The following is a 115,343-nucleotide window of genomic DNA, read 5'->3' as shown; positions in this document are numbered from 1 at the left end:
ACCGGAAGACGGTGTCGTACTCGTCTCCGGCCCCAAGCGCTATATCGAACAGATCAAGCAATTCAGCAGCCAACGCCGGTCACCGGATGAAAAACAGAGCGTACTGAGTTACCCGTTGAAGTTCGCCAATGCGGCGGACCGCCAAGTGGATTACCGCGGCGAAAAGCTCGTCGTTCCCGGCGTCGCCAACATCTTGCGAGGCCTTTTGGAACCGCGTTCCCCGTCTGCGCTCACAGGCTTGACCCAACGTCCGGCCTCCCAGCCAGCGCCGCTTACGCCCAATGTGCCGCGGCTGGGCAATCCGTTGCTGAGCCAAATGCTCGACGCCAATGGCACCACAGGTCAAATGGCTCCCATGCCTGCATTGACCTCACGGGCCCCGGTATCCACGAGCCGAATCCGAGTCGAAGCCGACGTACGCAATAACGCCGTGCTGATCTATGATCTGCCGGAACGCCAAACCATGTACCGCGAATTGATCACCCAGCTCGACGTCGCGCGCAAGTTGATCGAAATCGATGCGATCATTCTCGATATCGAACGTACGCAATTGCGTGAATTCGGGGTGAACTGGGGTTTCCAGAACAGCCGCTTCCGCGGTGGCGTCAACATGGCGCCCGGCACCTCCTCACAGTTGTCGATTGATAACCGCGACCGTTTCTACGCCGATATCCGCGCGCTGGAAGCCAAAGGGCTGGCTACCATGGTTTCGAACCCCTCGGTGCTCACCCTGGAAAACCAACCAGCGGTGATCGACTTCAACCGTACCCAATACATCACCCCCGGCAGAGATTACGCAACCATTCTGCCCGTCACCGTAGGCACCAGCCTTCAGGTGGTTCCTCGGGTAACGACCGGACGTGGTGTTCACCAGATCCATTTGGCGGTCGATATAGAAGACGGTAATTTCGACGAGACCAATCCCGACCGAGACCCCAATCACCCTGATGTGCGCCGGGGCAAGGTCAGCACGCAGGCCGTGATGCAGGAAAAGCGCTCGCTGGTGGTCGGCGGCTTTCATGTCACTGACAGTTCCGACCAGCAAAAGAAAATCCCGCTGCTGGGGGATATTCCGTTACTGGGCAAGGCGCTGTTCTCTTCGACAGAACGCCACAACAATCGCCGTGAGCGTTTGTTTATCCTGACACCCCGCGTCATCGGGGACCAGGACGACCCATCGCGCTACTTGCCACAAGACGACCAGGCCGAGTTGCAAGCCGCCCTCGCACCACTGGCCAGGCGCTACTCACCGCATCAGCCGGTGATCAAACGCAGTGACATCATCACCACGCTGGCGCGCTTGGTCAGTGGAGAAGTCCCCAAGGCTTTCAGCGCGGCACCGATGCCTCTGGCGCTGAACACCTTGTGCAGCACCCGTGATTTGCTGGCGCTGAACACCGACCGCAGTCAGTGGTACGCCGGCCCGGAATACAACGTGGCGGTGGTGGTGTTGCGCAACCAGTTCAAACGCAATGTGCGTATCGATGAAAAGGAATGCAGCAACTCGCAGACCCTGGCAGTCACCGTGTGGCCACGTGCCTGGCTCAAGCCGGGTGAAGAAGCCGAAGTATTCATCGCCATGCGCCCGGTAGTGAGAGATGAACACCTCAGCGTGCCCCGCCCCTCCATGATCACTCCAGCTCAGAAGGCCACGCCATGAAAAACCGACTGTTGTGCGTCATCCTGATTGGCGCAGCGATACTCTTCACCGGCTGTACGCCCACGTGCAAAGGTGATTCGTGCTCACGCCCGCAATCGAGCAAGGACAAGATGGTGATCTGGTGGCCGCCGCAGATGCGCGTCGAGCCCGCCCCCTCCGGTGAGCGGGCGGACTACCAGACGGTGTCATTGGAACGATGAGTTCCCCGAATATGCCCGGCACCCCACGGCAGGTATTTTTCGACAACCTGGTGAGTGGCGCTGCTGCTCACCTGCCCCTGGCGCCCGGTATCAAGGTCTGCGCACAGCACGCTGGCCAGCGCCCTGGGGTGGCCTTGTGCATTGCGCGCGAGGCCCTGCAGGCTGGGCAATTGCAACAAGTGCTAGAGCGACGCTTTGAACAAGCGGTGGTGTTCGAGGGCTGCTTTATCTACCTCGATCCCCAGCACGCCCTGGTGATATGGCACGCGCTGCCGGCAACCGCCAACGCTCTCGACAGAATCCTCAGCCGGATGCTGTCGCTGGCCACTCTGCAAGCCTTGGACAGGTGATCAGCGCCGCTCAAGCTCGGGAAGCTCCAGGGTTTCGCGCTTGGCCTCATCATCGAGCTCGCGCAAGGTTCGGTAAATCAGCGCCACGGCCTGCAAGGTTTCCCGAGGGATGCTCGCGCCCAATTTTTTCGTGTAAAGCGTGCGAGCCAACCATACACATTGGATTACCGGCACGTCGGCCGCCTTGGCACGGCGGATCAATTTGCGGGCTTCATCGTCCGTGCCTTTGCTCACCAACATCGGCAGCGGTGTCTTACCCGGCCGGTAATACAAGGCGACAGCAAAGTGCGTCGGGTTGACCACCAGCATGTCGGACTCCTCCAGCTTGGGCAGCTTGACCTTCGGTTCTTCCTGGGCCAACTGGTACGCCAACGAACGGCGCTGCCCCTTCACATGAGGGTCACCCTCCATGTCCTTGTACTCTTTGACGACCTCCACTTGAGTCATGCGCATGCGCTTGGCAAAAAAGTGCTTGGACAGGATCAGGTCGACCAGCGCCAGCACCAGCAGCATGCCAAAGCACACATGCAGCAGATGACGGAACAGCGCGATCAACGCCACGATGTAGCTCTGCAGGTCACTGGTGGCCAGGTTGATCAACGTGCCCACCGAGGGCCGGATTACCACATACAGAATCAAACCGATAAGGAAGGCTTTCGTCACGCTCATCAACAGGTTCATCAACTGTTGGGCTGAGAACATTTGCTTGACCTGGCTGACGGGATTGAGGCGATTGAAATCCATCTTCAGGGCCTCCGGCGCAAACAGCAGCCCGAACTGCATCCAACTGCTGATCAGCTTGGTGGTAATCGCGACCCCGACCATCAACAGAGCAAAGGAGAAGAACACTCCCAGCCCGTCGAACAGCACCTCTTCCAGTGCACGCGTGAAGGGCTGATTCAAACGTGATATCGGCAACAACATCAATTGCTGGAAGCGTTGCAGGCTGGTTTCAGCGGTGAATAAGGCGATTTCACTGATGGCTGTCAATGCCAGCAGCTTTGCAACATCCTGGCTTTGGGCGACCTGGCCTTTCTTGCGTTGGTCACGCAGTTTCTTGGCTGACGCCGGATGCTTTTTTTCGCCGGAATCACTCATGGGACCGCGACCTTGATCAACTGTCCCAGCACGTGTTTGAGGTCACCCAGCGAACCCATGCGTCCGACGATCAAGTCCTGCAGCAACGCAAAGTAGAGCAGCAGAATACCGATACCCGCGAGGCTTTTGACCGGTGGCGCCAGCGTACTGACCTGCAATTGCTGACTGTAGACCCCCAGCAACGCGATGCCGAACTCCAACAACAGCAACACCGCGATAAAAGGAGCGGCATAGAGCAGCATGTGCGTGAAGGTATCGCCCAGCAAGTCGATAAACAGGCTCATCCCATTCTCTGCCGGCAGCGGGAACCAGACGGTGGGAGGCCAGATCAGGTAACTGTCCCAGATCACCTGGGTCAACGCGCCCAACCCCAAGGTAGTCATCAGCAGGAAAATCGCCAATTGCTTGAACAGATGCCCCATCGGCGTGGCATCCGGCCCCAGTGAAGGATTGAGCTGACCGCCGGCCAATGCGCCGCGTTGGTTATCCAGCAACGCCCCCACTCCCTCGAACATCCAGAACGGCATCGACAGCAGTACCCCCAGCAATAATCCCAGGGCCACTTCCTTGAGCACCAGCGCAGCCAATATCAGCGCCGAGTAGTCATGTCCCTCCAACGCTGCATGAATACCCGGTGCGGGCAGCAGTGCCATGACCATCACGATGGTGACCCGCAACCTGCCACGTATATGTTGAAAACAGAACGCCGCGACTAAGATGCCACAGGGATAAATACGCGCCATGCCGATGAGTAGGCTGGGCAAGAACTCGAGATACAGCAGCACGGGCGATACCTCAATTCAGGGCCGAGCGGCCGATCATTTCGAAGGTCAGGTTGATCAGCTGGATCAACTCAACGCCGATCCAGCGCCCGGTCATGATCAGCGTGACACCCACCGCCACCAACTTGATACCAAAGGGCAGAGTCTGGTCCTGTATCTGCATCAGCGCCTGCACCAACGACGTCAGCACCCCCACCACCACCGCCACCATCAGCGGCGGCGCCGTCAGCACCACCACCAGCAACATGCCCTGTTTGAACAGCACGATCGGTTCCATAGGCCACTCAGAGATAGGAGAGGAACAAGCTGTCGAGCAGGCGCGACCAACCGGACACCATCACGAACAACAGCAGTTTGAGCGGCAGGGAAATGGTCATTGGCGAGACCATTTGCATGCCCAGTGCCAGCAGCAGGTTGGAGACAATCAGGTCAATGACAATGAAGGGGATGTAGATCAGAAAGCCGATCTCGAACCCCGCCTGCAGTTGCGACAGAACAAAGGCCGGGACCAGCAGGATCAAGTCTTCGCGCTGGACCTCCTGTGCCATTTTCGCCGGCCACAGGCGCGCGGTATTTTCCAGCAGATGGGTCAGTACATCCGGGTCCACGTTGCGCAGCATGAATGCACGCAACGGTTGGATAGCCTCACGTCCCGTCTGCAAAAAATTGATCACGCTGCTTGTGTCCACGGGCGAGGCCTTGATGCCCTCGGCGATCTCGTAACCGACCGGTGCCATGATAAACAGCGTGGCGGCCAACGCGATGCCATTGACGGCCATGCTCGGCGGCACCTGCTGCACACCGATAGCGTTGCGGGTGATCATCAGCACGATGACAATCTTCAAGAACGATGTGCAAATGATCAGCAGCATTGGCATCAACGCCAACGCTCCCACAAACAGCGCCAGGATGAGGGGATCGATCCCCTGGAATGTCATCGACCGAACATCACGCGGGACAACTGCAACCCCAGGCGCCCGTCTATTTCGACCAATTGACCCTGGCCAATCGGCCGGTCGCCGTAATACAAGCCAGCCATGCCCGGCGCATAACCGCCGATGCCGAGCACCGCGCCAGGCGCAAGGTTACGCAATTCGCCCAGGGTAAGGTTCAACGTGCCACAACGTACGTTCAGCGCCATGCTCAGCTCATCGAACGGTTCGTGGCCGAATACGTCCATCACGGGTTCATCCTCTTCATGCCCGGCGTAATGGGGGGCGATGAAATCTTCGTCCATAGACGTGTCCTCGATTGAAGTAAGGGTCAGGCACAACGGCCCGCTGTCATCGTCAATGCGCCCATGCAATCGCCGTGTACCCGCCTGCACGTAGCCGCTGCCCTGGACTAGAAAACAGGCCTGTTCAAAGACCAGCACATCGCCTACACGCAGGTTGCGTGCTTGCGCGATCGGTAACTGCAGACGCCCAAGGACCACCGCAATCGCCAACCGAAACGACGCTGGCATCGGCCTGGCGATGGCGCGCCAAGGTCCGGCATCGCATAGCGCTAGAAAGCTCTCCGGGGCCAGCCACAAATACCCCTCGACCCGGGTTGTCCCCAGGATCACGCTGATTCGACAGCCGAACGCCTTGGGTCGAGCACTCTCCAGCAATCGCACATAGCCCAGCAGGGCCTTCACCTGCGGACTCAAGTGGAGCTGGAACAGCGGCCAGAACCAGGACTCCGGGTCGTTGCCGGACGGCGCCAAGACCACCGGACATTCCCCCAGCAGGCTGAGCAACGGCCCGGCTTCGGCGAGCGCCAGCACGCCGCACACCGTTTCGAAGCAAAGAGCTTCGCCACCCGCGGGCGCGCGGCCAGGTTCGAGCAGCAACTGACCGTTGCGCCCTGCCACTTGGAACGGCAGGCACAAGCCACGCCCCAGTCGACGCCGAGCGGCGACCGAGTCGCCCTTGATCAACGGCAATGCGAGCAGTGGCACGATCATGCGCAACTGACATTGGGCAGAAACAGGCTGACCGGCTGTCCCAGCGTCGCCGCGAACCGGTCCTCACACTGTTGCCGCACACCGCTGAGCCAGCGCACCGTCGCCTTCTCTTCCGCATCCAGCTCGACATTCCAGGCGCCCTGTTCTCGGCGCACACTGGCGTTGATCCGCCCCAGGCGGGGCAAGTACAGGACTGCCTGAAGCGGCCACTGCGAGGCAGCCTGCATGCGCGGCGCCAGTTGCTCGGCCAGCGCCTCGATCATCGCCGGGCCACCCGACGTCCGGGTTCGTGCTAGCGGGGTACCCGCCCCAGAGCCCTCACCGTCATCAGCCCACAATTGGGAAAACAATCGCGTTAGCTCCGCAGGAACGACACCCGCCATTCCCGGCTCTCGCTCTTCTCGCGCGTCACGCGGACGGGGCCGCTCGGCGGGCTTATCTGAAACCTGGGTCATGTCGGCTCCTGCGCCAGTAAAAGAGATAACTCCTGAAGTTTTTCCACCTGCCGCAGGCAGGCGGTGACCTGCTTCTGGGCTCGGCCGACGCAGGTCTGCTTTTCTTCCTGCTGGCCCTGCAAGGCTTCCAACTGCCCCATGCCTCGCCGCGTAACGGCAGACAAGGAACGCTCCTGCGCCCCCCAGGACTTCAGCGCCTGCAGGTTCAATACCTGGCCCTGGTGCTGGCTGAGCAGTTGGGCACTGCGCTCGGCTTCATCGCGCCGAGTCTGTTCAAGTGCCTCCTCAGCCTGCCGGATAGTGGCGAGCAGGGCCTGCTGGGCGCGCTTCGCCTCGCGCAAGGCTCGCTCGGCCCGATCTGCCCGGTGCCGACGCAGGCGCCGCAGCGTCTCGACTTCGCCAAGCAGACCATCAGAATGGGACATAGGCGGTCAGCTCCTTGAGTTGCTCCAGCGTCGCCGTCATCGGCGCAGGCTCACGCAAGTCCTGGCGCAAGAAATTATCCACAGCCTGGCGACTGTCCACCGCCAGGTCGGTCAAGGCATCGCTGCCGGGCTGGTATTCCCCCAGCTTGAGCATCAGTTCGATCTGTTGATAGGCCGACAACAAGCGTCGCAACGCCGTACCCGCCTGAATATCCGCAGGCTCGGCCACGTTGCTCAGGATCCGCGACAGACTCGCCAGCACATCCACTGCGGGATAGTGCCCACGCTCGGCCAACTTGCGAGACAGCACGATATGACCGTCGAGCAGCGAGCGGACTTCATCGGCCACCGGATCGTTCATGGAGTCCTGCTCGATCAGCACCGTATAGATCGCCGTGATTACCCCCGCACGGGTCAACCCGGCGCGCTCCACAAGACGCGGCAGCAGGCTGTATACCGATGGCGGCAGACCGCCGCGACCGAGAGGTTCGCCGGCGGCCAGACCGATTTCGCGCTGGGCCCTGGCAAACCGGGTCAGGGAGTCGATCAGCAACAACACACGCAGCCCCTTGCGCCGATAACCTTCAGCCAGTGCCGTCGCGGTGAAGGCCGCGCGGGCTCGCTCCATACTGGATCGGTCGGACGTAGCGCACACCAATACGGCTTTGGAGCGCAGCTGTTCATCGAGTTCATGATCGAGAAACTCACGCAGCTCGCGGCCCCGTTCGCCGATCAGGCCGAACACGATGACATCGCAGTCCACGTTACGGGCGATCTCCGCCAGCAGGGTGGTCTTGCCGCACCCGGCACCTGCGAACAGGCCCACGCGCTGGCCTTCGCCCAACGTCAGCAGGCCATCGATCGACCGCACGCCGGTGGCCAGCGCGCGGTTGATGCGCGGGCGCTCAGTGGGCAGCGGTGCCTCACACAACACCGCACTGGTGTCCGGCAAATCGGCCTCGACAAACGCACCGGGGCCTTCTCCCGTGATCGGCCGCCCGAAACCATCCAGCACTTGCCCCAGCAATGCCTCGCTGACCTGAACCCGATGCGCGACGCCAAGACGCTCCACGCCAGCGCCCACCTGCACCCCCTCCAGATTGCCGAGGGCGCTGAGTACCGCATCCTGCTGATCAAAACCGATGATCTCGGCCAGCATGTAGTCGCCCGGCTTTTTCTCGACCCTGCACAAGTCACCGATACGCGCCTGGGGCAGCCGACACTGGAGCAACATGCCATTGACGCGCTGGATGCGCCCTCGCATCGTCACCGGCGCGAAGGTGGCCAGCGACTGGACTTGACGCTGTTGCCAGGCCTCCAGGCGTGCTTGCATTTCCGCACTCACCAGCGCACCTCATAGCGCTGTTCGCCATCGAACACCACCTTGCTGTTGTCGATCAGCACCAGGCGCAGGCCGTCGACTTCATCCCCGACAAACAGTCGGCTGCCCTCCTCCAGGACCACGTGTCCATTCGGCCCGCCCACGATCTGCACAATCTTGAACGGCAACGTCCCATCGCGTACGCGCACACGGCTGATCACCGGGACCGCGCTGTCGAACTGCTCGCCAAAACGGCTGAGCATGCGCGCGACCAGTTCCACATCATCCTGTGAGACATCCCCATTGAGCGCGACCTGGCCATTGACCACTTGCAAGCTGACACGCTGGCTCAATTCACGTTCGCCGAGCATCTTCAACAGCTGCTGGCGGACCTCAAACGGCGAGGCCAATTCGTGCTTCTGCACCACAGGCGGCATCAGGGATGCCTGAGCCTCAGGCTTCCCGGTGGACGCCATGCCCACCACGATGAAGATCACCGTCACCACCAGCACCAGCGTGATCAGGCGCTTCTGCTGCGCCTGGGAGATGGCCGACAACTTAAGCACCGGCACCGTTTCACTGACCCGTGGCGACACAGCCGGTGCGGGGGCTGGTGCCTGGGGCCAGGGCTCATCGGCCAAGGTGACGCACAACCGCACGTTCCCCACCGAAAACGTTACGTTCAGCCCCAGGTGCGCAATTTGCGCCAGCACCTGACCATCGGCATCCTGCAACAACCCGGCCTCAGCCTGCACCGACCAGTTCGAGTCGACAAGCCGCAACCGGGCATGCTGCTCGGCGATGCCAGGGTCATTCAGCACCAGGTCAGCATCGGCGTGGGCACCGATGCTCCACTGCTCCCCGAACAAGGGCAGCGCCGCTCCCTGATGCCGCCCATCAAGCACGCGCAACTCGAACATCATCGAGCCCTCCGTGCTGAACAAAACCGAACCGTCATGCCACCGCACCGCGCATCAATTCGTCCTGGCCCAAGTCAAAGCGCCCCAGCACCTTGACCTTGGAGGCGCTGCCCAACTCGGCGAAAGACAGCACCGGCACGTGGTTGAACTCCTCCAGCAGCAGCGTGCGCAGCGGGCTGCGCAAATCCTGTGCGACCAGCATCACGCTCTTGAGTTTTGGCCGTACGGGAAAAGCTTGATTGAGCAGGCTGACCAACACCGCACTGTGTTCGTCATCAAGGGCGAAGAACACCCCCGTCTGAGTCTGGCGCAGCGCCTCACGCAGGATGTTTTCAGTCTGCGGCGACAACAGCCAGGCATGCAGGCCGTCGGCTTCGCTGTACTGGTGGTAGATCTGTGCCTTGAGCGCGATGCGCGCGTAGTCGGCCAGCGCGTCCGGCTCACGTTCATGCTGGCCGTACTCGATCAGCGACTCGACGATCAGCCGAACGGCGCGCAACGGCACACCCTCGCTGGCCAGGCGTTGCAGGACCGCCGAAAACCGCGACAGCGGCATAATCCGCTGCAGCTCCTGGACCAGTTCCGGTTGGTTGTGTTCCAGCCAACTGAGGATCGACTTGCTTTCCTGGATCCCCAGGAACTGCGGCCCGCTGAGCATCATCGCCTGCTTCATGCGCTCGACGATGAGGCTCGCCGCGGTGAAGCGCTCCAACTGCGGATCATCCAGCAGCGGATCATCCGGTGCCAACCAGAGCCAATCCTGTTCATCACGCTCTACCAACCCCGCAATGGCGTGCGCCGGCTCAACCGACAACGCCTTACGCTCAACCGCCACATGGCTGACAACCGATGCCTTGACCATCGGTACTTCGTGGACACAGAAACGCATTTCATCGTCGGCCAGTGAGTCGTCGAGTTCCACCTCAAACGGTGGCAGCGTCAGGCCGATATTGGCGACCAGTGCATTTCGGGCCTGGCGAATCGAGTGAACAAGATCAGCCACCTCAGGCGTCCCTCGTATCACCGGGGAGAATTGCAACAGATAGGGTCTCGACGGATCAAACCCACGCAAATCCTCACTGCCGTTCTCTTCGGGACGCACCGCTTCGGCGGTTTCAGCAGCGGGCTGTTCCTGCCGTTGACGCTGGCGCATCAGGTAGTACCCCAGGCTGCCGGTAACCAGCGCAATCAGAATGAACACGCCCGTCGGCATGCCGGGTACCACGGCAAAGGCGAGCATGCCCACCGAGGCGATCATCCAGCTCTTGGGTTCGCTGGTCATTTGCCGGGCAATTTCGGCGCCCATGTTGCTGGCGCCCCTGCGTCCGTCCGGTGCCACACGGGTGATGATCATGCCGGCGGTGAGGGAGATCAGCAGCGCCGGGATCTGTGCGATCAGGCCGTCGCCGATGGTCAATACCGAGTACAGCGATATTGACTCGGAAGCGCTCAGGCCATGCTGGAACATGCCCGTGGAGAAGCCGCCCAACAGGTTGACCACAACGATGATCAACCCCGCGATGGCATCCCCTTTGACGAACTTCATCGCGCCGTCCATGGCCCCAAACAGTTGGCTCTCACGGGACAATTGTTCCCGTTTGTCCCGCGCTTGCATGCCGTCAATCAAGCCGGCACGCAAGTCGCTGTCGATGGACATCTGCTTGCCGGGCATCGCGTCCAGGCTGAAACGCGCGGCCACTTCGGCCACCCGCTCCGAGCCTTTGGTGATCACCAGGAAGTTGACCAGGGTCAGGATCAGGAAGATCACCATCCCCACGGCGAGGTTGCCGCCAACCACGAAATTACCAAAGGCCTCGACGATATGACCGGCGTCCTGCTCCAGCAGGATCAGGCGCGTCGTGGCAATCGACAGCGCCAGGCGAAACATGGTGGTCAGCAGCAGTATTGACGGAAACGATGAGAACGCCAGGGGGCCTGGCAGGTACAACGCCAACACGATCAACAGGCATGAGATGCAGATATTGAGCGCGATCAGGATGTCCACCAGCCAGGTGGGCAGCGGCACGATAAAGATGAAGACGATGGCCATCACCACCACGGCGCCCAGCACTTCTGCGCGTTGCGCGACCTTGAGCAGAAAGCTGTTGATGGCCGAAAGCGCAGTCACGCCATGCCCCCCAGCTCAGCAGGAAGACGCGCAGGGCCACGTGTCACCCGATCCAGTTCGCCGATCACGGCCAGGAAACCACGCAGGGTTTCTTCGCGTACTCGACTGTCGAGCCATATCGCCAATGGCAGTTGCTGGACCAGCGGATACAGTGCATTGAGGGCCAACAATTGCTGGGGGCTCGAACTGCCCAACAGGTCGCTCCCGAGTCGCAGTATTTCAGCAGCAGCGATACCTGCACCGGCGTAACCCAGCAGGCGTTGCAGCAGGGCCACGGCATCATGATCGATACCCAGGCGTTGGAGCAGGGCGTTGCAACCGGTCAACACGCCGCTCAACTGTCCACAGCTTTGCAGCCCCAGTAACAGGGTACGCAGCATCGGCGTAGGCAGTGATGACACCTTGGCCGCGATGTCGTCCGCCAAAGCCTTGCGCATCATCTTGAGCCCTTCGGCAAGCCGTTCACCGCCATACACCCCCAGCAGCGCCTGCATCATCGTCGACAACGATTGGCGTGTGACCACACTGGCGTAGTAGAGCGCACGCAGCGCCTGGCGCTCCTGTGGATCGGCACTGCCCGCCTGCAGCGCCAAAGCAATGTTCAGGCCTGCCTGGATCTGCCCTTTGAAGCGGACCTCCAGCTTGGCGATGGCATCACGGGCCAACGCCGCTTCCGATGGGCGCACTTCAGCGTCTGCCTGGGTTGCCACATATTTGAGTACCACGAATGCACGCGCGGGGTCCCCGCCAGCCAGCGACAGCAATTTGTCGACACTGGGATGCTGCAGCAATTGCCAGCGGATGCGGCGCGAAAGGCTCGCAAGGGTCGCCTGGGCAGGGTGCCCCAACTGATCATAAATTTGCGCAAGCTGTTCGGCCGGAGGCACGCGCACGCTCATCTTCCGCTGACTCAAGGGCTGGCTGTTGTTTTGCACTTCCAGGCTGAACAGGTGAGCGAGCTCATCCAAGCCCGGAACTGGCACCGGCGTGGAGGTCTGGCTGACAGCAGGTTGATCCAACTGCTGGACGGCTGGCACATCCGGGGAAGATTCGACTTTCATGGACAGACCTGAACAGGAAGAGTGTTTCCCTGTGTGGCAAGGCCAGCTCAAACGGTTCCATCAAGTCGAATGCCACGAAAAATTTGAAAAGACTTGCACAGACCTCCGTGGCATCTATGCAAGGTCCTGCGCAAAATCACTCCACTACAAAATATTTATTCATAAAAATCAGTCAGTTATATAAAAAACAGTCTTGGCATAGCCAGTGCTAAAGGGGTTCCCGTCGACACCTTTTCGACTGCGTCTACACCAAGGAAACAATCATGAATATCCCTATTGAAGCTTTAGCGCACCTCGTTGGCAGCTCGCCTCAATTCATGCTTCACCTGACAGACGAACAGCAAAAAAAACTTCGGCGCTTCATTCACAAGCGCGTACTCAACCCGGAAGATGCAGATGATCTTCTGCAATTGACGTACCTGGAAGCCTGGCGCAACCGAGAGCGTTTCAGCGGCAATGCGACGCTCAGCACGTGGATGTGTGGTATCGCGCAAAACCTTATCCGTAACCACTTCAGGCGCATGTACGCCAAGCCCGTGCATTGCGAGTTTGACGAGTCGCTCTGGCATGGTCAGGAGGACAATCGCAACCTGGATTGGGAATTTGAGGTCAACCGTCGCCTGGAAAAAACCCTGAGCGCTATCGACCATCTGCCGGTGGAAATGCGCAAGACCCTGTACGCCTCACTGGAAACCGACGGCAGCTATCAGGACACAGCCGACGCGTTGGACATTCCTATCGGCACCGTGCGTTCACGCCTGTCACGGGCCCGCGAACAGCTCAAACGCGCCACGCACAACCCGAAACACCCGTAGCGTCATTGCACGCGTTGAGCGGCAGGGATATCTGCTCAACGCGATCGGGTTTCGCGGGTACTCGGCAGGGCGAAGAGTGATCCACTCGTCGCCAGATTCGCTGATTTCGCTTAAACAGTTGAAAGCGTAGATAAAAATTCAAAATAAATGCTTGACGCATTGCCGTTCTACGCGAATAATGCGCGCCACTTGGCTACATAGCTCAGTTGGTTAGAGCATAGCATTCATAATGCTGGGGTCCGGGGTTCAAGTCCCTGTGTAGCCACCAAGTACCGATCCATAGACGTCTACAGCAGTCTATGAATCACCTCAAGAAGCCCGCCTCGTGCGGGCTTTCTTGTTTCTGGCGTTTCACAAGGCAACAGCCTGACAGCGCCATGTCCTGAACGTCCCTCCCCTGCGCGACACGCTCATCGGCCCGGAAATGCTCACCACAGGGCGACAGTTGGGTTAACCACGAGCACTGAAACTCCATTTCTGTATCCGTTCTGTGTGATTTCCGGTATCGACATCAGATAACGACTACATCCGAAGACATTCGCTTCCAAGCATGATCCCCATGGCTGAATACAGCCACATTGCCCTGAACTGCCCTCAAGCGGAGGCTGCTTGGATATGAAACAAGGATGTCTTGTGACAAACAATTCAGAGGTGAATGTCGCACCGCCAACACCGCTGATCATTCCCGACATACAACTGCCATTCTCCAACCCGACACCGCGCTCTGATCACGATGTGTTGAGGGAGCGTGTGCTCGCCTGGGCGCAAAGATACGGCCTGATCGGTCGCCGAGGGGCACACCGGCTAAGTACCACTGCGCTGCTCGACCTGGGGATGGCGCTGTGCGGGCAGGCGCCCACGCAGCAAGCCGAAACCCTGGTGTGCTGGTATCTGTGGGCACTCATACTCGATGACCGAATCGATGATGGGCCCTGGGCAGAAAATGGCGTACTGGAGCGTTTCGTCACAGCGGTGCAGGCAATAACCGAGAACGACGGTGCCGATCCGCTGGATGAAATCGGCCGATTTGATGACCCCATGCTCGGTGTCCTGATTGATGATCTGTGGCCACGGACACGGAACTGGGGTAACGAGCGTTGGCGGCATAGACTTGTACAGAATTTGCTCAGACACCTGCGTGCGCAGGCGACACTGGTAAACATGCGCGAAACAGGAGCGGCACTCACACTGTCCGAATATCTGCCGTTGCGACGGGACTCGTTCGGTGCACTGTTCTTCTTTGATCTCATCGATGCGGCCGAAACGCTCGACCCCTACCAACACTCAGCCGATATCGAATGGTGGAGCAGGCTGCGGGAGCACGCTGCCGATATCATCACCTGGACAAACGATATCCACTCGATTGCCAAAGATGTGGTGTGTGGCGAGCGCTTCAACCTGGTGTCGATTCTCGCGGACAGCGCCGGCACCGACTGGCCTGCATCGATCGAAGCGGCCCATCAGATGGTGAACGCGGCTGTCTCGGCATTCACCGAGCTCGCCGCCAAGCACACCCGCCAACGACCATCCGCCGCCACCGACCCGGACCGACTGCGTCAGGTTGCCCGTGCGGCGGGCGACTGGCACAGGAGCGTGTCCCGGTATCACCTGCAGGCCAACGACCCGACGGGTCGGATCAACCAGCAGGTGGACCTGAACCTCACCCCGCCTACCCTGAAATCCCGGCAATTCGAAATCGACCCCTACCCCCTTTATGAGCGTTTGCGTACCACGCTGCCGATCGTCTACGACGAGCCCACGGATGTGTGGCTGGTCAGCCGGTATGCGGATGTCAAAGCAGCGCTGACCCATCCCGGAGCTAGCAGCAACAACTACAGCTGGCAGATCGGACCGTTGCTGGGGCACACCCTTGTCGCCATGGACGGCTGTGAGCATGCCCAGCATCGAGCGTTATTGAGCCCGTCGTTCCGCAGCAAGGCCCTCGAAGTACTCGAAGCATCGATCACTTCGGCGAGCATGGACCTGCTGGCGCAGATGCAGGGCCGTCACCAGGTGGACCTCATTGCCGACTTCACCTGCGCGTTGCCCGTGCGGGTGATGGCCCGTGCACTGGGTCTCCCGGCGCAGACCACTGAAGAGGTAGAGCAGCTGAAAAAGTGGTGTGCCATTGGCTTCACCTACATGGGCAACTATCGACAGGATCCGACCCTGTTGACCGGTGGATTGTCCAACCGCGACCGTTTCTACGATTTCATCCAGCCACATATCGACGCCCGACGCACGGTACCCACCGACGATTTGATCTCTCATCTTCTGGCGGCACGGGTTGACGGTCAGCCATTGTCCGAGGCGTTCGTCAGAGCCTACTGCGCGATCCTGATGACGGCCGGCAGCGAGACCAGCCACGGTGCCTTGGCAAATCTCATTGTGAACCTGCTGGACGAGCCCGGCGTCAAGGAGGCGGTGATGGCCAATCCAGACTTGATGGACAATGCGCTCGCAGAAACCTTGCGACGCAATCCTCCCTTGCAGCTCGTTCTCAGGGAGGCCCGTGAATCGTTGGAGCTGCCGTCTGGAACCATTCCTTGCGGCGCGACCTTCGCCTGCCTGATCGGCTCGGCCAACCGTGATCCAGACCACTTCACCGATCCGGACACCTTCAATATGTCGCGCCCTCACCAGGAGACAAATCATTTTGCCTTCGGAGCGGGTCGGCATTTCTGCCTGGGATCGATACTGGCACGGATGGAGATCACGATCGGCGCCCGCCTGCTGCTACAGACCTTTCCAGGCGTGCGCTGGGCTCCAGGGTTCCAGCCCGCCGAACACGGCTTCCTCAACCGCTGCCCCGACCGGCTGGAGGTCGCACTGTGAACACCACTGGCCCAGCCGAGGAACCCGGCTACACCAACAGCTATCTCGGTGATCAGCAGGCCGGCCAACTAATGCGGCTGCGCACCCTGGAGCGTGCCTTTGACCCGTTGAGTCGAACAGTCTTTGGCCTGCTGCCTCTCCCGGAAAGGCCGACCATTCTTGACCTCGGCGCAGGCGCTGGATCATTCGCAAGCTGGCTGAGCACGCGATACTCCGACGCGACTGTCATCGCCACCGACATTGACCCCCGATTTCTCACCGACATACCCGGCATTCGGGTGATCACTCACAATGCCGCGACCGATGATTTTCCTGCGGCGTCTTTGGACGTGGTGCACGTTCGGGCCTTGTTGTGCCACCTTCCCGAACGCGAAGACATTCTGACCCGATTGGCCACCTGGGTCCGTCCAGGCGGCTGGCTGGTAATCGAAGATGTGAGTCTGCAACCCAGCCTTGGAACAGCCAACCCGTTGTTCCGCAAAGTCGCCCAGGCCGGCGTCACGCTCCTGGAGCAGTCCATTGAATCAGACATGCTCTGGGCCGATACCCTTCCAGACCGGCTACGTGAACGGGGGCTTTCCAACATCGGCTATCGCACCCTGGAAGGCCGAATCGGCGACGACAGCCCGGCTGATGCCTTCTGGGCGACAACTACAGCACACGCCGGGCCGGCACTGCTCAAGTGCGGCCTACTTTCTCAGAACGACCTTGATGCCATGATCAGACTGCGCGCCTCCCCGACGTTCACCGAGGCCGCTTTGACGTTTATCAGCGCCTGGGGACAAGTGCCCGAACGTGGGTAAGCGACCGCATCTGCACGAAAGAGGACACCCGATGAACGACAAAGTGATTTTAGTCGATGCACACGATATTCAGATCGGTGTGTGTGACAAACGCGACGCACACCTGGGAACGGGACGGCTGCATCGCGCCTTTTCGGTACACCTGATCGACAGCGCCGGGCGCCATCTGATTCAACGTCGCGCAGCAGGTAAAATGCTGTGGCCCGGTTTCTGGTCGAATGCTTGCTGCAGCCATCCGGCACCCGGCGAGACTGTTCCGGATGCGGCGTCACGCCGTCTGCGCGAAGAACTGGGGATCTCTGCCTCCTGCCGCTCGCTGTACAGTTTTGAATACCATGCGCACTTTGGTTCGATCGGGGCAGAACACGAACTTTGTCATGTATTGATTGCTCAATCTGACGCGGTGGTCTCCCCGACCACGGAGGAAGTCAGTGAGGTCGCGTGGCTGACCCGCGCGCAAGTATCAGCCCAACTTTCAGATCCGGCAGTCCCCTTCACACCCTGGTTTCGAATGCAGTGGTGCCGCCTGCTAGCGCAGCACCCCACATTCGATACCCCCGCATGTCAGGAATAAGTTCAGCGCCTTGCCAGGCTTGGTGTCCTCACACGCAGGTCTCCCAGGTCAATCGTCAGATCATTGCCCGGCCGGCTGCCCAGCGTGTCGTTCAGGTTCATCCGCAAGGGCTTATCGGCGTCCAGACCATATTCAAGGTCTGCATTGACGCGCTTCTGGGTATGACTCAGGCCCGCACTGCTGGAAAAACTGAGATTCGTCATCGCGGGTATCGACATGCCATGGGACTGGGTGGCGGTATAGCTCAGACTCATGTGTTTGACCCGCAGATTGGTGCGATCGCTCAGTGCGCGCCTGATCAGCGGCTCAGAACTTTCACCGGCAAGGTGACTGCGCTCTATCGCTCGCAGGATCTCTGGTTTGAGCTCCATGCCAAGCGTCACCGAAATGCCCTCGCCATGCTGCAACTGATCGAGCACCTGGGCAAATTGTGGGTCATCCCTCAACCACTGCTCGATCGCCGCTTTGTTGGCCGGCGCCACATCATCCAGCCAGGTATGACGGCCATCGTCCCTTAACCCCACGCGGGTGACAGAAGACTCCACTGACGCCAGTTGGCGAAGACCCTGTTTCACCAGGTCCTGCTGGACCATCAACCCATTCAATGACTGGCTGATGGCATGGTAAGCATCCGGCTTCGTCGCTATCGGCGGGTGCGTCGCGAGAAACCGTTGCACCGAGGCTAGCTGCTGATCCACCGTATTCCCCGACAGCTCGATCGCAGCCAGATCCTGCCTGAACGTCGGTGAGTAAAGCGACACACTGCGCTTCAGGTCATCAACCTGAGACTGAGTCACCGGTTGCGGATGCTTGAAAGAAAAACTGAAGGCCTGCGATTCGCCGCGATCAAACTTGACCATGACCGACAGTTCCGGCAATGCAAACACCGCCGCGCTGGGCCCACCGCTTTCGGCGCTGACCAACGCTAACGCATTGAGGGGCGCGATATTGGCCCCCACGCCTCCTTGCCGGAGGAACTGTGCGCTGGTTGCCGCATTGTGACGGGTGCCGGTTGCAGTGCGTGTGGCGGACTGACTCTTATCGGTATGGAAAAGATTGAGGTTTGCCACCCCGCCAACGCCAGCACGTATAACCGAGTCCAGCTCTGCGATGTCTTCCTGCGGGCTGTACATCAAGCGCAATTGCGCAAGTGCGTCCACATTGACGTCACCACTGACCTTCGAACTCTTACCTGCCGCATGCTCCTCCCCCAAAGCCAGCAGATCATAGACGCTACCTGTCTCACCGGTAAGGATCGACATCATCTTGCCAAAGTCCGCCTCTTTGACGTCGAAGGCGATGCTTGCCCCCTGGTTTTTTGCAACTGCGGCCGTCAGTTCCGCTGCAACCCTCAAGCCCGGCCCTACTGCGCCCGATCCTTTGCCTAAGGTCACGCCCGAGCCCACCGAACCCGCCAGTCGCCGCATGTCGTCCGAACTGATTTCAACCCGAGCGCCTTTGTCGGTACGGCTGATACTTACCCCATGGGTATGAGACTTGGAGACGCCCAGGAAAAACTCTACGGGGGCAATTGGCTTTATCCCCGTCACCATCAACCCCAGGCTTTTGCCTTGGGTTCGGCTCGGGGAAAGGGTCTGGCCACTGCTCAGTTGCTGTACTTGCTGCGTCATCGCGTCTTTGATGGAGGCATCCTTGGGCAACCCCAGGAGCCCCGAAAGATGCCAGTGAAGCGCAGAGCCGGGTGTGCCAAGGTCCTTGGCCAACAGCTTGAAGTTGCCATACAAGGATTCGGCCTGCGCATAACTGGCGATACCTTGGCTGGCCAATGTGTGCACGGGGCTGTCCTGGAACGCTTGCATGACATCCGCAAGAGACTTTTCCAAGCGTGCCAAGGCGCTCGGGCTATGGCCTGACGTAGCGTCGAGCGCCTGTACCAGGTCCGCCAATTGCTTGAGCGTGCTCGCATGATGGATCAGGTCGCCTTCGATCAATGCCGAGGGGTGATCGAGGTCCCGCTTGCCCCCGGGCTTGGCCGTGGGAAGCGTCACGCCCTGACCCTCAAAGTTGGCCAACAACGCGGCGGTCGTTTTTTCCGACGAGGGAGAGACTCTCTTGAACGCTTCATAGAGCTGATGCAGCGTCGAGCCAGGGTTGATTTCCGCCCTGTTTAATGTGGGCTTGGGGTCGAACGTTACACCGTGAGCGTCGCCCAAGCGGCGTGCGCTTGACTGGCTACTCTCCTCCACCTGCGTCAGCGCCTGGCGGATCTGCCCGGCCAGGGCCTGTCGCGGTCCTGGTTCGCTCAACGCGGTGAGCCGCAGATCCAAGTCAGCCGAAACCGGCCTGCTCTGCGCGAGAGGAGTGAGTTGCTGGTGCAGTCGCCGATCGTCAGCGTAGATGCCCTCCAACCCCTTGCGGCCATTGAAGTGCTGCTGAACACCTTTGGCTTTTTGGCTGAGAGCCTCCAGGGGATGAAAGTGTGCGCTGATCCCTTGAGAATATTGACGCTTGAGCGGCACCCCCTCACGGGTTTGCCCCATGACATTGCTGCCGACTGACAATGCCCCGCCGGGAAACTGCGCGCGCAGTTGCGTACTGGCCAACGTGTCGGCTAACGATGGCGCCGGGGTCGTCGATTGCATCGGGCCCCACTCCAGTGCTGAGGCGCTGGCATTATCCAGTCGGTAGAGCTGCTTGTTCCACCCCCCAATCAAGTGCTTATCAGCGTCCATCCGCAAGGACTCCAACGGTTGGCGACCCGGAAGTTCAACGCTGCTCCAGTGCTGCACGCCCGCGGTAGTACCCTGCCAGGCTTCGCGATTCAACCTGAACAGTTCTCCGCCCTGGGTATGTGCATAAAGATTGCCCACGTGATCCAGGGCCAGTGTTTTGATGTCAATCGCGGGTGACGCGTGTAACGGCTGGGCGTCCCCATCGTGATGGACCTGAAGCTGGTTGGTCTGGTCGACGGTGACAAAATTGCGGCCGTCAGCGACAGCGAATCCGGTAATGCGCCGCTGACTATCCCCTGCGAGCACTTCGTCAAGGGACACTTGCGGGCGCGGCGCAGGAAGAGCGGCCAAGTCATGGCTGGCACCCTCCATCAGCGGATCGCGCACTTGGCTGATGGCCACGGCCTTCAGTTGCCCTTCTTGCAGCACATAGGCACGACCATCCAACCCACGCTCCAGATGCTCGACACCGGGCTGAACGGTGTCTTGCCAACGTTGCGCCGCCGCGTCCCAGGTCAACAGGTTGCCCGCATCCAAGGCAACCTTGCCCCGCTGTCCCAGATCGACCGCCGCCGCCAGTGCGTGTTGGCTGGGCAGCGGCAGGCCTTTCTCGATGCCCTTGACCAGCACGTCGCTAAGGTTCCATTGCGGACGTAGGGTATTCGCGTCCCCCAGGGGCACGCTGTGCAATTGCTGACGTGCGTCGCGAACCTGAGCATTGAGTTGCCCCGCATCATCATGAAAGAAGCCTTCGACACTGACGGCTCCCTTCAACGCCCGCTCCAGCGATTCAAGCGGTTGACGGACCATCGGCAACTGTTGATCTCGCGCTATGCGCAGGTCTGCTTGGACCAATTCTCCGTCCGTGGTCGCGCCATACAGCGCGTTTCCCGACAACCCGATACGGGCGAGCTGCACGGGCGCTCCCAGCTCATCCACCGGCTGCACGGCCTGCACATTCCCGCCCTGGACATGCACCAAAGAAGCCTCCCGGGCCTGGTTCAGCTGCACCGTAGTGCGGCCATGCGCACTGCTGTCGGCAACGCCCTTGGGGGTCTTTAGCAACTGCCCCTCGTTCGTCAGGCCAATACGGCTGAATGCACGAGCGTCTGCGTCATGCATCCACGGCAGTGTGAGGGATTCAAAGCGAAACAGTCGATCGCCGTCCAGGCGAAACTGCTGGCCATCCAACGTCGTTTGAACCGCGCTGACGCTGCCCAGATGCGCGCGCCCCGGACTCTCGACAACGTCGCCGGTTGCATCCGGAAGGCTGCTTTTGAACACCGCCGCGACCGCCGGTGTGGAATGGATGTGAAACACATGCTGGCGCTCGTCCTTCATCCGCAACGTATGCGTACCTGCTGTCGAAGGGCCATCAGCCACATAGTGTTTATTGGGCTGGTTGAGGTGGTGGGCGATATCACGGCCAGTCAGTGTCGTATCAGCCTGTACCTTGCCATCGTTGAGGGAAACATCGAACTGCATTGAGGTCGGGTGCAAGGGTTGATAGTGCAGCAACACTGGCGGAGACAGTTCCTGGCCCGGCCTCTTCAAGCGTTCCACCAGATCATTCTGTAACTTGAAAAGAGCTTTCAATTCCGTGCGCATGGCAATACTCCCAAACAAAATTCATCACAGCTGTCTAGTGGGCATCCGCCCTGTTTGGTTCCACCACGGGCCTTTCCACAACGGCGACTGCATGCGCACGAAAAAACCACTCAACTGTATTTTGACGCTCGCTTGACCCACTGTTAGTGTCCGGCTCCATCCCTACACGGAGTGCTTTCGATGAAACTGGATATCTTTCAAGTCGACGCTTTCAGTCAATCGGTCTTTGGCGGCAACCCGGCTGCGGTGTGCCCGCTGACCGAGTGGCTCAGCGATGAGCAACTGCAAAACATCGCAGCGGAAAACAACCTCTCCGAAACCGCCTATTTCGTACCCCGTGGCGAGTTCTACGAGTTGCGCTGGTTTACCCCGGAGGTCGAAGTGGACCTGTGCGGCCACGCCACACTTGCGGCGGCCTGGGTGTTGATTCACCTGCTGGGGGATGCGCCTGAAGTGTTGCGCTTTGCGACACGCAGTGGCGAACTGCGGGTCACGCGTAACGGTGACGAGTTGGCAATGGACTTCCCGGCCAAGCAACCCCAGCCTTGTGAGCCACCCGATGGAATGTTGAGCGCGCTGGGCATTGAACAGGCCGAAGTGTTCAGCACCGATGACTACATCGTGTTGCTGGAAGACGAAGCGCAAGTCGCCGCACTGAAACCGGATTTTGCCCACCTCAAGGGTTTGCCGAAACGCGGGATTGCAGTGACCGCCAAAAGCGCACGGTTCGATTTTATCTCCCGCTGGTTCGGGCCCAACGTGGGCGTGAATGAAGACCCGGTCACCGGTTCGGCCCATACGTCACTGGCGCCGTTCTGGGCCGAACGCTTGGGCAAGTCGAGCATGACAGCGGAGCAAGGCGGAACGCGCCGCGGCCAGCTGCGCTGCGAACTCAAGGGTGACCGCGTGATCATTTCCGGCCATGCCGTGCTCTACCTGCAAGGCACGATTTACCTGTAAAAAGCAGTGCCCCAAGGACAACAGATCATTCTCAAAATGAACGGAGTTCAGCGCGTGTTTTCGATTTCCCGCCGTCAACTGTCGGTGATTGCCGCAGCCCTCGCCCTGGCTGCATGCAACACCTCTGTCAACGAACCGCCACCGGCACCGGAGCTGGGTTCAGGCTATCGCACCGACCTCACCACCCAACAGGCCAAGCGTCATATGGCAGCGGCCGCCAACCCGCTGGCGGCCGAGGCCGGGCGCGAAATGCTGCGCAAGGGCGGTTCGGCGATCGATGCGGCGATTGCGATGCAGGCGGTGTTGACCCTGGTGGAGCCGCAGTCTTCCGGCATCGGCGGTGGCGCGTTCATCATGCTCTGGGACGGGAAAAAGGTGCACGCCTATGACGGCCGCGAAACCGCTCCGGCCGGGGCGACGCAGCAGTTGTTCCTGAGGGCTGACGGCAAGCCGATGGTATTTCCGGAAGCGCAGATCGGCGGACGCTCGGTCGGCACCCCTGGGGTATTGCGTGCGCTCGAAATGGCGCACAAGACGACCGGTCACCTGCAATGGGCCGAGCTGTTCGAGCCGGCGATCCGGTTGGCGGAACAGGGTTTTGCCATTTCTCCACGCCTGCACAGCCTGATCGCGGCCGACCGCTATATCGCGCAATCGCCGGACATGGCGGCGTACTTCCTGAACGCCGATGGCACACCCAAAGCCACCGGTACCCTGTTGAAAAACCCGGCGCTGGCCGATGTGTTCAAACGCATCGCCAAGGAAGGGCCGGATGCGCTGTACCAAGGGCCGATTGCCGATGAGATCGCACGCAAGGTGCAGGGCCATCGCAACGCCGGCAGCCTGTCCCAGGCGGACCTCAAGGGCTATACCGCCAAGGAACGCACGCCGCTGTGCACCGATTACAAACAATGGAAAGTCTGCGGCATGCCGCCGCCATCCTCGGGCGGCGTCGCCATCGCACAAATCCTCGGCACCTTGCAGGCGCTGGAAGCCCGCGATCCTGCCCTGGCCATCGCAGCGATGCAACCGCTGAAAAGCCCGTCGCCCGCTGGCCTCGAGCCAACCCCCGAAGCCGTGCACCTGTTGGCCGAAGCCGGACGCCTGGCCTTTGCCGATCGTGGCCTCTACGTCGCCGACGCGGACTTCGTCCCGGTGCCGGTGGCGGGCCTTGTCGCGCCGGATTACCTGGCAAAACGTGCCGCCCTGATCGGCGCGCGCAGCATGGGCATCGCCAAGCCGGGCGTGCCGGCGGGCATCCAGGTGGCCTACGCACCGGATCGATCGCCGCTGCGCATTTCCACATCGCAAGTGGTGGCGGTGGATGACCTCGGCGGCGCCGTGTCGATGACCACCACGGTGGAAGCGGCGTTTGGCGCCCATGTCATGGTCCAGGGCTTCCTGCTCAACAACCAGATGACCGACTTTTCGTTTATCCCCGAGGAAAACGGCCAGCCCGTGGCCAACCGCGTCGAGCCGGGTAAACGCCCGCGTTCGGCCATGGCGCCGACCCTGGTGTTCGACCGCAAGAGCGGCGAGTTACTGGCCACGGTCGGCTCCCCCGGTGGCTCACAAATCATCGAGTACGTGAGCAAGTCCCTGGTGGCGATGCTCGACTGGAAACTCGATCCGCAAGCCGCCATCAGCTTGCCCAACTTCGGCAGCCGCAATGGCGCGACCGAACTGGAAAGCGGCCTGTTCAGCCCCGCGCTGAAACAGGCCCTCAAGGACAAAGGCCATGCGCTGAGCGAGATCGATATGACCAGCGGCATCCAGGCCATCGTCCTCACCCGGGATGCCCAGGGCAAGGTGTCGCTGAGCGGCGGCGCCGACCCTCGGCGTGAAGGCGAAGCGGTCGGCGACTGATTAATCATTCAACGGAGAAACGCCCGTGCAGCAAGCAGATAACCTCGGCGCCATTCCCGGCATCGACCACGGTTTTTGTTCGATCGATGATCCGCTGCGCCCGGAAGCGGTGTTCATCTGCAAGCAAATGCACAGCGCCTCAGTGATTGAATGGCAAGCCGGCGCAGTGCCCAATACGGTGGAGGCAGATGGGGTATATACCGGCGAGCCCCACCCCATCGCGGTGATCACGGCCGATTGCCTGCCCATTCTCATCGCCGCCACAAACGGCGAGAAGGTAGCGGCCGTCCATGGCGGGTGGAAAGGCTTGCAAGGCGGGATTGTAGCTAACGCCGTGCAGCGTTTTGCTGATGAAGGCATTGCCGTCGACCAGTTGCGGGTGGCGATCGGACCGTCGATCAAGCCATGCTGCTATGAGGTGAGCGAGGGGTTTATCACACAGTTCCAGGCGGATCAGGGGCACTTGTGGTTGAACGGGCGAGCGCCGTGGAGCGCCGCGCAGCCCGCGCCGTTGCTGCCACCTGAAATCGCACCACCCCACGCCAGGCATGCGGGCAGTGCGTGGTTTGATTTGAGTGGCTATGGGGTGATGTTGCTGCAAGCAGCCGGCATCCGGCGGGAGCAGATCGAGGTGAGTAAGGTGTGCACTTACTGCACCTCTCCCACCTTTGCCAGCTATCGCCGAAGGACGCATAACCCGGAGGAACAGAAGACGTTGATCTATTCGTGGATTGCTCGTCTCACCGACTGATCTTCAACCCCTTACGCCCCGCATGCCGCTCCAATGCCAGCTCGATCAACCGGCTCACCAGCTCGCTGTAGCTCATGCCCGCCGCCTGCCACAACTTGGGGTACATGCTGATGCGGGTGAAGCCGGGCAGTGAGTTGATTTCGTTGATCAGCACTTCACCGTCGTCGGTGAGGAACACGTCGACCCGTGCCAGACCGGAACAGCCCAGCACCTCGAACGCCTCGATGGCCAACCCGCGAATGCGCTCGCTGGCTTCCTGGCTGATATCGGCCGGCACCACCACCTGGGCAGCCTGGTCGTCAATGTACTTGCTGTCGTAGGAATAGAAACCGCTGCTCACCACGATCTCCCCACAACCACTGGCGATGGGGTTTTCATTGCCGAGCACGGCGCATTCGATTTCACGGCCTTTTACGGCGGATTCAACCAACACCTTTTCATCAAAACCCAGGGCCAGTTCGACGGCCGCGTGGTACTCGGCTTCATCGCCGACTTTACTCACGCCTACCGAGGAACCCTGGTTCGCGGGTTTGACGAACATCGGCAGGCCGAGCTTGTTCACCGCAGCCTCAAACGACGTACGTGCCGCGTTGCTACGGGTCAGGGTGATGAACGGGGTGACCGCAATGCCAGCATCGCGCAGCAAGCGCTTGCTGATGTCCTTGTCCATGCACACGGCCGAGCCGAGCACGTCGGAGCCGACGAAAGGCAAGTCCGCCATGCGCAACAGGCCTTGCAGGCTACCGTCTTCGCCGAGGGTGCCGTGGACAATGGGGAAGATCACATCCACATGCTCCAGCAGGCCCGTGCCCGAAGTTTCCACCAGTTGCTGGTTGGCCTTGCCGGGCACGACCGCCAGCTCGCGGTTGGACTGGTTGAGGGCGATCAGGGCCGGGTTTTCCTGGTTGAGCAGGAAATTCGATGTGTCGTTGAGGTGCCAGTGGCCGGCCTTGTCGATGCCGATCAGCACCGGCTCGAAACGGGAACGATCCAGCGCATCAACAATGTTGCGCGCCGACTGCAACGAGACTTCATGCTCGGCCGACCGGCCACCAAAAATAATACCTACCCGCACCTTGCTCATGAACCGGCCTCACTGTTGAAAGTAAGGCTTCTTACCACGTGTGGTCAGCGATTCGCTACCAGATGTGCACCGAACAACAGGTAGCAGCCCCCGGCAAAGCGGTCGAGCCATTTGCGTGAACGGCTGTAAAGGTCGGCCATGCGCTGACTGGAAAACACCAGGGCCACACACGAATACCAGCTGAACGACAAGGTGGCCATGGTGATTACCGCCAGGGTCAGCAGCATCGGCGAGGGAGACGGCGGCATGGTGGACGCGAAGATGGTGGCCACAAACAGCGCCGCCTTGGGGTTGGACAAGTTGCCCAGCAGGCCCAGTCGCCATGCGGAAAACAACGAGCGCCGTGCCTCAGCCGACAGCATGCCCTGGCCCATGGCCGGTGCCGAGCGCTTGAACAGCTTCAACCCGAGGTAGATCAAGTAGCAGCCACCCATGATCTTGAACGCCAGGTACAGCATCGGCGCAGCGGTAAACAAGGACTTGATCCCCAGGCCTCCGGCCAGTCCCCACAGGATGGTACCCGTCGCCACGCCGGCCGATGCCACCACGCCATGGCGGCGCGAACAACTGGCGGCCAATTGCGCCGTGTTGAAAAAGTTGGGGCCGGGCGTCACCACTGCCACCGTCCACAGCAGGGCCAGCGAAACCAGGGGCGCCAGGTAGGCGGGGTTGGAAAAATCCATGAGAGGCCGCTCCATCAGTGCAAGGCACGAACAGCAATCATAGGCCTCGCCCACACCCTGCACAATCGTACAAGACCTCGGCAGACAATCCGAGCCAGACTGGGTTAACGTACTTCCCTCTCTTTTTTGTGACACGCCACCATGGGCAAACCCACCGCCATCCTCGACTGGCTGCACCGCGCCCCACATGCCAGCGGCCTGGACCGTATCGAGGCCTATTTTGCCGGCTTCGCCTTCGACCCGCATCGCCATGACACCTATGCCATTGGGCGGACGCTGATGGGTGTGCAGAGTTTTCACTACCGCGGCGACATGGTCCACAGCCTGCCCGGCACCACCATGGTCCTGCACCCCGATGAGACCCACGACGGTCATGCGGGCAGCGACGAAGGGTTCAAGTACCGGATGATTTATGTCGAGCCGTCGCTGATCCAGCAGATTCTCGGCGGCAAGCCGTTGCCGTTCATCCCTAACGGTTTATCCACGGATCCGAGGCTGTTCCGCGCCAGCGAAGTGCTGCTGCAGAACCTCGAAAACCCCATCGACCCGTTGCAGGAACAGGACGCCCTGTTCGACCTGGCCCACGCGCTCAGCAACGTGTCGGGCGCCATCATCAGCCGCAAGACCTTCGACTATGTGGCCGCCGAGCGCGCGCGGGAATTTATCCACAGCGCCCTGGGCCGCAGCATCACCCTGGATGAAATGGCCAACCATGCCGGCCGCGACCGCTGGGCTTTGTCGCGGGATTTTCGCTTGCTGTTCGGCACCAGCCCCTACCGCTACCTGACCATGCGTCGGTTGGATCTGGTGCGCAGCCTGCTGGCCCAGGGCCAATCGTTGGTGGACGCGGCGATGACCGCCGGCTTTACCGACCAGAGCCACATGACCCGGCAGTTTCGCAGCACCTACGGCATGCCACCATCGCGCTGGGTAAAAATGTCAGACCGTTTCCAGGACAGGTGACCCGGCCGGGCGCTTGAGGCGCAGCGCCAACACCGCGCCTGCCAGAGCGAGAGTGCGAGGAAACAGTACTGGACGCCGAAGCGGTTCATGCGCTCACCCTCCGTCGCCGGGCGCAGTCGGACGATCTCGCTGGTCTATCCGCCGTCCCGGCAGTACTCACCGAAGTGGTGAGTTTCACGCCTGCGGCGTCAAGCTCGAAGCCTGGAGTTGACCTCCGATGGTCAAGAAATGCCCGCCTGCCACATGGTGCAACGTGCGCAGTTCATCATGCCCTTCGAAGTGCCACCGGCCGTCGCTGAATACGCGGTCGTCGGCATAGGCCGCGACGACTTCACCCAGGAAAAGATCGTAAGTCTGCTGGTTGTGAGGCTCGGGCAGCAGGCGGCATTCCAACCACGCCACGCAACCTTCCAGCAGCGGTGCTTCGGTGTGTTCTCCCTTGAACGTTTGCAAGCCGTAAGCGGCAAACTTGTCAGTCTCGGAGCCGGTGGTGTTGCCGACCGTCTGCACAAGATCCGCCTGGGCCGCGCAAGGCACCTGGAGCACAAAGGTGCCGGCGCCTTCCAGCAATTGACGTGTCCAAGTGGCCTTGTCCAGCACCACGGCGACTTTAGGCGGTTCGAAATCCAGCGGCATGGCCCAAGCAGCCGCCATGATATTGCGCTGGCCGTTGTGCGCGGCGCTCACCAGCACGGTCGGGCCATGGTTGAGCAAACGGTAGGCTTTGGACAGCGGAACGGGGCGACGGTGGGTAGGGCTCATGGACGGTCGACTCTTTTATGCCAGAAAGCGCCTACGATACCCGAAGCCCCGGGCTCAACTCGACAGTTGGTTGGCGAACTGCCCGACCGCACTGACCACCTTTTGCGCGCCGTCCTGGATCTCCACGATCACCGTGCCCGCTTCGGCCGCCAGAGCCAGGCCTTGCTCGGCTTGCAGGCGTCCGTCGGTCATCAGGCTGACCGCATCGCGGGCCATGTCCTGGTTCTGACGGACCACGCCCACAATCTCCTCGGTCGCCTTGCTGGTACGCGAGGCCAGTTGCCGCACCTCATCGGCGACCACCGCAAAACCACGCCCCTGCTCGCCTGCACGCGCCGCTTCGATCGCGGCGTTGAGCGCCAGCAGGTTGGTCTGCTCGGCAATGCCGCTGATGGTATTGACGATGGTGCCGATCACCTGGGACTGGGCGTTCAGCGCTTCAATGCCTTCGCCAGCCTGTTGCATGTGCTTGGCCAGGTCGCGCATCACATCCACTGCCTGAGTCACGACGGTCGTACCGCGTTGGGCGCTGTTATCGGTTTGCAACGAAGTGCTGTAAGCCATGTTTGCCGCCTCGGCAACCGCCTGTTCCTGGTTGACCTGATCGGTGATCACCGTGGCGAACTTGACCACTTTGTACAGCCGGTCGGTGGCATCCATCACCGGGTTGTAGGTGGCTTCCAGCCAGACCACACGGCCATGGCTGTCCACGCGTTTGAAGCGCGCCGCGACGAACTCACCGGCGTTCAGACGTTTCCAGAAGTCCTGGTACTCGGTGCTGTTGTATTCCTCCGGCTCGCAGAACATGCGGTGATGTTTGCCCTGGATTTGCGCCAGGCTGTAGCCCATGCCACTGAGGAAGCGATCGTTCGCCGTCAGCACGTGGCCACCAAGGTCGAACTCGATCACCGCGGTGGAACGCACCAACGCGGTGATCAGGTTTTCATGCTCACGGGAAGCCTCGATGGTGCGAGTGAGGTCGCTGGAATAAATCGAGAAATGCTTGATGCGCCCATCGGAACTGCGCACTGGCTGCACAATCGAGCGCAGCCACACTTCCTGGCCATTGCCGCGCACCAAGCGCACGGTGCCGGCGAAATGTTCGCCGCGCACCAGTGCGTTCTTGAAGCGCAGCTGGAACTCGTCTTTGCGCACGTGGGCCGGCACCAAGTCTTCGATCGGACGCCCAAGCAGTTGGCCACTCTGGTAGACCAGTTCCTGCAGGAAGTTGGCATTGGCCCACTCCACCCGGCCTTCGGCGTCCAGCGTCAGGCACAGCATTTCACTTTCCAGGCTCTCCTTGACCTGATTCAAGCTGGACAACTCTTCGCGAAGAGCCGCCAGCTCCTGCTTCAAACGGGTGTTGAACATGGGGCACCGATGATCTAATGGGGGAGATGGATCTGACCTGCATCGGCGCTCCCGGTGTTTTCTGAAGAGGGCTTTAGCCCCATTCCCGAGTATATTTTTAGCTCCATCAGCTGCCATTGTTTCGGCACACGCCCATCACTTGATACTCAAGGGTATTGAGCTTGCCGCTGGAGTCTTCGTAGGTCATGCGCGACGGCACCGTGTTGCACGAGCGGATCGGTGCCGTGACGTTGACCACCTCGGCAATGTCCAGCTTCATGCCATAGCGATAGGCCTGGACTTCGGGTGCCGGCTTGCCCTTTTTGGCGGCGTAGTCGGCCATGGCCTTTTCATTACGCTCCATCATCAGCGCGAACGTACGATCGCCCCCGCCTTCAGCCAAGGCACCAAAAGACAAGACTGCCGTTAACACACCCAGGCCGATTGAATAAACGTTCATGCTTAGTTCCTCGATTGAAAGTTCAGTGTCGAGACTAACCAACTGACCCTGACGCAATCTTCACCAGAACATTACTTATTTGTTAGATAACGGTGAGTTTCCATAATTGTAATGTTCACGCCACGTCTTCGTTATCCAGGGTTTGCAACTATCAGCCCGGGCCAGATCAATAAGAACGCCCACTCCCATAAGAAGCTGAACACTGCCAGTCACCAGGAGCGAACCATGCGTATCCGTCACTACAGCCTTCACCTCTCACTGTGCGCCGCCTTGCCCTTCACGGCTGTGGCCGCGCAAGACCCACCCGAGGGGTTTATCGAAGGCAGCACCGTTAACGTGCTGGCACGTAATTTTTACTTCAATCGCGATGATCGCAAGGGCCAGTCCAGCCCCACCGGCAACGGCTATTCAGAAGCCTGGGCGCAGGGATTGATTGGACGATTCGAATCCGGCTTTACCCAAGGCACCGTGGGGTTCGGCCTGGACGCATTTGCCATGGTCGGCGTGAAACTCGACTCGGGCACCGGTCGCAGCGGTGGCAAAGGTTCGTTCGGCGTGTTGCCGGTGGACAGCAGCAACCACCCGGAAGACAACTACAGCAAAGTCGGGGGTGCCGCGAAATTGCGTGTGCTGGACACCGTGATCAAAGCCGGCGATGTATTCCCGCTGACCCCGGTCGTGGCCTACGGCGATTCGCGCGTCTTGCCCGAAAGCTTTCGTGGCGTCACCGCGCAAAACACCAGCCTGGAAGGCCTGAGCTTGCAGGGCGGACGCTTGACCGGCATGAGCCAGCCTGCGCAAAGCGGCATGGACAAGGGGTTTGCCACCTTCTACGCAGGCCCGGTCGACTCGCCCTGGATCGGCTATTTCGGCGGTGACTACACCGTCAACAAAAACCTTAGCTTCAGCCTCTACAGCAGTCGCTTGAAAGACGCCTGGGACCAGTACTATTTCGGCAGCGCCGCCCGTTATCCACTCAATGACGAGGTCTCGCTGTTCGGCGACTTCAGCTACTACAAGGCGGTGGACGAAGGTAAGAAGCGGCTGGGGGCATTCGACAACAACATCTGGAGCGCCAGGCTCGGCGTGAAAGTCGGCGCCCACAGTCTGGCTGTCTCGCACCAGCGCAACAACGGCGATGACGACTTCGATTACCTGCGCCAGTCGGACTCGATCTTCCTCAACAACTCGATCCAGTACAGCGACTTCAACTCGCCCAAGGAGCGCTCATGGATGGTGCGCTACGACCTCGACATGCAGGCCTTCGGCATTCCCGGCCTGTCATTCATGACCCGCTACGGCAGAGGCTCCGGCGCTGACTACAGCAACGCCAACGCGGTGTACATGCGCCGTGATGGGGCCGGCAATCCGCTTACCGATCAGCGCCGCTGGGAACGGGATATCGAAGCCCGCTATGTGGTGCAGGCGGGCCGTTTGAAAGATTTGTCGTTGCGACTGCGCCAGGCGACGGTGCGCTCAAGTGCATTTGAGTCGGACTTGGAAGAAGTTCGGGTGATTGTCGAATATCCAATTGCGGTGCTGTGAGGCAGGCCAATTACATTCACTTTCTAATGCGCTACATCTGTTCACAAGTTGAAATCTGACAGAACTGTAATATCGGCCTCACCTTCTCGTTAAGTTGCACTTTTTACACTGCACATCGAACACACCTCATCTCTGCGGCTTTTGTGTAGCTCCTTTGGAACAGAGATGAACTTTTACGCCCCGGTTGGGGCGTTTTTTTTGAGTGCAGACTTGAGTGACGAATCGTCGCACTTGCCTGAGGCGGCTTGACCCTAAAGCTACTTCACGGTTCAGAATTTTCCTACGCTCAATTCAGCCTCGCTATGGGGCCATGCCCCTGTCGTTTTCTTTGAAGGTAATTCCCCATGCGTATCCTTGTGGTTGAGGACGAACAGAAAACCGCCGACTACCTGCAGCAAGGCCTGACCGAAAGCGGTTATGTCGTCGATTGCGCCGCCAGCGGCATTGATGGCCTGCACCTTGCCAGGCAACACAGCTACGAATTGGTGATCCTGGATGTCAACTTGCCCAACACCGACGGCTGGGAAGTGCTGGAGCAACTGCGCCGCGACGGTAACCAGCGCGTGATGATGCTCACCGCGCGTGGGCGGCTGGCCGACAAGATCAAGGGCCTGGACATGGGCGCCGATGATTATCTGGTCAAGCCCTTCGAGTTCCCCGAGCTGCTGGCCCGTGTGCGCACGTTGTTGCGACGCAGCGAGCACATCCCGCTGCCGGATGTGCTGCGCGTCTCGGACCTGGAACTGGACCCACGCCGGCATCGCGCCTATCGCGGCAACCGTCGGATCGACCTGACGACCAAAGAATTTGCCTTGTTGCACGTGCTGATGCGCCAGGCCGGCGAGGTGATGACCCGCACGCAGATCATCTCGCTGGTGTGGGACATGAACTTCGACTGCGACACCAATGTGGTGGAAGTCTCCATCAGCCGCCTGCGCGCCAAGGTCGATGATCAGAGTGAGGTGAAGCTGATCCACACGATTCGCGGCGTGGGTTACGTGCTGGAGGCGCGCCCATGAAGACCAGTAGCCTGTCGATGCGCCTGGGGCTGACGGTCAGCCTGATGGGCGCCGGGTTGGTTGTGCTGCTGGCGAGCCTGGCGTACCTGGCCCTGACCCACGAACTGGACAAGCTGGCACGCAAGGGCCTGGAAAACAAAATGGAGCAACTGGCCCATACCCTCGGCCAGGGCCTCGATGAACACCGCATCACTAACCGCCCGCACTCACTGCTGGACCTGGTGATGGGCCACGACAATATCTACCTGACCATCATCGGCGCACGCTCCGATGCGCCGGTACTGCTGAGCGTCGGCGCCAAGCCCCAGCAACCGCTGTTGCTCGACGTGCCCACCGGTAAAAACCTGGCTTATTTGAACTGGGTCGACGGCCAGGGCAATCGTATCCTCAGTGCGACGCGCCTGATGCCGTTGCAAGGCGGCGAGTACGTACGCGTGCTGCTATCCCTGGACCGCTCTGATGATGAAGCGTTGCTCAGTGCCTACCTGCGTTCCACGGTGATCGCCCTGCCGATGCTGCTGATCCTGATCGGCATGGGCGCCTGGTGGCTGGTGCAACGCGGGCTTGCACCGCTGCAGCAGTTCAGCCGCGTGGCGGCCAAAGTCAGCACCCAGGACTTGACCCACCGGCTGTCCCTGGACAACCTGCCCAAAGAGCTGGGCGAACTGGCCCAGGGCATCAACTTCATGCTGCACCGCCTGGACGCCGGGGTGCAGCAACTGACGCAGTTCTCCGACGACCTGGCCCATGAACTGCGCGCTCCCTTGACCAACCTGATGGGCAAGGCCCAGGTGACTTTATCCCGCGAGCGGCCCTCAGACGAATACAAGGCCAGCCTGGAGTCCTGCACCGAGGAAATGGAACGCCTGTCGCGCATGGTGTCCGACATGCTGTTCCTGGCCCAGGTCAGCCACCCGGCGGCGCGGGCCGGGTTTGCACCGGTGTCGCTGGAGCAGGAAGCGCAGCGGGTGATGGAGTTGTTCGCCCTCAGCGCCGAGGACAAAAACGTCAGCCTGACCCTGCGCGGCGACGCCTGGGTAACGGGAGATCGCCTGATGATTCAGCGCGCCATTTCCAATCTGCTGTCCAACGCCATTCGCCACACCCCTCGCGACGCCAGCGTCTTGCTGCTGGTGGAAAGCTATGAGCAGAGCGTGTCGCTGTCGGTGGGCAACCCGGGGCGCGGCATCGAAGCCCATCACCTGCCGCATCTGTTCGAGCGTTTCTACCGCGCCGACAACAGCCGCGCCCGTGCTGAAGGCGGCACCGGCCTTGGGCTGGCGATTGTGCAGTCGATCATGCACCTGCATCAGGGGCACGCCGACGTCAGCAGCCAGCCGGGCCGTTTCACGCGGTTCAGCCTGGTGTTTCCTCGTCCTTGCGATGCGCCCACTGATACAGCGCCGGCAGCACCAGCAAGGTTAGCAACGTAGAAGAAATAATCCCGCCGATCACCACCGTCGCCAACGGCCGCTGCACTTCGGCGCCGGTGCCGGTGGCCAGCGCCATGGGGATAAACCCGAGGGAAGCCACCAATGCCGTCATCAACACCGGGCGCAACCGGGTCAACGCGCCTTCGTTGATCGCCATCGACAATGAGCGCCCTTCCTCGCGCAGGTTACGGATGAACGCAATCATCACCAGGCCGTTCAACACCGCCACGCCGGACAAGGCAATAAAGCCCACTCCTGCCGAAATCGACAGCGGAATATCCCGCAGCCACAGCGCCATGATCCCACCGGTCAAGGCGAACGGAATCCCGGTGAATACCAGCAGGCCGTCCTTGAGGTTGTTGAACATCATGAACAGCAAACCAAACACCAGCAGCAACGCCACCGGCACCACGATGCGCAACCGCTCGGATGCTTCCTTCAACTGTTCGAATTGGCCGCCCCAGGTGGTCCAGTAGCCCGCCGGCACCTTGACCTGAGCGAGAATCGCCGCCTCAGCCTCTTCCACGAACGAGCCGATATCGCGTCCGCGCACGTTGGCACTGACGATCACCAAACGCTTGCCGTTCTCACGACTGATCTGGTTCGGGCCAAGCACCAGGTCCAGGCTCGCTACCTGGGACAACGCAATGAAACCCAACTGTCCAGACGCATTACCCGGTACCGGAATCAACAACCGCGACAACCCGTCGATATCGGTGCGCAGCGCGTCAGACAAGCGCACGACCATGTCGAAACGCCGGTCACCTTCGTAGAGCGTGCCCGCCTGGCGCCCCCCGACAGCGACGGCAAGGGTGTCCTGCACATCGCCCACATTCAGGCCAAAACGCGCGGCTTTGTCGCGGTCGATATTGATGGTCAGCACCGGCAGGCCGGAGGTCTGTTCAACTTTGACTTCCGAGGCGCCACCGAGCTTTTGCAGGGTCTCGGCAATTTCCCCGGCGGTCTTGTTCAGCACGTCCATGTCATCGCCAAACACCTTCACCGCCACATCGCTGCGCACACCGGAGATCAACTCGTTGAAACGCAGCTGGATCGGCTGCGATAACTCGTACGCGCTGCCCGGCACAATCGCACTGGCGCGCTGGATGTCGGCGATCAGGGTTTCGCGGGACTTTCGCGGGTCCGGCCATTGGTCCTTGGGCTTGAGCATCACGTAGCTGTCGGAAATGTTCGGTGGCATCGGGTCGGAGGCAATTTCCGCAGTTCCGGTGCGCGCAAATACCCGCTCGATTTCCGGCACCTGGGCCATCAAGGTTTTTTCCAGCTGCTGTTGCATCTGCACCGATTGCGTCAGGCTGGTGCCGGGCACGCGCAAGGCCTGCTGGGCGAAATCGCCTTCGCTGAGGCTGGGGATAAATTCGCTGCCCATGCGGCTGGCAACAACGCCCGAGGCGACGATGGTCAACACGGCCAAGCCGAACACCCACGGACGACGCGCCATCACCCAGTCCAGCACCGGTGCATAGACCCGACGCGCGCTGCGCATGACAAGGTTTTCTTCTTCCTTGACCTTGCCGGTGACGAACAGCGCAATCGCCGCCGGCACGAAGGTCACCGATAGAATCATCGCGCCCAACAGGGCAATCACCACGGTAAACGCCATAGGGTGGAACATCTTCCCGGCCACCCCGGTGAGGGCGAAGATCGGCAGGTACACCACCATGATGATCAGTTGCCCGAAGATCAGCGCCCGTCGTGCTTCCTTGGCGGCGGCAAACACTTCGTGCAGGCGCTCGCTGCGAGTCAGCAGTCGGCCATGGCGGTGCTGTGCGTGGGCCAGCCGGCGGATGGCGTTCTCGACAATCACCACCGCGCCGTCGACGATGATGCCGAAATCCAGCGCGCCAAGGCTCATCAAATTGGCGCTGACTTTGTTGGTAAACATGCCGGTAAAGGTGAACAGCATCGCGAGGGGAATCACCATCGCGGTGATCAGCGCGGCGCGGATATTGCCCAAAAACAGGAACAACACTGCCACCACTAAAAGAGCGCCTTCGAAGAGGTTTTTCTTCACGGTGCTAATGGCTTTTTCGACCAGGTTGGTGCGGTCGTAGACGGTGACGGCGACCACCCCCTCGGGCAGCGAACGGTTGATCGCTTCAAGCTTTTTCGCCACGGCCTGGGACACACTGCGGCTGTTTTCGCCGATCAACATGAACACGGTGCCCAGCACCACTTCGCGGCCATTTTCCGTGGCGGCACCGGTACGCAGCTCACGGCCGATCTCGACCTGGGCAACATTGCGCACGCGAATCGGCGTGCCATCCGAACTGGTAATGACGATATTGGCGATGTCCTCGATAGACGCCAATTGCCCCGGCGCGCGGATCAGCAGTTGCTCGCCGCTACGCTCGATGTACCCGGCGCCGACGTTGGCGTTGTTGCGCTCCAGCGCGGTGACCAGGTCATTCAAGGTCAGGTTGTAGGCGGCCAGACGCTTGGGGTCGGGCGCAATCTGGTACTCCTTGGCGAAGCCGCCAATGGTGTTGATCTCGGCCACGCCCGGCACGTTGCGCAGTTGCGGCTTGATGATCCAGTCCTGGATGACGCGCAGGTCAGTCGGCGTGTAAGGCGTGCCGTCGTCCTTGCGCGCGCCCTCCTTGGCCTCAACGGTCCATAGGAAAATTTCCCCAAGCCCGGTGGAAATTGGCCCCATCGCCGTTTCGATCCCCAAGGGCAATTGCTCACGAGCGACTTGCAAGCGCTCATTGACCAACTGGCGAGCGAAGAACAGGTCGGTGCCGTCCTTGAAGATCACCGTGACCTGGGACAACCCGGAACGTGACAGCGAACGGGTCTGCTGCAAACCCGGCAAACCGGCCATGGCGGTTTCGATGGGAAAGGTGATGCGCTGTTCGGTTTCCAGCGGCGAAAACCCGGCCGCCGCCGAGTTGATCTGCACCTGCACGTTGGTGATGTCGGGCACGGCGTCGATGGGCAATTTCTGATAGCTGGCGATGCCGACACCGGCCATCAACAGCACCGCCAGCAGCACGATGATGCGCTGCTCGATGGCAAATTGGATAAGGCGCTCAAACATGGGGAATCACTCGCGGGATCAATGGGCGTGTTCGGCCGAGCCTTTGCCCAGTTCGGACTTGAGGATGAAGCTGCCGACAGTAGCCACCTGTGCCCCGGCCTCAAGGCCCTGGCGCACTTCAACGTAGCCGTTTTCACTCGTCCCCAGTTCCAGGTGGCGGGTGATGAAACCCTCGGGCGTGCGTACGAAGACCGAGGGCTTTTCCTCGACGGTCTGGATTGCGGTTTGTGGGACGGTGACCTTGGCCTCGTAAGAATCTGTGACGAGTTGCACGTTGACGAACAAGCCCGGGCGCCACGCATCGTCAGGGTTGGCGACACTGACGCGCACGGTGGCAGTGCGGGTTTGTTCACCGAGCAGGTTGCCGACAAACGCCACAGTGCCCTGCACTTCGGTGCCCATTTCGGTAGAGCTGACGTTGACCGGTTTGCCGACCCGGACCTTGTTCAAGTCCTTGGGAAATACACCGAACGTGACCCACACGTGGGACAGGTCCGAGAGGGTGAAGGCGTTACTGGTTTCACCCACGACTTCGCCAACGCCCAGGTGTTTTTCCACGACCACGCCAGCAAAGGGCGCGCGCAGTTCGTAACGATTGCCGCCAACCAGCCCCGCACTGCCACTGAGCGCGGTCATCTTCTGGCGGGCATTGTTCAGGGCGATTTCGGCTTCTTGCAGTGTCTGGCGCGCCAACAGGTAATCCTGCTCGGCGGAGATTTTGTCTTGCCACAATTGGCGTTCGCGCTGGAAGGTGGTGCGTGCCAGTTCGACGCGTCGTTCGCTGGCCGCCAACTCGCTGCGCTGGTCGGACACCTGCTGGCTGGCGATCACCGCCAGCAACTCACCCTTCTTCACCGACTGACCGAGGTTGACCTTCACCGACTCCACCACGCCCGCCGCACGCGGGACGATGTGAGAGGTACGGTCTTCATCCAGGCGCACTTCCCCCGGTAACGTCAGCAGCGTGCCGATTGAACGCGGTTCAGCCATCGCCAGTTGAATGCCGGCCGCCTGGATCTGCTGTTCGGTGAGTTCGAGTGCGCCCTCTTCTTCGTCGGCCCTGGTGAGGCCGGACAGCATCAGGCCCAGGGCGACGGCGAGTGCGACGCCGTGTCGGTTGTTCATAGTGGACTCCAAAGAGAATCAAAAACGGGCGAGATCGCCGTAAATCCGCTCGATACGCACCCAGGCGTCGGTGGCCTGGGCGGTGGCAGTGAGGTATTGGGTGCGCGCCGCGATCAGGGTGCGCTGGGCGTCCAGCACGTCGAGGAAGCTGAATTTGCCCATTTCGAAACCACGGGTGGCGCTGTCCACCGCGCTTTGAGCGGCGGGCAGGATCTGCTGATTGAATACGCGCACCTCGGTATTCGCGGACTGCCACAGGTCGACGGCCTGGCGGGTTTCGGTACGCAGGCGCAGTTCGGTGGCGTTGCGCAGGTCGCGAGCCTGGTCGGCGCGACGCGTCGCGGCGAGTACATTGCCCTGGTTGCGGTTGAACAACGGGATCGGCATCGACACACCGACCAGGCTCACCCGTTCACGCACGCTGGCATCGTATTGGCTGCCGATGGACACATCGAGGTCGGGAATACGCTGGGCTTTTTCCAAGCCGATGCTGGCTTCGTATTGCAGGATGCTCAGTTCGGCCAGGCGCAACTCGGCGGTTTGCTCAAGGCGTGCCAGCAACTGGGTGGCTGACGGCACGGCCAGTGTGGAAGGGTTTCGTGTGGCGACGGCCTGGAAGTTCGGCGCCGCGCTGCCAGTGCTGGCGGCCAGGCGACGATAGGCATCGGTGAGGCCCATCTGCGCGCGGTCACGTTCCAGGCGAATCTCCGACAACTGCACTTGGGCCCGCGTGGCCTCCACCGGCGAGGCTTTGCCTGCTGTCACCCGACCGTTGGCGACAACCAGCCCGCGTTCGGCCACCGTCATGGAACGCTGCGCCAGGTCGAGGCGCTCCTGTGCGCGCAGCGCACCATAGTAGTTGTCGATGACTTCGGCGCGCAGGCTGTTGCGCCGCTGCTCCAACGTCAATGCGGCGGCGTCCTGCACACGGGACGCGACGTCGATACGCGCCCCCCGTTTGCCGCCCAGTTCCAGGGCCTGGCTGATCTTGATGCTGGTGGTGCGGGAGTCGCGGCGGGTGTCTTCCACATCCCAGGAAGCCACCGGGTTGGGGATCAAACCGGCCTGCTGACGCCCGCCCTGGGCGATGTCGATTTCCCATTGCGCGGCCGCCAAATCGGGGTTGTTGGCGAAAGCGGTTTGCAGGGCTGAATCGAGGGTCAGGGTTTGTGCCTGGGCGGCGCTGGCAACCACCCACAACACACCCGCTCCGAGAAGTTTTTTAACGGAAATTGCCATAACAAGAGTTCCACGCCCATGAAGTACAAGCGGGGGCAATGTAGCCGTCGCGACTTATCAAGGCGGTGGAGCAAAGATTACAAATCCGACAGCAATGGCTCTGCGGCGGGCATCACCGCCTCTTACCGCTGATCGCACCAAAACGGCACATAAGCACTTGGCCAACGTCGTATCAGGTATGCTTTTCGAGCAGGAAACAAAAAGAAACAATTTTCCCGACCTGTTCGATGAGGAGCCCTGTTTTGGAGTTATCGACTGCCGTGTGGATGGTTCACGACACCCGCCTTATGTTCTGTGTACTGCTGGCCATCGCCAGCATCATCGTGCTGATCAGTGCGACCAAATTGCCGCCGTTCCTGTCGATCCTGATCGGTACTTTTATCGCCGGGGTCGGCGCCGGGCTGCCGCCCGAAGAAGTGGCCAAGGCGTTCAGCAAAGGCGCCGGGGCGATCCTCGGTGAAGCCGGGATCATCATCGCCCTGGGCTCGATGCTCGGCGCACTGATGGCGGAGTCGGGTGCTGCCGACCGTATCGCCACCACCTTGCTCGGGTTGGGCAAGGGCAAGGCATTGCCCTGGGTGATGGCGCTGGTGGCCATGGTGATCGGCCTCCCGCTGTTCTTCGAAGTGGGCTTGGTGATGATGGTGCCGATCATCTTGGTGATGGCTAAACGCTCGAACCAGCCGCTGCTGAAAATCGCGATCCCGGCGCTGGCGGGCATGACCACCCTGCATGCCCTGATGCCACCGCATCCGGGGCCGCTGATCGCAGTGAGCGCGTTGCATGCCGACCTGGGGTTGACCATGTTGCTGGGCTTCTGCCTGGCAGTGCCGGCGGTGATCCTGGCTGGCCCGATCTATGGCAACTGGCTGTCCAAACGTCTCCACGTAGACGAGCCGGCCGACATCGGCGCGCTGTTCAGCGCACCACCCAAGGCACCGCGCCAGCCAAGCTTTACCGTGTCATTGCTGATCATTCTGCTGCCGGTGATCCTGATGCTGGGCAGCACCTTGGCCAAAGTCGCGCTGCCGGCTGAAAGCGCCATCGGCCTGACCCTGAAATTCCTCGGCGAACCGCTGATCGCCCTCGGCCTGGCCGTGATCGCCGCCGTGATCTGCCTGGGCTGGGCTGCCGGCATGCCACGCGCGGAAGTCGGCAACACACTGCGCAAGGCCCTCGCGCCCATCGCCGTATTGCTGCTGACCATCGGCGCTGGCGGCGGTCTCAAGCAAACGCTGCTGGATGCCGGCGTGAGCCAGACCATCAGCAAGGTCGCCGAAGGCGCGCACATGCCTTACCTGCTGCTGGCCTGGTTGATCGCCGTGGCGTTGCGCCAGGCAACCGGCTCGGCCACCGTCGCGACCACGACCACCGCAGGCATCCTCGCGCCGATGATGGCCGGGCTCGCAGCGACCCAGAGTTCGTTGGTCGCGCTGGCGATTGGCGCCGGCTCAGTGTTCTTTTGCCACGTCAACGACGCCGGGTTCTGGATGGTGCGTGAGTACTTTGGCCTGCAGTTGAAGCAGACGATCTGGGTGTGGTCGGTGTTGCAGACTATTGTGTCCGTGGTGGGCCTGGTCGGTACGCTGCTGCTCTGGCACTTCCTGACCTGAGCCTTAGGCAGCCAGGGTGTGGCGCTTACCGAACAGCGCCACACTTACCACGCCCACCGCCCCCATCACCACGCAGTACCCCACGCAAATCCACGGGCTGGTCGGCATCAGCGCAATCAGCAACAACGGCGTGGTACTCGCCCACAGCGCGTAGGCAATGTTGTAGGTAAAGGAAATTCCCGACACCCGCACCTGCGCTGGAAACAGGCCGACCATCACCGATGGCACCGCGCCTACTACTCCGCAACTCAAGCCCGCTACGGCGTACGCCGCACCCAGCCAGATACCGCCGCTGATCAGGCTGGCGTACAGCACCGCAATACCCACTGGCAGCAACAGGCTGTAGACGAGCACCGCGCGCCAGGCGCCGATGCGGTCGACCAGCAAGCCGGCCAGCACACAGCCGATATTCAGGAACACGATACCCAGGGCGCTCAAGGCGAATGTGTGGCTGGGGCTCATGCCGAACGTTTTCTGCATCATGGTCGGGGTGATGACCACCAGCACCACAACGGCAGAGGTGAGCACGCAGGTGAGGATCATCGCCGGTAGCAACACGGCGCGATGGTCACGCAGCACGGTGCGCAGAGGGAGTTCGGCGGCGGCCTGGCGGCGGGCCTGCATTTCGAGGAACACGGGGGTTTCGCTGAGCCAGCGACGCAGCCACACGCCGATCACACCGAACACGCCGCCGAGCAGGAAGGGAAAGCGCCAGGCGTAGTCAAGGATTTCGACTGGGGTGAAGACTTGCGCCAGCAGGGTCGCCGTCAGTGCGCCGAGCAGGTAACCGAAGGTCAGGCCGGCTTGCAGAAAACCCAATGCGTAACCGCGATGGTGGGTCGGCGCGTGTTCGGCGACGAAGGTCCAGGCACTGGGCACTTCACCGCCCACCGCGGCGCCTTGCAGCACGCGCAACGCCAGCAGGATCAGCGGTGCGAAATAACCGATTTGCGCGTAGGTCGGCATGATCCCGATCAGCAGGCACGGCAGCGCCATCATCAGGATGCTCAGGCTGAACACGCGCTTGCGCCCAAGATGATCGGCAAAGTGCGCCATCAGGATGCCGCCCAGCGGGCGCGCCAAGTAACCGGTGACGAAAATGCCGAAACTTTGCAGCAGGCGCAGCCACTCAGGCATTTCCGGCGGAAAGAACAGCTGGCTCAAGGTCAACGCGAAAAAAACGAAGATGATGAAGTCGTAGATTTCCAGGGCACCGCCCAGGGCGGCCAGGCCCAGGGTTTTGTAGTCGGAGCGGGAAAAACGCTGCGCCTGTGCAGGAAAGGTGGCAGTCATGTGAAGACTCGGCAGACAAACAAAATGGCGTGCAGGTTATGAGCTGAACCCAGTGATGGCAATCGCGACAGATATATTTGTTTTCCTCATGGATCGATGAAGATAACTGCATTCCCATATCAATGGCCGTAGCGGAACATGCCGGGAAATAGCCTTCACCCTAATAACTATAAGAGGAAAGACTCGTGGCCGACGCTATCGAAGAAAGCCGCTATGCCCGATTTGCCCTGCGCTGCTCCAACTTCGCCGAACGCTGGTTTCCAGACTCCTGGGTGTTTGCGGCACTCGCCGTGATCATCGTCGCCGTGGCGACACTGGGCATGGGCGCCGCGCCGACCGAAGCCGCCAAAGCGTTCGGCGACGGGTTCTGGAGCCTGATTCCATTCACCATGCAGATGGCCTTTGTGGTGATCGGCGGTTATGTGGTCGCGAGTTCTCCGCCAGCGGTGAAGCTGATCGACCGTCTGGCGCGTATCCCCAAGAACGGTCGCTCGGCCGTGGCCTGGGTAGCGTTGATCTCGATGGTCGCCTCCTTGCTGAACTGGGGCCTGTCCCTGGTATTCGGTGGTTTGCTGGTGCGGGCGCTGGCACGTCGTACGGATTTGCGCATGGATTACCGCGCAGCCGGTGCAGCCGCTTACCTGGGGCTTGGTGCCGTATGGGCGCTGGGGCTGTCATCGTCCGCCGCGCAGTTGCAGGCCAACCCGGCCAGCCTGCCGCCGTCGATCCTGTCGATCACCGGCGTGATCCCGTTCAACGACACCATTTTCCTATGGCAATCCGGCGTGCTGTTGCTGGCATTGATCGTGGTCTCGCTGATCATTGCCTACGCCACCGCCCCCGGCCCGAACAGCGCACGTGATGCCAAAGCCTGCGGCGTCGACCCGGCGTTCAACATGCCCAAGCTGCAGGCGCCGACCCGCCCCGGCGAATGGCTGGAACACAGCCCGTTGCTGACCGTCCTGCTGGCATTGCTGGCGGCCGGTTGGTTGTTCCATGAGTTTTCAACCAAGCCGGCGATCAGCGCGATCTCGGGGCTGAACACCTACAACTTCCTGTTCATCATGGTTGGCGCCCTGCTGCACTGGCGCCCGCGCAGCTTCCTCGATGCAGTGGCCCGTGCGGTGCCCACCACCACCGGCGTGCTGATCCAGTTCCCACTGTACGGTTCGATTGCCGCGCTGATGACCGTGGTCAAGGGCGGTGACGGCCAGACCCTGGCGCACCATATCTCGCTGTTCTTCACCTCCATCGCCTCCCACGACACCTATGCATTGTTGATGGGCGTGTACTCGGCGGTGCTCGGCTTCTTTATCCCGTCGGGCGGCGGCAAGTGGATCATCGAAGCGCCTTACGTGATGCAAGTGGCCAATGACCTGCAGTATCACCTGGGCTGGGCGGTGCAGATTTACAACGCGGCCGAGGCGCTGCCGAACCTGATCAACCCGTTCTACATGCTGCCGTTGCTGGGCGTATTGGGGTTGAAGGCGCGGGATTTGATTGGCTTCTCGTTTGTGCAGTTGCTGGTGCACACGCCGTTGGTGCTGTTCCTGCTGTGGGCGCTGGGGACGACACTCAAGTACCTGCCGCCCGTGATGCCGTAAACGCTTCTGTCACATCTCCTGCCTAAGCTTCACCCCAGGCCCGGCACGCTTCCGTCACCTTGATCGGCACGCCACCGATCAAGGTGCACAGGATTGCAGTGCAGCGCGGCCACGCTACAAAACCCATGAGTCACCCTCAGAACTTTTATGCCCTAAGGCCTCGCCTTATAGACTGAACCGTTCAAGTTTTGCCATATTTGCCGCCTCTTCACCGAAACATCCAGCAACAAATAAACTAAAAACAGCCGCGAGAAGCCTCGGATGACCAACGAAACAGAAGACCAGAATTCCGTAAAAAAGCCCTCCGACACCCTCCCCGACTCCAGCCGTCGACGCTTTTTAGGCGGCGTTGCCGTGCTTGGCGCCGGGGCGACCCTGAGCGCCTGCGGCAGCCCGGCAGATCAGCCAGGCCCAGTCACCCAACGTGATCTGACGCCTGCCGAACTGGACAAGGCCCTGCACGACAACGTGAAGAATGTGGTGGTGATCTACGGCGAGAACCGCAGTTTCAACAACCTGTTTGCCGATTTCCCTGGTGTGGAAAGCCCGCTGTCCGCACTCAAACCCGCCGACTACCAGCAACGCGACCGCGACGGCAGCCTGCTGGACACGCTGCCGCAAGTCTGGGGCGGCGTGACTCAGCTTGGGCCACAGACGATTGACGGGGTGGTTTACCCCAGCGCCACCCAATATCAGGAGCACTTGCCCAACGCACCTTACGCACTGAAAGGTCCGAACGGCGAAGACCTGCCATTGAGCCTGGTCACTCGCGACCTGTGGCACGTGTTTTACCAGAACCAGATGCAGATCAATGGTGGCAAGAACGACAGTTTTGTCGCCTGGGCCGACTCGGGTGCGCTGACGTTTGGTCACTACCCGCAAACGCGCTACTCATTGCGCTTGTGGGACGTCGCCAAAGAGTTCGTGCTTTGCGACAACTTCTTTCAAGGTGCCTTTGGCGGCTCGTACCTCAACCACCAGTACTTGATCAGCGCTCAGGTGCCGTTTTACCCGGACGCCGCCAATTCCGTGGCCAAATCCCAGATCGCCACGCTGCAGGGCGACGACCCGACCGGCACGCGCCTCAAGCCGCTGGACCAATCCCCGGCCAGCGCCATGACCGGCCCCCCGCAATTCGGCCCCAGCGCACTGACGCCGGACGGCTATGCGGTCAACACCATGGCACCTCCCTACTGGCCGACCTGGATCCGCGATCCCGAGCGCCCGGACTACGCCAAGCCCGATCTGCCCAGCGTGCTGGTGCCGCAGTCCCACGAACACATTGGCGATAAGCTGTCGAAGAAGAACGTCGATTGGGCCTGGTACGGCGGTGCCTGGCAGGCCACGATCGACGAGCACAAGGATTCGCTGGCCATTCCAAAGATCCCGAGCTTTCAGTACCACCACCAGCCGTTCAATTACTTCAAGCAGCAAGGCCCGGAAAACCGCGTTGAGCGCAACAAACGCCTGCGCGATGGCGGCCTGGGCGATGAGCCGAGCACCAACCGCTTCATGGCGGATGCCCTGGCCGGAACACTGCCGGCGGTGACGTTCTACAAACCCCAGGGCAACCTCAACATGCACGCCGGTTATGCCGACGTGGCTTCGGGCGATCGCCATATCACCCGCGCCCTGAAAATGCTGCAGGAAAGCCCGCAGTGGAAAAACATGGTGGTGATTATCACGGTGGATGAAAACGGCGGCTGGTGGGACCACGTCGCACCGCCAAAAGGCGACCGTTGGGGCCCTGGCACACGGATTCCCGCGATTGTGGTCTCGCCATTCGCGCGCAAGGGCACGGTGGACCATACGGTTTACGACACGGCGTCGATCCTGCGGTTGATCACCCGGGTGTTCCAATTGGAGAAACTGGACGGCCTCAAGCTGCGCGACGACGCGATGACCGCCCGTGGCCAGAAGCCCATGGGTGATTTGAGCAACGCCTTGCAGTTCAACCTGTAGGTTTTCTTATCCAATAGCGACATGCACGGTGATTTAGCACGCGATTTCCCTGGTCAACCGCTACTGTGTGCACGTGGGCTTTCACCCCGCGCAGACGGGCTTTCGCTGACAAGGAATCGAGTATGTTCAAACCGAACAGGTTGTCATTCACCCTGGCCGCACTGCTGTCCAGTGCGGCCGTACAGGCCGACATCGAGGTGCAACTGGGCAGCACGCAACGTGTGACCCAGTTGTTCGCGTTCCCCAATAACTGCAACGTGATCTGCTTCCGGCCGTGGACGCTCGAGCAGACTGCCGAGCATTATTTGAACCAGAGCCTGCAGCGTGACGGTTACAACCGCGCCAAGGTCAGCGTCAAAACCCGTGACGGGCAGGTGTCGGCGACGTTCACCGGCGTGCCGGACGGCTACGGCCAGCCCTTGACCACGCTACTCAACACCGCTGACCTGGCCTACCAAGGCGCGAGCAAGCTCAACAGCGACGGCAAATGGGCCTATAACTGGTACCTGTTCCTGCCGCTGGGCATGGCCCTGGAGAACCGCAAAAGCATCGAGTTGCTGCACTTCCCGCCGGATTACTCGCTGACCCAGGCCCAGGACTACCTGGAATCGGCCACCACCGACCGTTGGGCCACCCTGCTCACGGAGAACGGTATCCCGGCTACTGAAACACCGGCTTACCAGACCATCATTGATATCGCGCCCATCGCCGCGCCGTCCAACGCGGGCAAGGACCTGGAAACCGTCTACGGCTACTTCACTGAATACCAGACGCGCATGGTCCAGGAACTGAGCCTGCCGGCCAAAGGAGCGTTGCCGATGGTGGCGTTCGGTGCACCGGTGCGCAGCTGGATCAAGCAACAATACGGGCAGACCGTGGCGGTGCTGGGCCTGGCGCAGATCAGCCCGGTCGCCGGCAAGACCGTCCCGGTGCTGGGCGCCAACCACCCGAGTTACATTTGGTATGCCGCGAGCCCCGACACTTACGACGGCAACGAGCAGAAAGCCGACGAGGCCGGGTTGAAGGTGATGGGCCAGGATCTGAGCGCCGCCTGCTGGCAAGCCGGGATGGGGCAGAAACCGGCGAGCGATCCGAATGTGTTGCTCAAGGCGTGCATGAACACCTGGCAGGTCACACGCAAGGAGCAAACCTGCGAGTTGTTCTATACCTCGGTGCGCAACCTGTCCACGGAGGAGGCCAACGCCAAATGCGCCACGCCGGCCATCAAGACCCAGTTGAAACAACTGAAGAACGCGGCCCCCGCACCGGCCATTGCGGCGCCGGCGCTGTAGTTCGCACAAAAAAGCCGATTTGACTGTCAACATTGACAGTAGCAATCGGCTACCTGTTCAGCGAGTCTTGAGCCGCGTCCAACAGCTGCAAGACTGGTAGTCAGCCCCACCCTCTGGTCGATGCAGCCTAAGCCAGGAGAGTTATGAAGACTCAAGCCATGGATAAGGCTAGAACCGCGGTAAGTGACTGCCTTTACCCTTTCAAATCAGAGCTGACAAAAGGACAAGGCTACCCGTCGAGCGCGCAATTCGAGGTCATACAGGCCCCCGGCGGCAGGGTTGCCGGGGTCAAGGCTCTCGCGGCCTTTGACGGCCGTGTATGCATCGCCAGGATCTCCGGCTACGTCTTGAGCGAGCGACGCCTGCACGCCTTGCAGCTGTCGCCGCGCATCCACCTCTACGACTGTTGGTTCAGTGGGCTGCTGTCGCATTCGTGCAAACCGAACGTGTTTCTCGACGTGCACTACCTGGAGGTCTGGGCCCTGCATGAAATCCCTGCCGGCGCCCTGCTGACCATGGATTACGCGGTGACCGAAGACGCGCTGTTCCGACAGTTCGCCTGCCAGTGTGGCGAACTCAACTGCCGGGGCTGGATTACCGGCCGTGACGAGCCGCTGAACGCCGAGGGGCAGGCGTTCATAGCCCGGTGGCGCGAGCGCAAACGCTCTTAGGCTTCACCCAACGGACGCAGGCGATACTGCGGCGGCAGCTGCTCGAAACCACTGATGGTGGTGTTCAAGCTCTTCCAGCGGCCATCCTTGATGCCGTAGATGCAGCCATGGATCGACAGGCTCTGCCCACGGTGCCAGGCGTTTTGCACAATGCTGGTATGGCCAACGTTGGCCACTTGCTGGATCACATTCAGCTCGCACAGGCGGTCGACGCGCTCTTCTTCGGTCGGCAGCTGGGCCAGCAGGTCACGGTTTTCGTAATAAAGATCACGAATGGTGCGCAGCCAGCCGTCGATCAAGCCGAACTGCCGGTCCTGCATCGAAGCACGCACGCCGCCACAGCCATAGTGGCCGGTGACGAGAATGTGTTTGACCTTGAGCACGTCCACCGCGTACTGGATCACCGACAGGCAATTGAGGTCGGTGTGCAGCACCACGTTGGCCACGTTGCGGTGCACGAACAGATCACCCGGCAGCATGCCGACGATTTCGTTGGCCGGGACGCGGGCGTCGGAACAGCCGATCCACAGGTATTCCGGGGTTTGTTGGCGGGCGAGCTTGGCGAAGAATTCGGGATCTTCCTGTTTGATCGCGTCCGCCCAGCGTTCGTTGTTATCAAGCAGGTCTTGTAGTTCGTTCATCAGGGAAAGCCTCAGGAATGATGCGCAGTTTTGTGACTGACAACCCTTCGTCCAGGTCACGCCGCACGCAAATTAGCTTGAATCTTTGGGACGCGCAGCCTGTCCACACACTATAAGCCCCACAGTATGAGGATTGGCCATGACTGAATCACGACGTCCCTACGGCGCTACGCAGCCTGAACCCATTGACGACAACGAAGACCGGATGGGCTCGATGCGCGAGCTGGATTTTGACGAGGAAGCGCCTACGGCAGAGATTGGCGATGAGATTCCACCTCGCGAGCGCGAGCATCTGATGCCCGAAGAGCGGGTGCGTGAGGCCGGGATGACGGGCGCTTCGACGGCGGATCATGAGTCTACGGATGATGACATGAGCCCGGAAACGCTGATCCATGAAGACGGTGCGCGGGATGCCCAGGAAGCCGGTGAAGGCGAGCAGGCGGATTGGGACTTGAGTATCGTCGATGAAGATGAAATTGGCGGCGGGAATGGGTTGGATGAGGCAGAGCTGGCCGACCTTGATCCGATTGACGGCAACCGCTGAAAAAACGCGGTTCAACAGGTGAGAGCGAGCTTGCTCACGAATGCGGAGTGCCAGTCGACCGATATCTTGACTGACACACTGCTTTCGCGAGCAAGCCCGCTCCCACATTTGGATTTGTGGTTAATCCACCAACGTGCAGGCCATGACGACCGCGTCTTCGCGGCCCCCGATGGCAGGGTAGTAATCTCGACGCCGACCAATTTCATTGAAGCCATAGCGCTCATACAGGCGGAACGCGCCAGTATTGCTGTCACGCACCTCCAGGAAGCACTCACGTGCACTGGCGGCGTAGGCACGGGACATCAAGTGTTCCAACAGCGCCAGGCCAAGGCCGCGGCCCTGATTCTCCGGCTTTACGGTGATGTTCAACAGGTGCGCTTCGTCGAGGATGATCTGCACCACGCCATGCCCCACCTGCTGCTCCCCTTCGAACATCAGCCAGATCTGGTACTTGCCCAGCCCATCGAGAAAAATGCCACGGGTCCAGGGATGGCTGAACGCCGCGTATTCGATTTTCAGCACGGCGTCGAGGTCAGCCTCGGTCATCGGGCGGAAGGATAAAGCCTCACTCATCGGTTGTTTTCCAGCGCGCCATCAGCCGGCGCATGGCTTGCCAGACATCAGCCTTACGCTGTGGCTCTTCCATTAATAATTCCAGGCCCGGCAGGGCCCATACCGAACCCAGGCCTTCGACCTGCAGTTCGAGATACCAGGCTTCGGCATTGGCTTCGCCGGCAAAGCGCACGGCGGGCAGGCCGATCAGCCACAGGCACACACAGGGTTCGTCCTCCAGGCGTGCCGACACAAAACCTTGCACAAAATCCCGAGCGGCTTCCGGGCCCTGGTCCATGTTGCCGCGGACCAGAAGCGGCCAGCGCACCGGGTCGCCGACGATCTGCGGGCTGTCGGGCAGGCCGGCGGCGCGCAGCATGTCCTTGAGCAGCATGTAGGCAGGGTCGCGGGTCTGGAAACGTTCGCCGGTGGGCAATTCCACCAGCAGCAGACAGCGTCCGGCACGCAGCAATTGCAGGGCAAAACGCGGTGGCGGCACCACCGGGGCCTTGACCACCGGCGGCGCCTCTTCCACCACCTTGGCGGCCTTGGTCACCGGCGACGGACGCGGCACTTCGACCTTCGCCCGTTCGACGACCGGGCGCGTCTCAGGCGCAGGCTTGACCACCGCCACCGGCGCGGCCGCCTCCTCGCCCGACGACTCGAACGCCTCAAAGGGCTCAAGCGCCTGCAACAGCTCCGGCCGCGACGGCGCGGCAAACGGCAGTTCGGTGCGGGGCAGCCAGTTGACCACCTGCATGGCGGTCAAGTAAGCGCGACGTCGGGACTCGATAAGCACAGCTCGGCCACTTGTGGATAACTAAAGAGCGGGGATTCTACCGCTGTTCGGCAACAATCGCCCACTGCGCACTGACCGGCTGTGGATAAATCCCGCGCCCGATGCAGTACAATCGCGACTTTTAATCGCCAACCAGCCGGCCATTCCCATGATCGAACCCAAGCGCGTCCTGCGCGCCCTCGCCGAACACTGGGCCTTACTTGAGCCACTGTGCGAACACTTCGACCAAGGCACCCTGAGCCTGGGTGAACTGCGCGCACAATTGGCCGCCCAACAACTGGACAGCACGCCCCAGGACATCACCAGCCTGCTGGACGTGTGGATTCGCCTGGATATCCTGGTGCCTGTCGCCAAGAGCCCGAACCGTTTCGAGCTCAACGCACAGATCCACGACTTCCTCGCCTATCTTCGCAAGGAGCACCGGCTTGGCCTGTGCCTGGAAATCGAAGCCTACCTGCGCCACCTTGAGCGCCTGGCGGGTTATATCCAGGACGCCTTCGACATCCGTGATGGCCACGACCTGGCCCGCCAACTGCGCCTGCTCGACATGCGCGTGCGGGACGTGCTGAAAAAACTCGCCAACGACGAACAGGCCCTCGCTGCCGTGGCCGACCGCGCCAAGACCAGCGACCGGCAGATCCCGTTGCGCCAGCGTTACGCGGAGGTGTTGGCCACCTGGGACGAGTACGTCGAACCGATGATCCAATTGGTGAACGCCGACGGCGCGTTCGAGCAAGGCGTGCGCAAGGTGGAGAATGTGCTGCTGCGCATGCTCACCGAGCAACAGCGCCTCGGCCACCTGGTGGATGACGACATGCTGCTGCGCACTCACGCGCGCATCCTCGAAATGCAGACCAGCGCCCAGCTGACCTTGCGTCACGCCCGCGAGCTGTTGCTGCCACTGCGTGAAGAAGCCCGCCGACACAATGCCGTGACCCGTGGCGCGGCGCTGGCGCTGTCGGCGATTCGCCGCAAAGGCCTGGACGCGGTGCCGCAAGCGGCGATGCCGATGTTCACCCGGCCGCAAAGCACGTTTCTCGGCAGTGCCAGCCAGGTCGAAGCCTATGTGTACGCCCTGGCGAATTTCGAGCCGAAACCGGCGCGTTTCCCCAAGGCGCACAAGTCCCACAAGGGCGACGCCCAGCGCGCACCGCGCACGGTCAAGGAGATGCTCGAGCGCTGCGAAGACGCACTGCCGATGCCGGATCTGATGACCTGGCTGCTGGAACAGGAACCGGACGGCGCCACCGACGAATTGCTGTACTGGTTCTCGCGCCTGTCCCGCGAAAAACGCTTCAAGCGCGAGCGCCTGGAACGCCGCGATTACCACACACACGAGCACCAGGTCAGCCTGCGCTCATTCGCCCTGCTCCCGGCTGGATCCGACGTCGCCGAGCACTCTGCGAGTACACCTCATGCATCTTGATCTATCCGAACTGTCCCAGCTGGCGCCGATCTTTCGCGAGCTGTTCAAGGGTTACCACGTCAGCCGCCGCGACCCGGAGCTGTACGCGCAACTGTCGAACTTCCAAGACCAGTACCGCACGCTGTTCAAGGCTTTGGGCTTTGAGCTGGTCTGCGATACCCGCGGCTTCTACTACTTCGTGCCGGACACCGCCGTGGCCGCCGCGCAGGTTAACAAGACCGCCCAGCGCCTGGCGTTGTTCACCTTCATCATCGTCGAGCACCTGGCCGATCAGGGCCGTGACCCGATTGCCGTGCTGGATGGTGGCAGCCTGGGCCGTGATGAACTGCCGTCGCTGCTGGAGAAGTACCGCGACCTGTTTATCCAGGCCGAAGTGCAGACCCAGGAAGAGCTCGAAGAGAAAATCATGCGCCGCATGACTCAACTCGGGTTCGCCAGCGAAGACAACGGCATCTATCGCTTCCTGCCGCCAATGCACCGTTTCCTCGATGTGTGCCTGTCGGTGCAGCAGGACCGCGATCTTGCGGCCAGCATCCATAGCGTGTTGCCGCTGCCGGCACCGGTGATCATCGACGAAGACAGCGATGAGAAATTGCTGAAAACCGATGACCCGCTGGACTTGAGTGACTTTGCGGACGAAAGCGAAGAAGACGCCCTGGCCCGCGCCATTGCCGAAGAACAGGAGACCGACGCATGAGTAAGGAACGCTACGGCATCCGCCGCTTCGCCCTATTGAACACCGCCGGTTACAGCCTGGGCCTGTTCCCACTGGAAGAACCGCTGTCGGTGTATGGCGCGAACAACCTGGGTAAATCCGCGTCGATCAACGCCTTGCAGTTCCCGATCCTGGCGCGCATGTCGGACATGAGTTTCGGCAAGTACACCCTGGAGCAATCGCGGCGTTTCTATTTCGCCACCGATACCAGCTACATCCTGGTGGAGGTCTCTCTACCCCACGGCCCGCACGTGATCGGCGTGGTCGGTCGCGGCCCGGGCGGTGGTTTCGGTCACCAGTTCTTCGCCTATGCCGGCAAGCTGGACTTGGCCCACTACCAGAAGAACGACACCTGCCTGCGCCAGAAGGAGCTGTTCACCAACCTTGAGCGCGAGGGTTTGAAAGCCTACGAACTCAAGCCCGATGAGCTACGTCGTTTGCTGGTGGGCGGCCATACGTCGATCCCGCTGGACTTGACCCTGATTCCGCTGCGCTCCACCAGCGAACAAAGCCTGAAGACCTTCCGCGCGCTGTTTATCAACCTGCTGCACATGCGGGAAATCACCGCGGCCAAGCTCAAGCAGCTGTTCCTCGATGCGTTTGAACACAGCCTGCGTTCCGGCAGCGTGGATTACATCGCTGCGTGCGAAGAAGCCTTCCGCGATGTAAGGCGCATGGAGCAGGACTACAACTCCTTGGTCGCCGCCGGTCCATTGGTCGAAGCGCTTTCCAACGGCGTGAAACAACGCGACATCCTGCGCGGCAAATTGCATCGCCTGTCACCCTTGCTGGATTCGTTGCTGGGCACCTGGTCGGACTACGCCAGTGCGCGCAAGGAAGAACTGACCATCCAGGCCGAGCATTACCGTAACGAGCAGGACGCGCTGCAGAATGACCAGCGCGGCGGCACCCAGGAATTGATGCGCCTGGAGCGTGAGATCAGCGGGATCCAGCGTTGGCTGGGTGAGCTGTCGGTGCTCAAACATCGCTTTGCGCTGGTGGATGACGTGAAGGTGCTAGAGCAACAGCTGCTGGCAGCCAAGGATGCTCACGATGAGCTGGCGGGCGCATTGGCGCAGTCGCGGCAGTTCAGCGCCGAGGATCTGGACGAGCGTCTGCGCGACCTGGAAAAGCGCCTGAAGTCGGTCAAACAGCAGCTCGACCATGCGGACAACAACAGCTACGCCAAGCTGCGGGAAGAATTCTCACAGCAGGATGTCGAGCGTCTGATGCGTCTGTTCAACAGTTCGTTGTTCAGCCTGCCGTTGGGCGAGCATGGCATCACGCTGGACGAGGATGGCCAGTGGGTCAAATCCCTGGAGCAGATCCTCGATGGCTTCAAAGGCGAACGCTTTGAAGTACCGGGGCTGTCCATCGACATCTCCCACATCGAACCGCCGGCGTTGCAGGCGCTTGCGGATCGCGCGGCATTGCGCGACCAGAAAGAGCGCCTGGAAAAAGAACTCAAGCAACTGAAAACCCAGCAGGCCGTCGCGTCTGACCGCGCTGCGAGCAAGACTCAGACCGAAGCGCTGTACCAACAGGTGCTGGATGCACAAAAGGCGCTGGAAGACTTCCGCCGTGCACAAACCCTGAGCGCGGAGGAAGGCGAGAAGCTGGAAAACCTGGCGCAGATGGAAGCAGCGCAGGATGAGCTGAAACGCTCCAGTGATGCCTTCACTGAACGCGTCCAGCAGCTGTCGGCCAAGCTGCAACTGGTGGGCCGTCAGATCGGCGATATGGAAGCCAAGCAACGCACGCTGGATGACGCATTGCGCCGTCGTCAACTGCTGCCGGCGGACTTGCCGTTCGGTACGCCGTTCATGGACCCGGTCGACGATTCCATGGACAACCTGCTGCCCCTGCTCAATGACTATCAGGACAGCTGGCAAGGTCTGCTGCGCGCCGATGGGCAGATCGAAGCACTGTATGCCCAGGTACGTCTCAAGGGCGTGGCCAAGTTCGACAGCGAGGACGATGTCGAGCGTCGCCTGCAGTTGCTGATCAACGCCTATGCACATCGTACCGATGAAGCCCTGACGTTGGGCAAGGCGCGCCGTGCGGCGGTCACCGACATTGCGCGGACCCTGCGCAATATTCGCAGCGACTACGACAGCCTTGAGCACCAATTGGCGCTGTTCAACCGTGAGATCAACAAACGCCAGGTCTCCAACCTGCAAAGCTTCCGCATCGTGCTCGCGCCGAACAAGGAAGCCCTAAAGCATATCGACCAGATCATCCACAGTGCCGGCCAGTATGAAGAAGGCGAGACACTGTCGGTGTTCGACCTGAGCCAGAGCGCCGAACAAGACAACAAGAACGAAGAAGCCAAGGAATACCTGGCTCGCCTGGTGGCGGCCAACCATAACCAGTTGGGCCTCAAGGACTTGTTCGAGCTGGCGTTCGAAATCACCAAGGTGCATGGCCAGCCAGTGATTCACACCGACATCGATGGCGCGGCGTCCAACGGCACCACCATGACCATCAAGGCGCTGACCAACATGTATCTGTTGCTGCACTTGATGGACCGCGACCAGGCTGGGCGCGTGCGCTTGCCGTACTACCTTGACGAGGCGGCGGACATCGACGAGAAGAACCAGGCGGCGTTGCTGGAAACCAGCTTGCAGCTGGGCTTCGTGCCGATTCTGGCCAGCGTGAAGCCACAAGTATCCGCCCAGGTGGCGATCGACCTGGAAGGCGGCAGTGGGCCGAACGGGATCTATATCGACGAGGCGGACTGGAAGTACATCCGTCGCCACGATGTGGTGAAGGCGACGATGAATGTGCAGGCGGATGAGCCGGAGTTGGATGAAGTCTGATTTGTTTCGCTGAAATGCAAAAGGCCGCGATCTTCGGGATCGCGGCCTTTTTTGTCGGCGTTTATTTGCCGAGTGGGATTTTAGGCGCCCAGGTCAGCCATTCATCTTCGAACTTGTCGAACAGCGCAAAGGTTTGCTGTGGGCGCGCGGGGTTGCCCATGCGCTCACCGTCTGGTGTGGCGAAGGCGATACCGCCGGCGACCAGGGTTTCCAGGGACTCGGTGCGTACCGTCGCGCCTTTGAACAGCCCAAAGTCGAGACCAAAGCCACTGGTGTTCCAGAAGCGGCTGCCGCTGCGCACCAGGGGAGCGTACTTGGGCTCGATCAGGATGTGGATCAGTACGCGGTCAGCGGTCTGGCCCAATTCGTAGCCGGTCACTTTGCCCACGGTGACTTCACGGTAAGTGACCGGTACGCCTTCCTTCAGTGAACCGCGGCGTGCGGCGCTGAGGGTGAGGCTCAAGCCAGCTTCCTGGTGCACGGCTTCTGGGGGTTGATCCAGCGCGACGAAACTCTTTTGTGGGCCGGCATTTTTCGCCGCTGGCAGCACTTCAATGTATTGCCCGGTGACCAGGGTTTCCAGATTAGAGGTTTTCATCAGTCCCAGCTCAGGCTTGACCACCCAGAACTGACTGCCGGCGCGGGCAATGCGGTCTGCCACTTGGGTGATACGGGCGCTGAGCAGCACCGATTGCATGTCGGCACTCAGGTCGACACTCTCAATCTTACCGACGTCCAAACCTTTGAAACGTACGGGCGTGCCAGGACGCATGCCATCGGCGCGGTCGACCTTGATGGTCACCAAGGTGCCGTGTTGGTTGGCGGCTTCGCGGTCGGCAAACAAGCGGAAACGCGGGATGCGCTTTTTCAGAGGCACGTTCGGCTCCGGGGTTTCGAAGGCGATGCCGCCGGCCATCAGGCTGGCCAGGGATTCACTCTTGACCTGGATGCCGCCTGTGAGGCCACCGGTCAGGGTGACGCCGCTGGCATTCCAGAAACGCGTCGAGCCGTTGACCAGGTTTTCGTATTCCTTCTCGATATGGACGCCGATCACCAATTGCTTGTTCTTGCGCGAGAACTGGTAGCTCTGCACCGAGCCGACCTTGACCTGCTTGTAGAGGATCGGACTGCCGACATCCAGGGAGCCGAGGTTGTCGGTGAACAACACCATGTGCAGGCCTGGTGAGCGCAGGTCCAACGGTGGAGCCTTGGCGCGGGCAACGAATTCGCGCTGTGGGGCGGTGCCTTTGTCACCAGGGCGGATGGCGATGTAATTGCCTTTGACCAAGGCTTCAAGCCCGGTGATGCCGGCCAGGGAAATCGAAGGTTTGACCACCCAGAACTGGGTGTCTTGCACCAGGTAATCCTCGGCCAGTGGGTCGAGGGTCAGTTCTGCGTTGGCGCTGGACAGGTCCGGGTCGACCTTCAGGGTTTTCAGGCTACCGACCTGGATGCCTTTGTACATCACTGGCGTACGGCCAGCTTGCAGACCTTCGAAGTCGGTGAGCTTGACCTTGACCCGGATGCCGGCTGCGGCCGCGTCAAAATCCTCGTACAAACGGAAGGGTAGGCTCGGATCGGTGGGCGGGCTGTCCTTGCGATTTTCCGGCGTGGCGAAGGCGATGCCGCCGGCGACGATGCTGGAAAGGGATTCGCTGCGGACTTTTACACCGGAGAGATTGGCGTCGATGCTGATGCCGCTGGCGTTCCAGAACCGTGTGTGTTTACGCACAAGACTGGCGTAGGTTGGCTCGATGTAGACCTTGATCTCGACCGTGCTCTGGTCTTCGGAGAGCAAGTAGCTTTTGACCTGACCGACCTGGATCTGTTTGTAGAACACCGGACTGCCACGGTTGAGCGAACCAAGGCGGTCGGCCTTGACGGTCAAGTGCAGGCCCGGTTTCGCGTCGGACAACGGCGGCTCTTCGGAGAGCGCCTTGAATTTGCGCGTGGGTTCACCGTCGCCTGGGCTGGCGGCGATGTAGTTGCCTGATACCAGGGTTTCCAGGCCGGTGATACCGGCGAGGCTAACGCTCGGTTTGACCAGCCAGAAGCGCGTATTGGTTTTGAGGTATTGGTCGACGTCCTTGTTCATCTCGATGGTGGCGATCACCCCGCGATTGTTACCCTCGTCGTCCAAGGCCAGAGCCTTGACCTTGCCCACCGGCATACCTTTGTAGACCACTTCGGTCTTGTTGACCTGGATGCCTTCGCCGCTTTCAAAGCGCACCTGGATATCGATGCCTTGTTGGGAATAGGCACGCCACCCCAGCCAGCCACCGATGATCAGGGCAATCAGGGGCAGCACCCAAATAGCCGACCAGTTGGAAGCTGGGCGGGTTTTAGCTTTAGGCAAATCACTCATGGTCGTCGTCCGACTCCGTGTTATCCCAAATCAGTCGGGGATCGAAAGTTACTGCGGCAAGCATCGTCAAGATCACCACACTGGCGAACGCTGCCGCGCCGAGATTAGCCTCGACGCTGGCAAGTCGCCCAAAGTTTACAACCGCCACCAGGATGGCGATCACGAAGATATCCAGCATGGACCAGCGGCCAATGAATTCGATAAAACGGTACATCACAATGCGTTGTTGCGCGGACAGCGGTTGGTGACGCTGCACCGAGAACAGTAGCAGACCTATGCCGACCAGCTTAAATGTCGGCACCAGGATACTGGCGATAAACACCACGGCGGCGATAGGGAACATGCCGTGCTGAACGAGTTGGATCACACCGGCCATGATGGTACTGGGATCCCCCTGCCCCAAGGAATTGATCGTCATGATAGGGAGCAGGTTGGCGGGGATATACAAAATTGCCGCAGTGATCAGCAACGCCCAGGTGCGAGTGAGGCTATTGGGGCGCCGGGCATGGATCAACGCACCGCAGCGCGTGCAGAGCTGCTCGTCGCTATCGGGGTCTTGCTTGTTCAACTCATGGCATTCGGTACAAATCAGAATGCCTGCATCAATCGCCCGCATGATCATCCTCTCCTGACAACGCTTGCCAGATCTGGTGGGGCGACATCACCACCTCAAGCAGCACCTGAACCATTAATAAGCTGACAAAACAGACAAGACCCAGGCCCACCGTGATGGCGGCCATGTCGGCGAGTTTAACGATCGCCACCAGTACGCCCATCAGATAGACCTCCAACATCCCCCAGTCTTTCATGTGATGGTAGATGCGGTACAACAGCAGTCCATAACTGCGGCCGATGTTCCAGCGAATGCTGAGCAACACTGCCAACTGGCAAAGCAGCTTGAGCAATGGGATACCCATGCTGCATAGGAATACCACGGCGGCAACGCCTTGCATGCCGGTATCGAACAAGCCAACGACGCCGCTCCATACCGTGTCTTCAGAGGACTGCCCAAGTAGATTGAGCTGCATGATCGGCAGAAAGTTCGCGGGGATGTACAACAGCAACGCCGCCAGCACCAAGGCGAGGCTTCGCTCAACGACGTTGTGGCGGTGAGCGTATAGCTCGTAACCGCAACGCGGGCATTGGGCTTTTTCGCCAAGGGCGAGCACTGGTTTGCGCATCAGCAAGTCGCACTCATGGCATGCCACCAGGTCGTCCAGCGGTAAATCCGACACCTCAAGGGCATCAACCGGATCGGGCATAAGTAGGGCTCGGACTCTAAAAAAAGGTTAGGTGCCTATTCTAGTGGTCTGGTTCAGAAATAACTGTGCAAATTTGTCGGGGGATTCGAGGCGCTAATGTTTTCGACCGCCCAAAACAAAACCCCTGTCTGCGTTAGCAAACAGGGGTTCTGGAATTTAATCTTGACGATGACCTACTCTCACATGGGGAAACCCCACACTACCATCGGCGATGCATCGTTTCACTGCTGAGTTCGGGATGGGATCAGGTGGTTCCAATGCTCTATGGTCGTCAAGAAATTCGGGTACTGAGTCGTGACCTGATGGCCTCGCTTCAGCAAATTGGGTATGTGACAGATCGGTGTTTTGTGAGATATCGAACTTTCGGTTCGTATCATCTTCACACACCGCAATCTGATGCTCGTTAGAGTAGTCAAATTGCTTGGGTGTTATATGGTCAAGCCTCACGGGCAATTAGTATTGGTTAGCTCAACGCCTCACAGCGCTTACACACCCAACCTATCAACGTCGTAGTCTTCGACGGCCCTTCAGGGAACTCAAGGTTCCAGTGAGATCTCATCTTGAGGCTAGTTTCCCGCTTAGATGCTTTCAGCGGTTATCTATTCCGAACATAGCTACCCGGCAATGCCACTGGCGTGACAACCGGAACACCAGAGGTTCGTCCACTCCGGTCCTCTCGTACTAGGAGCAGCCCCTCTCAAATCTCAAACGTCCACGGCAGATAGGGACCGAACTGTCTCACGACGTTCTAAACCCAGCTCGCGTACCACTTTAAATGGCGAACAGCCATACCCTTGGGACCGGCTTCAGCCCCAGGATGTGATGAGCCGACATCGAGGTGCCAAACACCGCCGTCGATATGAACTCTTGGGCGGTATCAGCCTGTTATCCCCGGAGTACCTTTTATCCGTTGAGCGATGGCCCTTCCATACAGAACCACCGGATCACTAAGACCTACTTTCGTACCTGCTCGACGTGTCTGTCTCGCAGTCAAGCGCGCTTTTGCCTTTATACTCTACGACCGATTTCCGACCGGTCTGAGCGCACCTTCGTACTCCTCCGTTACTCTTTAGGAGGAGACCGCCCCAGTCAAACTACCCACCATACACTGTCCTCGATCCGGATAACGGACCTGAGTTAGAACCTCAAAGTTGCCAGGGTGGTATTTCAAGGATGGCTCCACGCGAACTGGCGTCCACGCTTCAAAGCCTCCCACCTATCCTACACAAGCAAATTCAAAGTCCAGTGCAAAGCTATAGTAAAGGTTCACGGGGTCTTTCCGTCTAGCCGCGGATACACTGCATCTTCACAGCGATTTCAATTTCACTGAGTCTCGGGTGGAGACAGCGCCGCCATCGTTACGCCATTCGTGCAGGTCGGAACTTACCCGACAAGGAATTTCGCTACCTTAGGACCGTTATAGTTACGGCCGCCGTTTACCGGGGCTTCGATCAAGAGCTTCGCGTTAGCTAACCCCATCAATTAACCTTCCGGCACCGGGCAGGCGTCACACCCTATACGTCCACTTTCGTGTTTGCAGAGTGCTGTGTTTTTAATAAACAGTCGCAGCGGCCTGGTATCTTCGACCGGCATGAGCTTACGGAGCAAGTCCTTCACCCTCACCGGCGCACCTTCTCCCGAAGTTACGGTGCCATTTTGCCTAGTTCCTTCACCCGAGTTCTCTCAAGCGCCTTGGTATTCTCTACCCAACCACCTGTGTCGGTTTGGGGTACGGTTCCTGGTTACCTGAAGCTTAGAAGCTTTTCTTGGAAGCATGGCATCAACCACTTCGCTAACTAAAAGTTAGCTCGTCATCAGCTCTCGGCCTTAAGATCCCGGATTTACCTAAGATCTCAGCCTACCACCTTAAACTTGGACAACCAACGCCAAGCTGGCCTAGCCTTCTCCGTCCCTCCATCGCAATAACCAGAAGTACAGGAATATTAACCTGTTTTCCATCGACTACGCTTTTCAGCCTCGCCTTAGGGACCGACTAACCCTGCGTCGATTAACGTTGCGCAGGAAACCTTGGTCTTTCGGCGTGGGTGTTTTTCACACCCATTGTCGTTACTCATGTCAGCATTCGCACTTCTGATACCTCCAGCAAGCTTCTCAACTCACCTTCACAGGCTTACAGAACGCTCCTCTACCGCATCACTTACGTGATACCCGTAGCTTCGGTGTATGGTTTGAGCCCCGTTACATCTTCCGCGCAGGCCGACTCGACTAGTGAGCTATTACGCTTTCTTTAAAGGGTGGCTGCTTCTAAGCCAACCTCCTAGCTGTCTAAGCCTTCCCACATCGTTTCCCACTTAACCATAACTTTGGGACCTTAGCTGACGGTCTGGGTTGTTTCCCTTTTCACGACGGACGTTAGCACCCGCCGTGTGTCTCCCATGCTCGGCACTTGTAGGTATTCGGAGTTTGCATCGGTTTGGTAAGTCGGGATGACCCCCTAGCCGAAACAGTGCTCTACCCCCTACAGTGATACATGAGGCGCTACCTAAATAGCTTTCGAGGAGAACCAGCTATCTCCGAGCTTGATTAGCCTTTCACTCCGATCCACAGGTCATCCGCTAACTTTTCAACGGTAGTCGGTTCGGTCCTCCAGTTAGTGTTACCCAACCTTCAACCTGCCCATGGATAGATCGCCCGGTTTCGGGTCTATTCCCAGCGACTAGACGCCCTATTAAGACTCGCTTTCGCTACGCCTCCCCTATTCGGTTAAGCTCGCCACTGAAAATAAGTCGCTGACCCATTATACAAAAGGTACGCAGTCACCTAACAAAGTAGGCTCCCACTGCTTGTACGCATACGGTTTCAGGATCTATTTCACTCCCCTCTCCGGGGTTCTTTTCGCCTTTCCCTCACGGTACTAGTTCACTATCGGTCAGTCAGTAGTATTTAGCCTTGGAGGATGGTCCCCCCATATTCAGACAAAGTTTCTCGTGCTCCGTCCTACTCGATTTCATGACTAAGAGATTTTCGCGTACAGGGCTATCACCCACTATGGCCGCACTTTCCAGAGCGTTCCGCTAATCTCAAAGCCACTTAAGGGCTAGTCCCCGTTCGCTCGCCACTACTAAGGGAATCTCGGTTGATTTCTTTTCCTCAGGGTACTTAGATGTTTCAGTTCCCCTGGTTCGCCTCTTGCACCTATGTATTCAGTACAAGATAACCATCTTATGATGGCTGGGTTCCCCCATTCAGACATCTCCGGATCAAAGTCTGTTTGCCGACTCCCCGAAGCTTTTCGCAGGCTACCACGTCTTTCATCGCCTCTGACTGCCAAGGCATCCACCGTATGCGCTTCTTCACTTGACCATATAACCCCAAGCAATCTGGTTATACTGTGAAGACAACATTCGCCGAAAATTCGAATTTCTCAACTAAGAGAACTCACAAATTTTACCTTAGCCTGATCCGTTACCAGTGAAAGTAACGTTCAGTCTATCTTTCTATCACATACCCAAATTTTTAAAGAACGATCTAATCAAAGACTAGAAATCAATATTCACACTGGAATATTCATTTCTAAACTCTAACAGCAGAAGCAGTTATATGGTGGAGCCAAACGGGATCGAACCGTTGACCTCCTGCGTGCAAGGCAGGCGCTCTCCCAGCTGAGCTATGGCCCCATAACAAAATTGGTGGGTCTGGGCAGATTCGAACTGCCGACCTCACCCTTATCAGGGGTGCGCTCTAACCAACTGAGCTACAGACCCAATTTCGAGCGCAACTGATTAGCTATGAGCTATCAGCTTGGAGCTTAAAGCTGCTTCTATCGTCTTCTTCAATGAATCAAGCAATTCGTGTGGGAACTTATGGAGCAGCTGATGTCGTCGATTAAGGAGGTGATCCAGCCGCAGGTTCCCCTACGGCTACCTTGTTACGACTTCACCCCAGTCATGAATCACACCGTGGTAACCGTCCTCCCGAAGGTTAGACTAGCTACTTCTGGTGCAACCCACTCCCATGGTGTGACGGGCGGTGTGTACAAGGCCCGGGAACGTATTCACCGCGACATTCTGATTCGCGATTACTAGCGATTCCGACTTCACGCAGTCGAGTTGCAGACTGCGATCCGGACTACGATCGGTTTTATGGGATTAGCTCCACCTCGCGGCTTGGCAACCCTCTGTACCGACCATTGTAGCACGTGTGTAGCCCAGGCCGTAAGGGCCATGATGACTTGACGTCATCCCCACCTTCCTCCGGTTTGTCACCGGCAGTCTCCTTAGAGTGCCCACCATTACGTGCTGGTAACTAAGGACAAGGGTTGCGCTCGTTACGGGACTTAACCCAACATCTCACGACACGAGCTGACGACAGCCATGCAGCACCTGTCTCAATGTTCCCGAAGGCACCAATCCATCTCTGGAAAGTTCATTGGATGTCAAGGCCTGGTAAGGTTCTTCGCGTTGCTTCGAATTAAACCACATGCTCCACCGCTTGTGCGGGCCCCCGTCAATTCATTTGAGTTTTAACCTTGCGGCCGTACTCCCCAGGCGGTCAACTTAATGCGTTAGCTGCGCCACTAAAAGCTCAAGGCTTCCAACGGCTAGTTGACATCGTTTACGGCGTGGACTACCAGGGTATCTAATCCTGTTTGCTCCCCACGCTTTCGCACCTCAGTGTCAGTATTAGTCCAGGTGGTCGCCTTCGCCACTGGTGTTCCTTCCTATATCTACGCATTTCACCGCTACACAGGAAATTCCACCACCCTCTACCATACTCTAGTCAGTCAGTTTTGAATGCAGTTCCCAGGTTGAGCCCGGGGATTTCACATCCAACTTAACAAACCACCTACGCGCGCTTTACGCCCAGTAATTCCGATTAACGCTTGCACCCTCTGTATTACCGCGGCTGCTGGCACAGAGTTAGCCGGTGCTTATTCTGTCGGTAACGTCAAAACAATCACGTATTAGGTAACTGCCCTTCCTCCCAACTTAAAGTGCTTTACAATCCGAAGACCTTCTTCACACACGCGGCATGGCTGGATCAGGCTTTCGCCCATTGTCCAATATTCCCCACTGCTGCCTCCCGTAGGAGTCTGGACCGTGTCTCAGTTCCAGTGTGACTGATCATCCTCTCAGACCAGTTACGGATCGTCGCCTTGGTGAGCCATTACCTCACCAACTAGCTAATCCGACCTAGGCTCATCTGATAGCGCAAGGCCCGAAGGTCCCCTGCTTTCTCCCGTAGGACGTATGCGGTATTAGCGTTCGTTTCCGAACGTTATCCCCCACTACCAGGCAGATTCCTAGGCATTACTCACCCGTCCGCCGCTCTCAAGAGAAGCAAGCTTCTCTCTACCGCTCGACTTGCATGTGTTAGGCCTGCCGCCAGCGTTCAATCTGAGCCATGATCAAACTCTTCAGTTCAAACATCTTTGGGTTTTTAAGAAACCCTAAACTTGGCTCAGCAATCGTTGGTTACATCTTTGATTTCTCGCGGAGTAACTTGTGATGCTGATAATCTTGTTGACTATCAGTCTGACTCCACAAGCACCCACACGAATTGCTTGATTCAGTTGTTAAAGAGCGGTTGGTTAAGATCTTTCGTCTCAACCGAGGCGCGCATTCTACAGCAGCCTCATTTGCTGTCAAGTGATTATTTTCAGAAGTTTTCGAAGAATTCTTCAACAACTTCAACCACTTGCGCCTTCGATCTCTCGTTAGCGGGAGGCGAATTCTACAGCGTTACACGCTGCTGTCAACACCTCTTTTTCAACTCCCTTTTGGCTTCGATGAACTGAAGCAACCTGCTGCCGAAACCTACATAACTCATTGTTTACCAAGGAGTTTTCCGTTTCGACTGCGCCGGAAGTGGGGCGAATTATAGACGTCTGGAATCTGCCGTCAACACCTTTTTCATATTTCTGTCATATCGGTCAAAAAACCCCAAAAAAGCGAAAGCCGGCCCGAGGGGCCGGCTTTCTACTTGCATTACGACAAGCTAGGGAAAGCAAACTGCGACGCTTCATGACTGGCACGTTGCGGCCAACGCTGGGTGATTGCTTTGCGACGGGTATAGAAACGCACCCCATCCGGCCCATAGGCATGCAGGTCGCCAAACAACGAACGCTTCCAGCCACCAAAGCTGTGATACGCCACCGGCACCGGCAGTGGAACGTTCACGCCCACCATGCCCACTTCAATCTCGTCACAGAACAAACGTGCGGCCTCACCATCGCGAGTAAAGATGCAGGTGCCATTGCCATATTCGTGATCGTTGATCAGTTGCATTGCCGCTTCCAGGCTATTCACCCGAACCACGCACAGCACCGGGCCAAAGATCTCTTCCTTGTAGATGCGCATCTCAGGCGTCACACGGTCAAACAGGCTGCCGCCGAGGAAGAAACCCTCCTCATGTCCGGCAACACTCAAGCCACGACCATCAACCACCAACTCAGCACCCGCCGCCACACCGTCCTCTATATAGCCACTGACTTTGTCACGTGCTTGCCCCGTCACCAGCGGCCCCATATCCAGGCCGCAGGACGTGCCCGCGCCGATCTTCAGCGCCTTGACCTGCGGCACCAGCTTGGCAATCAACGCATCCGCCACCTGCTCGCCCACGCACACGGCCACCGAGATCGCCATGCAGCGCTCACCGCAAGAACCGTATGCCGCCCCCATCAAGGCACTGACGGCGTTATCCAAGTCCGCATCCGGCATCAGCACCGCATGGTTCTTCGCACCACCCAGCGCCTGGACGCGTTTGCCGCGCTTGGTCGCTTCGGAATAGATGTACTCGGCAATCGGCGTCGAACCCACGAAACTCAACGCTTTCACTTCCGGTGCTTCAATCAGCGCATCCACAGCGCCCTTGTCGCCATGCACCACGCTCAATACGCCTTTAGGCAGACCGGCTTCCTGCAGCAGTTGTGCGATCAACAACGTCGAACTCGGATCACGTTCCGATGGTTTCAGAATGAAACAGTTGCCGCACACGATCGCCAACGGATACATCCACAGCGGCACCATCGCAGGGAAGTTGAACGGCGTAATACCAGCAACTACACCCAGTGGTTGGAAATCCGACCACGCATCGATGTTCGGTCCTACGTTACGGCTGTACTCGCCCTTCAGAATCTCCGGCGCCGAGCACGCGTACTCGACGTTTTCAATGCCGCGCTTCAATTCGCCGGCGGCATCTTCCAAGGTCTTGCCATGCTCTTCGCTGATCAATTGCGAGATACGTGCTTCGTTCTGCTCCAGCAATTGCTTGAAACGAAACATCACCTGGGCACGCTTGGCCGCAGGGGTGTTGCGCCAGGCAGGGAACGCCGCCTTGGCCGAGTCAATTGCCTGCTGGATGGTTTCACGGCTGGCCAACGGCACCTGGTGGATCACTTGGCCGGTGGACGGGTTGTACACGTCGGCACTGCGACCGCTGTCGTTGACCAACTCACCGTTGATCAAATGCTGGATAAGGCTCATGCAGGGCTCCTGAAAAATTGTTCTATATAGAAGGAGAAATCAGTCGATCTTGTTCAGCACTTCGCCGACCGCATCGAACAGGCGATCCAGGTCCTGCGGCTTGCTGTTGAAGGTTGGGCCGAACTGCAGGGTGTCGCCACCAAAACGCACGTAGAACCCGGCTTTCCACAAGGCCATGCCGGCCTCGAATGGACGCACGATCGCATCGCCGTCACGCGGAGCAATCTGGATCGCGCCGGCCAGGCCGTAGTTGCGGATATCGATGACGTTTTTGCTGCCCTTCAGGCCGTGCAGCGCATTTTCAAAGTGCGGTGCGACTTCGGCTACGCTCTGCACCAGGTTTTCCTTCTGCAGCAGGTCCAATGCCGCCAGCCCGGCCGCGCAAGCGACCGGATGCGCCGAGTAGGTGTAGCCGTGGGGGAATTCCACCGCGTACTCAGGCGTCGGCTGGTTCATGAACGTCTGATAGATCTCGCTGCTGGCAATCACCGCGCCCATCGGGATCGCGCCGTTGGTGACTTGCTTGGCGATGCACATCAGGTCCGGGGTCACGCCGAAACTGTCGGCACCGAACATCGAGCCAGTACGACCGAAACCGGTGATCACTTCGTCGAACACCAACAGGATGTTGTGCTGATCGCAGATCTCACGCAGACGCTTGAGGTAACCCTGTGGAGGCACCAACACGCCGGCCGAACCGGCCATCGGCTCAACAAACACGGCGGCGATGTTCGACGCGTCATGCAGCTCGATCAACTTGAGCAGTTCATCGGCCAGCGCAATACCGCCCTGCTCCGGCATGCCACGGGAGAATGCATTGCTCGCCAACAAGGTATGCGGCAGATGGTCAACATCCATCATCGCCTGACCAAACATCTTACGGTTGCCGTTGACGCCGCCCAGGCTGGTACCGGCGATGTTCACTCCGTGATAACCCCGGGCACGGCCAATCATCTTGGTCTTGGTGGCCTGACCTTTTAGACGCCAGTAAGCACGCACCATCTTCACCGCCGTATCGGCGCACTCGGAGCCGGAGTCAGTGAAGAACACATGGTTCAGATTGCCAGGGGTCAGGTCGGTGATCTTTTCCGCCAATTGGAAGGACAATGGATGACCGTATTGAAAGCCCGGCGAGTAGTCCAGCGTGCCCAATTGTTTGGCCACCGCTTCCTGGATTTCCTTGCGGGTATGCCCGGCGCCGCAGGTCCACAGGCCCGACAACGAGTCGTACACTTTGCGACCCTTGTCATCAGTCAACCAGCTACCTTCGGCCGCCACGATCAGGCGCGGGTCACGCTGGAAGTTACGGTTGGCGGTGTACGGCATCCAGTGCGCGTCCAGCTTCAATTGGCTGGCCAGGGACGAAGGGGCGTTTTCGGGCATGTTCATCAGCAAAACCTCGCAAGGCAAAAGGCAGCGTCGGGATTGAAAAGCGTTCTTGCAGCTAAGTTGCCACGGGGATAAAGTCGGTGAAATCCAACTTTTCTAACCTTCAGTCAGGCCGTTACTAAACTATGAGCATCCGTCGACCCGATCCGCTGGCCCAAGTCAGCGACTTCGATATTCGCCTGCTGCGCATCTTTCGCAGTGTGGTGGAGTGCGGAGGCTTCTCGGCGGCGGAGACTGTGCTCGGCATCGGGCGCTCGGCCATCAGCCAGCAGATGAGCGATCTGGAACAACGCCTGGGATTACGCCTGTGTCAGCGCGGGCGCGCCGGATTCTCCCTGACCGAAGAAGGCCGCGAGGTCTATCAGTCGGCGCTGCAACTATTGAGTGCCCTGGAAAGCTTTCGCACCGAGGTCAACGGCCTGCACCAGCATTTGCGCGGCGAGTTGATCATCGGCCTCACCGACAACCTCGTCACCCTGCCCCACATGCGCATCACCCACGCACTTGCACAGCTGAAGGAGCGCGGCCCGGATGTGCAGATCCAAATTCGCATGATCGCCCCCAACGAAGTCGAACAAGGCGTACTCGATGGACGCCTACATGTGGGGGTCGTGCCCCAGGCCAGCGCCCTATCGGGGTTGGAATACCAGCCGCTGTACAGCGAACGCTCATTGCTCTACTGCGCCGTTGGCCACCCGCTGTTCTATGCCGACAATAAACAGCTGGACGATGCCCGCGTTGATGCCCAGGACGCCATCGCCCCGACCTTCCGCCTGCCTGCCGAGATCCAGGCCCACTACCAGGCGCTCAACTGCACCGCCAGCGCTTCCGACCGTGAAGGCATGGCGTTCCTGATTCTCACCGGCCGCTACATCGGCTACCTGCCCGACCACTACGCCAGCCTGTGGGTGCAACAAGGCCGCCTGCGAGCGCTGAAACCCGCTACACGTTTTTACGATTTAAGCCTCGCATCGGTCACGCGCAAGGGACGCCGCCCTCATTTGGTGCTGGAAAGCTTTCTGGAAAGTCTCGCGGCTACCCGCTAACTCGGCTCCAAGCCAAAAAGCTGAGCAGTTGGACAGTTTTTTGCAGAAGCACAAGGACCTTGAACCGTCCGACGCGAGTTTGCCCACCATGCCACCAGAATCCACCAGCCCCAGCGACCTGATCTACGGCCTCAACGATCGCCCGAAACCCGCCCCTGCCTTTCTCGCCGCACTGCAACATGTACTCGCCGCATTTGTCGGCATCATCACCCCGCCGCTGATCATCGGGTCCACCCTGGGCCTGGCCGATCATTTGCCCTATCTGGTCAGCATGGCGTTGATGGTTTCCGGTGTAGGCACCTTCATCCAGGCGCGTAGGCCATTTGGCATCGGTGCCGGGATGATCTGTTTGCAAGGCACCAGCTTTGCGTTTCTCGGCGCGGTACTGTCGGCGGGATTCCTGGTGAAGCAACGCGGTGGCAGTCCGGAAGACATCATGGCGATGATCTTCGGCGTGTGTTTTTTCGGCGCCGTGGTGCAGATCGTGCTGAGCCGCTTTATCGGACAGCTGCGCCGAGTCATCACGCCTTTGGTTACCGGGATTGTCATCACCCTGATCGGCATCAGTTTGATCAAGGTGGGTATCACTGACCTCGGCGGCGGTTTCAACGCCCCCGACTTCGGCGCCCCCACCAATCTGGCGTTGGGCCTGTTCGTCGTACTGACGATCATTCTGCTCAACCGCTGCAACACACCTTGGGTACGCCTCTCGGCAATCATCATCGGCTTGGCCCTCGGCAGTCTTGCAGCCTGGTTCAGCGGCAAGCTCGTGCCTCAAGCCCTCCCCGACCTGCCCCTGATCAGCCTGCCGGTCCCATTCCGCTTCGGTTTCAACTTCGACTGGAGCGCTTTCCTGCCGATTGCGCTGATTTATCTGATCAGTAGCATCGAAACCGTCGGCGATCTCACCGCCAACTGCATGATCGCCCGCCAGCCCATCAGCGGCCCCTCTTATATAAGCCGGCTTAAAAGTGGCGTTCTCGGCGATGGCGTGAGCTGCATGATCGCCGCCACCTTCAGCGCCTTCCCCAATACCACCTTCGCCCAGAACAACGGCGTGATCCAACTGACCGGTGTAGCCAGCCGTTACGTCGGCTTATATATCGGCGCGCTGTTGTTTTGCCTCGGCTTGTTTCCAATGATTGGCGCGGTGCTGCAGCAAATCCCCAAACCGGTATTGGGCGGCGCCACCCTGGTGATGTTCGGCAGCGTGGCCGCCGCCGGCGTGCGCATCCTCGCCCAGGCGCCCCTGGACCGGCGCAGCATGCTGATCATCGCCACCTCGTTCGGCGTTGGCCTGGGTATCGCCGCCCAACCGAACCTGCTGCACCTTATGCCGACGCTGGTACAGAATCTGTTCGACTCCGCCATCACCAGCGGCGGGCTGACCGCCATTGTGTTGTGCCTGTTATTGCCCGAAGCCGGAACAACCGAGACCGCCGCAAACCACACACCGGAAAGCGACACACTGGAACCGCTTTGACGGTTTTATTGCATCAGGACTTGTCTGAGGCTTGAGGGTGGGTTATCTGTGCATACGTCGTCTCTATCGATCAGCACGGAAACCTCCATGAGCCTCGAAGTTCCTGCCCACAGCAATCACGCCGGTAAGCCCGCCAGCCGCATTCGGCAAAAAAACGAACAAGCGATACTCCAGGCTGCTGAAGATGAGTTCGCGCGCCATGGCTACAAAGGCACCAGCATGAACACCATTGCTGCCAGCGCCGGGCTGCCCAAGGCTAACCTGCATTACTACTTCACCAACAAGCTGGGCCTGTATATTGCGGTGCTCAGTAACATCCTCGAACTGTGGGACAGCACCTTCAACACCCTGACCGCCGAGGATGACCCTGCCGTAGCCCTCACCCGCTACATCCGCACCAAGATGGAGTTCTCGCGGCGCCAACCCCAGGCCTCGCGGATTTTCGCGATGGAGATCATCAGCGGTGGCGAATGCCTTACCGAGTATTTCAGCCAGGATTACCGTGCCTGGTTCAGTGGCCGTGCGGCGGTGTTCCAGGCCTGGATCGACGCAGGCAAGATGGACCCGATCGACCCGGTGCACCTGATCTTCCTGCTGTGGGGCAGCACCCAGCACTACGCCGATTTCGCCACCCAGATCTGCCGCGTCACCGGTCGCACCAAGCTGACCAAGCAGGATATGGAAGACGCCGGCACTAACCTGATTCACATCATTCTCAAGGGGTGCGGCATCAAGCCGGCCCCGTAGACGAAGCGACTTATGCCTTTCACGCTCACCGGCCTTTGCGAGTTTCGCGAAGAAATACGCAAAAGCCGCTTTATTACCCTCGCGGCTCCCATCACCAGCCCGCAGGACGCACAGGCGTTTTTCGAGCAGCACAGCGACTTGAATGCCACACACAACTGCTGGGCCTGGAAGCTCGCCGACCAATATCGCAGCCATGACGACGGCGAACCCGGCGGCACCGCTGGCCGGCCAATACTGGCAGCCATCGAGGCACAGGGCTTTGATCAGGTCGCGGTGCTGGTGATTCGCTGGTACGGCGGCATCCAGTTGGGCACCGGCGGTCTGGCCCGAGCCTACGGCGGTGGCGCCAATAAATGCCTGCAGACGGCCGAACGCATCGAACTGATAAGCCGCGTGCCTTTGAGTTGCGCTTGCGGTTTCGCCGAGCTGAACCTGGTGAAGCTGCGCGTTGCTGACCTCGGAGGACTGGTGGTTGAAGAAACCTTCACCGCCAACGGCGTCGAGTTGCAGCTCGCCTTGGGCGAAGCACATATTGACACTCTGCAGATTCAACTCGCCGACCTCAGCCGTGGGCGTATCCTGCTACAACGCTGAACACCCTGAACCGCGACTCTTAAAGGAAGCTTTTCATGTCTACGCCAAAAACCGCATTGATCATCGGCGCCTCCCGTGGGCTGGGCCTTGGCCTGGTCAAGCAACTGCTCCAGCAAGGCTGGGACGTGACCGCCACCGTGCGTGATCCAAGCAAGGCCGACGCCCTGAAAGCCGTGGGCCCGGTACAGATCGAGAAGCTCGACATGGACGATCAACAAGCCGTGATCGCCCTGAGCCAACGCCTGAAAGGACGCACCTTCGACCTGCTGTTCGTCAACGCCGGCGTCAAGGGCCCCGCCAATCAGGAGCCGGGCCACGCCACGTTGGCAGAAGTCGGCCAACTGTTCTTCACCAACGCCGTAGCACCGATCAACCTGGCCCAGCGCTTTGTCGGGCAAATCCGCAAGGACACGGGCGTGCTGGCCTTCATGAGTTCGGTACTGGGCAGTGTGACCATCCCCGACGGCTCTGACCTCGCCTTGTACAAAGCCAGCAAAGCGGCACTCAATTCCATGACCAACAGCTTCATCACCCAACTGGGCGATCACACGTTGACCGTGCTCTCATTGCACCCGGGCTGGGTGAAGACCGACATGGGCGGCGAAAACGCGCACATCGACGTCGACACCAGCGTACGCGGCCTGGTGGAACAGGTGAACGCCTACACTGGCAAAGGCGGCCATCACTTCATCGATTACAAAGGCGACACCATCGCCTGGTAAATGCCCGTACGCTGTAGGAGCGGTCTTGCCCGCGATGGTCTCAAGGGCATCGCGCTCCTACAGATAGACCCGAACATGGACTACAAGTAAACTTTGCACCTCGCCCTCACCGGCGACCCTGGATCAGCAGACAGGGCAACACTGAGCTGGCAAACCTGAACCCATCATTCAGAGGAGCCGGCCAATGCCTGCGACCCGTATCTGGTTAAAAAACCCCCTCGCGATTTTCACTGCCAACGGCCTCGACGCCCGTGGCGGCCTGGTGCTGCAAGACGGTGTGATCACCGAACTGCTGGCCCAAGGCCAAGAGCCCGCACAGCCCTGCGCCCAAGTGTTCGATGCGCGTGAGCATGTGGTCCTGCCGGGGCTGATCAACACCCACCACCACTTCTATCAAACCCTGACTCGCGCTTGGGCGCCGGTGGTCAATCAGCCATTGTTTCCCTGGTTGAAAACCTTGTACCCGGTTTGGGCGCGGCTCACCCCGGAAAAACTCGGTCTCGCCAGCAAAGTTGCGTTGGCCGAATTGCTGCTCTCGGGCTGCACCACGGCAGCAGACCACCACTACCTGTTCCCCGACGGCCTGGAAAATGCCATCGACGTACAGGTAGAAAGCGTGCGCGAGCTGGGCATGCGCGCCATGCTCACCCGCGGATCCATGAGTTTGGGTGAAGCCGACGGTGGCCTGCCACCGCAACAAACCGTGCAGCAAGGCCAAGTCATCCTTGAAGACAGCCAGCGGCTGATCCACGAATACCATGAGCGTGGTGACGGCGCGCAGATCCAGATCGCCCTGGCACCCTGCTCACCTTTTTCCGTCACCCCGGAAATCATGGCAGCCAGCGCCGAGCTGGCCAACCGCCTGGATGTGCGCCTGCACACCCACCTGGCGGAAACCCTCGACGAAGAAGACTTCTGCCTGCAGCGCTTCGGCCTGCGCACCGTGGACTACCTCGACAGTGTCGGCTGGCTCGGCCCGCGCACCTGGCTGGCCCATGGCATTCACTTCAACCCGGATGAAATCGAGCGCCTGGGCGCCGCCGGCACCGGTATCTGCCATTGCCCAAGCTCGAACATGCGTCTGGCGTCCGGCATCTGCCCTACGCTGGATCTGCTCGCTGCGGGCGCGCCTATCGGCTTGGGCGTGGACGGTTCAGCCTCCAACGATGCGTCGAACATGATCCTTGAAGCCCGCCAGGCCTTGTACATCCAGCGCCTGCGCTACGGCGCGGAAAAGATTACCCCGGAAGGCGTATTGGGCTGGGCAACCAAAGGGTCGGCGCAGTTGTTGGGCCGTACGGATATCGGTGAATTGGCCGTCGGAAAACAGGCCGATCTGGCGCTGTTCAAGCTCGATGAGCTGCGCTTCTCCGGCAGCCACGATCCGATCTCGGCGCTGCTGTTGTGCGGCGCCGACCGTGCGGACCGGGTGATGATTGCAGGCAAATGGCGCGTCATCGACGGTCAGGTCGAAGGATTGGACCTGCAAGGCTTGATCGCCGATCACACCCAGGCCGCGCGCCAGTTGATCGCCGGCTGATTACAACCCCAGCAGCGACAACATGATAAAGGTCGCAAACAGCACAAAATGGGTCATCCCTTCGATGGCGTTGGTTTCGCCATCGTTGAGGTTGATCGCACTGACAATCAACGTGATAAGCACCATCACGGTCTGTACCGGGGTCATTGCCATCTGGAACGGCTGACCGGTGTAGAGCGCCATCGCCTCCATCACCGGCACCGTCAGGATCACCGTCGACAGCGAAGCACCCAACGCAATATTCACCACCGACTGCATGCGATTAGCCAACGCGGCACGTAACGCCGTCAGGATCTCCGGCGCCGCTGAAATCGCCGCGACCACAATCGCCGTAATCACCGGCGGCGCCCCCGTGCCTTCCAACCCCAGATCCAGCGTCTTGGACATCACCTCGGCCAGTGCGCCGATCACAATCACCCCAAACACCAGAGTGCCAATGGAAAACGCCAGGTTGACCGGCGGCGCCTGCTCTTCTTCCGGCAGTTTCTTGCGGCGTTTTTCCGGGTAGCTGTAGCTGAAGAAATAACTGTGCGGCCCCACCTGCATCCGCAGAAACAGGGTGTACAACACCACCATCGCGCCAATGGTGAAGGCCGAGTAAATTTTCCAGTCGGCCTCGGGGATGAATTCCGGAACGACCATCGACACGCCCATGGCGGTAAGGATCATCACACTGTAGGTGCGTGCCGAATCATCGTTGTAGGACTGCTCGCCATGTTTGATGCCCCCCATCAACGCGGCCAGGCCGAGGATGCCGTTGATATCGAGCATGACCGCCGAATAAATGGTGTCACGCACCAGGGTGGGCGACGGCTCGTTACTCATCATGATCGCCAGGATCACCACTTCCACCAGGACGGCGGCGAGGGTGAGGATCATGGTGCCGTAGGGGTCACCAACTTTTTCCGCCAGTTGCTCGGCATGGTGGGCCACGCGCATCGACGCCACCACGATAAAGCCGATCAACACCACGCCGGCCAGCAACGCCGTGATTTGCCCGCTGTGAAGCATCCAGTGCTCCAACGGGTAGGCGGCGATGGCAGCAATCAGCGCCAGCAGCATAAATTTTTCTTGCTTGAGGGATGTGAGCATTCCGGGCCTTTTAGTGCGGCAAATCAGTCATTGATGGGGTACAGACTGCGTCACGCCGCTAACGTTTCGTTACACCTTAGTTCAAGTGGCCCTTGCGCGAATGCAACGAAAACGATCCTGCTGGTCAGGTTTTGCCGATTATTTCGGCCATGGGCTGTAGAATGCCGCCATTGCACCTGATGAGATTTTAGAAAATGTACGATTGGCTCAACGCCCTGCCCAAGGCTGAACTGCACCTGCACCTGGAAGGCTCGCTGGAGCCTGAGCTGTTGTTCGCCCTGGCCGAGCGCAACAAGATTGCGCTGCCGTGGAACGACGTCGAAACCCTGCGCAAGGCGTACGCCTTCAATAACCTGCAAGAGTTTCTCGACCTGTATTACAAGGGCGCCGATGTGCTGCGCACCTCCCAGGACTTCTACGACCTGACCTGGGCCTACCTGCTGCGCTGCAAAGAGCAGAACGTGATCCACACCGAACCCTTCTTCGATCCACAGACCCACACCGACCGTGGCATTCCGTTCGAAGTGGTGCTCAACGGCATCGCCGCTGCGCTGAAAGATGGCGAGCAGCAACTGGGTATCACCAGCGGCTTGATCCTCAGCTTCCTGCGCCACCTCAGCGAAGCCGAAGCGGAAAAAACCCTGGACCAGGCCTTGCCGTTCCGTGACGCGTTCGTGGCCGTGGGCCTGGACAGCTCGGAAATGGGTCACCCGCCGAGCAAGTTCCAGCGCGTGTTCGATCGTGCTCGCCACCAAGGCTTCCTCACCGTGGCCCACGCCGGCGAAGAAGGCCCGCCCGAGTACATCTGGGAGGCCATCGACCTGCTGAAAATCCAGCGTATCGACCATGGCGTTCGCGCCATCGAAGACGAACGCCTGATGCAGCGCATCATCGACGAGCAGATCCCGCTGACCGTGTGCCCGCTGTCCAACACCAAGCTGTGCGTGTTCGATGACATGGCCCAGCACAACATCCTCGACATGCTCGAGCGTGGCGTGAAGGTCACGGTGAACTCCGATGACCCGGCGTACTTCGGCGGTTATGTGACCGAGAACTTCCATGCGCTGCACACCGCGTTGGGCATGACCCAGGACCAGGCCAAACGCCTGGCGCAGAACAGCTTGGATGCGCGGCTTGTAAAGCCCTAACTGAGTCAATAACGATTGGCGATGTCACGCAGACATGGCCAATCGGGTGATTTCCCTGTGTCCTACGGCGTTGACCCGTAAAGCCTGGGACTCATTGATCACACTGATCCAGTTCGACTGCAGAAACAGTTGCAACAACCCCCCGCCCAACGCGCCGCCCAGATGAGGTTGGTGCTGGCTCCAGTCAAAACAATTACACACCAGCGGCGACGCCAGGGCCTGGGTAAAAATCCCCAGGTTTGCCAGGCGCTGCGCGCCCTTGACCGTGACATCGGCACGCTGCTCATGACGTTCTATCCAACCCTCTTCCAGCAGATGCTGATACAACTGCGCGCCCAATTCGCCGCCGAGGTGGCCATGGCACAACCGCGCATGGCGTAACAACGCCGGAGCAACCAGCGCTGGCGGTAGTGCCTCCGGCGCTCTGCGTGCGGCGCACGCCACGGTGGTCCTGGCCAAGGCATCAATAGCGGCGCTGACATCAGGCGCCGCAACACGGAACAAACGCTTGCCACGCCTGGCTTCCACTCGCAACACACCACTTGCCGTCAGTCGCGCCAGATGCGCGTTGGCGGATGTCGGTGACAACCCGGCAAGCGTCGCCAACTCGACGGGTGATTTGGCCGAGCCATCCATCAAGGCCCACAACATGGCGGTACGTTTGGGTTCGGCGAGCAAGCTGGCGATCTGACTGATGCAAAGTGCAGCTTCCATCTTTTCACTCCCTGTCGATTTATTTTTCTGCTGAAGTAGGCCCCAAAGTATAGGGGCGCAAACCGCCGGTTCCACGGCGTCTGACAGCGTAGAGAGGGACAAGATCTGAGTGAAATTTCCTGCTTTGATGGAGTCCGTTACGTTGTGCTGGATCGCTCTGGCAATTGGGCGGTCAATGTCGCACAGCGGGACACGAGCATTTCCCGCAACAAGTTAACGGGTTTGCTCAATTGCGCCCGATGGGCACACAGCAGATTGAGCGGCGTGCGCTCGCCACGCAGCTCCGGCAGGATAAGGCGCAAGCGCCCGGCCAACACGTCGGTACTCACATCCAGCCACGACTTGTAGGCAATGCCGACACCCGCCACCGCCCAGCGGCGGACCACATCGGCATCGTCACTGAACCGGTCGCCGGTAACCGTCAGGCTGACTTCACGCTTGCCGTCGTGAAAGGTCCAGTGATCGTGGACCCGGCTGCCGAGCATATACAGCAGGCAATTGTGCTGGGCCAGTTGTCCCAGATGCCGGGGCTCACCATAACGTGCGAGATAGCCGGGAGAGGCACACAACACACGCACATTGTCCGGGGCGACGGGCAGCGCGATAAGGCTGGAGTCTTCAGGTTCACCATAGCGCAGGGCGATATCCACCGGCTGACGGAACAGATCGGCAATCCGATCGCCCAACAATAGCCGTACCGTGAGTTGCGGGTAGTCACGCTGGAATTCATCCAGCCAGGGCAACAGCTGATTGCGTCCGAAATCCGACGGGGCCGACAATTGCAGCACACCACTGACATGGTCCTGCCCGCTGGCCAATAAGCGTCGCCCTTCATCCAGCGAGCTCAAGGCAGCACGGGCATATTCCAGGAAGCCTTCACCTTCGGCGGTCAGGCGCAGGCTGCGAGTGGAGCGTGCCAGCAAACGCGTATTCAGTTGCTGTTCGATACGCTTGAGCGCCGCACTCGCCACCGCTGGCGACAGGTCCATCACCCGTGCCGCAGCCGACAGGCTACCCAGGTCTGCCGCACGTACAAACAACTGCAAATCATCAAAACGCAGCATGCATTACTGTCCATTATCAAAATTTTGTTGAAACAGACTGCTGTTTTAGCCGCTTTTATCTGCGCGGGAAATAGCCAATCATCTACGCATCCCGTTCATCACGTGTCTGGAGTTGAATATGCCCACTGCCTTTAACGTCATCGCCACGCTGATCGCCAAACCCGGCCAACAGGCCACCCTGGAAACCTTGCTGCGCGGCCTGTTGGAACCCACTCGCCTGGAAGCCGGTTGCGAGCAGTACGACCTGCACCAGGATCTGCAACACCCCGAAACGTTCTACATGCTCGAGCGCTGGAGCGACGACGCGGCGTTGGCCGACCACGACCAGAGCGCGCATATCCAGAGCTTTCGCGCCAAAGCCGCTGATGTGATCGAACACTTCGAACTCAAGCGCCTGAAATTTCTCGCCTGATCATCACCATTTTTCTGTAGGCGCGAGCTTGCTCGCGAAAATCGTCAACGAAAACGCAGCGTGTCTGGTTTAACGCGGCGCCCTTGAGTGTTTCGCGAGCAAGCTCGCGCCTACAGTCGGTTAACCTTGTTTTCTGGAGACATCATGAAAGCCATTGCCTACTACGCCTCACTGCCGATCAACGATCCAAATGCCCTGCAAGACATCGAACTGCCAGCGCCTGTCGCCGGCCCGCGTGACCTGTTGGTGGAAGTCAAAGCCATCTCGGTCAACCCGGTGGACACCAAGGTTCGCCAGAACGTCGCCCCGGAAAAGGGTGCGGCCAAGGTACTGGGTTGGGACGTGGCCGGTGTGGTCAAGGCCGTCGGCAGCGACGTGACGCTGTTCAAGGCGGGTGACAACGTGTTTTACGCCGGTTCCCTGGTGCGTCCGGGCGGCAACAGCGAACTGCATACCGTGGATGAGCGCATCGTCGGGCATATGCCGAAAAGCCTGGGTTTTGCCGAAGCTGCCGCGTTGCCGCTGACCGCCATCACCGCCTGGGAATTGCTGTTCGAACGCCTGCAAGTGCAGGAAGGTCAACAGGACAACGGCCAGAGCCTGTTGATCGTCGGTGCCGCCGGTGGCGTGGGGTCGATCCTGACTCAACTGGCCAGCCAACTCACCGGGTTGAAAGTGATCGGCACCGCTTCGCGTCCGGAAACACAAGAGTGGACCAAGGCCCTCGGCGCCGACCTGGTGATCGACCACAGCCAACCGCTGAGCGATGCGCTGAAAGCCGCCGGCCATCCGCAGGTGACCCACGTCGCCAGCTTGACCCAGACAGATCATCACCTGGACCAGTTGGTCGAAGCCCTGCAGCCCCAGGGCAAGCTGGCGCTGATTGACGATCCCAAGACGCTGGACGTCAGCAAGCTCAAGCGCAAGAGCCTGTCGCTGCATTGGGAATTCATGTACACGCGCTCGATGTTCGAGACCCCGGACATGATCGAACAGCACAACCTGCTCAACCGAGTGGCCGAACTGATCGACGCCGGCACCCTGAAAACCACGGTGGGTGAGCACTTCGGTGTGATCAATGCCGCAAACCTGCGGCGTGCCCATGCGCTGCTGGAAAGCGGCAAGGCCAAGGGCAAGATCGTGCTGGAAGGCTTCTGAACAACTAGCTGTCAGGGTCGTCCATTATTCATGTGAGTAATGGACGACACCGCTAGTCAGAGAGTTGACCTTTGTCATATTTGTGAGCGTATTCGGGTTTATATTGGCCGCCTTTGCCACGATTCTTTTACGTGAGGAAGTCAGCAATGAAAATCCTGATAAAAGCGTTAGCAAAATCCGCAGGCAATAAATGGCAGGTCCGTCTCGACCAAGACGCTTTCACCTTCCGCACCGAGGCCGAAGCCCGTGCCTTTGCCGACACCCTGCAAGCCCGTATCCAGGCGCCCCACCGTTTTCCGAACAGTCAGCAACGCTCCGCCGCTGGCTGACCCGCTGTTCAGACCTGAGCCTGCAACGCCCGTTTACGTTGCAGGCGCTGGGTTGACATCGCAATCGTCACCGCCAACACACCGCACAAGCTGATGACCATCGCCATCGGCATCGCCGTGCCGTCGTGCAAAACCCCAACCAACGACGCCGCCCCCGCCGCGACGCCAAACTGAATGCAACCGAGCAACGCCGAGGCGCTACCGGCCCGTGCGCCCTGCCCACTCATGGCACAGGCCGAGGTATTCGGCAAAATGCAGCCCAGGCTGGCAATGCAGATAAACAGCGGTACCAGCAATGGCCACAGCGCATCGGTGCGCAACGATGCAATACCGAGCAAGCTCAACGCCGCCAACAGGTAGACCCACACACTGCGCGACAACAGGAACGCCGGGCCGCGTTTGGACAGCAACCGCGCGTTGACCTGCGCCACCAGGATAAAGCCTGCGGCATTGGAACCGAACAGCCAGCCGTAATGCTCAGCCGGCACGCCGTAGAGCTGGATGAAGACGAAAGGTGAACCGGCGATGTAGGCAAACATCCCGGCAATCGAGATACCGCCGGTGAGGGCATAGCCCAGGTAGACCCGGTCCGACAACAACGCCGCATAGCGACGCAGCGACCCGGACAACGGCTGACGCGGCTGATGGGCCGGAAAGGTTTCCGGCAGCCCGACCGCCACGGCGATGGCCGCCATCACGCTGAAGATCGACAGCGCCAGGAAAATCGACTGCCAGCCCCACAGCCCAACCATCAGCCCGCCGGCCAGCGGTGCGAGGATCGGCGCCAGGCCGGTGACCAGCATCAACTGGGAAAACACTTTGGCCGAGCCAACCGCATCGCATTTGTCACTGACCACCGCGCGGGAAATCACCATACCGGCGCAGCCACCGAGGGCCTGCACAAAACGCGCGCCGATCAGCCATTCCAGCGACGGCGCAAAGGCGCAGGCAAAGGACGCAAGGGTAAACAGGGTGACACCACTGAGCAGCGGGCCGCGGCGGCCAAAGCGGTCAGCCAGTGGGCCATAGATCAACTGACCGAGGGCCAGCCCACCGAAATACACCGCCAGGGTCAGCTGGATGTGTTTTTCATCGGTCGCGAAGGCCTTGGCCATGGCCGGAAAGCCGGGCAGGTAGAAATCGATCGCCAATGGCGCGAAGGCGCTCAAAGCACCCAGAATCAGAATTATGCGGAGGTTCATCGGGCACCCAAGTGAGACGGCAGCCCGATAGTCTAGCCGCGCTTGGGCGCATTGAACACGATAGCTCGCTAACTATTTATCCGCGTCAGGCAAGCTTGACGCTGTAGCCCTCTTCGGTGATCGCCTGGATCACTTGTTCGGCAGACAAACGGCTTTCGACGCCCACTTCCTTTGCCGCCAGGTCGACTTTCACACTGGCCGCCGGATCCTGGCTCTGCACTGCCTGGGTCACCGCTCGAACGCAATGGCCGCAGGTCATTCCTTCAACGCTGAATACTTGCATGACATGACTCCTTTGATGAGGTTGGACCCAGTCTTGACCTTGCCACGATGGCAAGGTCAAGTTCTGAAAACATCTGCCGGGCTGGTATTTGGCCGCTTCAAAGGCCAAGCTTCACCCATCTTTGATTCACACCACGGAGCATTCGCCATGCGCTGGTCGTTTTTTGCCCTTGCTGGCCTGATGAGCTTGTCGGCCGCTGCGCCCCAAGCCCTCGCCGCAGAAGACTATGCGGTGCTGATCATTTCCCGGGAACGCCTGGAAGTGCCGACCAACTGCGAAATCGGCCTGTACCTGAATGACCAGCTGGCAGGCCGGCTGTTCCAGGAACAGGCCACTTCGTTCAACCTGCCGGCGGGAAACCTGTCCTTGCGCCTGAAGCTGCTGCCGGGCCAATCCCCTGGCTGCCTGCCGGGGATGCTGGCGCCGCCGGCGCAGAACATCACGCTCAAGGCCGGGGATGTACGCAAACTGCGTATTGCCCAAGGCTCGGATGGCATGTATCTCAAGCCCGCTGCATTGGAATATTAAAGGCGCTTGACCTTCCCCACAGGTCAAGGTTGATCCTAGGGGCAACTTCTCTTGGAGGACTGCCCCATGAATGGATCCACCACCTTTGACCTGCCCATCAGCGGCATGACCTGCGCCAGCTGTGCCGGCCGGGTCGAGCGTGCACTGGGTAAGGTGCCGGGGGTGCAAAGCGTCAGCGTCAATCTGGCCAACGAACGCGCCCACGTTGAAGTGCTCGGCCAGATGGACCCGGGCGTGCTGATCGCCGCCGTCGACAAAGCCGGCTACACCGCCACCCTCCCCCAGAGCGAAACGGCCACCGACGCGAATCAAGCCCAGCGCCTGCAACGCGAGCGTTGGTCGCTGCTGCTGGCGATCCTGCTGGCATTGCCGCTGGTGCTGCCGATGCTGGTGGAGCCGTTCGGCCTGCACTGGATGCTGCCCGCCTGGGCACAGTTTGCCCTGGCAACCCCCGTGCAATTCATCTTCGGCGCACGCTTCTATATTGCCGCCTGGAAAGCCGTGCGTGCCGGTGCCGGCAACATGGACCTGCTGGTGGCCATCGGCACCAGTGCCGGTTACGGCCTGAGTATTTATGAATGGCTCACCGCGCACCCCGGCATGGCACCGCACCTGTACTTCGAAGCCTCCGCGGTCGTGATCGCCCTGGTGCTGCTGGGTAAATACCTGGAGAGCCGCGCCAAGCGCCAGACCGCCAGCGCTATCCGCGCCCTGGAAGCCCTGCGTCCGGAGCGGGCGGTTCGGGTGATTGAAGGCCGTGAAGAAGATGTCGCCATCAATGCCCTGAAACTCAATGATCTCGTGCTGGTAAAGCCCGGCGAACGCTTCCCGGTAGACGGTGAAGTGGTCGAAGGACAAAGCCATGCGGACGAAGCCTTGATCAGCGGCGAAAGCCTACCCGTCCCCAAACAACCCGGCGATAACGTCACCGGCGGCGCCATCAATGGCGAAGGCCGCCTGCTGGTACGCACCCTGGCCCTCGGGGCTGAGAGCGTGTTGGCGCGGATCATCCGCCTGGTTGAAGACGCCCAGGCCGCCAAGGCCCCGATCCAGAAACTGGTGGATAAAGTCAGCCAGGTGTTCGTCCCAGCCGTGTTGGTGCTGGCATTGGTGACATTGGCGGGCTGGTGGCTGTATGGCGCGCCCCTCGAGACCGCGATCATCAATGCCGTCGCCGTGCTGGTGATCGCCTGCCCTTGCGCCCTGGGCCTTGCTACACCCACCGCGATCATGGCCGGTACAGGCGTTGCCGCGCGCCACGGCATCCTGATCAAAGACGCCGAAGCCCTGGAACGCGCCCATGAAGTGAGCGCCGTGGTCTTCGACAAGACCGGCACCCTCACCTCCGGCGCGCCGAAGATCGCCCACCTGACGGCAGTGGATGGCAACGAGGCCTTGTTGCTGCAACAGGCCGGGGCGTTGCAACGCGGCAGCGAACACCCGTTGGCAAAGGCCGTGTTGGATGCCTGCAACGAACAAGGTCTGGCAGTGGCCGACGTGACGGCCAGCCAATCCCTGACCGGGCGCGGCATTGCCGGCACGCTGGATGGCCGGCAATTGGCCTTGGGCAATCGTCGCCTGCTGGAAGAAAGCGGCTTGAGCGCAGGCAATCTGGCCGACTCCGCCAAGGCTTGGGAGGCAGAAGGCCGCACCTTGTCCTGGCTGATCGAGCAAGGCGCACAACCCCGAGTGCTTGGGCTGTTCGCGTTTGGCGATACCCTCAAACCCGGTGCGCTGGAAGCGGTGCAGCAACTCAAGGCCCAGCGGATCAGCAGCCACCTGCTTACCGGTGACAATCGCGGCAGTGCCCACGTGGTGGGCGAGGCGTTGGGTATCGAAGACGTGCACGCCGAAGTATTGCCCGCCGACAAAGCCGCCACTGTTACAGAGCTGAAAAAGACCGGCGTGGTGGCCATGGTCGGTGACGGCATCAACGATGCCCCGGCCCTGGCCGCTGCCGACATCGGCATCGCCATGGGCGGCGGCACCGACGTGGCCATGCACGCCGCCGGTATCACCCTGATGCGCGGCGATCCGCGCCTGGTGCCGGCCGCGCTGGAGATCAGCCGCAAGACCTACGCAAAGATCCGCCAAAACCTGTTCTGGGCCTTTGTGTATAACCTGATCGGCATCCCCCTGGCGGCGTTCGGCCTGCTCAACCCGGTGCTGGCCGGCGCGGCGATGGCCTTGTCCAGCGTCAGCGTGGTGAGCAATGCGTTACTGTTGAAGACTTGGAAACCGGAGCACCTGGAGGATCAACGCCCATGAACATCGGCCAAGCCGCACGCCAGAGTGGGTTGAGTGCCAAGATGATTCGTTACTACGAATCCATCGGCCTGCTCAAAGCCGCCCATCGCACCGACAGTGGCTACCGCGTATACGGCCAGGATGACTTGCACACCCTGGCGTTTATCAAGCGCTCGCGGGATCTGGGGTTTTCATTGGAAGAGGTGGGCAAGCTGCTGACCCTGTGGCAGGACCGGCAAAGGGCCAGCGCCGATGTGAAGGCCTTGGCGCGCCAGCATATCGAGGAGCTGAACCAGAAGATTCTGGAACTGGGGCAACTGCGCGATACCTTGCAGGACCTGGTGGAGCACTGCCAGGGCGATCATCGGCCGGATTGTCCGATTCTCAAGGAGTTGGCGTCCGGTAGCTGCTGCGCCTGATGGAATCTATCTGAATACCTGCGAACCCAATGTGGGAGCGGGCGTGCTCGCGAAGGCGGTGGATCAGTCAGCACACGTATCGACTGACACTCCGCTTTCGCGAGCACGCCCGCTCCCGCATTTTTGCGCTTCATCTACCCAAAGATCATTGCATCCAAGGCGGTGGCGGTTCTTCCGCCTTCTTGCTCTGTGGCGCTTCATCCTCCGCCCGAATCGCCTGGCGACGCTCTTCATCCAGCCGCGCCGCTTCGATTTCACGAATCACACCGCCGACATCCGCCAGCTCTTCGGGCTCATCGAACTCGCCGGTCAATACACTGGCCGGGTGCAGGGTCCCGGCTTCGTACAGCGCCCACATTTCCTTGGCGTACTTGGTCTTCTTCAACTCCGGAGCAAAGCGCCCGAAGTAGGAAGCCATGTTGCCCACATCCCGTTCCAGCATGCTGAAAGCGTGGTTATTACCCGCAGCATCTACCGCCTGGGGCAGGTCGATAATCACCGGACCGGTTGGCGTGAGCAGCACGTTGAACTCGGACAGGTCACCGTGCACCAGACCGGTACACAGCATCAGCACGATCTGGGAAATCAGGAAGGCGTGGTATTCGCGCGCCTGGTCCGGCTCCAGTACCACGTCGTTCAGACGCGGTGCCGCATCGCCGTACTCGTCGGCCACCAATTCCATCAGCAATACGCCTTCGAGGAAGTCGAACGGCTGGGGCACGCGAACGCCCGCACCGGCCAGGCGGAACAACGCCGCGACTTCGGCGTTCTGCCAGGCATCTTCAGTTTCTTTCTTGCCGAACTTGGACCCCTTGGCCATGGCCCGGGCCTGCCGGCTGTTACGGACCTTACGGCCCTCCTGGTATTCGGACGCTTGACGAAAACTTCGTTTGTTCGCCTCCTTGTAAACCTTGGCGCAACGCAATTCGTTGCCGCAGCGCACCACATAAACAGCTGCTTCTTTACCACTCATGAGTGGGCGCAGCACTTCGTCGACCAGACCGTCTTCGATCAGGGGTTCAATGCGTTTAGGAGTCTTCATCAGCTTTTATTGTGGGTCCTTTATTACCAAATACGCGTATGGCACTCGTTATACGGCAATCAGCTCGCCGGTGGGAGGGGCTACCGACCGTTGATCACTTAAGAATGCATCCAATATGCCAGTTTCAGCGCTCAATAATCGCCGTCACCCCTTGCCCGCCCGCTGCACAGATGGAAATCAGCCCTCGGCCCTTGCCTGCCGCGTCGAGCAACTTGGCCAGATTGGCGACGATACGTCCACCTGTGGCGGCAAATGGGTGCCCGGCGGCCAGGGAGCTGCCTTTCACATTGAGTCGACTACGGTCGATGGCGCCCAGGGGCGCGTCAAGTCCCAGACGCGTCTTGCAATAGTCCGCATCTTCCCAGGCCTTGAGCGTGCACAACACTTGGGCAGCGAACGCTTCGTGGATTTCGTAGTAATCGAAGTCCTGCAGCGTCAGACCATTCCTCGCCAGTAAGCGCGGTACCGCGTACACCGGCGCCATCAGCAAGCCTTCGGCGCCGTTTACGAAGTCCACTGCCGCCGCTTCGCCATCGCGCAGATACGCCAGGATCGGCAAACCACGCTCCTGGGCCCAGGCCTCACTGCCCAGCAGTACCAGCGAGGCGCCATCGGTGAGCGGCGTGGAGTTGCCGGCAGTGAGCGTGCCCTTGTCGCTGCGTTCGAAGGCAGGCTTGAGGGCGGCGAGTTTTTCCAGGGTCAGGTCGGGCCGCAGGTTGTTGTCGCGGGTCAGGCCCAGAAACGGGGTAAGTAAATCGTTGTGCCAGCCTTCGGCGTAGGCGGCGGCCATTTTCTGGTGGCTTTCCAGCGCCAGCTGGTCCTGCTCGGCACGGGGAATCTGCCAGGTCTGTGCCATCAATTCACAGTGCTGGCCCATGGACAAGCCGGTGCGGGGTTCGCCGTTGCGCGGCAGTTCCGGCTTGAGATGATGAGGACGAAGTTGTAACAGGACTTTTAATTTGGCTGCCATGGATTTGCTGCGGTTGGCTTGCAGCAGGATCTTGCGCAGGCCTTCATTCACACCGATGGGTGCGTCGGAGGTGGTGTCCACTCCACCCGCAATCCCGCACTCGATCTGGCCCAGGGCGATTTTATTGGCCACCAGCAACGCCGCTTCCAGCCCCGTGCCACACGCCTGTTGAATGTCGTAGGCCGGGGTCTGCGGCGACAGGCGCGAGCCGAGCACACATTCGCGGGTCAGGTTGAAGTCACGGGAATGCTTGAGCACCGCGCCGGCAGCCACCTCGCCCATGCGCAGGCCGTGCAGGTTGTAGCGTTCGATCAGGCCTTCCAGGGCAGCTGTCAGCATCGCCTGGTTGCTCGCCGTGGCATAGGGGCCGTTGGAGCGGGCGAAAGGAATGCGATTACCGCCAATGATCGCTACACGGCGCAATTGAGTCATGGAAAGCTCCCTGATGGTTGTGGGTGGAATCACCAAGCCTAGCCTAGGCTCAATCGAACGACTGCCACCCTGGGGTGGTCAACCCTTTGAACCCCAGCCTTCGGAGAGCGTTCCATGTCTGACCGTTATATCGACTTCGCCAACTCAAGCCTCGGCCATCGCCTGGTCGCCGCCATTGGCCTGCCGTCACCGGTACGCCTGGAACGCTGGCAAGCCGGGCGTCTGCGTCCGGTGGAAGGAGCGCTGCTGCTGGGCGGCGGTACGCTGGTGAGCAATGTGCAGGCATTTGCCAACAGACTCACCGACGCCATTTACACGTACGGCAGCGAGACGTCGACGTGGATTCCCGGCCACGGCCCCAAGCTGAAAGCCGTGGTGTTCGACGCCAGCCATTTGCAACACACAGACCAACTTAAACAACTGCGCGAGTTCTTCCAGCCGCTGCTGAAAAATCTCGATAACAGCGCCCATCTGGTGATCCTCGGTCGCGCGCCGGAAACCCTCAGCGACCCGTTTGCCGCTAGCGCCCAGCGCGCTCTTGAAGGTTTCAGCCGCTCGCTGGCCAAGGAACTGCGCAATGGCGGCGTGTTGCAATTGCTCTACGTCGGCGACGGTGCCGAAGACCAACTGGAAGGCGCGCTGCGCTTTTTTCTCTCGCCGAAAAGTGCGTATATCTCCGGCCAAGTGATTCGCCTGCAAGCGTGCGCCACTCCGGTTGAGGATTGGACGCGGCCACTGGCCGGGCGCAAGGCACTGGTCACCGGCGCCGCCCGTGGCATTGGCGCGTCCATCGCTGAAACGCTGGCCCGCGACGGTGCCGAAGTGATCCTGCTCGACGTGCCCCAGGCCAAGGCCGACCTCGAAGCCCTGGCCGCGCGCCTGGGTGCACGCACCGTCGCGCTGGATATCTGTGCTGAAGACGCTCCCAGCCAATTGATCGAACAGTTGCCCGATGGCCTCGACATTCTGGTGCACAACGCCGGGATCACCCGTGACAAAACCTTGGCCAACATGACGCCGGAATACTGGGACGCGGTGCTGGCGGTCAACCTCAATGCGCCACAGGTGCTGACCAAGGCGCTGCTCGACAGCGGCACCCTGCATGACAACGCCCGCGTGGTGTTGCTGGCGTCGATCAGCGGCATCGCCGGCAACCGTGGGCAGACCAATTACGCCGCGAGCAAGGCCGGGTTGATCGGCCTCGCACAAGCGTGGGCACCGTTGCTCAAGGAACGCGGTATCAGTATCAACGCCGTGGCCCCCGGTTTTATCGAAACCCAGATGACCGCGCATATCCCCTTCGCGTTGCGTGAGGCCGGGCGGCGCATGAGTTCGTTGGGCCAGGGCGGCCTGCCGCAAGACGTCGCAGAGGCCGTGGCCTGGCTGGGCCAACCGGGTTCCGGAGCGGTCAGCGGGCAAGCGTTGCGGGTGTGTGGGCAAAGCCTCTTGGGAGCATAAGCATGCAATGGAAGACGCTAGGCACTACTCCCTTTTTGCCGCCGCTGTATTGGCGCGCAGCGCTCAAACGCAAGATCACCGGCAGCACGTTGCCCGAACAGGGATTGCGCTGTCGGGTGAGCATCAATCCCAAGCACGTGGCGGCGTATCGCAAGGTCTGCGGTTTTTCCGACAGCCCGGTCTTGCCGGCGACGTATCCCCATATCATGGCGTTCGGATTGCAGATGCAGTTGCTGACGGACAAAGACTTTCCGTTCCCACTGCTGGGGTTGATTCACCTGAGTAACCGCATCCGCATTCATCGCCCGCTGGGTGGGGTGAGCGAATTGTCCGTCGGTGTCCACACGCAGAACCTCAAGCCCCACCCCAAGGGCGCGACCTTTGATCTGATCACCACCGTCGAGGACTCACTCGGCCTGCTATGGGAAGCCGAAAGCCGCATGTTGTGCCGAGGCGTAAAACTGCAAGGTGAACCCGAGGATGACGCCCAGCCCGCCCCCACTCAGGTCAGCGAACTGACCCGCTGGAAGGCCCCCGCCGATATTGGCCGCCGTTATGCCCGGGTCTCCGGCGACTACAACCCCATCCACCTCAGCGCCTTGACCGCCAAGCTGTTCGGTTTTCCCCAAGCCATCGCCCACGGGCTGTGGAACAAGGCGCACACCCTCGCCGCCCTTGGCGAACACTTGCCCGCCGCCAATATCGAGATCAGCGTTGAGTTCAAAAAACCCGTGCGCCTGCCCGGAGAAGTAACGTTATTGGCCAGCGCCGCCGGGTCCAGCGGCGAGTTGTGGTTAAAAGGCGCGGGCGGTATTGAACATATGGTTGGCAACTGGCAACCGATCGCCTGAAATAAACTGATTAATTGTATATATACACCCTAAGTACTAGCGGACTTTTTTAAGTCCGCTTTTTTATTTAACTTATTGTTTTTTAATAAATAAACATCTTGATACATCCTCCCCTTACGCCCTTGGTATTAGTCGCTTAGCCGATACACTGCTGCGGTATATAAATCGTTAATACCAAGTAGAGCATTGAGAGAAGGCACCGCCGGGGCTGTTATAGCCACACGGACAAACACATCACGACCTCGAGAAGCAGTGAGTGTTTGAAGACAACCAAGGTTGTACAGGTGCAAGGAACTCAATCATGAAAACTCAAGTAGTGTTTTGGAAAGCAAGTACCGCGCTGGCCCTGGCAGTAGCACTGGCACTCGGCGGCTGCAGCAGCGGTGGTGGTGGGCATAAATCCAGCGTGGCATCGTCCTCACCGGATGCGGGTGCGGGAACGGGTGGTGGCACCGGTGGCGGTGATGGTGGAACCGGTGGTGGCACTGGTGGCGGTACTGGCGGTGGCACAGATGGTGGTACTGGCGGAGGCACTGGTGGCGGTACCGGCGGTGGCACTGGTGGCGGCACCGGTGGCGGTACTGGCGGAGGTACTGGTGGCGGCACAGGCGGTGGCACCGGTGGCGGCACAGGCGGTGGCACCGGTGGCGGCACAGGCGGTGGCACAGGCTCGACAACCACTCCCCTGGTGACTGGCCAGATTGTCGGCACTCTGGGCGGTACTGTCGGTAATGTGGGTGCTGCGGTTGGCGACCTTGGCGACACCTTGAACAACGTTCCCATCGTCGGCACCACCGCTGGCGGTCTCGTCACCGCTACCGGCGACGCCGTCACCAGCATTGGTACCGGCGTGACTGCCGGCCTGGGCTCCCTGGGCACCAACAGCAATTCCCTCGGCATCACCGTGGCGGGCGTCGGTAACGGCGTTGCCGACCTGGGTGACGGCCTTTCGACCACCGGCAAATCCCTGTCGACCACACTGGGCGGTATTCCAGTGGTGGGCGGCTTGACCGGCGGTGTCGGCGGTGCTGCCGGCGGCCTGGTCGACAAGGTAGGTCAGACCGTCACCATGCTGGGCGATACATTGAGCACCGCCAGCACCACCGGACCGCTGGGTTCTCTCACTAACACGGTCGGCGGCAAAGTGTTGGTGCCCGTGGTCTCGCTGGTGGAAAACACCACCGGCAACCTCGGCAAGGCCACCGGCCTTGGCAACCCGGTCAATGGCCTGCTGGATAAGGTCGGCTCGACGGTGACCGGCCTGGGTGGCCAGGTCGCCAGCGCGGGCGGCACCGGCAATCCGGTTACCAACATCGTAGGTGGCGCATTGACCGGCGTCGGTGGCGTGCTCGACAAATCCGGCGGCTATGTTGCCCCAGCGGGCGGCGGCGCGAAATCCGGCCTGCCCGAGTTGGTGGGCGGCCTGATCGCCAACGTCGGTAACGGTCTGAATGTCGGCAACACTAATGGCACTGTCAGTGCCGCCGGTGTAACCGGTGGCGCCCTCGGCGGCACTGTTGCCTCCCTGGGCACGGTCATCGGTGGCAATGGCATCAGCAACACGGCAGCCACATCGCCCGTTGCCGGCTTGGCCACTCAGGTCGGTGCGGCCCTCAACCCAGTGACCTCCGGCGTCGCCAGCCTGACGCAAAATATCGGAACCACCACGGGCATCGGCGCGCCGGTCAACGGTCTGGTGACACAAGTGGGCGGCGCCGTCAGCGGTATCGGTGCCAACCTGACAGCCGCCAACGCCAACCCGATCACCAATGCCCTCGGAGGCACCGTCAGTGCGGTGGGCAGCACCGTAGGCTCGGTCGGTGGGTTGGTCACAGGCGGCACCGGCACCAGTGGAGGCCTGCTTGGCGGCCTGAACGTAGGCGCCAACGCCTCGGCGGGTGGCAGTGCAAACACCAACACCGGCAGTGGGCTGGGCGGCTTACTGAACGGCCTGACCGGCAAAAAATAGAATTGCACCTGGCCGATTAGACGGCCTCCCCTACAGCGCCTACGCTTGGTTGAGACGAGAGACCCCAATAAGTCTCTCGTCTTTTTTATGGGGCTGGAATCATGCCCTCCCGAACCGAGTCCCAGAACCCGGCGGGCCCGAAACGCTGCTGCAGTTGACCATGGAGTGTCCTATGCGCGTGTTGACGCCGATGTTAGTGCTTACCCTCAGTGCCTACGCACAGGCCGAGACCCTTCCCAACTTCCTCAACAGCAACGACACCATTCGCAACTTGCCAGTGCCCAACCTTCCCGCCGACGCCTATCGACCGGTCACGCCGCAAACCCAGGTGCCCGAAGCTCCGCCCACTCAGGGCCAGCCGCTGTTGATGGACACCAAGGTCACGATTCGCAAGCTGCAGATCGAGGGTGGCACCGTCTACCCGCTCGCCGAGACCGCCAAGGCCTACGAACCGTTGATTGGCCATGAGACCAACCTGGCGCAACTGATCGAAGCCACCCGTGGCATTACACGTCGCTACCAGCAAGACGGTTATCTGTTGTCCTACGCATTCTTGCCCCAGCAAGACTTCGAAAATGGCCTGGTGCGCGTGGTGCTGGTGGAAGGCTATATCAAGGACTACCAGCAAAGTGGCGATATCGGCTCGGTCTCGGCTTACGTCGACAAACTGGCCAATAAACTCCTGGCCGAACGCCCACTGACTCGCAAAACCTTCGAGCGCTACACCACGCTCATGGGCCGTATCCCCGGTGTCACCCTGCAAGCGCAAGTACCGCCGCCAGGCACTACCGACGGTGGCACACGCATGCAGATCACCGCCAGCCGCAAGCCCTTCACCAGCAGCATGAGCATGACCGATGACAACCGCGGTGGCCTGCAGGCCTTGCTCACTGGCACAAGCAACTCCCAAACCTCAATGGGCGAGCAGCTCAATATCAGCGGGCTGTTCCCACCTGGCGAAGATAAAGAGCACTACTACCGCGTGGGCTACAGCCAGTTCATCAATGCCGAAGGCACCCAGTTGGCGCTCGCCGCCGAACGCTACCGCGCCGACCCCAACGCCAACCTGCAACTGGACGGCGGCTTCGAGCTAAAGCCGCACCAGTCCATCGATCGCTACTCCATCGGCCTCAGCCACCCGCTGGTAGCCTCTCCGACTGAGTCGCTGACCCTCGGTACGCGCCTCTACGCAGTGGACCAGACCACACGCTACAAACTCGTGGGTTACCCCCAACGTTTCGACATCGAAACCAACCTGCGTGCCCTGGCGTTCGAAGGTGACTGGCGCAAATCCGACACCCGCCAACTGCGTATCCTCAGCGCCGGCCTGTATCAGGGAATAAATGGCCTGGGCGCCAGGACCCACAGTGATTTTGAAGGGCTCAAGCCCGACCTGGACTTTTTCCGCCTGCGCCTGTCCGGCGTACAAAGCGACAAGTTCTTCGATAACTGGCAAGGCGTACTGTCGGGCGCGTTTTACTGGAGCAATGACACCCTGCCCGACAGCGAACGCGCCACGTTCGGCGGGCAGAACTTCGGTCGTGGCTACCCTGACGATCAAGGCTCCGGTGACAAGGGTTGGGGGGTGGCTTATGAGTTCAACTACAGCTACAACCGCGCCGGCGACTGGGTGAGGATCCTGCAGCCCTATGTCGTGTTCGACCGCGCCAAGAGCTGGTTCAACGATCTGCCAGTCAAGAGCAACGATATGTCATCGGCTGCCGTAGGGCTGCGCTTCGGGGACAACAAGTACTACAACATCGCCCTGGAAGCGGCCAAGCCGATGTCGGATATCGCGCTGGACAGCTTCAACCGGCGGCCACGGTACACGTTGAGCTTCAGTTATCAGCTCTGATCCCGCCCTGTAGGCGCCGGCCTGGCGCCTACAGCCTGGATTTCGGCAGGGGAAACAGGTTGTTCAGCGTATCAATCAACCGCACCAGGTAGATCGGCTTGCGAAACAAGTCCAGCACCTGCAAGCGCAGCATATCGCTCACGTCATCCATCTCGGCATGACCGGACATCACAATCACTGGCAGGTGAGAACGTGAGGTGTGCTCACGCAGGCGTTTGATCAAGGAGATGCCGCTTTCTTCGGGCATACGCAGGTCGGTGATGACCAGGGCAATATCGGGGTGGAGTGTCAATTCTTGCAGGGCGAAGGTGACGGAGGTGGCGGTAAAACAGACAAACCCCTCATTTTCAAGGGACTCGGCAAGTTCGATCAGGGCGTCCTCTTCGTCGTCCACCAAAAGAATTTGCTGGCGGTTAGGCGAAGAGGCGCTCATGGCTGTACCTGAACAGAAAGAACTTTGATAGGCAGTTTCCACATGTACAAAGGGGCGTTCACGTCGTCATTTTAGTCGCGACGCTATCGAAGATAGACTTGATCTTATCTCCAAGCCCTGTACCGGCCCCCACGATCACCAGTGCAACCATTGCCACGATAATCGCGTACTCAATACCCGACGCGCCATCTTTACGTTGAAAAAAGAGTTGGGTCTGGACATACATCTTCAACATCAGCTCAAGGAACATGAGACTTCTCCCTAAAACGCCTTTAAAAGCCGGAACGGCTCTAGTACCAGATGATCGCGGCGTGCCGTTAGAGCATTGTCAACAAACCTCGGGCTCACAACTGTAAGAACGGATTAATCACAAAGTATTAGTCGCAAAGTTGACGCAATGACCCCGGCCTTTAAACGGTTGCGCTTCCAGTTCAGATAATTTTTTTCCGGGTTAATGGCATTTTGTCCTAGCTGAGCTACCTTCAAATAGCCAAATCGTTAGATGTTCATTACAGCCAGGTTGCGGATTAACCCGATTGGATTAAACGGGCATGCAGTGCAACGGGGAAAGGGAGAGCCGTCATGAACAGTCGCATCAGCATGGTCCTGGCCGGCTTGTTGCTGATTGGGGCATTGATCGCCGGGTACTGGGGGCTTGTATTGAGCCGCGCACCGGAGCCCGTCGCCGCCCCCGTTGCACCTGTCGTTTCCGTGGATAACACCGTCGCTGCCGTTGAAGACCAGACCCGCCAACCGGTGGTGGTGCTGGTGCACGAAGTGTCCGCCTTTACGCCACTGACCGCCGCTGACCTGGCCATAGAAAAACTGCGTACCGTACCCGCCGGCAGCCTGTCCCAGCTTGACCAAGCCATCGGTCGTATCCCCCTTCGCACCTTGGGGGCGGGCACTTGGCTCACCGAAGAAAGCTTCAGCAGCGGCGGTCCGCTCGCTCGCATGATTCGCCCGAACGAGCGGGCACTGGCCGTGGCGGTGGATGAGGTGAGCGGCGCCGGAGGCCAATTGACCCCCGGGGACTACGTGGATGTATTGCTGTTCCTGCGCCAGGATGCCAGCAACGCCGAACAGTCAGCTCATATCGTCCTTCCAGCGATGCGCCTGCTCAGCGTTGGCGACCAGTTGGGCCTGGCCAGCGATGGCACCCCCGCGGTGCCACCGCCGGCCACGGTCGAAGAACGCGCCCAGGCAGCACAACGTCGGGCCGCCGCGCGCACCGTGGTGCTGGCGGTGCCGGAGCCGCTATTGAGCCGCCTGATGCTCGCCGCCCAAGCAGGCACGTTGCGCCTGGCCGTACGCAGCGCCGAGGAGCAACTGCTCAGCCGCTACTGGGCCGGCGAAAGCGACGCATCACAAAGGCTGGAAAGCGCCAACCGCGACCTCTACCAATTCACGCAACTGGCCCTGACCGGGCCGCCCAAGCGAGTCACGTCCGCCGCAAGTGAGCCTGGCGTTCGGCGTGGCATTGAAGTCATTCGCGGTGCCCAGGCGGCTCCCCTCACCCCGTAATCGAACAAGGATGCCTTGAATGAGCCAGCGCTACGCACCCGTGTTCACGCAAATGGCCTGGGCCTTCCTGCTGTCGAGCCTGCCGCTCGGCGTGGCCTTGGCGGCGCCAGGCAATTGCAGCGCCCTGGGTCAGTTGCCTGCCGTGGTCGAGGTAGGAGAAGGTCTGCAACAAGAGCTGCAATCGCCCGTGGCCATCACCCGGCTGGCCATCGGCGACCCGAAAACCGCCGATGTGCGCGTGAATGGCGACCGTAATTTCCTGCTGACCGGCGTCTCGTCCGGCGCCACCAGCCTGTTGGTGTGGACCGCCTGCGCCCGTTCACCGCGCCAGAGCATGGTGTTCGTCAAGGGCAAGGCCACCTCGGCGCTGACCAGCCTGTCGCTGTCGCCGTCGGAAGACCCTCTGCTGCCCAGCCAGGTGCAAACCGATATTCGCTTTGTCGAGGTCAGCCGTACCAAGCTCAAGGAAGCCAGCACCCGACTTTTGGGCTCAGGCGCAAACTTTTTCTTCGGCAGCCCCAACCTGCTGTCCCCTTCGGAAGGCGTTTTCAAGCTGCCGGTAAACACTGAAGGCTTCAACGTCGGTTTCGGTGGCGGTCGGGTCAAAGCCATGATCAACGCGCTGGAGCGCAGTGGTTTCGCCTATACCCTGGCACGTCCCAGCCTGGTGGCCATGAGCGGCCAGAGTGCTTCCTTCCTGGCTGGCGGCGAGGTGCCGATCCCGGTGCCCAGCGCAGGCAGCGACACGATCTCCATCGAATACAAGGAGTTCGGCATTCGCCTGACGCTGACGCCGACAGTGATTGACCGCAACCGCATCTCCCTCAAGGTCGCACCCGAAGTCAGCGAGCTGGACTACAGCAACGCCGTGCAGATCCAAGGCATCCAGGTGCCGGCCCTGACGGTGCGCCGTACCGACACCAGCGTGTCCCTGGCCGATGGTGAAAGCTTTGTGATCAGCGGCCTGATCAGCAGCAACAACCGCTCCACCATCAACAAGTTTCCAGGGCTGGGCGATATCCCGATCCTCGGGGCGTTTTTCCGCGACTCCAATATCAGCCGCGAAGAAAAAGAGCTGTTGATGATCGTCACACCGCACCTGGTACAGCCATTGGCCGCCAACGCCCAACTGCCGTCCTTGCCCGGCGAAAAACTGCGCAGCTACGACCCGAACTGGTACCGGTTGTTTTTCCTGGAAAACGGCAATTTCGACCGCCGTAGTGGACTTTCCCAATGAGCGATAGCCTGAGCCAGACCTTTCTCGCCATCACCCGCAACACCACTGACCTGGAGTGGCTGCAGGGCGCCCTGGCGCCCCTTGGCCAGGTCGTGAGCGCCGGTACCGGCAGCCTGGACGAATTGCTCGCGCTGGTCGACGTCACCTTCGCCAACCTGGTATTCGTGGGCCTGGACCGTGAGAACCTCGTGGCCCAGAGCGCACTGATCGAAGGTGCCCTGGAGGCCAAGCCGATGCTCGCCGTGGTTGCCCTGGGCGATGGCATGGATAACCAGCTGGTCCTGAACGCCATGCGCGCCGGCGCCCGCGACTTCGTGGCCTACGGCTCACGTTCAAGCGAAGTGGCCGGCCTGGTGCGACGCCTAAGCAAGCGCTTGCCAGCCGTCGCCCACAGCGCGCAACTGGGCGGCCTGACCGTGCTGTTTGGCACCCAGAGCAATGCCGACGGAGCGATGCTGGCGACGCACCTGGCCTTGGTGGTGCAGAAAAGCGGGCAGCAAACGTTGCTGCTCGACCTGGGCCTGCCACGCAGTGACAGCCTGGCGCTGCTCGGCCTGGAAAGCACGTTCAATTTCGGCGACGCGCTGAGGCATTTGCGCCGCCTCGATTCCACCTTGATCAACAGCGCCTTCACCACAGCGCTGGACGGCTTGCGCATCCTGGCGTACGCCACCGGTGATGAACCGCTCAAACTGACCAGCGCCGCCGAATTGTTCATGCTGCTCAGCGCACTGCGCCAACATTTCCAGCATATCGTCGTGAACATTACCGGGCAGCCCGACAGCGAAGCGTTGCGCACCTTTGTCAGCCACTGCGACAAACTGCTGTGGTGCACCGACCAGAGCGTACTGGACTGCCGGCGCAACCTCGCAGTGCTCAATCGCTGGCGCGAAAAAGGCATGAAGCTTGATCATGCCAAACTGGTAGTAGACCGCTACATCAAAGCCTGCGCACCGGACATCGAAGCCCTGGAAAAAAGCTTCGGTCTTGCGTGCATCGCCGTACTGCCCCTGAGCGCGGAATTGCGCCTTAATGTGAAAAACCAGGGCCAGCCCCTGTTTGCCCTGGCCCCACGCGAACCCTTGACCCAAGCCGTGCGCACGTTGGGTGAGCTCCTGGCTAAACGTTCTGAGGGGCTTGCAAAACCGTCAATGCGTTGGTTTGAACGCCTCCTGGGATCAGGACAATGAACGGCGAAAAATTATTTGGCGGCCCCGCCCGCAGCACAAGCGGCAGCACCGATAACGACGGCCTCAAACTGGTGTTGCATCGCTACATCATTGACGCCATCGAGGAGTCGGGCAAGAACCTGCTCGAAGGCACTCGCCAATCCCTGGCGCAATTTGTCATCGACAAGGTCTCCGAGTACATCACACGCATGCGCCTGGCGATTTCGCGCTATGAGATGGAACGCCTGGCCGAAGAAATCGTCGATGAACTCACCGGTTTCGGCCCGCTTGAGGTGTTGCTGCGTGACCCGTCGGTGACCGAGATCCTGGTCAACGGCCCACACCGGGTGTTTATCGAACGTGACGGCCTGCTGCACCAGAGTGACTTGCGCTTCATTGACGATCATCACGTCGAACGCGTGATGCAGCGCATCCTCGCACCGCTGGGCCGACGCCTGGACGAGTCCTCGCCGATGGTGGATGCGCGCTTGCCCGACGGCAGCCGGGTCAATGCGATCATCCCGCCGATTGCCCTGGATGGGCCCTGCCTGTCGATTCGAAAATTCCGCAAGGACATGCTCAAAAGCACCGACCTGGTCGCCATGCAAACCATCGATCAGAGCATCTTCGAGTTCTTCCAGGAGGCCGTGGGCAAGCGCTGCAATATCCTGATCAGCGGCGGCACCGGCACCGGCAAGACCACGTTGCTGAACATTCTCAGTCAGTTGATCAACCCCCACGAACGCCTGGTGACCATCGAAGACGTGGCCGAACTGCAGTTGGGTCATCCCCATGTAGTTCGCCTGGAGACCCGCCCGCCGAATGCCGAAGGCCACGGTGAGGTACGTTCCAGCGACCTGATCCGCAACGCCCTGCGGATGCGCCCCGATCGCATCATCCTGGGCGAGATCCGCGGTGTGGAGGTGCTCGATGTAATGACCGCAATGAACACCGGCCACGACGGTTCCATGAGCACCGTGCACGCCAACAATGCCCAGGATGCGTTGCTGCGCCTGGAAACCCTGGTGGGGCTGACTGGCCGGGTGATTGCGGAGAAAACCCTGCGCCAGATGATCTGCGCCGCGCTGGACGTGATCATCCAACTGACACGCATGCCCGATGGCCGTCGCTGTGTGAGCGAGGTGGTCGAAGTCGTGGGCGTGCGCGATGACGTGTATGTCACCAATACCCTGTTCCGCCTCGACCGGCGCACCGGCTTCGGTTTCCTGCGCGAAGCCCTCAACCCGGCCGGCGACAAACTGCGCCGCGAATCGACCTTGCAGTCATAGGGAGCGTTGGATGACAGGACCGGTGTTGTTGCTTATCTGCCTGCTGCTGATCGCCCTGTCGTTCTGGCAGTTTCACCATGGCCTGCGCAAGGCCCGGACGGACCGCGTGCTGGAACGGCTCGGCGACGGCCAGCCCGAGACCCAGGAACCGAGTACCACCTGGACCGGCCTTGAGCACATGTTCCAGCGCGCCGGGCTGGGCAAACCCACGGACCGCCTGGGCTTGTGGCTGAGCGCCTGGGTGGTCGGCGTGCTGCTGGGCTGGCTGCTCGCGGACGGGCTGGGCCTGATCGCGATGATCGTTGGGCCACCCCTGCTACTTCGCGTGTACATCAGTTGGCGTTATCAGCGCCGCGTGCAGCGTATGGTCGAGCAATTGCCGCAGTTGTTGGACCACAGCGTCCGTAGCCTCAAATCCGGCAGAACCCTGGCCGACTCCGTACTGGGGGGGATCGAGGGCGTCGAAGCGCCCCTCAAGGACGCCATGGGACGAGTGCAGCGCAACGTGCGCATGGGGGTGAGCCTGCCCGATTCAGTCAGCGATTTCGCCGAGTTCTACGAACAGGACGAATTCCGCCTGTTCGCACTTGGCCTGAAGGTCAATCACCGCTATGGCGGTAACGCCAGCGAGTTGCTGGAAAACCTGATCAAAATGATTCGCGAGCGGGAACAGGGCGCCCGTCAACTCAAGGCCATGACTGGCGAAACGCGCATGACCGCGTATGTGTTGGGCGGCTTGCCAGTGCTGATCGTGGGTTACTTCATGATGGTCAACCCCAGCTACTTGATGACCATGTGGAACGACGACACGGGGCGCATCATGCTGTTCAGCGCGCTGGCCATGGACCTGGGCGGCACCTTTGTCATGTGGCGCATGCTGAGGAGTGTCTGAGATGGCACTTCTGGCCTGCGCCTTGTTGCTCCTCGCCGCTGCGGTATTGGTGGGGGGCCAATTGCTCGAGAACCGCCGGCGCGAACGGCGAGTGGCGGAACGCTTGCAGGGGCGGATGGCCGGCGAAGACCGGCTCGGCAGCCTTATGCGCCAGCTGGGCGGCAGCGCCCTGGCACAGCGCTCGGTCAGTCTGGACAACGAGACGCAGACCCTGCTCAACCGGGTCGGTTGGCGCAAAGCCAGTCAGCGCTCGTTGTTCGCAGCCTTCCAGATCGGTACGCCTATCGTGTCACTGGGCCTGACCCTCCTCGGCCAGCAACTGCTCTTCCCCCACGCAACCCCGGTATGGATTGCCTCGATGTTTGCTTTGGGCATTGGCTACCTGCTGCCAAAACGTGTGCTGGCCGCTGCCGCCAAGCATCGCCAGCAGACCATCGCCAAAGAGGTCTCAACCTTCATTCCACTGCTGCGCATTCTGTTCGAGTCCGGCATGGCGGTTGAACAGTCGCTGCGCGTACTGAGCAACGAAGCCCAGCGCCTGCTTCCCGCGCTGACACACGAATTACGCTTGATCCTGGCACGGGTCGATTCCGGGCTGGAGCTTGGCGAAGAGCTGGGCAAGACCGCCCGTTTGCTGGAAGTGGATGAGTTCACCGACACCTGCATCATCCTCCAGCAGTTGATCCACCAGGGCGGCGGCGCGATGAAGTCCTTGCTGGCCCTCAAGCAGTTGCTTGACGACCGCCGCCTGACCCGCCTGCAGGAATACATCTCGAAGATGTCGGCCAAAATGTCGGTGGTGATGATGGTGTTTCTGTTCCCCGCTTTGCTGATTGTGCTTGGCGGCCCGGCCTTCATCGGCATCGCCCGCGCGTTGAGTCACTTTTGAGGAGACATTGATGAAAGTACTGATTGCCGGCCTGGCCCTGCTGATGCTCAGCGGCTGCGCCACCAATGGCCAATCACCCTGGGCAGCGTTGACCTCACCGGGCAGTTGCGCCAAGCCGAGTTCGGAGCAGGAACTGGCGCTCAACCTGTCCGATGATTTGGCCAACGAAGGCAAGTTGCACGCCAGCCTGGCCAACCTGCAAAGCCTGCCCGACGGCTTGCCCCAGGTGCGGCAACGCAAGGCCCGCACTTACCGCCTGCTCGGGCGCAGCGAAGCCGAACCGTTGTACCGCAGCCTGCTCGGCACCTGCATGACTGCCGAGGGCGAGCACGGCCTGGGGCAATTGGCGGCCGCCAAGGGCAACAACGCCCTGGCCATGACCCACCTGCAACGGGCGGCGCAGCTGGCGCCCACTGACGAAAAGATCCGCAATGACTTGGGCGTGGTGTACCTCAACCAATTGCGCTTGGAAGACGCGCGCTTTGAATTCATGACGGCCATCGAACTCAAGCAGGGCGACCCGTTGGCCGCCGTCAACCTGGTAACGCTGTTGATCTACCAAGACGACTGGGGGCAAGCGGCCAAGGTCGTCAGCCAGTTGGGGCTGAGCCGCGAGCAGTTCACCGATGCCCAGGCCCGCGCGGAAAAACTCAAGGGCGCTGGCGCGACGGTGCGCAAAGTAGCGGCGGTCCGCGATGCCCTGCCTGTGAGTCTCAAGTAAGGAGTGATCGATGAACGCACATTACCTGATCGGCCTGGCGCTGTTACCGCTGGCCGCAATGGCCATCGAACCGGGCCCGTCGTCCCCGCAGCAGGCGGAAACGGAAAACTGGATGGCCCTGCAGATCAACGGGCCGGTGGCTTCGCCGACGCCGCAAAGGGCCACACCCGCGGAACGGGAGCAGTCCTTGCAGCGGTGGCTGGACAGTTACAAGCACCCGATTCCCGAGTTCTTTGAACAGGATGTCGGCGGGAAATCGCCGGGCGGAGGGAGTAATAACTAGTGCGCCGTCACCCGCTGACGCATCGCCGAGTTGCTCGGTGAAAGGGCCAGCGCCAGTTGGGTGCGGTTATGCATATGGGTCAGGCGCAACACCTGGGACACGTATAGTTTGACCGTGTTTTCGGTGATCCCCAGTTCGCAAGCGATCTGGTAATTGGTCTGGCCTTTGCCTACCAGGCGCGCTACGTCCAACTGGCGCGGTGAGAGTTGGTTGAAGATAGTCGGAATCTCCACAGACCCGGCGTCTTCGGCGACCAGCTCACCATCATCCGTCCCCCCCGCACCAGGGCTGCGGCGCACCTTGTCGAGATCCTGGTACAGGTCATTGATGGATTCCGAGAGGTATTGCAGCTTCTGGTTCAAGTGCCCCAGTTGCAGCTCTTTCTGCCGCTCTTCCAATGCCGCTTCCTGACGCTGGAGACCTTCAAGCAATTCGTCGAGATTGATCGGCTTCTGGTAGTAATCCGAGATCCCCGTGCGCAGGGCCTTGATCACGTCCTGTTTGTCGGCCCGTCCGGTGAGCATGATCGCCTCAAACGCCCGAGCCTTACCGGCCACTTTTTGCATGGCTTGCACCAACTCGATGCCGTCCATGTCTGGCATATGCAGGTCGCACAACACCAGCCCGATTTCGGCGTCTTCGCTGAAGCGCTGCAACGCCTGCCGGCTGGAACCACACGGGACGCACCGGTAACCACTGCTTTCGAGAAATTCACAGAGCTCTTCCACAATCAAAGGTTGATCGTCGACGACGAGCACTTTTACCGCCGAGGTAAGCTTGTTCACGCGCTACTCCATGCCTGGCAAACCAAAAGATTGGCCTATCCTTTTGGCGAAGAATCCTACATATCTATGCAATAAACGTAGACCTACTTTCCGACTATGTACATAGCGATAGAAACCTTGTGCGATTAATGAATCCAAAGCCAATACAGCGCAAACCCGGTCAGTACAAAGGGGGCAAAAGGCTGCTTGGTTGACGCTGCAGTAAGCCCATTGTGCTGACGCGCCCTAAGCCGTTGACGGATAAGCACCCAGCCACCTTGGAACACCGCAGCACCAATCAAAGACCACAACAACGCATCCCACGTACTGGCCAGGGCCAGGGCGGCCAGCAGCTTCACGTCCCCGGCGCCAAAACGGCCCAGCGCATAGCCGGGCAAGGTCAGCAGCAGCGCCACGGCAAAGGCCCAGCCCCCCTCACTGGCGGGCGCTCCCAGCCAGGTAGCGCCGTTCCACACCAAGTAAGCCAACGCCAGCAGCGCCACCCCCAGGGTCAAGCCATTGGCGATTTGCCGTTGACGCATATCCTGCAATGCACAGAGCCCCAGCCAGACCAGTATCACCACGCCATGGATCACGTAAAAAACATCCCTTTTCGCTGATTGATTCTATGCTGATATCAAGTAGTAGCCGTCAGGGTAGACGCAGTCATGAAAACAGGCCTGCCTAGAAAGCAAAAAGGTGCGGCGGCGATTGAGTTCGCCCTGGTCTTCGGGATCTTTTTTGCGGTGTTCTATGGGTTGATCAGCTACAGCCTGCCGCTGCTGTTGATGCAGTCGTTCAACCAGGCTGCGGCGGAGGGAGTGCGCCAGGCCTTGTCCGTGGACCCGGTGGCCGCCGGCACCGCTTACTCCACCCAGGTGAAAGACCGCGCCAAAACCACGGTGATCAACCAATTGAACTGGATCCCGTCCAGCTTTCAGTTCTCCTCCAGCTTCATTAGCACCACCTACGACGGCACCACGCTGACCGTGGAGATCACCTACCCCACCACCAACCTTTACTCTGTATTCCCGGCACTGGTGGTACCGGGCATAGGCCCCGTCCCAAATCTGCCGGCCAACTTGACCGCCCGTTCGAGTCTCAAGTTTTGACCTCTGGAGACAAGCTCTTCGGGCGACTGCTCGGCCGCACCAGCGCCCCGCACCTCGATACGCCCGGCGTGCCCATCCCCGGGCTGCACCTGCGCCTGGATCCTCAAGGACACGTGTTGAGCGTTGGCGGCACGCTGAGCCCGCAACTGACGCCCTACAGGGTGGGCGACCCGCGCCCGCTGCTGCGTGAACTGCTGTGCGCCAGCAGCGCCCTGAGCATTGAAGGCAGCCCGGCTGATTGGCAACACCAAAGCCTGGACCTGGACTTCCAGGGCGCTACCGGCCAAGTGCTGCACACACGTGGCTGGATCGAACCCGAGGAGGACGGCTGGTACCTGCGCCTGCAGGACGTTGGCGACTTGCTGGCCGGCAGGCAACTGGCCCAGCACCGCGAGCAGAACCATCAACTGGCCTGCCAGATGAGCGAGCAATTGCGGGTGTGCAGCCTGACCCGCCTGCCCGAGGTGCTCAACGAGCACCTGCGCAGCCTCGCCCAGCGCTGGCGAATCCCCTGTGTGGCCCTGGCCTTGCTCGATGCAGATGACCAGGGTTGGCGGGTCTACAACCAGTATGCGGCCCACGACGCCCCGGCCCTGTGGCAGGCCGGCCAGCACCTGGGCACCAGCCTGGACAGTGCCAGCGGCAACACGCCACTGAGCCTGGCCCAAGGACGCGACGACAACCCGCGACTGCACAGCATTTTCGGCAACTCTGATGGGTTCCTGGTGCCCTACCGTGACAGCCAGGGTGTCGCCGCCTGGTTGCTCTGCGGCTTCTACAGTGGCCAACAACACACCAGCGAGCGGGACTGGCTGAACCTCACGGCCGCCCTCGCCGCCCCCCTGCTGAGCCGCTTGCGTGAACAACGCTACCACCAACAGCTCGAACGCACGGAAGCCCTGCAAGGTTTACTCGGCACCGGCTGGTGGGAACTGCTGCCAGCCACTCAGGAGATCCAGCTCGCCCCGCAATTGCTGCACAGCCTCAGCCTGGAAGACAGCCCGACCCGCCAGGCGTTGAGTCAGTGGCTGGCGCTGATCCACCCCGCCGATCGCCAGGCACTCACCAGCCGCCTGCACGACCTGCAAGCCCTGGGTAAACCGCTGCTGACCAGCGTACGCCTGCAACGCAGCGACGCCGAACAAAAGCCCCTCTGGTATCGCGTGCAAGGCCAAGTGCTGGGGGTCGGTGATAACCGCCGCTGGATCGGCTTCATGCTCGACATCAGCGACATCAAGAACCAGCAACTGCAAGCCGCCGCCGCCCATGCGCGCCTCGATAACCTCATCGCCAGTTCCCCCGCGGTGATCTATGTGCAGCGCTACGTCAGCGGCGCCCTGCACCCGGCGTTTTTCAGCGACAGTCTGTTGCCACTGCTGGGCTGGACCTTGGCCGACTGCAACCACGACAGCCTGGCATCGCTGATCCACCCGCAGGACCGTGAGCTGTACTTCGAGCGCAGTCGCCAGCTATTGCGCGAGGGTAGCGTGCGCAGTCGCTACCGCCTGCGCGACAAACAGGGCCATTACCACTGGCTGCTGGATGAAGCCAAGTTGCTGCGTGATGACCTTGGACTGCCGCTGGAAGCCGTCGGGCTCTGGCTGGATGTCACCGACGCAACCTTGGCCGCCGAGCACATCAAACAAAGCGAAGAGCGCTACCGCATCCTGGTCGAGGACTCCCCGGCGATGATCTGCCGCTACCGCCCGGACCTGACCCTGACGTTCGGCAACACACCGCTGGCCAACTACCTGGAATGCCCACCCGAGCAACTGCCAGGACTGAACCTGGGGGATTGGCTGTCGGACGAACAGCGCCAGGCCTTTGCGCACCGCATCGGCCAGTTGAGTCCTGAATTCCCGGTCAGCACCGCCGAAATCAGCCTGGAACTGCCCGGGCGCGAACATGCCTGGTGGGTGTGGTCGGACCGGGGCGTGTTCGACGAGCAGGGCGCGCTGGTGGAAGTACAAGCCGTGGGCCGCGACAACACCGAAGTGCGCCGCTCCCAACAGCAACTGACCCAAAGCGCCAAGATGGCCACCCTCGGCGAAATGGCCACGGGCCTCGCCCATGAGATCAACCAGCCCTTGAATGTGATGCGCATGGCTATCGTCAATGTGCTCAAACGCCTGAGCAACGGCGATGCGCAAATCGACTACCTCACCGAAAAACTCCAACGCATCGACACCCAGGTGCAGCGCGCAGCGCGCGTGGTCGACCATATGCGCGTGTTCGGCCGCCGCTCGGAAATCGAACAACAGCCCTTCGACCCGTCGCAGGCGGTGGAAGGCACCCTGTCGCTGCTCGGTGACGGCTTGCGCGGCAAAGGTGTGGACGTGCGCATCACGCCGGCGGATTTTACGGTGCAGGTCAAAGGTCACGTCGACCAGTTGGAGCAAGTGCTGATCAACCTGATGGTCAATGCCCGCGATGCGCTGTTGAGCAAGCGGCAAAAAGACCCTGAGTTCCGCCCCTGGATCGCGGTGCACTGCGAGCATGACAGCCGGCATGTGCGGATCTGGGTGGAGGACAACGGTGGCGGCATAGACCCACGTTTACTGGAGCGGATTTTCGAACCGTTCTTCACCACCAAGCCGATTGGCGTGGGCACGGGGCTGGGGTTGTCGGTGAGCTACGGGATTGTGGAAAACATGGGCGGACGCCTGAGCGTCGCCAATGCAGAGCAAGGCGCGAAGTTTTGTGTGGAGTTGCCGATCAGCTAGATCACCAGGTAGGCGCGGCCCATGTGACAACTGAGGTTGGCGCCGACTTCGGCGTTGCCGAGGCTGATGCCCAACGCCGAGAGCAGTGTGTTGACGATGGGGTCGAGTATCGGCGCCAGGACGTTTTGGACAAGGCCGACCACCGAGCTGATGATGGTCGCCAGCGCATTGGTAACGGTGCCGTTCGCCGGGTTGGGTGTGCTGCCGCTTGGCGGTACGTAGGTGACCTGCAGACCGTTCAGGGTATTTCCCAGGCTGAACAGGATATCGGCAGTGCCGGGTGGGCTTTTGTAGATCGTTGCCGCGTTGATGTCATTTACCGGAGAAAACACCAACGTATTGGTTTGCGCGCCTACGGTGGACAACGCTCTCAGATTCAAGCCGCCGCCGACGCCGGCAGTACGCGGACCGCACACCAATGTCAGCAGGCAAAAGCGCTGGCCAAAATCAATCAGCCGCACCGGCTGCACATTGACCGCCGCAGACGATGAAAAGGCCGACACCGGCTCAACGTAACCAACGCCCAAGGTGGCGAGTGAAGTGGTGGCTCGCACCGTCAACGACTTAGTGGCCGGCGTGGCGCAATTGAAGTCTGTCACGTGGCTCTCTGCACTGGCCGCCTCGATATAGATGGATAAGGTCTGGTTGATATCCACGTCAGCGACATTACAGCCCACTAAGCACACGACACCGGCCACCACATCGAGAAGATTCAAGTTCAACAAACCACCGACCACCTTGGATACCGGCGTCGCCAGCCCGGTCAGAATCGATGTAACCCCAGACACTGCCTTGATGATCGGCGCGTCAATCTTGACCAACGTGCGTACCTGGGCAGTTCGCACAACAATCTGATCCGTCGGCGGATTATTCAAAAGCCCCGCCTTGGCCTTTGCCGGATTGCCAATCGCCGACAGTTGCGGTGGCTCGATGACTTTGGTCTGGATCGAGACGGTGCCTACCAGCGGAATATTCACCTGGGCTGCGGCACTGACCGCACTTTTGCTACTGGAGAGTTGCGCCACGGTCTCCAGCAACTGAAACAACTGCACACTGGTGTTCAAGGCCGCCGCCGGCGTTCCGGTAGCGACTTTCAGCAAGTCTCCAACCTTCAGAAGCTGGGTATTCGGCGCGATGGCCTTCACTGTAATCAAATCGTTGATGACCGCCGTGGCGACCGCGCCGTTTTTTTGCAGGACCTTCACGGCGGCGTCGAGCAACTGGCTGGCGGATACGGCGGTGCTCAGCAGCGCATCGTAGTCACCCGCCTTTACGTTCAATTCAATCGCCAACTGATCCAGATAGCTGAGCAGGTTCACGTTCGTCGTCAACAGCCCGTTCCAGCCCGCGGCCGTCAGCGACAGGCTACCGCCCAACAGATTGCCGATGACCATGTTCAAGAGTGGAGAGTTACCCGAGTTCACCGATGCCAGAGCGGTGCGGATCGTCAGCTGCGCCACAGGCGGTGCAGAAGCCGCCACCGCCGTTGCAGTCAGGACGGTTTGCGCCGCCACAGGCGCGCCGCCAAACAGGCTCCAGATTCCACTGGCGATACTCGCCATCACGGTGCGGGTCGCGACCACGCGCACGGCGTCGTTTTTGGTGGCGTCTGCGGTAAACACACGGATATTGCTGGCATTGCTGGCCAATGTGCCGCAGGTCACGGCCAGCCCACGGCTGCTGTCGCCGGCGACCACGGTGAAGCCGTTGCGGGCGGCGTTTTCCTTGGCATAGTCATTCGCGGTGGTGGTGGGCGTGCACAGGCCGCCACGGCTGGCGGCTTCGAGGGCCGAAGTGTCGGCGATAGATTGCAACTTGCGCTTTTCCAGGTAGAGGCGACCGCTGTCCACCGCCAGCAACATAAACACCAAGGCCACCGCCAGGGTGCCCGCTGCCATCAGGCCAATCGCACCACGCTGACTGGAACCAAGTCGGGGAGACATCAGGCACTCCTTAGCGCTTACTCTCCTTAGTTGGTGTTGAGTGTAGACAAGGGCTGGCCAGTCGCCAGATGAATGACTGACAGAGATTTATTGGCTGACCTCGTTCCAATGTGGGAGCGGGCTTGCTCACTCCCACATAGAATCTGTGCCGGGTTTTAGCGGGGTGGGTAGCTGGAGAGGACGCGAGTGACGGTGCTGCGAATGGCCTTGTCACGATCCTGGGGATTGGGCGAGGCGGCCATTATCTGTTCGTCGCTGCCGCGCCACACCAACTTGCCATCCTTGCCGTCGAGCAGGTCGATCTGGAGGGTGGCGACTTTGTAGCTGATGTTGCGCGTTTCGTTGTACATCGGCGCGCCCCAATAGCCATTCCATGGGCCGCCCCAGGCGCCGCCGTAATTGGTGGTGACTTGTTGCTGGCGGTCTTCGACGATCAGGTAGGCCTGCACGTTCACGTCAGCCTTGCTACCCGGCGCCGCTGGGCGCAGGCCGCGCTGGTCGAGTTGTTCGCCCACCGCCTGGCGGATGCGCTGTTCGGTGAGGTCGCTCTTGATGCGTGGGTCATCCGGGCGGTATTGCAGGGCCGGGTCTTTCCAGGCCCAGCTGCGGTAGGCGCCGAAATCCCGGCTGGGGTCAAAATCGTGGTTGACCTGGCTGGTCTGGCAACCGCCCAGCAGCACTGCAACTGCAAGCGTAGCGATACGACGAAACATGATTGTTCTCCAAAGAGCGAGCCGCACTGAAGATGGGAGTAGCCGTTAACTGGGAGGATACGCTGTCATTGCCTTTTGCACCGCCTGGCGCAAAGCATCTCCCCGCTCACTGAGACTTCCCTGGCTGCCGGTTTCCGCGCTGGCACTCCACACCGGCTGGCCGGTGCGGGCATCGAACAGATTGACGCGAACCACCACGACCTGCACTTCATAGGTGCGCACGATCGGCACCGAGTTGTACATGCCGTACCCATTTCCATAGCGGTTGTAACCGCCGTAACCGTAGCCGTAGTCATCCTGGACCTGCTTGAGGCGCTTCTCCAGGCGCACATCGGCACTGACAAAGAGGTCTGCCGGACGATTATCGTGCAACGGGCGCAGCCCCCGTTGGTCAAGGGCACCGCTGACCGCTTCGGCAATCTGCGCCGAGTCGGCCCAGGCCGTGCCCGCCGGCAGCTGGCCGTTGCGCCAGGCCCAATTACGGTAGGCGCCATAGTCGCGCACGGGCGCCGGGTAGGCGCTGGCATCAAAGGTGGTGGCAGCCTGGGGCGGCGCTGGAGGAATCGGCGCCGAAGCGGCAACATAGGGGTTTGGGCTGGAACACGCGCCCAGACCAAGACACAACAGGATCAAACAGAGACGACGCATTTCGACCTCCGCAGACTGGGCCGCTTAAACCGGACGGCAGATCCAGTGTAAATAACGCCCAAGTCCGGCAAAGCTTGGGTGACGACGGTGAGCGAGTTCCATCTCCAAAAGGTCCTGCAAATCGGCGCGGGCCTGGAACTCCACTGGCATATAGTCGTGGAACACCCGCACGCCACTTTGGCTTTCGACCTGCCAAAGGCCTTCGAGTTGCGCCGCCAGCTCACGTGGATCGAGAGGTTGTTGCGGCGTAAGGCTCTGTTTTTCGCCGGCCATGTCGTTCTTACGCATTTTGCGGAAGTGGCCTTTGAGCAGGTTGCGGTAAATCAGCGCATCGCGGTTGTAGAACGCCAGCGACAGCCAGCCGCCCGGCACCGTGAGCTGGTGCAGCACCGGCAGGATCGCATGGGGTTCGGCCAGCCATTCCAGCACCGCGTGGCACAGCACCAAGTCATAGGGCTCGGTGAGTTGGCCAAGCAGGTCTTGCCAGGGCGCATGAATAAAGGTGGCGGTCTGCCCTGCGTCGGCGAAGCGTTGGCGGGCGCCTTCGAGCATCGGCTCGGCAGGCTCGGCCAGCGTGACCTCATGGCCTTGTTCGGCTAGCCACAGCGACATATGGCCCAGGCCTGCGCCGATATCCAGCACGCGCAAGGGGCGTTTGGGCAGCGCTTCGGTCAGGTCGGCCTGGAGCACCGCGAGGCGAATCGCGCCTTTGGCACCGCCGTAGATTTTCTCGGCGAAACGCGTGGCGAGTTGGTCGAAATGACGATCACTCATGGGCAAACCGCCGTTCGCTGTCGGCCAACTTGGCGCGCACCACTTCGTTCATGTCCAGGCCCAGCTCGCTGCACAGCAACAGCAGGTACAGCACGATATCGCCGACTTCCTGCCCGGCATGGGCGAGTTTGTCGGCCGGCAATTGACGCGACTGGTCTTCGGTCAGCCATTGGAAGATTTCCACCAGTTCGGCCATTTCCACGCTGGCGGCCATGGCCAGGTTTTTCGGGCTGTGGAATTGTTTCCAATTATTTGTATCGCGAATGCGGTGCAGGCGTTCGGTGAGGTGTTCGAGGTTCATGCGGGGGCTCCTGAAGGTGGGTAGCTTCGGGGGGATTGGCGGTTAAGGCAAGTGAATCTCTGGTGTGCTTGAGGACGCCTTCGCAGGCAAGCCCGCTCCCACATTGGAATGGGTTTGCAAATCAAAAGGTAGGCTTGCCTGCGCTAAGGCTCTAGTCGATGACGCTGAATTCCAGGCGGGCGGTCTGGCCGGCTTCGTCGAGGACGCTGAGTTGGTAGCGGCCCAGGTGTTCGAAGCTGGCGTTGATAAAGTCCTGGTTGGCGCTGTCGCCCAGTGGCGCGCCGTTGAGGAACCACCAGCGCCGCCCGCTCCCTCCCAAGGCGGAGATTTTCAGGCGCAGGGCCTGTTGGCTGGCGGCGGGCAGGCGCAGTTGGTCGCCTTCGCGCACGCCGACAATCGACAGCGGTGACGACGCGGCCAACGCCGGTGGCGGGCAATCGGGGTCGGCGGCCGGGATGCGTGCTTCGCGGCGCTCGACCCGTGGCAGCCAGGGTTCCAGGGGCGCGGGCCACAGGGCGATGTTTTTCAGCTCGGCGCCAGGGCAATGGGCGTCGACCCGCAAGCCCTTGGCATTGACCCAAACGCTTTCCATCAACCCCACGCTCAACGGCTGGTCCAGTGCCTGCAACGTCGGCGGCGTGGTGTTATCCAGGGTCCAGGCAAAACGCTGGCGGCGGCAATTGGGATCGCTGCGGCTCATGGGCTGGCCCAGCGGCCAACAGATCGCCGCCACGCCGACATTGGCCGGCACCGGCTTGACGGGGGCGCTGATGCCGCGCTGACTGTCACGGTTGGTCAGCACGTCGTGCACTTGCAACATCAACGGCGCTGCCGAGGCCAGGCCGAACTGGCCCGGCACTGGCGTGCCGTCAGGGCGGCCGATCCACACACCGATCAAATAGCGCGGGCCCACGCCGATTGCCCAGGCATCGCGAAAACCATAGCTGGTGCCGGTTTTCCAGGCCAGTACAGGGCGCTGCACCAGCTCGGCACGCGGGTCGCGGTCGGGCCGCGCCTGGCCGCTGAGGATGCGCCGCACGATCCAGGCGGACCCTGGCGACAGTAAGGGCCGTTCCCTCAGCGTATCGTCCGGCTGTAATCGGAGGGTCGCGCTCTTGCCGTCCCGGGCGAAGGCGCTGTAGCCACTCACCAGGTCTTCGAGACGACTGCCTGCACCGCCCAGAATCAGCGCCAGGTTCGGTTCGGCCAACGCCGGCAGCGCCAGAGGCACGCCGCCGATGCGCATTTCGGCGGCAAAGCGCTTGGGCCCATAGGCTTCCAGCAACTGCACCGCCGGCAGGTTGAGCGAACTGGACAGCGCCGTACTCGCCGGTACCGCGCCGGTAAAGCCCATGGAGAAGTTGCCCGGCCGGTAATCGCCATAACGCCGGGGCACGTCCTGCAACAAGGATTCGGAGTGGATCAACCCATCATCCAGGGCCATGCCGTAGAGGAACGGCTTCAGGGTGGATCCCGGCGAACGCAAGGCGCTGATCATGTCTACATGGCCGAAGCGCTTGGCATCGTTGATATCCACCGACCCCAGGTAGGCGCGCACGGCCATGCTTTCCTCTTCCACCACCAGGATGGCGGCGGAAGTATGTTCCGGCAGACGCGCGCGCCACCCCAGCAGCAAGTCTTCAAGACGGCGTTGCAACGTGGCATCCAGGGTGGTGCGGATCAGCGGCGGGCTGTCGGGGCGATTCAGGCGGCGCGCGAGCAACGGCGCCAGGCTCGGTTCCAGGCGTGGGGCGAGCAACAACGGTTCTTCCAGGGCTTCATCGACGGCCGACTGTGGCCACACCTGGAACTCCGCGAGGCGCCGCAGCACCTTGTCGCGGGCTTCCTGGGCGCGCTGGGGATGGCGATCCGGGCGTAAGCGACTGGGCGCCTGGGGCAGTACGGCCAGCAAGGCCGCTTCGGCGTGAGTCAGTTGCGAAGGGGATTTGCCCAGGTATGCCCAACTGGCCGCCGCCACGCCCTGCAACGTGCCGCCAAACGGCGCGCGGTTCAGGTAGAGGTTAAGGATTTCTGCCTTGGACAGGTGCCATTCCAGCTGCGCCGTGCGCCACAGCTGACGCAACTTGCCATGGAAGGTGCGCGAATGCGGATCCAGTAACCGCGCCACCTGCATCGACAAGGTGCTGCCCCCCGACACCACGCGCGCGCCGGTAAGGTTCTGCCAGGTCGCCCGCGCCAGCGCCAGCGGGTTCACGCCAGGGTGCTGGTAGAACCAACGGTCTTCATAGGTGAGCAATGCGTCCAGGTAATACGGTGACACTTCGTGGGTCTGTACCGGGTAGCGCCACACGCCATTGGCATCGGCAAAACGCCACAACGGCGTGCCATCCTCGGCCAGCACCACTCGCGCCAGGTCATCCTGAGGCAACGGCAACGGCCAAACCCGATCCGCCCCCCACAACACCACCACCACCAACACCACTGCCCCCAAAGCCCAGCGCAGTAAATGTGGGAGCGGGCTTGCTCGCGAATGCGGTGGGTCAGTGAGAGCATTCGTCACTGATACACCGCATTCGCGAGCAAGCCCGCTCCCACATTGGTACGCGTACACCCGCAAATGACACAACTTAATCGCAAACTCAAACGGGCAAACCTCTATGCTGATAGGGAACTAGCCTGTTGCAATAACAACCAAAGGCACAGACACGCCCACCTTCTCATCAGGACACACATATGCAGGTAGAAAGCTTTTTCGAATGGTTGGGCCAGGCGCTCGGTTCCATCATCCGTTTTATCGTCGACGGGCTCAGCGGCCTGTTCGGTGCGCTGACCAATGCGGGTGGCAACTTCATCGATGGCCTGTCTCGCACGTTGGGCATGGACACCTCGATCATCAGCATCATCACCCTGATCATCGGCCTGATGCTGCTGTACTCGGCAGTGCGCGCCTTCATGCGGGCGTCGATCATCATGGGCATCATCTGGCTACTGCTCGGCCTGTGGCTCCTGAGCTGGGTCGTCCACTAACCCCAGAGTATCCCCAAACTACTGTGGGAGCGGCGGTGCGAGCAAGTCGAATCGTCGCACCGCCGCTCCCACATTTAGACTCCATCTCACATTGAAATATCAGCGCCCCTTGATCACCAGGTCCGCCGGCGTCTCACCCACCGCCTGCCAGTTCGGCCGGTACATCGACTCCACTTGCGGCGGTGGCACGCGGTAGGTGCCCGGCGTCACGGCACGCGCCAGGTACAGCAAGTGCGTCGTGCCGGAGCCTTCCAGGTTGATCGCCGCTACGTAGCGGTCATCGCGGAACTCCTGATGCTTGAGCGATGCGTTCTGCATCGACTCACGCCACTCCTTCACCTGACTGCTGGCGTTTTCCAGGCTGGCGGCGCTTTGGGCCAGGTTCTGGTTCTCCAGCTCCAGGCCGGCCGGCAACAGGTCCACCACCAACGCGTCCGGCACCCGCTGCTTGGCACTGACCGCCAAATGCACCAACACCAGATCGCCGCTGTTGAGGCTGCGCAGGTTCAACGGCTGGCCGTTCATGCCCAGGTATTCGCGGCGGATGCTCAGGTTGTCGCCGCCCGGTGCAGGCGGTACTTGTGGGTAACCCGAAATGGTCAGTTGCTGATACACCGGCGTCTCGCCCTGATTGCTCAAGGTCAAATCACTGGACAGCAGCTTGCCTTCCAACTCCAGCGTCGGCTGTTGATTGCTCAGTTCCTGCGCACCACCACTGCCCGTCAATGACACCTGCCAGTTCGAGTCCGGCTTGGCAAACCCGAGACGCCCGGCCAGGAACAGCGAATTGCGCTCCTGGGTCGACAGGTACGGGCTGGCCGCCAATTGATCCGACAGCGTAAACAAACGCTCCTCACGCTTGCCCTTGGCCAAGTCGTTCTCTTCCAGCAACGCCAGGATCATCGCCTGGTCGCGCAACGGGCTACCGTAATCGGCCAGCCATTCATTGGCATTGCGCTGTGCCGCCAGGCCGGCGAGCAAGGCTTGGTCCGCACGCGGCTGGTCGCCCATCTTCTGCAGCGCGATGGCCAACTGCACCAGCGGCAGGCCAGAGCGCGCATCGCTGCGACGTTCGAAAATGCTGCGCAATGCGCCCAACGGCGCCTGCTGACTACGCGCCAAGACCATACCGGCGTAGGCCTGCACGGCAAAGCGGGTGTGGTCGGCGTTGTCGCTGTAGTCGACGTCAATCAGGTTACGTTCCTGTACGTAGCGCAGCAGGCGCTCACTGGCCTTTTTCAAGGCTTCAGGCGGCACCGCAAAACC

Annotated in this window: 98 protein-coding genes, 3 tRNA genes and 3 rRNA genes (2 of these 104 cut by a window edge); 52 read left to right on the top strand and 52 right to left on the bottom strand. The window is 60.5% G+C overall.

Annotated features, from left to right (window positions below; all coding sequences use genetic code 11):
- The 3 genes in view from sctC to AB4N92_RS15730 are tightly spaced (at most 11 nt apart) and all read left to right on the top strand, a layout consistent with a single transcriptional unit that may run on beyond the window.
- Nucleotides 1-1,660, top strand: partial view of a type III secretion system outer membrane ring subunit SctC gene (gene sctC / locus AB4N92_RS15740; protein WP_010213330.1) — the 3' portion only. 482 nt of this gene lie to the left of the window's left edge; 1,660 of the gene's 2,142 nt are visible here — the last part of the coding sequence; its start codon lies off the left edge, out of view; it ends in the stop codon at nt 1,658-1,660.
- Nucleotides 1,657-1,860, top strand: coding sequence for an HrpT family type III secretion system protein (gene hrpT / locus AB4N92_RS15735; protein WP_010213331.1), 204 nt, complete (start codon nt 1,657-1,659; stop codon nt 1,858-1,860). Before sctC ends, hrpT begins: the two co-directional genes overlap by 4 nt.
- 11 nt (nt 1,861-1,871) lie before the next feature.
- Nucleotides 1,872-2,210 carry a transcriptional regulator gene (locus tag AB4N92_RS15730; RefSeq protein WP_413469068.1) on the top strand — a complete coding sequence of 113 codons (339 nt, stop codon included), beginning with the start codon at nt 1,872-1,874 and terminating at the stop codon, nt 2,208-2,210.
- Here the strand turns inward: AB4N92_RS15730 and sctU are convergent, their stop codons facing one another.
- From sctU to sctW, 11 genes are all read right to left on the bottom strand, one after another.
- Nucleotides 2,211-3,308: a type III secretion system export apparatus subunit SctU gene (sctU, locus tag AB4N92_RS15725; protein ID WP_042571039.1), complete on the bottom strand. Its 1,098-nt coding sequence runs from the start codon at nt 3,306-3,308 to the stop codon at nt 2,211-2,213.
- The gene (gene sctT / locus AB4N92_RS15720) at nt 3,305-4,093 is read right to left on the bottom strand and encodes a type III secretion system export apparatus subunit SctT (RefSeq protein ID WP_010213336.1); all 789 of its coding nucleotides are present in this window, start codon (nt 4,091-4,093) and stop codon (nt 3,305-3,307) included. The genes sctU and sctT overlap by 4 nt, the downstream gene beginning before the upstream one ends.
- Nucleotides 4,094-4,103: 10 nt before the next feature.
- Complete coding sequence (sctS, locus tag AB4N92_RS15715) at nt 4,104-4,367, bottom strand: type III secretion system export apparatus subunit SctS (protein WP_010213339.1); 264 nt, start codon at nt 4,365-4,367, stop codon at nt 4,104-4,106.
- A 7-nt stretch (nt 4,368-4,374) separates the two neighbouring features.
- On the bottom strand, nt 4,375-5,028 hold the full coding sequence (sctR, locus tag AB4N92_RS15710; protein WP_010213341.1) for a type III secretion system export apparatus subunit SctR: 654 nt from the start codon (nt 5,026-5,028) through the stop codon (nt 4,375-4,377).
- Nucleotides 5,025-6,038: a FliM/FliN family flagellar motor switch protein gene (locus AB4N92_RS15705; protein ID WP_044286608.1), complete on the bottom strand. Its 1,014-nt coding sequence runs from the start codon at nt 6,036-6,038 to the stop codon at nt 5,025-5,027. Before AB4N92_RS15705 ends, sctR begins: the two co-directional genes overlap by 4 nt.
- Nucleotides 6,035-6,301 (bottom strand): type III secretion system HrpP C-terminal domain-containing protein, encoded by a 267-nt coding sequence (locus AB4N92_RS15700; RefSeq protein WP_010213343.1) that lies wholly within the window; start codon nt 6,299-6,301, stop codon nt 6,035-6,037. Before AB4N92_RS15700 ends, AB4N92_RS15705 begins: the two co-directional genes overlap by 4 nt.
- Nucleotides 6,302-6,489: 188 nt before the next feature.
- The gene (sctO, locus tag AB4N92_RS15695; RefSeq protein WP_010213344.1) at nt 6,490-6,918 is read right to left on the bottom strand and encodes a type III secretion system stalk subunit SctO; all 429 of its coding nucleotides are present in this window, start codon (nt 6,916-6,918) and stop codon (nt 6,490-6,492) included.
- A complete protein-coding gene (locus AB4N92_RS15690; protein ID WP_198581344.1) occupies nt 6,905-8,251 on the bottom strand; it encodes a FliI/YscN family ATPase in 1,347 nt (448 codons plus the stop codon). Before AB4N92_RS15690 ends, sctO begins: the two co-directional genes overlap by 14 nt.
- A gap of 8 nt (nt 8,252-8,259) precedes the next feature.
- Nucleotides 8,260-9,159: an FHA domain-containing protein gene (locus AB4N92_RS15685; RefSeq protein WP_236267230.1), complete on the bottom strand. Its 900-nt coding sequence runs from the start codon at nt 9,157-9,159 to the stop codon at nt 8,260-8,262.
- A 34-nt stretch (nt 9,160-9,193) separates the two neighbouring features.
- Nucleotides 9,194-11,287: a type III secretion system export apparatus subunit SctV gene (gene sctV, locus AB4N92_RS15680; protein ID WP_021491945.1), complete on the bottom strand. Its 2,094-nt coding sequence runs from the start codon at nt 11,285-11,287 to the stop codon at nt 9,194-9,196.
- On the bottom strand, nt 11,284-12,348 hold the full coding sequence (sctW, locus tag AB4N92_RS15675) for a type III secretion system gatekeeper subunit SctW (protein WP_010213348.1): 1,065 nt from the start codon (nt 12,346-12,348) through the stop codon (nt 11,284-11,286). The genes sctV and sctW overlap by 4 nt, the downstream gene beginning before the upstream one ends.
- A 263-nt stretch (nt 12,349-12,611) precedes the next feature.
- Here sctW and AB4N92_RS15670 point away from each other — a divergent pair, with 263 nt between their 5' ends.
- From AB4N92_RS15670 to idi, 5 genes are all read left to right on the top strand, one after another.
- Nucleotides 12,612-13,163: an RNA polymerase sigma factor gene (locus AB4N92_RS15670; RefSeq protein ID WP_010213349.1), complete on the top strand. Its 552-nt coding sequence runs from the start codon at nt 12,612-12,614 to the stop codon at nt 13,161-13,163.
- Nucleotides 13,164-13,354: 191 nt separating this feature from the next.
- A tRNA-Met gene (locus AB4N92_RS15665) sits at nt 13,355-13,431 on the top strand.
- A gap of 347 nt (nt 13,432-13,778) precedes the next feature.
- Nucleotides 13,779-15,998 carry a cytochrome P450 gene (locus tag AB4N92_RS15660; RefSeq protein ID WP_233094831.1) on the top strand — a complete coding sequence of 740 codons (2,220 nt, stop codon included), beginning with the start codon at nt 13,779-13,781 and terminating at the stop codon, nt 15,996-15,998.
- Nucleotides 15,995-16,801, top strand: a complete 807-nt coding sequence (locus AB4N92_RS15655; RefSeq protein ID WP_236267225.1) for a class I SAM-dependent methyltransferase — start codon at nt 15,995-15,997, stop codon at nt 16,799-16,801. Before AB4N92_RS15660 ends, AB4N92_RS15655 begins: the two co-directional genes overlap by 4 nt.
- 31 nt (nt 16,802-16,832) lie before the next feature.
- Nucleotides 16,833-17,375, top strand: a complete 543-nt coding sequence (idi, locus tag AB4N92_RS15650) for an isopentenyl-diphosphate Delta-isomerase (RefSeq protein WP_010213355.1) — start codon at nt 16,833-16,835, stop codon at nt 17,373-17,375.
- Nucleotides 17,376-17,377: 2 nt separating this feature from the next.
- Here idi and AB4N92_RS15645 read toward each other — a convergent pair whose 3' ends face one another.
- Complete coding sequence (locus tag AB4N92_RS15645) at nt 17,378-21,676, bottom strand: AvrE-family type 3 secretion system effector (RefSeq protein WP_460127516.1); 4,299 nt, start codon at nt 21,674-21,676, stop codon at nt 17,378-17,380.
- Nucleotides 21,677-21,856: 180 nt separating this feature from the next.
- Here AB4N92_RS15645 and AB4N92_RS15640 point away from each other — a divergent pair, with 180 nt between their 5' ends.
- The 3 genes from AB4N92_RS15640 to pgeF are packed head-to-tail and all read left to right on the top strand — an operon-like array spanning nt 21,857 to nt 25,253.
- Nucleotides 21,857-22,636, top strand: a complete 780-nt coding sequence (locus AB4N92_RS15640; RefSeq protein ID WP_010213357.1) for a PhzF family phenazine biosynthesis protein — start codon at nt 21,857-21,859, stop codon at nt 22,634-22,636.
- A gap of 36 nt (nt 22,637-22,672) precedes the next feature.
- Nucleotides 22,673-24,502, top strand: a complete 1,830-nt coding sequence (ggt, locus tag AB4N92_RS15635; RefSeq protein ID WP_236267227.1) for a gamma-glutamyltransferase — start codon at nt 22,673-22,675, stop codon at nt 24,500-24,502.
- A gap of 25 nt (nt 24,503-24,527) precedes the next feature.
- Nucleotides 24,528-25,253: a peptidoglycan editing factor PgeF gene (pgeF, locus tag AB4N92_RS15630; RefSeq protein WP_042571033.1), complete on the top strand. Its 726-nt coding sequence runs from the start codon at nt 24,528-24,530 to the stop codon at nt 25,251-25,253.
- Here pgeF and ddlA read toward each other — a convergent pair.
- Nucleotides 25,243-26,337 (bottom strand): D-alanine--D-alanine ligase, encoded by a 1,095-nt coding sequence (ddlA, locus tag AB4N92_RS15625; protein WP_236267228.1) that lies wholly within the window; start codon nt 26,335-26,337, stop codon nt 25,243-25,245. The genes pgeF and ddlA overlap by 11 nt on opposite strands.
- Before the next feature lie 44 nt (nt 26,338-26,381).
- Complete coding sequence (locus AB4N92_RS15620; protein ID WP_069673378.1) at nt 26,382-27,020, bottom strand: LysE family transporter; 639 nt, start codon at nt 27,018-27,020, stop codon at nt 26,382-26,384.
- 141 nt (nt 27,021-27,161) lie between these two features.
- Between AB4N92_RS15620 and AB4N92_RS15615 the strand changes: the two genes are divergently transcribed.
- A complete protein-coding gene (locus AB4N92_RS15615) occupies nt 27,162-27,983 on the top strand; it encodes an AraC family transcriptional regulator (protein ID WP_010213364.1) in 822 nt (273 codons plus the stop codon).
- Nucleotides 27,984-28,157: 174 nt separating this feature from the next.
- On the opposite strand, the gene AB4N92_RS15610 is transcribed toward AB4N92_RS15615, so the two are convergent.
- The 3 genes from AB4N92_RS15610 to AB4N92_RS15600 all read right to left on the bottom strand — a co-directional run bounded on the left by AB4N92_RS15610 (nt 28,158) and on the right by AB4N92_RS15600 (nt 30,555).
- A complete protein-coding gene (locus AB4N92_RS15610) occupies nt 28,158-28,745 on the bottom strand; it encodes a flavin reductase family protein (RefSeq protein WP_021491955.1) in 588 nt (195 codons plus the stop codon).
- A 54-nt stretch (nt 28,746-28,799) separates the two neighbouring features.
- Nucleotides 28,800-30,116: a methyl-accepting chemotaxis protein gene (locus AB4N92_RS15605; RefSeq protein WP_042571030.1), complete on the bottom strand. Its 1,317-nt coding sequence runs from the start codon at nt 30,114-30,116 to the stop codon at nt 28,800-28,802.
- A 106-nt stretch (nt 30,117-30,222) separates the two neighbouring features.
- Nucleotides 30,223-30,555: a DUF2790 domain-containing protein gene (locus tag AB4N92_RS15600; RefSeq protein ID WP_044286599.1), complete on the bottom strand. Its 333-nt coding sequence runs from the start codon at nt 30,553-30,555 to the stop codon at nt 30,223-30,225.
- Nucleotides 30,556-30,780: 225 nt separating this feature from the next.
- On the opposite strand from AB4N92_RS15600, the gene AB4N92_RS15595 reads away from it, so the two are divergent.
- The 3 genes from AB4N92_RS15595 to AB4N92_RS15585 all read left to right on the top strand — a co-directional run bounded on the left by AB4N92_RS15595 (nt 30,781) and on the right by AB4N92_RS15585 (nt 34,552).
- Complete coding sequence (locus AB4N92_RS15595) at nt 30,781-32,100, top strand: OprD family porin (RefSeq protein WP_069673381.1); 1,320 nt, start codon at nt 30,781-30,783, stop codon at nt 32,098-32,100.
- A gap of 344 nt (nt 32,101-32,444) precedes the next feature.
- A complete protein-coding gene (locus tag AB4N92_RS15590; RefSeq protein WP_010213373.1) occupies nt 32,445-33,119 on the top strand; it encodes a heavy metal response regulator transcription factor in 675 nt (224 codons plus the stop codon).
- Nucleotides 33,116-34,552, top strand: coding sequence for a heavy metal sensor histidine kinase (locus AB4N92_RS15585; protein WP_010213375.1), 1,437 nt, complete (start codon nt 33,116-33,118; stop codon nt 34,550-34,552). The genes AB4N92_RS15590 and AB4N92_RS15585 overlap by 4 nt, the downstream gene beginning before the upstream one ends.
- On the opposite strand, the gene AB4N92_RS15580 is transcribed toward AB4N92_RS15585, so the two are convergent.
- The 3 genes from AB4N92_RS15580 to AB4N92_RS15570 are packed head-to-tail and all read right to left on the bottom strand — an operon-like array spanning nt 34,476 to nt 39,977.
- On the bottom strand, nt 34,476-37,613 hold the full coding sequence (locus tag AB4N92_RS15580) for a CusA/CzcA family heavy metal efflux RND transporter (protein ID WP_010213376.1): 3,138 nt from the start codon (nt 37,611-37,613) through the stop codon (nt 34,476-34,478). The two genes, AB4N92_RS15585 and AB4N92_RS15580, sit on opposite strands and share 77 nt — an antisense overlap.
- Before the next feature lie 18 nt (nt 37,614-37,631).
- Nucleotides 37,632-38,738: an efflux RND transporter periplasmic adaptor subunit gene (locus tag AB4N92_RS15575; RefSeq protein WP_010213379.1), complete on the bottom strand. Its 1,107-nt coding sequence runs from the start codon at nt 38,736-38,738 to the stop codon at nt 37,632-37,634.
- 18 nt (nt 38,739-38,756) lie between these two features.
- Complete coding sequence (locus tag AB4N92_RS15570; RefSeq protein WP_187517299.1) at nt 38,757-39,977, bottom strand: TolC family protein; 1,221 nt, start codon at nt 39,975-39,977, stop codon at nt 38,757-38,759.
- A gap of 242 nt (nt 39,978-40,219) precedes the next feature.
- On the opposite strand from AB4N92_RS15570, the gene AB4N92_RS15565 reads away from it, so the two are divergent.
- Nucleotides 40,220-41,590, top strand: coding sequence for a GntT/GntP/DsdX family permease (locus AB4N92_RS15565; RefSeq protein WP_042571027.1), 1,371 nt, complete (start codon nt 40,220-40,222; stop codon nt 41,588-41,590).
- A 3-nt stretch (nt 41,591-41,593) separates the two neighbouring features.
- On the opposite strand, the gene AB4N92_RS15560 is transcribed toward AB4N92_RS15565, so the two are convergent.
- Nucleotides 41,594-42,883: an MFS transporter gene (locus tag AB4N92_RS15560; protein WP_010213385.1), complete on the bottom strand. Its 1,290-nt coding sequence runs from the start codon at nt 42,881-42,883 to the stop codon at nt 41,594-41,596.
- A 185-nt stretch (nt 42,884-43,068) separates the two neighbouring features.
- Between AB4N92_RS15560 and AB4N92_RS15555 the strand changes: the two genes are divergently transcribed.
- The 4 genes from AB4N92_RS15555 (at nt 43,069) to AB4N92_RS15540 (ending at nt 48,412) form a co-directional block, all read left to right on the top strand.
- The gene (locus tag AB4N92_RS15555; RefSeq protein WP_010213387.1) at nt 43,069-44,487 is read left to right on the top strand and encodes a short-chain fatty acid transporter; all 1,419 of its coding nucleotides are present in this window, start codon (nt 43,069-43,071) and stop codon (nt 44,485-44,487) included.
- A 261-nt stretch (nt 44,488-44,748) separates the two neighbouring features.
- Nucleotides 44,749-46,449 (top strand): acid phosphatase, encoded by a 1,701-nt coding sequence (gene acpA / locus AB4N92_RS15550; protein WP_042571026.1) that lies wholly within the window; start codon nt 44,749-44,751, stop codon nt 46,447-46,449.
- Between the two features lie 122 nt (nt 46,450-46,571).
- Entirely contained in the window at nt 46,572-47,741 is a 1,170-nt protein-coding gene (locus tag AB4N92_RS15545; RefSeq protein ID WP_010213390.1) for a hypothetical protein, read from the top strand.
- 143 nt (nt 47,742-47,884) lie between these two features.
- Nucleotides 47,885-48,412 (top strand): SET domain-containing protein, encoded by a 528-nt coding sequence (locus AB4N92_RS15540; RefSeq protein WP_460127501.1) that lies wholly within the window; start codon nt 47,885-47,887, stop codon nt 48,410-48,412.
- On the opposite strand, the gene can is transcribed toward AB4N92_RS15540, so the two are convergent.
- The gene (gene can / locus AB4N92_RS15535; protein ID WP_010213394.1) at nt 48,409-49,053 is read right to left on the bottom strand and encodes a carbonate dehydratase; all 645 of its coding nucleotides are present in this window, start codon (nt 49,051-49,053) and stop codon (nt 48,409-48,411) included. The genes AB4N92_RS15540 and can overlap by 4 nt on opposite strands.
- A 139-nt stretch (nt 49,054-49,192) precedes the next feature.
- Here can and AB4N92_RS15530 point away from each other — a divergent pair, with 139 nt between their 5' ends.
- The gene (locus tag AB4N92_RS15530; protein ID WP_010213395.1) at nt 49,193-49,597 is read left to right on the top strand and encodes a hypothetical protein; all 405 of its coding nucleotides are present in this window, start codon (nt 49,193-49,195) and stop codon (nt 49,595-49,597) included.
- A gap of 120 nt (nt 49,598-49,717) precedes the next feature.
- Here AB4N92_RS15530 and rimI read toward each other — a convergent pair whose 3' ends face one another.
- Nucleotides 49,718-50,170 (bottom strand): ribosomal protein S18-alanine N-acetyltransferase, encoded by a 453-nt coding sequence (rimI, locus tag AB4N92_RS15525; protein WP_010213396.1) that lies wholly within the window; start codon nt 50,168-50,170, stop codon nt 49,718-49,720.
- The gene (locus AB4N92_RS15520; RefSeq protein WP_236267231.1) at nt 50,163-50,909 is read right to left on the bottom strand and encodes an energy transducer TonB; all 747 of its coding nucleotides are present in this window, start codon (nt 50,907-50,909) and stop codon (nt 50,163-50,165) included. Before AB4N92_RS15520 ends, rimI begins: the two co-directional genes overlap by 8 nt.
- A gap of 187 nt (nt 50,910-51,096) precedes the next feature.
- Between AB4N92_RS15520 and mksB the strand changes: the two genes are divergently transcribed.
- Genes mksB through mksF form a run of 3 tightly spaced genes read left to right on the top strand, consistent with a single transcriptional unit; the run spans nt 51,097 to nt 55,908 of the window.
- Nucleotides 51,097-52,374 carry an Mks condensin complex protein MksB gene (gene mksB / locus AB4N92_RS15515; protein WP_010213398.1) on the top strand — a complete coding sequence of 426 codons (1,278 nt, stop codon included), beginning with the start codon at nt 51,097-51,099 and terminating at the stop codon, nt 52,372-52,374.
- Nucleotides 52,364-53,071: an Mks condensin complex protein MksE gene (gene mksE / locus AB4N92_RS15510; protein WP_010213399.1), complete on the top strand. Its 708-nt coding sequence runs from the start codon at nt 52,364-52,366 to the stop codon at nt 53,069-53,071. Before mksB ends, mksE begins: the two co-directional genes overlap by 11 nt.
- Nucleotides 53,068-55,908, top strand: a complete 2,841-nt coding sequence (mksF, locus tag AB4N92_RS15505; protein ID WP_010213400.1) for an Mks condensin complex protein MksF — start codon at nt 53,068-53,070, stop codon at nt 55,906-55,908. The genes mksE and mksF overlap by 4 nt, the downstream gene beginning before the upstream one ends.
- 61 nt (nt 55,909-55,969) lie before the next feature.
- Here the strand turns inward: mksF and AB4N92_RS15500 are convergent, their stop codons facing one another.
- The 10 genes from AB4N92_RS15500 to aptA form a co-directional block, all read right to left on the bottom strand.
- On the bottom strand, nt 55,970-58,273 hold the full coding sequence (locus AB4N92_RS15500) for a PqiB family protein (protein WP_010213401.1): 2,304 nt from the start codon (nt 58,271-58,273) through the stop codon (nt 55,970-55,972).
- Nucleotides 58,266-58,889 carry a paraquat-inducible protein A gene (locus AB4N92_RS15495; protein WP_010213402.1) on the bottom strand — a complete coding sequence of 208 codons (624 nt, stop codon included), beginning with the start codon at nt 58,887-58,889 and terminating at the stop codon, nt 58,266-58,268. Before AB4N92_RS15495 ends, AB4N92_RS15500 begins: the two co-directional genes overlap by 8 nt.
- Nucleotides 58,876-59,535 (bottom strand): paraquat-inducible protein A, encoded by a 660-nt coding sequence (locus tag AB4N92_RS15490; RefSeq protein WP_047543688.1) that lies wholly within the window; start codon nt 59,533-59,535, stop codon nt 58,876-58,878. Before AB4N92_RS15490 ends, AB4N92_RS15495 begins: the two co-directional genes overlap by 14 nt.
- Nucleotides 59,536-59,695: 160 nt before the next feature.
- Nucleotides 59,696-59,811 (bottom strand): 5S ribosomal RNA (rrf, locus tag AB4N92_RS15485).
- Between the two features lie 156 nt (nt 59,812-59,967).
- Nucleotides 59,968-62,859 (bottom strand): 23S ribosomal RNA (locus AB4N92_RS15480).
- A gap of 238 nt (nt 62,860-63,097) precedes the next feature.
- Nucleotides 63,098-63,173: transfer RNA gene (locus tag AB4N92_RS15475), tRNA-Ala, on the bottom strand.
- Nucleotides 63,174-63,183: 10 nt separating this feature from the next.
- Nucleotides 63,184-63,260 (bottom strand) — tRNA-Ile (locus tag AB4N92_RS15470).
- Between the two features lie 122 nt (nt 63,261-63,382).
- Nucleotides 63,383-64,919: ribosomal RNA gene (locus tag AB4N92_RS15465) — 16S ribosomal RNA — on the bottom strand.
- Together the 16S, 23S and 5S rRNA genes with 2 tRNA genes alongside form the textbook arrangement of a ribosomal RNA operon.
- A 564-nt stretch (nt 64,920-65,483) precedes the next feature.
- A complete protein-coding gene (locus AB4N92_RS15460) occupies nt 65,484-66,980 on the bottom strand; it encodes a CoA-acylating methylmalonate-semialdehyde dehydrogenase (RefSeq protein ID WP_042570908.1) in 1,497 nt (498 codons plus the stop codon).
- Nucleotides 66,981-67,019: 39 nt separating this feature from the next.
- Nucleotides 67,020-68,369 carry an omega-aminotransferase AptA gene (aptA, locus tag AB4N92_RS15455; protein WP_010213406.1) on the bottom strand — a complete coding sequence of 450 codons (1,350 nt, stop codon included), beginning with the start codon at nt 68,367-68,369 and terminating at the stop codon, nt 67,020-67,022.
- A 125-nt stretch (nt 68,370-68,494) separates the two neighbouring features.
- On the opposite strand from aptA, the gene AB4N92_RS15450 reads away from it, so the two are divergent.
- The 6 genes from AB4N92_RS15450 (at nt 68,495) to AB4N92_RS15425 (ending at nt 74,501) form a co-directional block, all read left to right on the top strand.
- A complete protein-coding gene (locus AB4N92_RS15450; protein WP_010213407.1) occupies nt 68,495-69,415 on the top strand; it encodes a LysR family transcriptional regulator in 921 nt (306 codons plus the stop codon).
- A gap of 88 nt (nt 69,416-69,503) precedes the next feature.
- Nucleotides 69,504-70,898, top strand: a complete 1,395-nt coding sequence (locus AB4N92_RS15445) for a uracil-xanthine permease family protein (RefSeq protein ID WP_106119110.1) — start codon at nt 69,504-69,506, stop codon at nt 70,896-70,898.
- A gap of 87 nt (nt 70,899-70,985) precedes the next feature.
- The gene (locus AB4N92_RS15440; protein ID WP_010213409.1) at nt 70,986-71,645 is read left to right on the top strand and encodes a TetR/AcrR family transcriptional regulator; all 660 of its coding nucleotides are present in this window, start codon (nt 70,986-70,988) and stop codon (nt 71,643-71,645) included.
- A 12-nt stretch (nt 71,646-71,657) separates the two neighbouring features.
- Entirely contained in the window at nt 71,658-72,239 is a 582-nt protein-coding gene (locus tag AB4N92_RS15435; RefSeq protein ID WP_010213410.1) for an IMPACT family protein, read from the top strand.
- A 35-nt stretch (nt 72,240-72,274) separates the two neighbouring features.
- Nucleotides 72,275-72,961, top strand: coding sequence for an SDR family oxidoreductase (locus AB4N92_RS15430; RefSeq protein WP_106119107.1), 687 nt, complete (start codon nt 72,275-72,277; stop codon nt 72,959-72,961).
- Between the two features lie 184 nt (nt 72,962-73,145).
- The gene (locus AB4N92_RS15425) at nt 73,146-74,501 is read left to right on the top strand and encodes an 8-oxoguanine deaminase (protein ID WP_042570906.1); all 1,356 of its coding nucleotides are present in this window, start codon (nt 73,146-73,148) and stop codon (nt 74,499-74,501) included.
- Here the strand turns inward: AB4N92_RS15425 and AB4N92_RS15420 are convergent, their stop codons facing one another.
- Nucleotides 74,502-75,593, bottom strand: a complete 1,092-nt coding sequence (locus tag AB4N92_RS15420; RefSeq protein WP_010213414.1) for a calcium:cation antiporter — start codon at nt 75,591-75,593, stop codon at nt 74,502-74,504.
- 194 nt (nt 75,594-75,787) lie between these two features.
- Here AB4N92_RS15420 and AB4N92_RS15415 point away from each other — a divergent pair, with 194 nt between their 5' ends.
- Entirely contained in the window at nt 75,788-76,741 is a 954-nt protein-coding gene (locus tag AB4N92_RS15415; protein ID WP_044286590.1) for an adenosine deaminase, read from the top strand.
- A 24-nt stretch (nt 76,742-76,765) separates the two neighbouring features.
- Here the strand turns inward: AB4N92_RS15415 and AB4N92_RS15410 are convergent, their stop codons facing one another.
- Nucleotides 76,766-77,455, bottom strand: a complete 690-nt coding sequence (locus AB4N92_RS15410; RefSeq protein WP_044286588.1) for an ArsR/SmtB family transcription factor — start codon at nt 77,453-77,455, stop codon at nt 76,766-76,768.
- Nucleotides 77,456-77,592: 137 nt separating this feature from the next.
- On the bottom strand, nt 77,593-78,519 hold the full coding sequence (locus AB4N92_RS15405) for a LysR family transcriptional regulator (protein ID WP_010213419.1): 927 nt from the start codon (nt 78,517-78,519) through the stop codon (nt 77,593-77,595).
- A gap of 118 nt (nt 78,520-78,637) precedes the next feature.
- On the opposite strand from AB4N92_RS15405, the gene AB4N92_RS15400 reads away from it, so the two are divergent.
- From AB4N92_RS15400 to AB4N92_RS15390, 3 genes are all read left to right on the top strand, one after another.
- On the top strand, nt 78,638-78,931 hold the full coding sequence (locus tag AB4N92_RS15400; RefSeq protein ID WP_010213420.1) for a putative quinol monooxygenase: 294 nt from the start codon (nt 78,638-78,640) through the stop codon (nt 78,929-78,931).
- Nucleotides 78,932-79,075: 144 nt separating this feature from the next.
- Nucleotides 79,076-80,089 (top strand): zinc-binding alcohol dehydrogenase family protein, encoded by a 1,014-nt coding sequence (locus tag AB4N92_RS15395; protein WP_044286585.1) that lies wholly within the window; start codon nt 79,076-79,078, stop codon nt 80,087-80,089.
- Nucleotides 80,090-80,235: 146 nt separating this feature from the next.
- Nucleotides 80,236-80,418 (top strand): hypothetical protein, encoded by a 183-nt coding sequence (locus AB4N92_RS15390; protein WP_010213424.1) that lies wholly within the window; start codon nt 80,236-80,238, stop codon nt 80,416-80,418.
- A gap of 8 nt (nt 80,419-80,426) precedes the next feature.
- Here the strand turns inward: AB4N92_RS15390 and AB4N92_RS15385 are convergent, their stop codons facing one another.
- The gene (locus AB4N92_RS15385; protein WP_010213426.1) at nt 80,427-81,620 is read right to left on the bottom strand and encodes a multidrug effflux MFS transporter; all 1,194 of its coding nucleotides are present in this window, start codon (nt 81,618-81,620) and stop codon (nt 80,427-80,429) included.
- Between the two features lie 85 nt (nt 81,621-81,705).
- Nucleotides 81,706-81,903: a heavy-metal-associated domain-containing protein gene (locus tag AB4N92_RS15380; protein WP_010213427.1), complete on the bottom strand. Its 198-nt coding sequence runs from the start codon at nt 81,901-81,903 to the stop codon at nt 81,706-81,708.
- A gap of 147 nt (nt 81,904-82,050) precedes the next feature.
- On the opposite strand from AB4N92_RS15380, the gene AB4N92_RS15375 reads away from it, so the two are divergent.
- The 3 genes from AB4N92_RS15375 to cueR all read left to right on the top strand — a co-directional run bounded on the left by AB4N92_RS15375 (nt 82,051) and on the right by cueR (nt 85,097).
- The gene (locus AB4N92_RS15375) at nt 82,051-82,431 is read left to right on the top strand and encodes a hypothetical protein (protein ID WP_010213428.1); all 381 of its coding nucleotides are present in this window, start codon (nt 82,051-82,053) and stop codon (nt 82,429-82,431) included.
- A gap of 66 nt (nt 82,432-82,497) precedes the next feature.
- A complete protein-coding gene (locus AB4N92_RS15370; RefSeq protein WP_236267574.1) occupies nt 82,498-84,699 on the top strand; it encodes a heavy metal translocating P-type ATPase in 2,202 nt (733 codons plus the stop codon).
- The gene (gene cueR, locus AB4N92_RS15365) at nt 84,696-85,097 is read left to right on the top strand and encodes a Cu(I)-responsive transcriptional regulator (protein WP_010213432.1); all 402 of its coding nucleotides are present in this window, start codon (nt 84,696-84,698) and stop codon (nt 85,095-85,097) included. The genes AB4N92_RS15370 and cueR overlap by 4 nt, the downstream gene beginning before the upstream one ends.
- A gap of 145 nt (nt 85,098-85,242) precedes the next feature.
- Here the strand turns inward: cueR and AB4N92_RS15360 are convergent, their stop codons facing one another.
- Together AB4N92_RS15360 and AB4N92_RS15355 are read right to left on the bottom strand one after the other, a co-directional pair.
- Nucleotides 85,243-86,139 (bottom strand): PA4780 family RIO1-like protein kinase, encoded by an 897-nt coding sequence (locus AB4N92_RS15360; RefSeq protein ID WP_021493196.1) that lies wholly within the window; start codon nt 86,137-86,139, stop codon nt 85,243-85,245.
- A 124-nt stretch (nt 86,140-86,263) separates the two neighbouring features.
- Nucleotides 86,264-87,541 carry an acetyl-CoA C-acetyltransferase gene (locus tag AB4N92_RS15355; RefSeq protein WP_042570901.1) on the bottom strand — a complete coding sequence of 426 codons (1,278 nt, stop codon included), beginning with the start codon at nt 87,539-87,541 and terminating at the stop codon, nt 86,264-86,266.
- 114 nt (nt 87,542-87,655) lie between these two features.
- Here AB4N92_RS15355 and AB4N92_RS15350 point away from each other — a divergent pair, with 114 nt between their 5' ends.
- From AB4N92_RS15350 to AB4N92_RS15335, 4 genes are all read left to right on the top strand, one after another.
- On the top strand, nt 87,656-88,999 hold the full coding sequence (locus AB4N92_RS15350) for a 3-oxoacyl-ACP reductase (RefSeq protein ID WP_236267573.1): 1,344 nt from the start codon (nt 87,656-87,658) through the stop codon (nt 88,997-88,999).
- 2 nt (nt 89,000-89,001) lie between these two features.
- Nucleotides 89,002-89,850, top strand: a complete 849-nt coding sequence (locus AB4N92_RS15345; RefSeq protein WP_010213436.1) for a MaoC family dehydratase — start codon at nt 89,002-89,004, stop codon at nt 89,848-89,850.
- A gap of 301 nt (nt 89,851-90,151) precedes the next feature.
- On the top strand, nt 90,152-91,819 hold the full coding sequence (locus AB4N92_RS15340) for a collagen-like triple helix repeat-containing protein (RefSeq protein WP_167337363.1): 1,668 nt from the start codon (nt 90,152-90,154) through the stop codon (nt 91,817-91,819).
- A gap of 172 nt (nt 91,820-91,991) precedes the next feature.
- Complete coding sequence (locus tag AB4N92_RS15335) at nt 91,992-93,674, top strand: ShlB/FhaC/HecB family hemolysin secretion/activation protein (RefSeq protein ID WP_010213441.1); 1,683 nt, start codon at nt 91,992-91,994, stop codon at nt 93,672-93,674.
- Between the two features lie 28 nt (nt 93,675-93,702).
- On the opposite strand, the gene AB4N92_RS15330 is transcribed toward AB4N92_RS15335, so the two are convergent.
- Both AB4N92_RS15330 and AB4N92_RS15325 read right to left on the bottom strand, forming a co-directional pair.
- Nucleotides 93,703-94,107, bottom strand: a complete 405-nt coding sequence (locus AB4N92_RS15330) for a response regulator (protein ID WP_010213443.1) — start codon at nt 94,105-94,107, stop codon at nt 93,703-93,705.
- 58 nt (nt 94,108-94,165) lie between these two features.
- Nucleotides 94,166-94,357 (bottom strand): Flp family type IVb pilin, encoded by a 192-nt coding sequence (locus AB4N92_RS15325; protein ID WP_010213444.1) that lies wholly within the window; start codon nt 94,355-94,357, stop codon nt 94,166-94,168.
- 332 nt (nt 94,358-94,689) lie between these two features.
- Between AB4N92_RS15325 and cpaB the strand changes: the two genes are divergently transcribed.
- The 8 genes from cpaB to AB4N92_RS15285 are packed head-to-tail and all read left to right on the top strand — an operon-like array spanning nt 94,690 to nt 102,111.
- The gene (gene cpaB / locus AB4N92_RS15320; protein WP_460127477.1) at nt 94,690-95,631 is read left to right on the top strand and encodes a Flp pilus assembly protein CpaB; all 942 of its coding nucleotides are present in this window, start codon (nt 94,690-94,692) and stop codon (nt 95,629-95,631) included.
- 19 nt (nt 95,632-95,650) lie between these two features.
- Nucleotides 95,651-96,868 (top strand): type II and III secretion system protein family protein, encoded by a 1,218-nt coding sequence (locus tag AB4N92_RS15315; RefSeq protein ID WP_236267258.1) that lies wholly within the window; start codon nt 95,651-95,653, stop codon nt 96,866-96,868.
- Nucleotides 96,865-98,058 (top strand): hypothetical protein, encoded by a 1,194-nt coding sequence (locus AB4N92_RS15310; protein WP_010213447.1) that lies wholly within the window; start codon nt 96,865-96,867, stop codon nt 98,056-98,058. The genes AB4N92_RS15315 and AB4N92_RS15310 overlap by 4 nt, the downstream gene beginning before the upstream one ends.
- On the top strand, nt 98,055-99,326 hold the full coding sequence (locus AB4N92_RS15305; RefSeq protein ID WP_021493204.1) for a CpaF family protein: 1,272 nt from the start codon (nt 98,055-98,057) through the stop codon (nt 99,324-99,326). The genes AB4N92_RS15310 and AB4N92_RS15305 overlap by 4 nt, the downstream gene beginning before the upstream one ends.
- Nucleotides 99,327-99,336: 10 nt before the next feature.
- The gene (locus AB4N92_RS15300) at nt 99,337-100,218 is read left to right on the top strand and encodes a type II secretion system F family protein (RefSeq protein ID WP_010213449.1); all 882 of its coding nucleotides are present in this window, start codon (nt 99,337-99,339) and stop codon (nt 100,216-100,218) included.
- 1 nt (nt 100,219) lies between these two features.
- Nucleotides 100,220-101,107 carry a type II secretion system F family protein gene (locus AB4N92_RS15295; protein ID WP_010213450.1) on the top strand — a complete coding sequence of 296 codons (888 nt, stop codon included), beginning with the start codon at nt 100,220-100,222 and terminating at the stop codon, nt 101,105-101,107.
- Nucleotides 101,108-101,117: 10 nt separating this feature from the next.
- A complete protein-coding gene (locus AB4N92_RS15290) occupies nt 101,118-101,828 on the top strand; it encodes a tetratricopeptide repeat protein (RefSeq protein WP_010213451.1) in 711 nt (236 codons plus the stop codon).
- A gap of 10 nt (nt 101,829-101,838) precedes the next feature.
- Nucleotides 101,839-102,111, top strand: a complete 273-nt coding sequence (locus AB4N92_RS15285; protein ID WP_010213452.1) for a DUF3613 domain-containing protein — start codon at nt 101,839-101,841, stop codon at nt 102,109-102,111.
- Here the strand turns inward: AB4N92_RS15285 and AB4N92_RS15280 are convergent.
- Both AB4N92_RS15280 and AB4N92_RS15275 read right to left on the bottom strand, forming a co-directional pair.
- On the bottom strand, nt 102,108-102,896 hold the full coding sequence (locus AB4N92_RS15280; RefSeq protein WP_010213453.1) for a response regulator transcription factor: 789 nt from the start codon (nt 102,894-102,896) through the stop codon (nt 102,108-102,110). The genes AB4N92_RS15285 and AB4N92_RS15280 overlap by 4 nt on opposite strands.
- A gap of 125 nt (nt 102,897-103,021) precedes the next feature.
- Nucleotides 103,022-103,471 carry a prepilin peptidase gene (locus AB4N92_RS15275; RefSeq protein WP_010213455.1) on the bottom strand — a complete coding sequence of 150 codons (450 nt, stop codon included), beginning with the start codon at nt 103,469-103,471 and terminating at the stop codon, nt 103,022-103,024.
- A gap of 72 nt (nt 103,472-103,543) precedes the next feature.
- Between AB4N92_RS15275 and AB4N92_RS15270 the strand changes: the two genes are divergently transcribed.
- Both AB4N92_RS15270 and AB4N92_RS15265 read left to right on the top strand, forming a co-directional pair.
- On the top strand, nt 103,544-103,987 hold the full coding sequence (locus AB4N92_RS15270; protein WP_010213457.1) for a TadE/TadG family type IV pilus assembly protein: 444 nt from the start codon (nt 103,544-103,546) through the stop codon (nt 103,985-103,987).
- Nucleotides 103,984-106,710, top strand: a complete 2,727-nt coding sequence (locus AB4N92_RS15265; RefSeq protein WP_042570894.1) for a PAS domain-containing sensor histidine kinase — start codon at nt 103,984-103,986, stop codon at nt 106,708-106,710. The genes AB4N92_RS15270 and AB4N92_RS15265 overlap by 4 nt, the downstream gene beginning before the upstream one ends.
- Here the strand turns inward: AB4N92_RS15265 and AB4N92_RS15260 are convergent.
- The 6 genes from AB4N92_RS15260 to pbpC all read right to left on the bottom strand — a co-directional run bounded on the left by AB4N92_RS15260 (nt 106,707) and on the right by pbpC (nt 113,532).
- Nucleotides 106,707-108,653, bottom strand: coding sequence for a pilus assembly protein TadG-related protein (locus AB4N92_RS15260; RefSeq protein WP_045791339.1), 1,947 nt, complete (start codon nt 108,651-108,653; stop codon nt 106,707-106,709). The two genes, AB4N92_RS15265 and AB4N92_RS15260, sit on opposite strands and share 4 nt — an antisense overlap.
- 155 nt (nt 108,654-108,808) lie before the next feature.
- The gene (locus AB4N92_RS15255; RefSeq protein WP_010213466.1) at nt 108,809-109,366 is read right to left on the bottom strand and encodes a DUF4136 domain-containing protein; all 558 of its coding nucleotides are present in this window, start codon (nt 109,364-109,366) and stop codon (nt 108,809-108,811) included.
- A gap of 45 nt (nt 109,367-109,411) precedes the next feature.
- Complete coding sequence (locus AB4N92_RS15250) at nt 109,412-110,014, bottom strand: DUF4136 domain-containing protein (protein WP_010213468.1); 603 nt, start codon at nt 110,012-110,014, stop codon at nt 109,412-109,414.
- Between the two features lie 24 nt (nt 110,015-110,038).
- On the bottom strand, nt 110,039-110,788 hold the full coding sequence (locus tag AB4N92_RS15245) for a methyltransferase (RefSeq protein WP_010213471.1): 750 nt from the start codon (nt 110,786-110,788) through the stop codon (nt 110,039-110,041).
- Nucleotides 110,781-111,089, bottom strand: coding sequence for a MazG-like family protein (locus AB4N92_RS15240; protein ID WP_010213473.1), 309 nt, complete (start codon nt 111,087-111,089; stop codon nt 110,781-110,783). The genes AB4N92_RS15245 and AB4N92_RS15240 overlap by 8 nt, the downstream gene beginning before the upstream one ends.
- 151 nt (nt 111,090-111,240) lie before the next feature.
- Complete coding sequence (gene pbpC, locus AB4N92_RS15235; protein WP_010213474.1) at nt 111,241-113,532, bottom strand: peptidoglycan glycosyltransferase PbpC; 2,292 nt, start codon at nt 113,530-113,532, stop codon at nt 111,241-111,243.
- A gap of 251 nt (nt 113,533-113,783) precedes the next feature.
- On the opposite strand from pbpC, the gene AB4N92_RS15230 reads away from it, so the two are divergent.
- Nucleotides 113,784-114,077: a hypothetical protein gene (locus AB4N92_RS15230; RefSeq protein WP_010213476.1), complete on the top strand. Its 294-nt coding sequence runs from the start codon at nt 113,784-113,786 to the stop codon at nt 114,075-114,077.
- A 99-nt stretch (nt 114,078-114,176) separates the two neighbouring features.
- Here the strand turns inward: AB4N92_RS15230 and AB4N92_RS15225 are convergent, their stop codons facing one another.
- Nucleotides 114,177-115,343, bottom strand: partial view of an alpha-2-macroglobulin family protein gene (locus tag AB4N92_RS15225; RefSeq protein ID WP_236267257.1) — the final stretch only. 3,732 nt of this gene lie beyond the right edge of the window; only the last 1,167 of its 4,899 coding nucleotides appear in the window; the start codon falls outside the window, past its right edge; it ends in the stop codon at nt 114,177-114,179.

This window comes from Pseudomonas sp. S3_A09, assembly GCF_054668065.1.
This window is presented reverse-complemented; position numbering and strand designations above follow the sequence as displayed.

Coding starts and splice junctions, on each gene's coding strand:
- hrpT (WP_010213331.1), top strand. CDS start 1,657: ATGAAAAACCGACTGTTGTGCGTCATCCTGATTGGCGCAGCGATACTC.
- AB4N92_RS15730 (WP_413469068.1), top strand. CDS start 1,872: ATGCCCGGCACCCCACGGCAGGTATTTTTCGACAACCTGGTGAGTGGC.
- sctU (WP_042571039.1), bottom strand. CDS start 3,308: ATGAGTGATTCCGGCGAAAAAAAGCATCCGGCGTCAGCCAAGAAACTG.
- sctS (WP_010213339.1), bottom strand. CDS start 4,367: ATGGAACCGATCGTGCTGTTCAAACAGGGCATGTTGCTGGTGGTGGTG.
- sctR (WP_010213341.1), bottom strand. CDS start 5,028: ATGACATTCCAGGGGATCGATCCCCTCATCCTGGCGCTGTTTGTGGGA.
- AB4N92_RS15705 (WP_044286608.1), bottom strand. CDS start 6,038: ATGATCGTGCCACTGCTCGCATTGCCGTTGATCAAGGGCGACTCGGTC.
- AB4N92_RS15700 (WP_010213343.1), bottom strand. CDS start 6,301: ATGATCGAGGCGCTGGCCGAGCAACTGGCGCCGCGCATGCAGGCTGCC.
- sctO (WP_010213344.1), bottom strand. CDS start 6,918: ATGTCCCATTCTGATGGTCTGCTTGGCGAAGTCGAGACGCTGCGGCGC.
- AB4N92_RS15690 (WP_198581344.1), bottom strand. CDS start 8,251: ATGCAAGCACGCCTGGAGGCCTGGCAACAGCGTCAAGTCCAGTCGCTG.
- AB4N92_RS15685 (WP_236267230.1), bottom strand. CDS start 9,159: ATGTTCGAGTTGCGCGTGCTTGATGGGCGGCATCAGGGAGCGGCGCTG.
- sctW (WP_010213348.1), bottom strand. CDS start 12,348: ATGAAAGTCGAATCTTCCCCGGATGTGCCAGCCGTCCAGCAGTTGGAT.
- AB4N92_RS15670 (WP_010213349.1), top strand. CDS start 12,612: ATGAATATCCCTATTGAAGCTTTAGCGCACCTCGTTGGCAGCTCGCCT.
- AB4N92_RS15660 (WP_233094831.1), top strand. CDS start 13,779: ATGAAACAAGGATGTCTTGTGACAAACAATTCAGAGGTGAATGTCGCA.
- idi (WP_010213355.1), top strand. CDS start 16,833: ATGAACGACAAAGTGATTTTAGTCGATGCACACGATATTCAGATCGGT.
- AB4N92_RS15645 (WP_460127516.1), bottom strand. CDS start 21,676: ATGCGCACGGAATTGAAAGCTCTTTTCAAGTTACAGAATGATCTGGTG.
- AB4N92_RS15640 (WP_010213357.1), top strand. CDS start 21,857: ATGAAACTGGATATCTTTCAAGTCGACGCTTTCAGTCAATCGGTCTTT.
- ggt (WP_236267227.1), top strand. CDS start 22,673: ATGAACGGAGTTCAGCGCGTGTTTTCGATTTCCCGCCGTCAACTGTCG.
- ddlA (WP_236267228.1), bottom strand. CDS start 26,337: ATGAGCAAGGTGCGGGTAGGTATTATTTTTGGTGGCCGGTCGGCCGAG.
- AB4N92_RS15620 (WP_069673378.1), bottom strand. CDS start 27,020: ATGGATTTTTCCAACCCCGCCTACCTGGCGCCCCTGGTTTCGCTGGCC.
- AB4N92_RS15615 (WP_010213364.1), top strand. CDS start 27,162: ATGGGCAAACCCACCGCCATCCTCGACTGGCTGCACCGCGCCCCACAT.
- AB4N92_RS15610 (WP_021491955.1), bottom strand. CDS start 28,745: ATGAGCCCTACCCACCGTCGCCCCGTTCCGCTGTCCAAAGCCTACCGT.
- AB4N92_RS15605 (WP_042571030.1), bottom strand. CDS start 30,116: ATGTTCAACACCCGTTTGAAGCAGGAGCTGGCGGCTCTTCGCGAAGAG.
- AB4N92_RS15600 (WP_044286599.1), bottom strand. CDS start 30,555: ATGAACGTTTATTCAATCGGCCTGGGTGTGTTAACGGCAGTCTTGTCT.
- AB4N92_RS15595 (WP_069673381.1), top strand. CDS start 30,781: ATGCGTATCCGTCACTACAGCCTTCACCTCTCACTGTGCGCCGCCTTG.
- AB4N92_RS15590 (WP_010213373.1), top strand. CDS start 32,445: ATGCGTATCCTTGTGGTTGAGGACGAACAGAAAACCGCCGACTACCTG.
- AB4N92_RS15585 (WP_010213375.1), top strand. CDS start 33,116: ATGAAGACCAGTAGCCTGTCGATGCGCCTGGGGCTGACGGTCAGCCTG.
- AB4N92_RS15580 (WP_010213376.1), bottom strand. CDS start 37,613: ATGTTTGAGCGCCTTATCCAATTTGCCATCGAGCAGCGCATCATCGTG.
- AB4N92_RS15575 (WP_010213379.1), bottom strand. CDS start 38,738: ATGAACAACCGACACGGCGTCGCACTCGCCGTCGCCCTGGGCCTGATG.
- AB4N92_RS15570 (WP_187517299.1), bottom strand. CDS start 39,977: ATGGCAATTTCCGTTAAAAAACTTCTCGGAGCGGGTGTGTTGTGGGTG.
- AB4N92_RS15560 (WP_010213385.1), bottom strand. CDS start 42,883: ATGACTGCCACCTTTCCTGCACAGGCGCAGCGTTTTTCCCGCTCCGAC.
- acpA (WP_042571026.1), top strand. CDS start 44,749: ATGACCAACGAAACAGAAGACCAGAATTCCGTAAAAAAGCCCTCCGAC.
- AB4N92_RS15545 (WP_010213390.1), top strand. CDS start 46,572: ATGTTCAAACCGAACAGGTTGTCATTCACCCTGGCCGCACTGCTGTCC.
- AB4N92_RS15540 (WP_460127501.1), top strand. CDS start 47,885: ATGAAGACTCAAGCCATGGATAAGGCTAGAACCGCGGTAAGTGACTGC.
- can (WP_010213394.1), bottom strand. CDS start 49,053: ATGAACGAACTACAAGACCTGCTTGATAACAACGAACGCTGGGCGGAC.
- AB4N92_RS15530 (WP_010213395.1), top strand. CDS start 49,193: ATGACTGAATCACGACGTCCCTACGGCGCTACGCAGCCTGAACCCATT.
- rimI (WP_010213396.1), bottom strand. CDS start 50,170: ATGAGTGAGGCTTTATCCTTCCGCCCGATGACCGAGGCTGACCTCGAC.
- AB4N92_RS15520 (WP_236267231.1), bottom strand. CDS start 50,909: ATGCAGGTGGTCAACTGGCTGCCCCGCACCGAACTGCCGTTTGCCGCG.
- mksB (WP_010213398.1), top strand. CDS start 51,097: ATGATCGAACCCAAGCGCGTCCTGCGCGCCCTCGCCGAACACTGGGCC.
- mksE (WP_010213399.1), top strand. CDS start 52,364: ATGCATCTTGATCTATCCGAACTGTCCCAGCTGGCGCCGATCTTTCGC.
- mksF (WP_010213400.1), top strand. CDS start 53,068: ATGAGTAAGGAACGCTACGGCATCCGCCGCTTCGCCCTATTGAACACC.
- AB4N92_RS15500 (WP_010213401.1), bottom strand. CDS start 58,273: ATGAGTGATTTGCCTAAAGCTAAAACCCGCCCAGCTTCCAACTGGTCG.
- AB4N92_RS15495 (WP_010213402.1), bottom strand. CDS start 58,889: ATGCGGGCGATTGATGCAGGCATTCTGATTTGTACCGAATGCCATGAG.
- AB4N92_RS15490 (WP_047543688.1), bottom strand. CDS start 59,535: ATGCCCGATCCGGTTGATGCCCTTGAGGTGTCGGATTTACCGCTGGAC.
- AB4N92_RS15460 (WP_042570908.1), bottom strand. CDS start 66,980: ATGAGCCTTATCCAGCATTTGATCAACGGTGAGTTGGTCAACGACAGC.
- aptA (WP_010213406.1), bottom strand. CDS start 68,369: ATGAACATGCCCGAAAACGCCCCTTCGTCCCTGGCCAGCCAATTGAAG.
- AB4N92_RS15450 (WP_010213407.1), top strand. CDS start 68,495: ATGAGCATCCGTCGACCCGATCCGCTGGCCCAAGTCAGCGACTTCGAT.
- AB4N92_RS15445 (WP_106119110.1), top strand. CDS start 69,504: ATGCCACCAGAATCCACCAGCCCCAGCGACCTGATCTACGGCCTCAAC.
- AB4N92_RS15440 (WP_010213409.1), top strand. CDS start 70,986: ATGAGCCTCGAAGTTCCTGCCCACAGCAATCACGCCGGTAAGCCCGCC.
- AB4N92_RS15435 (WP_010213410.1), top strand. CDS start 71,658: ATGCCTTTCACGCTCACCGGCCTTTGCGAGTTTCGCGAAGAAATACGC.
- AB4N92_RS15430 (WP_106119107.1), top strand. CDS start 72,275: ATGTCTACGCCAAAAACCGCATTGATCATCGGCGCCTCCCGTGGGCTG.
- AB4N92_RS15425 (WP_042570906.1), top strand. CDS start 73,146: ATGCCTGCGACCCGTATCTGGTTAAAAAACCCCCTCGCGATTTTCACT.
- AB4N92_RS15420 (WP_010213414.1), bottom strand. CDS start 75,593: ATGCTCACATCCCTCAAGCAAGAAAAATTTATGCTGCTGGCGCTGATT.
- AB4N92_RS15415 (WP_044286590.1), top strand. CDS start 75,788: ATGTACGATTGGCTCAACGCCCTGCCCAAGGCTGAACTGCACCTGCAC.
- AB4N92_RS15410 (WP_044286588.1), bottom strand. CDS start 77,455: ATGGAAGCTGCACTTTGCATCAGTCAGATCGCCAGCTTGCTCGCCGAA.
- AB4N92_RS15405 (WP_010213419.1), bottom strand. CDS start 78,519: ATGCTGCGTTTTGATGATTTGCAGTTGTTTGTACGTGCGGCAGACCTG.
- AB4N92_RS15400 (WP_010213420.1), top strand. CDS start 78,638: ATGCCCACTGCCTTTAACGTCATCGCCACGCTGATCGCCAAACCCGGC.
- AB4N92_RS15395 (WP_044286585.1), top strand. CDS start 79,076: ATGAAAGCCATTGCCTACTACGCCTCACTGCCGATCAACGATCCAAAT.
- AB4N92_RS15390 (WP_010213424.1), top strand. CDS start 80,236: ATGAAAATCCTGATAAAAGCGTTAGCAAAATCCGCAGGCAATAAATGG.
- AB4N92_RS15385 (WP_010213426.1), bottom strand. CDS start 81,620: ATGAACCTCCGCATAATTCTGATTCTGGGTGCTTTGAGCGCCTTCGCG.
- AB4N92_RS15380 (WP_010213427.1), bottom strand. CDS start 81,903: ATGCAAGTATTCAGCGTTGAAGGAATGACCTGCGGCCATTGCGTTCGA.
- AB4N92_RS15375 (WP_010213428.1), top strand. CDS start 82,051: ATGCGCTGGTCGTTTTTTGCCCTTGCTGGCCTGATGAGCTTGTCGGCC.
- AB4N92_RS15370 (WP_236267574.1), top strand. CDS start 82,498: ATGAATGGATCCACCACCTTTGACCTGCCCATCAGCGGCATGACCTGC.
- cueR (WP_010213432.1), top strand. CDS start 84,696: ATGAACATCGGCCAAGCCGCACGCCAGAGTGGGTTGAGTGCCAAGATG.
- AB4N92_RS15360 (WP_021493196.1), bottom strand. CDS start 86,139: ATGAAGACTCCTAAACGCATTGAACCCCTGATCGAAGACGGTCTGGTC.
- AB4N92_RS15355 (WP_042570901.1), bottom strand. CDS start 87,541: ATGACTCAATTGCGCCGTGTAGCGATCATTGGCGGTAATCGCATTCCT.
- AB4N92_RS15350 (WP_236267573.1), top strand. CDS start 87,656: ATGTCTGACCGTTATATCGACTTCGCCAACTCAAGCCTCGGCCATCGC.
- AB4N92_RS15345 (WP_010213436.1), top strand. CDS start 89,002: ATGCAATGGAAGACGCTAGGCACTACTCCCTTTTTGCCGCCGCTGTAT.
- AB4N92_RS15340 (WP_167337363.1), top strand. CDS start 90,152: ATGAAAACTCAAGTAGTGTTTTGGAAAGCAAGTACCGCGCTGGCCCTG.
- AB4N92_RS15335 (WP_010213441.1), top strand. CDS start 91,992: ATGCGCGTGTTGACGCCGATGTTAGTGCTTACCCTCAGTGCCTACGCA.
- AB4N92_RS15330 (WP_010213443.1), bottom strand. CDS start 94,107: ATGAGCGCCTCTTCGCCTAACCGCCAGCAAATTCTTTTGGTGGACGAC.
- AB4N92_RS15325 (WP_010213444.1), bottom strand. CDS start 94,357: ATGTTCCTTGAGCTGATGTTGAAGATGTATGTCCAGACCCAACTCTTT.
- cpaB (WP_460127477.1), top strand. CDS start 94,690: ATGAACAGTCGCATCAGCATGGTCCTGGCCGGCTTGTTGCTGATTGGG.
- AB4N92_RS15315 (WP_236267258.1), top strand. CDS start 95,651: ATGAGCCAGCGCTACGCACCCGTGTTCACGCAAATGGCCTGGGCCTTC.
- AB4N92_RS15310 (WP_010213447.1), top strand. CDS start 96,865: ATGAGCGATAGCCTGAGCCAGACCTTTCTCGCCATCACCCGCAACACC.
- AB4N92_RS15305 (WP_021493204.1), top strand. CDS start 98,055: ATGAACGGCGAAAAATTATTTGGCGGCCCCGCCCGCAGCACAAGCGGC.
- AB4N92_RS15300 (WP_010213449.1), top strand. CDS start 99,337: ATGACAGGACCGGTGTTGTTGCTTATCTGCCTGCTGCTGATCGCCCTG.
- AB4N92_RS15295 (WP_010213450.1), top strand. CDS start 100,220: ATGGCACTTCTGGCCTGCGCCTTGTTGCTCCTCGCCGCTGCGGTATTG.
- AB4N92_RS15290 (WP_010213451.1), top strand. CDS start 101,118: ATGAAAGTACTGATTGCCGGCCTGGCCCTGCTGATGCTCAGCGGCTGC.
- AB4N92_RS15285 (WP_010213452.1), top strand. CDS start 101,839: ATGAACGCACATTACCTGATCGGCCTGGCGCTGTTACCGCTGGCCGCA.
- AB4N92_RS15270 (WP_010213457.1), top strand. CDS start 103,544: ATGAAAACAGGCCTGCCTAGAAAGCAAAAAGGTGCGGCGGCGATTGAG.
- AB4N92_RS15260 (WP_045791339.1), bottom strand. CDS start 108,653: ATGTCTCCCCGACTTGGTTCCAGTCAGCGTGGTGCGATTGGCCTGATG.
- AB4N92_RS15255 (WP_010213466.1), bottom strand. CDS start 109,366: ATGTTTCGTCGTATCGCTACGCTTGCAGTTGCAGTGCTGCTGGGCGGT.
- AB4N92_RS15250 (WP_010213468.1), bottom strand. CDS start 110,014: ATGCGTCGTCTCTGTTTGATCCTGTTGTGTCTTGGTCTGGGCGCGTGT.
- AB4N92_RS15245 (WP_010213471.1), bottom strand. CDS start 110,788: ATGAGTGATCGTCATTTCGACCAACTCGCCACGCGTTTCGCCGAGAAA.
- AB4N92_RS15240 (WP_010213473.1), bottom strand. CDS start 111,089: ATGAACCTCGAACACCTCACCGAACGCCTGCACCGCATTCGCGATACA.
- AB4N92_RS15230 (WP_010213476.1), top strand. CDS start 113,784: ATGCAGGTAGAAAGCTTTTTCGAATGGTTGGGCCAGGCGCTCGGTTCC.